This window comes from Brenneria roseae subsp. roseae (assembly GCF_003115845.1).
GTDB lineage: Bacteria > Pseudomonadota > Gammaproteobacteria > Enterobacterales > Enterobacteriaceae > Brenneria > Brenneria roseae.
In genome coordinates, this window is record NZ_KZ819037.1 from 1 (window position 1) to 106,250 (window position 106,250).

Genomic DNA, 106,250 nt, shown 5'->3' on the forward strand with positions numbered 1-106,250 from the left:
GCACTTACAGATATTCTTCCCCAAATTTGTGGGGATCCCTCAGCCTTTACGGGCGAAACCCAAAAACGGGTCGAGTAACACGGTCAGCGTACCTGCTGGCTTGCAAGATGCCGGGTATGACACGCTCCCTTCTTTTATCGATAGCCAACCTCAAATTGTTATCTTCATCACGCATAAATGTTTTTATTTGGTTAACTATTGGCTGCATTGTTTGTTTTCGATTACTATAATGCTCGAAATCGAACATTTTGTTTATTTTGACGGTGGAGGAAGAAACGTGGAAACCAAAGATCTGATCGTGATCGGCGGCGGTATTAACGGTGCAGGCATCGCCGCAGATGCGGCCGGGCGCGGATTATCTGTCCTGCTGCTGGAAGCGCAGGATCTGGCCTGCGCCACTTCCTCCGCCAGTTCCAAATTGATTCATGGCGGCTTGCGCTACCTTGAGCACTATGAATTCAGACTGGTCAGCGAGGCGCTTTCCGAACGTGAAACGCTGCTCAAAATGGCTCCCCATATCATCTTCCCGATGCGCTTTCGTCTCCCGCACCAGCCGCACCTGCGTCCGGCCTGGATGATCCGCATCGGTCTGTTTATGTATGACAATATTGGTAAGCGCGTCAGTCTGCCCGCCAGTAAGGGATTGAAATTCGGCGCTGAATCCGTGCTGAAGCCGGAGCTGACTCGTGGATTCGAATATTCGGACTGCTGGGTTGACGATGCGCGTCTGGTGGTACTGAACGCGCAGGAAGTGGCAAAACGCGGTGGTGAAGTTCGCACACGTACCAACGTGGTCAGCGCACGCCGCGAACAGGGCCTGTGGATCGTGGAAGCCGTTGACTCACTCACGGGCGAGACGTTCACCTGGCGCGCCAAAGGTCTGGTTAACGCCACCGGTCCATGGGTGAAGCAGTTCTTTGATGACGGTTTGCGGTTAAAATCACCGTACGGCATTCGCCTCATCAAAGGCAGCCACATCGTGGTGCCAAGAGTACACACCCAGCCTCAGGCTTATATTCTGCAAAACAAAGATCACCGTATCGTATTTGTGATCCCGTGGCAGGATGAGTTCTCGATCATCGGCACCACCGATGTGGAATATCATGGCGATGCGCATAATGTGAAGATCGATGATAACGAAGTCAGCTATCTGCTGGACGTGTATAACGATCACTTCAAGAAGCAACTTACTCGTGAAGATATCGTCTGGACCTATTCCGGTGTACGCCCGCTGTGTGATGATGAATCGGATTCGCCGCAGGCCATCACCCGTGATTACACGCTGTCGGTGGAAGATGACGATGGTCAGGCGCCATTACTCTCCGTATTTGGCGGCAAGCTGACGACCTATCGCAAGCTGGCGGAGCATGCGCTGGATAAGCTGCAAAAATATTATCCTCAGGCTGGTAAAGCCTGGACCCAGAATGCGGTGTTGCCAGGCGGGGATATCGCCGGTACACGTGAAGATTACGCCGCCGCGCTGCGTCGCCGCTTTAACATACCGGAAGCGTTGGCGCGCCGTTATAGCCGCACATACGGCTCAAACAGTGAACTGATTCTTGCGAATACCAAGGGGATCAGCGAATTGGGAGAGAATTTTGGTCATGACCTGTATGAAGCGGAATTGCGTTATCTGGTGGAAAAAGAGTGGGCCATTACGCTGGATGATGTCATTTGGCGTCGGACAAAACTGGGTATGCTGCTGAGCGAAGCGCAGAAACAGCGCATCAGCGCGTGGTTGGATGCCTACCGCCACCAGGTGGCTAAAGTCAGCTAACCCTGCTGACACGACATTAGGCAATTTGCCATTAATAATCCCTTCCCGACCTCCCTCTTGTCAGGGGGAGGAACAACTCACCCATGAAAGATACTGGACCTGCTCCCTCTCCACCGGTGAAGGGAAAGCAAAAATTGACCGCGTCATGCAGTCCATTATTCTTTATCTTGAAAGATTCTTCATGAATTGGGGTTTATATCATTTTTCATCGGCTATCTTATATTCGGTGATTCCGGTATAAATCAAAAAAGACAAATATCGCTGGCCTGATATTTTCTCATTTTAAAAAATAATCTCGCCAAAATAATAATCACCATTAACGGCTTTTGATTTTACTGCACCATATTCATTGAGTTATCTGTATTTATACTTTAGAGAGCCTCATTAATATTAAGTAATAAAGGTCTCAAATAATAATAAGAATCAATAACATTAAAAATATTCAAAATAAATATTTTCTATGACGTTAATCACAGAATAAAAAACATGATAACCACATCATCAATATGGCTAACCAGAAACACTGCTATGTCCTATAGTAAAAAACATGCACTATTGCGAATGCGTTTCATTATTCGCGTAGTAAGCGGATCATTATATGTACCGCCAGATATCAAGTCTTGCGGAAAAATGACAACGGCATGATAAGCGTAATGAAGGTAAACATCGCCACCGTTATTTATTTTATTATATAACGGTATTTGACGCGGTCAGTCAATTATTTTTTTATATTCTAAATAATTCGAGTTGCAGGAAGGCGGCAAGTGAAGGAATCCCGATGAGCTTACTCAGGTAAGTGATTCGGGTGACTGAACGCGGCCAACGCACATGCAACTTGAAGTATGACGAATATCGCGCTTGTCGTTACCAATTCTGCTATGGGTGCACTTCCATACTCATTTTGCGGAGGATGAGAATTAAATGCCTAATCAGGTTGAACGTCCTTTACTGAATCTGGGGTTAACAAGGCTGGAATTCCTGCGTATTTCTGGCAAAGGTTTGGCAGGAATCACCATTGCGCCGGGATTACTGTCTTTGTTGGGCTGTAAGCAGGAAGAGATCAATAGCGGCACCGTAGGGCTCACCACCACTCCCAAAGGCGTACTGGTGACGAAAAGAGCCCGCTGTACGGGCTGTCACCGCTGCGAAACGGCCTGTACGACCTACAACGACGGCAGCGTCGGCTCCTTCTTTTCACGGGTCAAAATCCACCGTCATTTTTATTACGGTGATAAGGGTATCGGCACCGGCGGCGGGCTGTATGGCGATCTTAATTTTACTACCGACACCTGCCGGCAATGTAAAGATCCCGAATGTATGAAAGTCTGCCCAATAAAAGTTATTACCTACAACGAGGAGCGTGGCTGTATTACGGTTGACGCCAACCGTTGTATTGGTTGCGCTGCCTGTACCACCGCCTGCCCGTGGATGATGGCAACGGTAAATCCACAGATCAAAAAATCCGGCAAGTGTAATTTATGTGGCGAATGCGCTACCGCTTGTCCTACAGGTGCATTAAGTATCATCGACTGGAAGGATATTACGGTCTGAGTAACCGGTTTTATTCCTGCCTATTTCTCATGATGACGCTTCACACTCAGGAAAATAAATTATGATCAACGGTTGGACTGGTAATATATTGCGCATCAACCTAAGCTCCGGCGCTATCACCAAAGAAGACTCCAGTAAATATAAAGCGTTTATTGGCGGAATGGGATTTGGTTATAAAATCATGTATGACGAGGTGGCACCGGGAACCAAACCTTTTGACGAAGCTAATAAAGTGATATTCGCCGTCGGACCATTAACCGGCTCCGGCGCGCCCTGTAGCTCACGCGTTAATATCACCACATTATCCACATTTACCCGCGGTAATTTAGTCGTCGATGCGCATATGGGCGGTTTTTTCGCAGCCTATATGAAATATGCCGGCTACGACGCCATTATTATTGAAGGGAAATCGGCCAAGCCGGTCTGGATTAATATTCAGGATGACAACGTCAGTATTGAAAATGCCGCTTTTCTATGGGGAAAAGGCACGCGCGCGACCACGGAAGAAATTTGCCGAACCACCAATGTGGAAGCCTGCGTCGCCGCTATCGGCCCGGCCGGCGAAAATCTGGTGCCGCTATCTGGCATCCTGAACAGCCGTAATCATAGCGGTGGCGCCGGTTCCGGCGCCGTACTCGGCTCCAAAAACCTGAAAGCCATCTCGGTCATCGGCACCCGCGGCGTCAACGTATCGAATCGGGAAGAACTGAAAAATCTGAATGATTATATGATGACGCAACTCATCGGGGCGAATAACAACCATGTGGTCCCCAGCACGCCACAGGCCTGGGCGGAATACTCCAACCCCAGATCACGCTGGACCGCGCGCAAAGGGTTGTTCTGGAAAGCGGCCGAAGGCGGCCCGATTGAAACCGGTGAAATTCCGCCGGGCAATCAGAATACCGTCGGCTTGCGCACCATGAAATCCGTCTTTGACCTGGGTCCCGCCGCTGAAAAATACACGGTGAAAATGGGCGGGTGCCACTCTTGCCCCATTCGTTGTTCGGCGCAGTTGAAAGTTCCGCAGGCCAGCGAATACGGCGTTCCGACCACCGGCGGCAACACCTGTGTCGCCCAAACCGCGCATAGCTCGCTGTTCCCGCATGGCCCCAAAGATTTTGAGGAAAAAGGAGATGGCAAGGTCATCGCCAATTTTGTTGCATTAAACGTATTTGACGATATGGGTCTGTGGTGTAACTACGCTCAGTTACAGCGCGATTTTGTTTACTGTTATGCACACGACGTGTTCAAACGCGTACTCCCCGCGGAGGAATACGCCTCAATTCGTTGGGATCTGCTGGAAGCCGGCGATCCCGCGTTCATTAAAGATCTCTACCTGCGTCTGGCGCATCGTCAAGGTGAAATCAGCCATCTGGCGGATGGTTCCTATCTGCTGGCGCAAAGATGGAATCTGGGCGAAGAATTCTGGGCGAGCACCCAAAATAAACTGTGGTCGCCGATGGGGTTCCCGGTGCATCACGCCAATGAAGCCTCCGCGCAGGTGGGAGCTATCGTCAACTGCATGTTCAACCGTGATGCCATGACGCACACCCACATCAATTACATCGGCAGTGGGTTACCGTTAAAACTGCAAAAAGAGGTCGCCGCCGATCTGTTCGGCTCACCGGATGCCTATGACGAAACCAAGAACTACACGCCGATAAATCCGTACAAAATCAAATACGCCAAATGGTCAATTCTCAAAAGTTGTCTGCATGACGCGGTGACATTGTGCAACTGGGTGTGGCCGATGACCGTCTCCCCCCTGAAGAGCCGTAACTACCGCGGCGACCTGACATTGGAAGCCAAGTTCTTCACTGCGGTGACCGGGGAGGATACCACGGAAGAAAGTCTGGATCTGGCGGCGGAACGAATCTTCACGCTGCACCGCGCCTACACCGTGAAGCTGATGAACACCAAAGATATGCGTCATGAACATGACCAAATCTGTTCATGGGTATTTGATAAAGACCCTGACATCAAGGTGTTTACCGAAGGTACGGACAAGATGGATCGCGAAGACATGCAAAAATCGCTGACGATGTTCTATAGCGCCATGGGGTGGGATCCGGAATTAGGCTGCCCGACCAGGGAGACACTGGTCAAGCTCGGGCTGGAAGACGTGGCTGACGATCTGGCGGCGCGGGATCTTCTCCCCGTCTAACCGTATTGCAGGGATATTGATTATGACAACGACATCATCACTCACGTCTGCGGCGCCCGCGTCAGAAACACCCCCGGACGGCCAGCCCGACTTAAGCAAAAGACGGCTGCTGTTGCCGTTATCCGCACAGGCGGAAGCCGCGGATGATGGCGTTACCGCAGACGATACGCCTGAACCCAAAGCGCCGTTTTTGGTCGTCGCAGATTATATCCGCCAGTGCTCGGCGGCAGGTGAACTGGTGAGTACTCGGAGCTTTCAGGCTCCGCCTTATTCACTGGAGCCTGAAACCATCGGGCAGCTGTTTGCCCAAATCGGCGCCAGCGACGAATGCGCAGACATCCTCGCCATCGGCAATGGCGAGGAACAGTATCACTACTCGGATCAAAGCATGAGCCACAACTATGCGCGGATTTTACTGTTTACTCACGAGCAGGATACCTGCAAGACCATTGCAGATACCGTGCGGTTCGAGTGCCAGACCTATCCGCGCCCTTACAAAGTGCAGATGCTGACGCTGCCGCCGTATTCATTCGATCAGGAGAAGATTGATTGCGCGCTCCGCTTTCTCGGGCAGTCCGATAGCTTTAAGGATATTCGCACCGTCATGGCGTCCAACGGCGAACCCTATCTGTTCAGTGAACGCTTTATGAGTTACGGCAAGGCAAAGGGGCTATGTGAATGGATCGAGGTTGAACAGTATGAAAACCCGTAATCCTTCTCCCGCCCACGCGCGACAAACCAGCAATCCATACCGTGCGGCGGTGAGTCAACCCATTGGAGAGCAGATGAAAAAGCAAGCTTTGACACCTCGGATGCAATCTACTTTGAACCGTACATTTTCCAACAGCGCATTTTCTGGGAGGCAAGGAAGATGACATGCTCACGCCGTCAGTTTGTCCTCGGCATGGGATCGGTGATTTTCTTCAGCGCACCACTCTTCTCCGCCCTCGGCGGGACAGATAAAAACAGGCTGGTGCGCTACGCCATGATCCACGACGAAGTGCTGTGCAACGGTTGCAGTATCTGTACCGTTGCCTGCCATAAAGTCAATAAGGTCCCCATTGGCGCGGCCCGAATGAGTATCGCGCATATCGCGATGACCCCACCGGAGCAGGGAAATATTTATCACTTTTTCCGCCATGCCTGCCAGCAATGCGAGGATGCGCCGTGCATTGACGTTTGCCCGACCGGCGCATCTTACCTGGATGAAAGCAATGGTATTGTTCGGGTGGATAAAGTGAAATGTATCGGCTGTAGCTACTGCATTTCCGCCTGCCCGTATCAGGTGCGCTACCTTAATCCCACCACCCGCGTGGCCGACAAATGCGATTTTTGTCTGGAATCACGGCTGCAAAAAGGCTTCCCGCCAATCTGCGTCAGCGCCTGTCCGCAGGACGCGCTCATCTTTGGTCCTGAAGACAGCGAACCGGTGCAAACCTGGCTGAAAACGCATGAGTACTACCAATACCGACTGCCTGATGTCGGTAAGCCACATATTTATCGCCGCCCCGGTCCACATGACGTCGAAAAGGTGAATGTATGAATATCATGCCCAACGCGGAGCTGTTTCAGGCTCAGCTGTACCAATATGTCTATATCTATACGCCTGATTTCTGGCCGGTGTGGCTGATTCTGGCCGGTATCCTGCTTGCCGGAATGCTGGGCGTATTAACGCTGCACGGGCTGCTGCGCTACAAATTCGCGCCATCGCTTCAGGCGGCACAGGAAGAAAAAGTATATCTCTACTCGCGGGCCATCCGCTTATGGCACTGGAGCAACGCCCTGTTGTTTATTCTGTTGCTCGCCAGTGGCTTGTTAAACCACTTCGCCATCGGTTCGGTAAAAGACCGGGTGACGCTGGTGGCAATGCACGAGCTGTGCGGATATCTGCTGTTGATCAGTTGGGTGGCGTTTGTACTGATTAACGCCTTCGGCGGCAATGGGCATCATTATCTCATCGATCGTAAAAGTTGGGGACAGCGCGCCTTTCTGCAAGTCCGCTTTTATCTGTATGGCATTATCAAAGGGGAGGATCACCCTTTTCCGGCGACGCCGCGAGCCAAGTTTAACCCGTTACAGCAGGTCGCCTATCTTGGCGTGATGTATGCGCTGTTACCCGCGCTGCTGGCGACAGGGCTGTTCCTGAGTAATCCGCAGTGGATCCCGGCTGATTTTGTGCAGCTCAAAGCCTGGCTGTTACCACTGCATCTGGTTTTGGCGGTCGCCAGTCTGTTCTTTATTGGCGGGCATGTTTATCTGTGTACGACCGGGAGAACGCCAACCCAGACGTTCCGCTGCATGATTGATGGTTATCATCGCCACTAAGGCGCAACACTCCCGGACGAGAACAAGACGTTACGCGGGCATGGCAAACAATGAAGAAAATGACCAGGCAGCAATTACATTCATTACAGGTCAGTCCGCAGATTTACCGCTGGTTCCTACGCCATTTCCCGCAAGGCGGACATTATCAGGATATCCATCATGCTCTGATGCGCGATGGCCACATCGAATGGCTGGAAACGCTGGTGGAATACAGCTATGCACGCGGTTTTGATACGCATCAGTTTATTGCACAGGAAATGCGCACCACTCAGGCGATGGTGACACAGTTAACGACCGGCGGTGATGGTATCGTTCAGATCAAACCTCGCTGCCGCATCGCAAAATCAGCGCCAGAGATCCCCTATACAATGCAATTGGCCGTCAGTGATTCTGCGTTGGATATCGGCTGCACCGGGTTGCAAAGTCAGGTCGCCCTGTCAGGCGCGTGCAATTTCATTGGTAATTCGGGTGACAACACCAGCATCGCCAGCGTTGGCTATGCCTGCCAGCTCGTCAGCGCCGGTTTTGCGGTCAGGATCAGCAACACCGGCCAGCATAGCCGGATTGGCAGTCTGGGAGGACGGGCCCGCATCAGCAACAGCGGAAACTCGGCGAAAATCAGCAGCGCCGGTTGTGGAACCCACATCACCAATAGCGGCATGCGCAGCTATATCAGCAGTGCCGGTGACTCAACACGCATCGCCAACGCCGGTGATATGTGCAGGATCGGGATATCAGGCCATGACAATCGCCTCATCAATGGCGGCGACGATGTTTCAGTCAACATCACGGGAGAAAACGTCGTACTCCTCTCCTCGGGTAAGGTGAAAACGCTGATACTGGGGAAAGGGGGATGCGCGGCATTAACCTACCACGACGGCACGCGTACCCGGTTCCTGGTGGTTTATGAAGGGGAAAACGGCATCATGGCGGGCGTAAAATACCGGATTAATAACGCGTTTGAACTGGAGGTATGCCAATAGCCGCAGCGCCTGCCGGCCGCTATCATCGCCTCTGCGCACTCGTTCCCCCAACCCCCCCTGTTACAGGGAGGTCGGGAGGCGCTAAACATAACGGCGCTTACAGCCGTATCGGTTTGATATTCCAGATTTCACTGGCGTATTCGCTGATGGTGCGATCGGAAGAAAAATAGCCCATATTGGCGATGTTATGCGCCGTACAACGCGCCCATTCGTCCTCATTACGGTATAAATCATCCACCCGGTCCTGCGTATCGACATAGCTGCGATAGTCGGCCAGCAGTTGGTAGTAATCACCGAAGTTCACCAGCGAATCAAACAAATCGCTGTAGCGTTTGGGCTCATTGGGACTGAATAAGCCCGTCGCAATCTGCGTTAATACCCGATGTAACTCCTCGTCCTTTTCATAGTACTGCCGCGGGTTATAGCCGTTTTTACGCAGCTCCTCCACCTCATCGGCGGTATTGCCGAAAATGAACATATTCTCATCCCCGACATGCTCCAGCATTTCAACGTTGGCTCCATCCAGCGTACCAATGGTCAATGCGCCGTTTAACGCAAACTTCATGTTGCTGGTGCCTGATGCCTCCGTCCCCGCCAGCGAGATCTGCTCAGAGAGATCGGCGGCAGGAATAATGATCTGCGCCAGACTCACGCCATAATTCGGGATAAAGACGACTTTCAACCGATCGTGCAGCGCGGGATCGTTATTGATCACCTTCGCAACATCATTGATCAGGTTGATAATGTGTTTCGCCATGTAATAGGCGGACGCCGCTTTGCCGGCAAAAATCATCACGCGAGGCACACGATCAACCTCTGGATCATCCTTGATGCGGTTATACAGCGTAATAATGTGCAACACATTGAGTAGCTGCCGCTTGTATTCGTGAATGCGTTTGATTTGTACATCGAACAACGCTTCCGGATTGACGACAATATTCAGGTTTTCCGCGATGTAGGCCGCCAGCCGTTCTTTGTTCTCCAGCTTGACCTTACGGATTTTCTGCACGAACGCAGGGTAATCAATATGCTGCTGAAGATCGCTCAGCTGGCTCAAATCGGTACGCCAGTTGTGTCCGATGGTGTCGTCCAACAGTTTTGACAGCGGACGGTTTGCCAGCGCCAGCCAACGGCGCGGCGTCACGCCATTAGTCTTGTTGCAAAAGCGATTGGGAAAGAGTTTGGCGAAGTCGGCGAACAGCGATTGCACCATTAAATCCGAGTGCAGCTCCGACACCCCGTTCACCTTATGGCTGGCAACCACCGCCAGCCAGGCCATGCGTACCTTGCGTCCATTGTTTTCATCAATGATGGAGACTCTGGACAGCAGGTTATTATCACTTGGGTATTGCTTCTGTACGTATTCCAGGAAGTTCTCGTTAATCTCGAAAATCAATTGCAGATGGCGCGGCAGAATCTTGCCCAGCATGTCTACCGGCCAGGTTTCCAGCGCTTCCTGCATCAGCGTATGGTTGGTATAGGAGAAAACCTTGGTCACCACCGTCCACGCATCCTGCCATTTGAATTTATGTTCATCAATCAACAACCGCATCAGTTCCGGAATGGCGAGTACCGGATGTGTATCGTTCAGATGGATGGCAAATTTTTCCGCCAGATTATTGTAGGTTTTGTGCATCAACCAGTGGCGATTGAGAATATCCTGCACCGTGGCGGAAACCAGAAAATATTCCTGCCGCAGACGCAACTCGCGCCCGGAATAGGTTGAATCATCGGGATACAATACGCGCGACACGTTTTCCGAGTGGTTTTTATCTTCCACCGCCGCAAAGTAGTCACCCTGATTAAATTTACCCAGATTGATTTCATTACTGGCCTGCGCGCCCCATAGGCGTAGCGTATTCGTCGCATCCGTATCAAAACCGGGAATGATCTGATCGTAAGCGCAGGCGATAACTTCTTCGGTTTCCAGCCAGCGGATTTTTGTCCCTTCCTGCTGGAGACGTCCGCCGAACCGCACTTTATAACGTGTACTATGGCGCGGAAACTCCCACGCGTTGCCGTATTCCAACCAGTAATCCGGTGATTCGGCCTGTTTTCCGTCTACGATGTTTTGCTTGAACATGCCATATTCATAGCGAATACCGTAACCACGCCCCGGCAACGCCATGGTTGCCAGCGAATCCAGAAAACAGGCGGCCAATCGCCCCAGACCGCCGTTTCCCAAACCGGGATCCGTCTCTTCCTGTAGCAAATCGTCCAGTTCTAATCCCATGTCATCCAGCGCGGCTTTCAGATCGTCATACAGTCCCATCGCCAGCAGCGCATTGGATAGCGTGCGTCCCAGCAAAAACTCCATAGAAAGGTAGTAAACCTGACGAACATCCTGCGAAAGCTGCGCCCGATTGGAGCGCAGCCAGCGTTCCACCATACGGTCACGCACCGCCAGCAGCGTGGCGTTCAGCCAATCATGCTGGGTGGCGATAGAAGGATCCTTACCCACGGAAAACATGAGTTTGTAGGCGATAGAATGTTTCAGCGCTGCCACACTGAGCGTTGGTGAAGTATAGATAAACGGAGAGTTCATAATATTCATTCCCAAGTGAGTGTTACCACAAGCGTTGATATAGCGTTCGGTAAGCCTGCGCGGCCACCGTCCAACTAAAGTCCATTGCCATCGCCTGACGCTGGACATAGCGCCACAGCGTTGGACGTGACCACAACACAAACACACGACGAATCGCTCTGGAAAGCGATCCCACATTACAATCGTTAAATACAAACCCACTCGCCAGCCCATCCGCCAGATTTTCCAGCGAACAGTCCGATACCGTATCGGCCAGTCCGCCCGTCCGACGAACCAGCGGCAACGTGCCGTATTTCAGCCCGTAAAGCTGCGTCAGGCCGCAGGGCTCAAACCGGCTCGGCACCATGATGACGTCTGCGCCACCGATAATGCGGTGTGAAAACGCCTCATGGTAGCCAATTTGTACGCCAACCTGCCCGTGATACTTTGCGGCGGCGGTCAGAAACCCTTCCTGCAAATCCGCATCTCCCGCCCCCAGCACCACCAGTTGCCCGCCCTGATCCAACAAATCCGGTACTGCACTCAATGCAATATCCAGACCTTTTTGACTGGTCAGGCGACTGACAATGGCAAACACCGGCACCTTGTCATTAACCTTCAGTCCCATCGCCGTTTGCAGATGCCGCTTGTTTTCCGCCTTGTTTGCCAGCACATCACGATTGTAGTGGCTGGTCAATAAATGATCGTGCGCGGGATTCCAGATAGCATCGTCCACACCGTTGAGAATGCCGGACAAACGCCCTTCTTCTTCACGGGTTTGCAATAAACCTTCCATGCCGTAACCATAGGCCGGCAGAGTAATTTCATGGGCATAAGTCGGGCTGACCGTAGTGATATGATCGGCATAAAACAGCCCGGCTTTAAGGTAGGAAATCTGCCCATAGAATTCCAGGCCGTAAACCTGGAAGAACTCCGGCGGCAGATGAAGCTCCGGCATATGGCGAGCGTCGAACAGCCCCTGATAGGCCAGATTATGCACGGTAAATACCGACTTGGCCGGACGGTTACGGGCCGCCAGATAAGCGCAGGTCAGCCCCGCGTGCCAGTCATGGGCATGCACAATATCCGGCCGCCAGTAATGATCCAGCCCGCAGGCCATCTCACAGCCGATCCAGCCCAGCAGAGCAAAACGCAAATAGTTGTCCGCATAGGCATACAGCGCAGGATCATGATAGGGGCTACCCGCACGGGCATACAAATTCGGCGCATCAATCAGGTAAATGCCGACCCCGTTAAAATGGCCGAACAGCAGCGTGACACGCCCGGCGAAAGTATCCAATTCACGCACAATCTGGGTATCCGTAATCCCTTTTTTCAGATCAGGAAAAGCCGGCAACAGCACCCGGGCATCCATTCCCGCGGAAATCTGTGCCGCTGGCAGCGCACCGGCGACATCAGCAAGCCCGCCGGTTTTCAATAATGGAAATAACTCTGAACAAACGTGTAATACCCGCATCATTACTCCTGTTTGCCACGATGGCTGTTACAGTTTTTCCAGCATCGTCCGCGTCACCAGCACAATTCCTTCTTCCGAACGATAAAAACGGCGGCTGTCTTCTTCCGCATTTTCGCCAATAATCGTGCCCTCCGGGAGCTGGCAGGCACGGTCGATGATACAACGACGCAGACGACAGGACCGCCCGACGGTGACATCCGGCAGCAACACCGCTGAATCTATACTGCAAAACGAATTTACCCGGACGCGAGGAAACAGCACCGAATGCGTCACCACCGAACCGGAAACTATGCAGCCGCCTGAAACCAGCGAGTTCATCGTCATTCCGTGGCTGCCGGAATGGTCCTGCACAAATTTTGCCGGCGGTAACGACTCGATCGCCGAGCGAATCGGCCAGTTACGGTCATACATATCCAGTTCCGGCGTCACGGAGGCCAAATCAAGATTTGCCTGCCAATACGCTGCCAGCGTACCGACATCCCGCCAGTAGGGATGATCATTCTCACCCGACGTCACGCAGGAAAGGGTGAAAGGATGTGCCCAGGCTGAACGCTGCGCGACGATTTTCGGGATCAGGTCCTGACCAAAATCATGATTGGACTCCGTCACGCGGAGATCGTCTTCCAGCAAGCGATAAAGATAGTCCGCATTAAAAACATAGATCCCCATGCTCGCCAGCGCCATATCCGGATTATCCGGCATCGATATCGGTTTCTCCGGTTTTTCCGCGAAATCGAGGATACGGAGCTGATTATCGACGCTCATGACGCCAAAGGCGCTGGCCTCTTGCAACGGCACGGGGAGACAGGCCACGGTGCATTCCGACCCTTTTTCGACGTGGTCGATCAGCATGCGCGAATAGTCCATCTTGTAGATATGATCGCCGGCCAGTATCACCACGTATTCCGCCTGGTAACGGCGGATAATATCCAGGTTCTGACATACCGCATCGGCGGTGCCGCGATACCAGTGATCGGTGGAGTTACGCTGCTGCGCGGGCAGCAGGTCGATAAACTCATTCATTTCCACGTTCAGGAAAGACCAGCCGCGCTGAATGTGTTGCACCAGCGTATGCGACTGATACTGAGTAATCACCCCAATGCGCCGGATACCGGAATTGAGGCAATTGGACAAGGCAAAATCAATAATGCGGAATTTGCCGCCGAAATGTACGGCTGGCTTGGCACGCTTTGCCGTCAGCTCTTTTAAACGTGTTCCCCGGCCTCCCGCCAGAATTAACGCCACAGACTTAAGCGGCAATTGTCTCGCCAGCATCAGAGGATCATTTTTGTCGTTACTCACCATGGCTAACTCCTTCTTATTTATCTTGTAAGGATACAGACCGCCTGTGCATTCCCTTGCCATACCCCATTGCTGATCCGGTACGCCTTCTCATCAAACGGTGGCGAAACTTTCCACTGTCCTGTCGGCAGGGTGAAACTCCCCTCGTGTACACTGGCGTTAATCACCAATAGCCAGCGCTCGGAAAGCAAAATTTGTAACTGGCGCTCACCCTGTTCCCATTGCTGCGGGGTTAAGGGTTGCCCGTTGATATCCAGCCATTGAACGGCGTTATCGCCCTCCTGCCACCATCCTTCCTGCTGCAACGCCGGTATTGCGCGACGCAGATGAATTAATCCGGCGGTAAACCGGATCAGGTCCTGGTCGGCATTATCCCAATGCAACCAGGTCAGTTCGTTATCCTGACAATAGGCATTGTTGTTACCCTGCTGGCTATGCCCCCGTTCATCCCCCGCCAGCAGCATCGGGGTTCCTTGTGATAACAACAGCGTGGCCAGCAGTGCCCGCTGACTGGCATGGCGGCGCTGTTGTGTCTCTTCATCGGCATCCAGCCCTTCCGTTCCGTGGTTATTGCTGAAATTGCTGTCGGTGCCGTCGCGGTTACCTTCACCGTTCGCATCATTGTGTTTATGGTTAAAGCAGACCAGATCGCGCAGCGTAAAACCGTCGTGCGCGGTCAGTTTGTTGATAGAAGCGTAAGGCAGACGGTCATGGTGCTGGAAAATATCGCTGGAGGCGGCAAAACGACGGGCGAAATCGCCGAGGGAAACATCGCCATGCAGCCAGAAGCGTCGCATATCGTCACGATAACGATCGCTCCATTCGGCGAACGGCGCAGGGAACTGTCCCAGTTGATAGCCGCCGTTGCCAATGTCCCACGGTTCGGCAATCAGCTTGCACCCTTGCAGACGGCGGTCATTTTTCATGGCGGTCAATAGCGGTGCGGAGGCGGTAAAATCGGGCGTGCGCCCGAGCACCGTGGCCAGATCGAAACGGAAGCCGTCGATATGGCACACTTCGCGCCAGAAATACAGGCAATCCATCACCCAGTCCATGACCGCAGGGTGATTGAGGCGCAATACGTTACCGCACCCGGTCCAATTACGGTATTCGCCTTGCTCGGTCAGCCAGTAGTAGCTGCGATTATCAATACCGCGCAGAGAAAGCGTCGGCCCTTCTACATCCAGTTCGGCGCTGTGGTTGAACACCACATCGAGAATCACTTCAATGCCGGCGTTATGCAGGGCTTTGACCGCATCCCGAAATTCATTCAGCGCATCTTCACCGGCCGCCAGACCGTTATCCACGGCGAACGGCAACAGCACGTTGTAGCCCCAATAGTTGCGCAATCCCATTTGCTGTAACCGTGGTTCATCCGCGTGTTGCTGAACAGGCAATAACTCCAGTGCGGTCACGCCCAGCATTTTCAGATAGTCGATGATGACCGGATGGCCCAGCGCGGCGTAGCTGCCGCGAATGGCTTGCGGAATATCAGGGTGCAGTTGCGTCAGGCCGCGCACGTGCGCCTCATAAATCACCGTCTGGCTCCACGGCGTCTGCGGGTGGCGGTCGTCCCGCCAATCGTAATCCTCGGCGATGACGACACACTTCGCCATCACGTCAGCGCTATCCCGTTCATCACGCTGATCGAGTCCGCCGTGCAGGCAGTCGTCATCGACCACCCAGCCATCCAGCAAGCGGGCGCAGGGATCAAGCAGCAGTTTGTGTGGATTGAAGCGCAGCCCCCGCGACGGTTCAAACGGCCCCGACACCCGGAAGCCATAGCGCAGACCGGGCTTCGCGCCAGGCAGATAGCCATGCCAGATATCCCCGCTGCGATGAGTCAACGCCAGCCGCCGTTCCTGTTGCCGTTCATCAAACAGGCATAATTCGACCCGCTCGGCATCGGCCGAAAACAGGGCGAAATTAACACCCTCGCCGTCAAAACTCGCACCAAGTGGGCAGGCTGCGCCCGCTTGCAAGACCGTCATTTATTACGCCTCCTTCACCAGATACAGCGTTGCCAACGGAGGAATCGTCAGCACCAGTGACTGAGGGCGTTGATGGCTACCGATATTTTCGCTATCCACCGGCCCTTCGTTGCCCAGATTGCTGCCGTGGTAGTAGCCCGAATCAGTATTAATGATTTCCCGCCAGCGGCCGGGCTGGTTAATCCCGATGCGGTAAGCGTAGCGCGGTACGGGCGTGAAATTGCTGACCACCAGCACCTCATTACCCTGTTCATCGCGCCGCACGAAGGCGAAAACGGAATTTTCCCGGTCATCCACCACGAGCCATTCAAATCCCTGTGACTGAAAATCAAGCTGATACAGCGGCGGCTGCTGGCGATAGCAGTGGTTGAGATCGCGCACCAGATGCTGAACACCGCGATGCCAGCCTTCCGGCTCATCCAGTAAGTGCCAGTCCAGACTGGCGTCGTAATTCCATTCGCGTCCCTGAGCAAACTCACAGCCCATAAACAGCAGTTTCTTGCCTGGATAAGCCCACATAAAACCGTAATAGGCGCGCAGGTTGGCGAACTTTTGCCAGGCGTCGCCGGGCATTCTGTCAAGCAGCGATCGCTTGCCGTGCACCACTTCGTCATGGGAGATCGGCAGAACAAAATTTTCGCTGTAGGCATACAGCATGCCGAACGTCAGCAGATCGTGGTGATATTTGCGGTGAATCGGATCGTGCTGCATATAAGACAGGGTGTCGTGCATCCAGCCCATATTCCATTTGTAGTGGAACCCCAGACCGTTGCAGTCCGGCGGCAGCGTAACCCCCGGATAGTCCGTCGATTCTTCCGCAATGGTCACCGCGCTGGAATAGGCATGGCCCAGCATCTGGTTGGTGTAACGCAGGAAAGCAATCGCTTCGAGGTTCTCTTTGCCGCCGTAGTAGTTAGGCACCCACTCCCCTTCGTTACGGCTGTAGTCGCGGTAAATCATCGATGCAACCGCATCCACCCGGAGTCCGTCGATACCATAGTGCTCCATCCAGAACAGGGCGTTGCCCGCCAGATAGTTACGCACTTCATGACGCCCGTAGTTATAGATCAGGGTATTCCAGTCCTGATGATAGCCCTCGCGAGGATCGGCGTATTCATACAGCGCCGTACCGTCGAACTGGGCCAGACCGTATTCGTCGCCGGGGAAATGTCCCGGCACCCAATCCAGCAGCACATTGATACCCGCCTCGTGAAAGGCATCGATAAACCGCCTGAACTCCTGCGGCGTACCAAAGCGGCGCGTTGGCGCGTACAGCCCAAGCGGCTGATAGCCCCAACTGCCGTCAAACGGGTGTTCATTGATGGGCATCAGCTCAATATGGGTAAAGCCCATCTCTTTAACGTAGGCAATCAGTTGAGTAGCCAGATCCTGATAGCTGAGCCAGAAATTGTTATCCGTATGCCGCCGCCAGGACCCCAGATGCACTTCATAGATGGAAATCGGGGCCTGGAGGCTATTGGCCTGACGGCGGGCTTCGCTCACCGGGACTTTTTCCGGCAGCGGGGTAATCAGAGAGGCGGTATCAGGCCGCATTTGCGCTTCAAATGCGTAAGGGTCGGCTTTCAGGCGGACGCTGCCATGACAGTCAATCATCTCGTATTTATACAACTGTCCCTGGGTCACTCCGGGCAAAAACAGTTCCCAGATGCCATTCTCTTTTCTTAAACGCATGGGATGACGACGCCCATCCCAGAAATTGAACTGCCCCACCACCGATACCCGCTGCGCATTGGGCGCCCAGACGGCAAAACGCGTCCCTTCCACCCCGTCCAGCGTTTCCAGATGGGCCCCTAAGCGCTCATAGGGACGTAAGTGCGTGCCTTCGGCCAGCAGCCAGATATCCATATCCTGTAACAAGGGGCCAAAACGGTAGGGGTCTTCAATCAGATAGGTTTCTTGCTGCCAGGTTACCGCGAGCTGATAGTGAAAGGTTTTTTTTCTACGCGGCAGCACGCCACAAAAAAAGCCACGCGCATCAATCTGTTTCAATTCAATAACTTTTCGGCCGTTCGTCGCATCGACAAGCCATACCTCCTGTGCATCCGGTAATAGTGCCCTGACTTCTATACCTTTAGCGGTTTGATGCATTCCCAGCAGCGAGAAGGGATCGGCATAATGTCCATCAATAAGTGCGTTAATCGCATCGGAAAATTCTGGCATGGTATCCATCCTCTGATTAACCATTTGAATTAAATAAATATGTTATATAAATAAGTCATCACTCCTCATTTGTATTTTTTTGCATGCGCTGAACGGATGGCATACAGAATAAATTCAATTAAAATAAAGATTTATTAGCAAACTAATGAATTATGCATACTTTTAAAAAATATTTAATAGTATGAAAGAGTTCACTAACATGCCGCCTGTAACCCAGCTTAGTCAAAGAACCTACAAATATCTGAGAACTAGTTAAATTTTTCTGTTTATATTTATATGAATAAATTATGACTATATATTTTTAGTACCTTTTGTTTAAAGATCGGTTCGTGTACCAAAGAAAAGCAGTACAATCTGCTGGCTTGAGCATTACGAGGTCATTAGCCATGGTCAGTCAGGTCGATCTAATCCTTTCTTTACTGCAACAGATGTGCGTCTATCTGGTCATCGCCTACCTGTTGAGTAAAACCCCGCTTTTCATCCCGCTGATGCAGGTCACCATCCGCCTGCCCCACAAGCTGGTGTGCTATCTGGTTTTTTCCATGTTCTGCATCATGGGGACTTACTTCGGCCTGCATATTGATGATTCCATTGCCAATACTCGCGCGACGGGCGCCGTGCTGGGCGGGATGCTGGGCGGCCCTTCAGTAGGCTTTCTGGTGGGATTGACCGGTGGACTTCATCGTTATTCCATGGGCGGGATGACCGCATTGGCCTGTATGCTGTCGACCATTGCCGAAGGGTTGATCGGCGGCCTGTTACATCGTTATCTGGCGCGGCGTAATCGCATTGACCTGCTGTTCCAGCCGTTAGTGGTGGGGTTGACCGCGCTGGTGGCAGAAATCCTGCAAATGGTGATTATCCTGCTGGTGGCCCGTCCATTCGACAGCGCCGTGGAACTGGTGAGAGACATCGCCTTACCAATGATGATAACCAACACCATTGGCTCCGCCATGTTCATGCGTATCCTGCTCGACAGGCGGGCGATTTTCGAGAAATACACGTCTGCCTTTTCCGCCAAGGCCCTGCAAATCGCGGCCCGTGCCGAAGGTGCCTTACGTCAGGGTTTTAACCAGCAAAACAGTATGCGCGTGGCGCGTATTCTGTATGAAGAGCTGGGGGTGGGCGCGGTAGCCATTACCGACCGCGATAAATTGCTGGCGTTTATCGGGCTGGGTGACGATCACCATAAAGTCGACTCGCCGATCACCTCGTCTCATACCCGACGTGCCATTGAGAACAATCAGGTCGTCTACGCCGATGGCAACGAGGTGTCCTATACCTGTTCAATTTCTTCCAATTGCAAGCTGGGTTCAACGCTGGTTATCCCGTTGCGTGGCGAAGAACAGCGCGTCATCGGCACCATCAAACTGTATGAACCCAAGAATAAATTGTTTTCCAGCATCAATCGCACGCTGGGAGAAGGTATCGCCCACCTGCTTTCCGCACAGATTCTGGCCGGACGCTTCGAACAGCAAAAACAGCTGCTGGCGCAGTCGGAAATCAAGCTGCTGCACGCACAGGTCAACCCACATTTTCTGTTTAACGCGCTGAACACCTTATCGGCGGTGATTCGTCGTAATCCTGCCCACGCGCGTCAGCTGGTACTCTCTCTGTCGACCTTTTTCCGCAAAAACCTCAAACGCAGCAATGATGAAGTGTCGCTTAACGACGAGATGGAACACGTCAATGCTTATCTGGAAATCGAGAAAGCACGCTTCGCCGATCATCTGACGGTGGAGATGTCCCTGCCAGATGAATTGCTGCAAGCCCGCTTACCGGCATTTTCCCTGCAACCTATCGTCGAGAATGCGATCAAGCACGGCATTTCCCAGATGATTGAGAATGGCTATATTCACATTAGCGGGCGCATGCACGCCAATACGCTGGAACTGACGGTAGAAGACAATGCCGGCATGTACCAACCCCCCAGAGGCGGCGACGGACTGGGAATGAATCTGGTGGATCACCGTATCAAAGCCCGCTACGGCAGTCGTTATGGCATCACGGTAGTCTGCGAGCCTGACAAATTCACCCGGGTTGAGGTACGCGTACCGCTGATTTCGCCGCGTAAAGCGCTGGAGGGCATTGGAGAGGCGGCCTGACGGCAGGAGGTTTCGCATCGGCTCATTCGGCGGCGCTTAACTGGCCATAGGCGAAACCTTGTTCACACGCTCACGTTCAAACGACAGGTGACAGCGGGATGAGGTTCAACTGCCCGTGACGAACGCCGGTTTGCGCCATCACGGATTCGGCAAACCGTTCAACCAATGCGGCAGTACCGCGCAGAATAACCGTCTCGACGCACTCTTCATGGCTCAGATGGGTATGCATGGTGGATACCGTCAGATCGTGATGGTCGTGCTGCATTTCCGCCAGCCGGCTGGAAAGCTGACGTTCGTGATGATCGTAAACGTAGCTCAGCACCGCCACGCATTCGCCCTCTTGATCCGTTTTCCGCGTCATTTCACCCAGTTCCCGGCGCAGCATATCGCGAAACGCTTCGGAACGGTTGGCATACCCTTTACGCGCCATCAGCTCGTCAAAGTCCTGCGCCAGTTGATCATCCATTGAAATTGTCAGTCTTTGCATCATAGCCTCGTGAAAATGGGGTGGGTCAGCGCTCATGGTCACCGGTAGAACCCGTCTGGGAGGGTAATGCCAATCGAGTGAACGGCATTACCATCAGGCCATTATAAAAGGCCGCTGGCGTAATGAATACGCTTCATCTCAATTAAGTGATAACGCAGAAAGCAATCGCGGGCAGGAAAAGGCGAAGGACAGGGGAAAAAGAAAGCTGGCGCAATCGTGAGCGGAATTGCGCCAGACCAAAGACAGTTACAGCAGGATACGCAGCATACGGCGCAGCGGTTCAGCCGCTCCCCACAGCAGCTGATCGCCGACCGTGAAGGCGGACAAATATTCCGGCCCCATGTTCAGCTTGCGCAGGCGGCCAACCGGCGTCGACAGCGTACCGGTGACGGCGGCCGGCGTCAGTTCACGCATCGTGATCTCACGATCGTTCGGCACCACTTTCACCCAGTCATTGTGAGTGGCCAGCAATTGCTCGATTTCCGGCAGCGCCACGTCTTTTTTCAGCTTGATGGTAAACGCCTGGCTATGGCAGCGCAGTGCCCCCACGCGAACACACAGGCCATCAACCGGGATCGCCTGGCTGGTGCCGAGGATCTTGTTGGTTTCCGCCTGACCTTTCCATTCTTCACGGCTCTGACCGTTATCCAGCTGTTTGTCGATCCACGGGATCAGGCTGCCCGCCAGCGGTACGCCGAAGTTATCGGTCGGTAATGTGCCGCTGCGCGTCAGCGCCGTTACTTTACGTTCAATATCCAGAATGGCAGACGCCGGATCTTGCAGTTCTTTGGCGACTTCGCCACTTAGAATGCCCATCTGCGTCAGCAATTCACGCATATGGCGCGCACCGCCGCCGGAAGCCGCCTGATAGGTCGCGACCGATACCCAGTCAACCAGATCGTTGGCAAACAGACCGCCCAGCGACATCAGCATCAGGCTGACGGTACAGTTACCACCGACAAACGTTTTAATGCCTTTATCCAGACCCTGTTTAATCACCGCGTGGTTAACCGGATCCAGAATAATAATGGCGTCGTCTTTCATACGCAGTGAGGACGCGGCATCAATCCAGTAACCCTGCCAGCCACTTTCACGCAGTTTCGGATAGACTTCATTGGTATAATCACCCCCTTGACAGGTGATGATGATATCCAGCGCGCGCAACGCATCCAGATTGTAAGCGTCCTGCAATACGCCTTGCTGTCCTCCCAACGTCGGAGCCGGTTCGCCGTGCTGAGAAGTAGAAAAGAATACCGGGCGGATTGCATCAAAATCGCGTTCTTCCACCATGCGCTGCATGAGAACCGAACCGACCATACCGCGCCAGCCAATAAAACCAACATTTTTCATGGTAACTGTCCTGCCTTGGGGATAACAAAAATAATTCTGGCGACCAACACCGATGCAACTTGAAAGAAGACGGGTGTATTGTAGTAAACACATTATGCATGTATTTCCACCATACAAAATGTACATAAAGTCGCAAGTGAATTTATTCGATAGCGCCACGTTTTTTAGCAGTCATTCTAATATCGTCATCTTTATGCGGGTGACATCCGTCATCACGTCATTTCAGGAAATGGGATTTCAGGAGTAAAAAACCACAATGTCAGAAATGATCTCGGCAACAGTCCTGTTACTGCTAATCATGGATCCCCTTGGCAACCTGCCTATCTTTATGTCGGTGCTGAAGCATTTGGACCCTAAACGCCGGCGTGTCGTGCTGATTCGCGAGATGCTTATCGCTCTGGGGCTGATGCTGATCTTTCTCTTTGCCGGCGAGCGCATTCTGGCGTTTCTCAGCCTGCGGACAGAAACGGTATCCATCTCGGGCGGGATTGTGCTGTTCCTGATAGCCATTCGCATGATATTTCCCTCCCAGGAGGGAAACAGCAGCGGCTTGCCCGCGGGTGAGGAGCCTTTTCTGGTTCCCATGGCAATTCCGCTGGTCGCCGGCCCGTCGATCCTCGCCGCGCTGATGCTGCTGTCACATCAATATCCTCATCAACTATCACATCTGACCCTCGCGCTGTTTATCGCCTGGTCCATCTCTTTCATTATTCTGTTGATGTCAGATTTGTTTTTACGTCTGTTGGGAGAGAAAGGCGTCAGCGCGTTGGAAAAATTGATGGGGTTGATTCTGGTCATGCTCTCGACCCAGATGTTCCTGGACGGCGTGCGGGCATATATGAAGCTATAACGTCACATGGCGGCGACGGCCGCAGGGTAACAGACAGGACCGCCCGTCATAAAAAATTTCCGGGAGAAATTTTCAACGTCGCATGCGACGGCCCGCAGGGTGACGGGCAGGACGCCCGTCATAAAAAAACCTAAACACCACTGCGCCTCTGGTCCTGATAAGGGACACCCGAAAAGCACAGTAATGCTTAGGTTTTGTATAAAAGAATCACAACATAATAATGAGACATAGATTTGATGAAAAAACATACCGCTCAAGCAATATAGCAGTCTGAAAACAGAAAACCGTGAACGCCGCCACGGTTTTCCGACATCAGGAAAAGGGGAAGCATCCTGACGATGTGGAGCCATAAATCCGGCCTGACGCTCACGTCTATGCCCAAGAAGTTACCTACACCGGCGGCAAATCAAACAGCAAAATCTCGCTGTCTTTGCTGGCATGAACCGATAGCGTTTCTTCGTCCCAAATCGCGAAAGCATCGCTGGTTTCGGCCTTGTGTCCATTAATTTCCACACTGCCGCGCACCACCTGAATCCAGATGCGGCGTCCCGCCTGAACCTGATAAATAGACTGCTCCTGCGGTTTCAACGCCCAGCGCCACAATGTCATATCCTGAAAAACTTTCAGGGAGCCATCACGGGCATCGGGCGACAGCACCAATTGCCGTCCCTGTGGAACATCAAAACGTTTCTGGTCATAACGTGGCGTCAGACCCGCTTTTTCAGGGATGATCCAAATCTGGTACAGATGCAGCAATTCATCGCGGCTGGCGTTGTATTCAGAGTGACGGATGCCGGTGCCGGCGCTCATGATCTGGAACTCACCGGCCTGAATCTGCTCCTTGTTGCCCATGCTGTCCTGATGTTCAATCGTCCCGCTCAAAATATAGGTCAGGATTTCCATGTCTTTGTGCGGATGCGTACCAAAACCTTGTCCGCCTTCGATCCGGTCTTCATTGATGACGCGCAGCGCCGAAAAGCCCATGAATTCACGATCGTAATAATCAGCAAATGAAAATGTGTGCCAGCTATCCAGCCAACCGTGGTTCGCGTGCCCGCGCTGTTGCGCTTTACGTAAATAGATCATGTCAGTTACTCCCGTACTTTGATAAGTAAAGTCTAACGGGTGCTAAAGAATAAGATAGCGTAAAAAATTTAACGCGCTGTTCAAAAAATCAGAACAGGATGGCAACACGGATTTCAGCAGAGGGAGAGCAAATCGCAGGCAAAAAAAAAGCCAGCACCCGAGCTGGCTAAATAAATACTGGAAGCAATGTGAGCAATGTCGTGCCTTCACAGCAAAACCGACGTTTGTCATGTGCATATCATCCATAGAGACCTTGTCTATACAAAGGATCACACTGACAGAACCGTTGGTTTCCCCGGAACGCATGACAATAATAATCATTATCATTCGCGTCTGTAAAGTATTTTTTTACCCCGGACAGACATCGCTCATTGCATGTAAAAGGCAGTAATCAGCAACGCGCAGTTACTCCTGAACCAGCGCCCGGGCCAATAGCGTAATCGGATGTTCACAGGGTTTACTGGTGGACATTTCGATTTGCCATTTACAGGTTTCGCAATCCGTCACCACTACATCCACGTCGCTTTCTTCTATCTGACGGAACAGCGGTGCGCCAATCCCCTGCGCCGTGGTGTAATTTTCTTTTTTGAAACCATAGGTGCCGGCGATACCGCAGCACTGGGAATCCAGCACGATCAGTTCGATGCCGGGGATCCGCTGCAACAGCGCGAGCGTATACGCCGTCCACCCCATTCGCTCCAGATGGCACGGCGTATGATAGGCCACGCGCAGCGGCAGTGAACGCAACGGCAATGTACGCCCTTCTTCTTCCAGCAGGCGGTAGAGCCGGCGGGTAACCAGTTCGATGCCTTCACGGACATTGCCGTTATCGATACCCAACAGATGCGGATATTCATCCCGTAGCGTAAAGGTACAGCTGGATGAGGTTGCCACCACCGGAATCGCCTTGCCGTTGATCGCCTCATCCAGAGAGTTGATGTTTATACGCGCCTGCTTGCGTGCCTGATCGTGATAACCATTGGCAATCAACGGCACACCGCAGCATTTCTCTTTGCTCAGCAGCTGCACGCCGATACCCAGCGCGTTAAAGACCCGAATAAGGTCTTTTCCCAATTGGGGATGGTTGTAATTCACATAGCAGCCATGAAAATAGGCAATCTGTTCGGCATAGTGCTGCTGTCGTTGCGCCTGCTGGCGATACCAGCGACGGAACGTACCGAAAGAATATTTCGGTAACTGGCGGCGATGGTCGATTTTCAGTGCCTTATCCAGTAACTGACGCACGGGTTTCAGGCTGGTCGCCGTATTGACCAACGGCGCAAATGGCGTCGCCATCGTTCCCATAAAATCGGTATGACTCAGGATGGCATCACGCAATGTCGGCTTGTGTTCACTGTAGCTGGCTTTCGCGCGCTGAATGATGTCGCCAATTTTAACGTCTGAAGGGCAAGCCACTTCACAGCGCTTACAGTTGGTGCAATATTTTAATGCTTCATCGTATAGCGCGGGATCTTTACGGCGCAGGCGCTCGCCGTCCGGGCCAGCCTGTTTCGGCCCCGGATACAAAGGGTTAACCCGCGATACCGGGCAATAGGTGGTACATACCGTACACTTGATGCAATTTTCAAAACTGTTATCAGTAAGCAGACTCATTGGTTGCCCTCCTTCAGTATCTGGTCGGCAACATACAGCGCGCTGAGCATGGATACTCCCGCTCCGCAGCCTTGAGCAATCGGATCGAACCCTTCCAGTACCGCGCCGATGGCATACAGGTTATCCACGGTTTTACCGCCGATGGCGGGCCGCAGATTTTCATCCGTCATCACGCCGAATTGCATATAGGGTTGAGCGGCAAAGACATCTTGTTGACTCCAGCATTCGCGACGTGCGTCAAAACGCACATCCAGCCCGAATACCGGCTCAGCGATCTGGTCGAATTGCGCCACCAGGCCATTACTGAAAAAACTGCCGCTGGCCAATACCACCTGAGCCGCACGCAGCGGGATATCCCCGTGATTATGGGTATACAGCACCGCCTCATGGGGAGTCAGATCGGCACGCTCCACTCTGTCGCCCGGCATCACTATGCCGCCCAGTTGGCGAAAACGACGAGATAGCGCCTGATGCAAACGCAATCCCAACAATGATGGCGGCAACGTCGGCAATAGCAGCACCGGTTTGCCGAGCGCATTATGCAGCTCCGTCATCACCGATACATTTTCCAGCCCCAGACAGGCAGGCATAACGATCGCGTCATTACCGTTGGCCAGCGTCGCCAGTTCATCGATCAATGCCGGCAGATTCTCCGGCCGATCCAATACACGGGCGATATTCACCGACCGAAATTCACTGGGGTTGTGACGTAAACGATCCAGCACCGGCAGTTTTAAATCATCACTGCGGGCCGCAATCCCCTGAACCTGCAATGCCCCCGCCACAATACGGGATTGAAAATCAAGAAAACCTTCAATACCGGCAATTAACGGCCTTTCCCAATGCAGGGCTTCAGACAACCCGCAGGTGACGCTGTCGGCAGGGCTGAGCCAGCAGGGACGAAACTTGCCCAGAGGCGTCATGCGTTGATGGTTCTGACGATAATCCCCCAGCACCGCAATATCAGAACGGCTTAATAACGCTTGCGCTTCAGGCAGTAATGCCGTGATACGTTCGGCACCGATACGCGAATAAGGATGTTGGGGCGCCAATCGGGCCAATTCGGTCAAAGCATTCAATGGCTGACTTACCGCGCGGCCATCCGGCAGGCAAGAGAGCAAATCCAACGCGCCGGAAGAGAAATGCAGCGCGCTTTGTCCGGCGCTGACAATCGCACAACGTTTTCCCAATTCAGACAACCGAATGCCACAGGTTAACCCCGCCAGACCGCCGCCAATAATGACTACGTCATACCGCATGGTGTTCCTCCTGACCGTCATCGGCCGTCAAGCCGCACAGCCCCTGATATACCCAGTTGGTAAATTCGCTTTCGCGCAGCGTATTGCCCCAGGCAACCGGGCGAATGCCCTTCCAGCGTTCATTCAGAAACTGGCTGAGTTGGATAATGGATTGCTCCGGCGTCGATTGTCCCAGGCGGCATAGCAGCCCCGCCGCCCGACACGCGCACAGCTCGCCCTGACACGTTCCCATCCCCACCCGGGTACGCCGGCGTAAATCAATCAGGTTGTTCACCTGTAGCGATTCCACCGCATAGCGCACTTCACCTGCGGTGACCGCTTCACATTCGCAGACCAGACTGCTATCCAGACGTTCTCCCGAGATCAAACGCCCGGCGCGATCGCCGTGACGATAAATCGCCGATCCTCGCAGCGGCGCCGACAGTTGTCTGTCATCCGTGGGTTTTGTCGTGGATTGAGCCGGCTGGCGTCGCTCTCCGGTGGGCTCGGAGCCCGGCAGCGCTCTCTGGGCCGTGGAACAGGCAACGTTGTGGCCCAGCTTTTCGCAAATTTTGTCCGTGGCCCATTCGGCCATCAGTCGATACGTCATCAGCTTGCCGCCCGTAATGGTGATAAATCCTTCCAATCCATCGCGGCTGGCGTGGTCTAGCAGCACAATGCCACGGCTCACGCTCCGTCCACTCGGGTCGCTGTCGTTCGCAACCAACGGGCGCACACCGGCATAAGCGCGCAAGATACGCGTGGTCGCCAGCTGCGGCGCCAGCATGCTGCCTTCACGAATCAGGGTGTCAACTTCATCAGGAGTCACCGTCATATTGTCGATTTGGTCGTAATCGACGCGGGTTGAGGTCGTGCCAATCAGGGAAATCGTATCGCCCGGCACCAGAATATCGGCGTCCGCAGGCTTGCGGCAGCGGTTGATGACCATGTTGTTAATACGATGTCCCAAAATCAGCAATGCGCCTTTGGCCGGAAACATACGCACCCGCAGGTCGGCATATTCGGCAATATGCTGTCCCCAGATCCCAGCCGCATTCACCACAATCTGAGCGTATATCTCTGTTTCAGTAGAATCTTTGTGGTCGAAAACGCGTACGCCGGTAATGCGATCGCCCTGACGAATTAAACCAATAACTTCATGATATGTCAGGACGATCGCGCCGTGCTCGCAGGCGTCAACCATATTGGCTGTCGTCAGCCGGAAAGGATCCACGGTGCCGTCAGGCACCCGCACCGCACCGATCAATGTTGGGTTGGCCGCCGGTTCCAGCCGCAGCGCTTCCTGCGGATCAATGGCCTGCGCATTGATTCCCGCCTGCTGGCAGGCCGTAATGAACTGGCTCTGCCAGGCAAGATCATCTTCCGGCAGCGTCAGGAACAGGCCATCGGTGGGTTCAATACAGTGGCGGGCAATACGGCGAAGAATGGTATTTTCTTCAATACATTCGCGTGCGGATTCGCCATCCGTCACGGCATAACGCGCCCCGCTGTGCAGCAAACCGTGATTACGCCCGGTGGCGCCCGTAGCCATATCGTGGCGCTCCAGCAACAGGCAGCGCAACCCACGTAATGCACAATCTCGCGCAATGCCGGCTCCTGTCGCGCCGCCGCCAATGATAACGACATCGGTTTCCCGGTATGCCCCTTTCTTCTGCATCATGTTCTCGCCCCAGACGCTCATTGTATGTTGCTATTGGGACATAAAATATAAGGTTAATGTTTGATAAAGAGCAAAAACGAACAAAAAACGAAAATTAATAGATAATGAAAGACCGTAAATGTGATTTAACTCACTAAAATCACGCCTTCAATTCCCTCCGTTCTGTTAACATGCACACAAAAAATGTCACGCTGTCATAAAAGCGTAACATTTGAGCCATGACTCACAAATAACCATCGATTTACTCACTACAATTACGTTCGTAATAGAACAATAAATTGTCGTTTTCTTTCGCATTGGAGATATCTATGCTGAGTATTTTTAGGCCTGCGGCCCACCAGCCGAAAATGGAAGAAGATCACATTGATCCTGTCTATCGCCGCCTGCGCTGGCAGATTTTCATGGGGATATTTTTTGGCTACGCCGCCTACTATCTGGTACGCAAAAACTTCACGCTGGCAATGCCTTATCTGATCGAACAGGGCTTTTCCCGTGGGGATCTTGGCTTTGCGTTATCCGGTATCTCAATTGCCTATGGTTTTTCCAAATTCATCATGGGTTCCGTATCCGACCGTTCAAACCCCCGCGTCTTTCTGCCTGCGGGATTGATTCTGGCGGCTTCCGTCATGCTGTTCATGGGCTTCGTCCCCTGGGCAACATCAAGCATTGCGGTGATGTTCGTTCTCTTGTTCCTGTGTGGCTGGTTTCAGGGAATGGGATGGCCTCCGTGTGGACGCACCATGGTTCACTGGTGGTCTCAGAAAGAACGCGGCAGTATCGTTTCCATCTGGAACTGCGCGCACAACGTCGGGGGCGGTCTGCCACCGCTGCTGTTCCTGCTGGGTATGGCCTGGTTTAACGACTGGAAAGCGGCGTTATACATGCCGGCGTTTGCCGCCATTCTGGTTGCGCTGATTGCCTTTGCTCTGATGCGTGACACGCCACAATCCTGCGGCCTGCCGCCGATTGAAGAGTATAAAGACGATTATCCCATTGATTACGATGAAAAAGCAGAAGAAGAGCTGACGGCGAAGCAAATCTTCATGCAGTACGTTTTCCCCAACAAACTGCTGTGGTATATCGCCATTGCCAACGTATTCGTCTACCTGCTGCGCTACGGTATCCTTGACTGGTCGCCAACCTATTTGAAAGAAGTGAAACACTTTGCACTGGATAGATCGTCCTGGGCGTATTTCCTCTACGAATATGCCGGTATTCCCGGCACGCTGCTCTGCGGCTGGATGTCCGATAAGGTCTTCAAAGGCAATCGTGGGGCGACCGGCGTATTCTTTATGGTGCTGGTCACCATCGCAACGATCGTTTACTGGATGAATCCGGCAGGGAATCCGCACGTAGACATGGCCTGTATGATCATCATCGGTTTCCTGATTTACGGCCCGGTCATGCTGATTGGTCTGCACGCACTGGAACTGGCGCCGAAAAAAGCCGCGGGTACCGCAGCCGGATTTACCGGCCTGTTCGGTTACCTTGGCGGCTCCGTTGCGGCCAGCGCCATTGTCGGTTATACCGTCGATTTCTTCGGCTGGGACGGCGGCTTCATGGTAATGATCGGGGGCAGCATATTGGCTGTCGTGCTGCTGTTGATAGTGATGGTCAGTGAGAAAAAGCATAAAGAAGAATTAGCCAATCGTGCATAATCCCGTCTTGTAAGCATCCCTCTGGCGGCGTCTACTGACGCCGCCTGTCTCTCAACAGAAAGAGGTTTGACCGCATGAGCTACGTTGTAAAATCACTTCTCACCAGTATCGCCTTGTCCTTTTCATTCGGCGCCCTTGCCGAACAAAGCAGCAAAATCGTTATCGCCCACCGCGGCGCCAGCGGTTACCTACCAGAACATACGCTGCCAGCCAAAGCCATGGCCTACGCACAGGGAGCGGATTATCTGGAGCAGGATCTGGTACTCACCAAAGACAACGCACTGGTCGTCCTGCACGATCACTATCTTGATCGCGTCACCGATGTCGCAGAACGCTTTCCTCAGCGAGCGCGTCAGGATGGCCGGTTTTATGCCATTGACTTCACGCTGTCAGAAATTAAGTCGCTGAAATTCACTGAAGGGTTCGACATTAAAGACGGCAAACAGATACAAAGCTACCCCACTCGTTTCCCAATGTGGAAATCTGACTTTCACGTCCATACCTTTCAGGAAGAAATTGAGTTTATTCAGGGCCTGAATCATTCAACCGGCAAAAATATCGGCATCTACCCTGAAATCAAAGCGCCGTGGTTCCATCATCAGGAAGGTAAAGACATTGCCCGCGAAACGCTGACCGTACTGAAACAATACGGCTACACTCAGAAAAACGATCGGGTATTCCTACAGTCTTTTGATGTCGCAGAGCTTAAACGCATCAAGACCGAACTACTGCCCGAAATGGAGATGGACCTGAACCTGATCCAGTTGATTGCCTATACCGACTGGCATGAAACCTATGAGAAGCAGTCTGAAGGAAAGTGGATAAACTACGACTATGACTGGATGTTCAAACCGGGCGCCATGAAGCAGATTGCCGCCTACGCCGACGGTATCGGCCCGGACTATCACATGCTGGTGAAACCCGACGCCACAACCGGGCATATTTCGTTTACCGGACTAGTGAAAGAAGCGCACCAGAACAAACTCCAGGTTCACCCGTTTACTGCGCGAGCAGACAGGCTGCCCACGTATGCCAGGGACATCGATCAGCTTTACGATATTCTTTATAAACAGGCGAACGTTGACGGCCTGTTCACCGATTTCCCTGACAAGGCGGTGAATTATCTTAAAAAACCGCGCTAAACTAGAACATCCCGTTGAGACGAAAACAGGGGGCAGAATAATACCGGAATGACGATAACGAGCCATAGTCGTATTGTTCGTTAAATCAGAGGATTATTCTGCCAACACCTATCGCCTGGCACACACCTAATACTGTTAGTACTCCCAGATATCAATGCTATATATAACATCTATGGGAAAGAGGGTTCCCCATATAAAGTTTCTATCCTTCGATAATTTTCGATAGCATTACATATGTCTAAATTAAATTGATATGCCATCTCATTTTTATCTATACCTAATGTGACATAAGAGCATCTATCTTTTTTATATACTTCCCACGACCTTTGCTCTCGTATAAATGCATCAGTGATTTCTTTATTATTCATTTTCTCTAAAGCTACTTTTATTTCGGATATCCTTTTCACCAGCATTGCCCTGGAGTCATTCTCCATCAAAGCTGCACAATTATATATTTCATGATAACTTTCCCCTTTAATCAAGTCCTTACATATTCCATTCTCACTATCTTTCAGATAATCATTTGATGTCTTCGCCCACGAACCAAAGGAAATGAGAAAGAAAAAGACTACTGCAACACTAACAATTCGCATATCACCCTCTGTTATTCTTCAAATAATTAACCCTACCCCTTGCCAACTCATCCCTAACAAGAGTTTGGTTATTGGTTATATATTCTATAAAATAATCTATGCTATTTTTCGTCGCAGCTATCATGGCTGTCTCTCCCCTATATCCCTGATAAGTCATATCGATTAAAACATCTTTTATCGCTGGATGTAACTCATCCCAACCAGGTCTATCCTGTACCTGAATAGTTATTTCATAATAATTTTATTTTGCTCTTATTATATAATTTCGATAAGTCAAATTAAATAGGGAAATCTGTTGTCTTTCCGTTATCTCTCCAATTTCATTTCTATATTTTCTAATCCATTCATAAAAACCGTATATCTGTGACATACGGTCTGGCGGGCCATCCCCAACTGGAGGGGATGGTAAAGCGAGATTATCACAGGAACAACTCCCGCAAATAGTTCGGCACAGCATTTTCTGCATTGGTGCCAATCACTTCACAATCCGGCAGCAGGTTTTTCAGACGCTGGTGCGCATTCTCCATGACACAGCCTTTACCCGCCATCGACAGCATTTCATAGTCATTCATGCCATCCCCGAAGGCGATACACTCTTTCAGTGAAAAACCGATGATCTTCGCCACCTGCTCCAGCGCATGCCCTTTGGATACGCCACCCGCCATGACTTCCAGACAGGTTAACGTTGAAAAACTCACATTGACACGGTCGCCCCAGCGCGCATTGATCGCTTCTTCCAACGGCAACAGCTGTTCATGTGAGTCACAGGTAAAGAACACCTTGCTGACGCCATCCGTTTCCAGCAGGCCCGGCTCAAACAGTTTGTACCTGAAAATCGATTCCCGGAAAAAACGCTCCTCTTCCGGCCGCCGACGATTCATGTACCAGTCATCGTTGCGGTATACGTGCGTCAACATGTTCGGGTTATCGTGCATCACGTGATACAGATCGTGAGCAATGTCCTGATCAAGGCTATGACTGAAAATCAGCTCTCCCTGCGTGTTATGTACCCGTGCGCCATTAGAGGTGATCATAAACGCGCTAATGCCCAGGCCATCGCGGATTTGCGCCACATCCATATGATGCCGTCCGGTTGCAAACACAAAATGAATCCCTTTTTTTGTCAGCAATCTGAGTGTCTCTTTGGCATACGGCGATAAGGTATGGTCGGGTGACAGCAGCGTGCCATCTAAATCGGAAGCAACAACATGATACATAGCGGTGAGATCTAACCTCTGTGGTGGTGTTTGGCGGCATCCGCCGTAAAATTTAATGATATCCCCGTCATCTTTCAAGCTGTAGGCGCGTTGGCCGGCAGCCTGAAATCTATTGGGTGTAGTCGGCAAAGTGAGCCAGAATCAGCTCAAACGCCTGAGCACGCATGTTATCTTTCTCAAACAGAATCTCATGACGGGCCCCTTCGATAACCCGGGGCGCGCCGCCAGCGCAAGGGTGGCCGGCCTGCGCCAACGCCCGACAAAAATCGTCCTGACTACGATTATCCACGACCCGATCTTCCTGAGCCTGTAATAATAATATCGGCGTCGTGATATCCGCAGCCAGCGCCAATAACTGCTTACCTGCGGTCATGGCTTCACGCACCCAATGATAAGTCGGGCCGCCAACGCGCAATTCCGGGTAATCCGCATAAAATCTGACGCTGCGCTGGTAACGTTCACGGCTGTGCGTCAATACATTGACCAGGTAGGGCAAGGGCTGCCATTGCCCGGTGCCAATCGCATAATAGTCACGTATCGGAGGGTGACGTTCTGACCAGTCAAGCACCCGCCACGCCAGCCAATGAGGTATTGGCAAATGGATGCCGCACATCGGCGCACAAAGCGCCGCAGCATCAAACGATCCTGGCTGGCGCGCCAGAAAATGGGCCAGAATAGCACCGCCCATCGAATGAGCAAGCGCGAATCGTCGTGTATAGGCGCGAGGTTCGATTTGCTGCTGCCACAGCAGCGCGACGTCGTCCACGTAATCGCTAAAGCGTAATACGTGCCCACGATGGCTATCTTCCAACAGCCGACCGGAACGGCCCTGCCCGCGATGGTCCATCATCAGCACGTCATAGCCGTTGTGGAAAAGGTCGTAAGCCACTTCGCTGTATTTTACGTAACTTTCGATACGTCCCGGAAACACCGCCACAATATGCTTATGCTGCGGCGCAGAGAAACGAACAAAGCGGATCGGCACATTATCGACGCCGATAAACTCCCCTTCCTCACGCCGAAACCAAAAATTCAGCAACTCTCCGGTAGCAAAGGCAGAAAACTGCGCTTCTCGCGTTAACAGGCTATCGTGATACGGCATCATCACACATCTCCGGTGCAGGCCAGTAAAGCTATCGGAAAGACTTTTTGAAATATAAATATCAGCGTATTGTTACATAAAAAATTTCCAGGAGAAATTTTTAACGTCGCTGGCGACGGCCCGGAGGGTAGCGGGCAGGGACGCCCGCTATCAAAAATCGCAGGGAGCGTTTATTAACAACGCAAAGCGTTGGCCCTTCAGGGTGGAAGGCAGGATGCCGTTATAGACAATGACAATCATGGAGTAATTCGCCGATGACCATAGACTGGTGGCTAACCTATTTACTGACAACACTCATTCTCAGCCTTTCCCCCGGTTCGGGCGCCATCAATACCATGAGTACGGGCATCAGCCACGGCTATCGCGGTGCGGTCGCGTCAATCAGTGGATTACAGGTCGGGCTATCGATACATATTGTGCTGGTCGGTATTGGGCTTGGCGCACTGCTGTCAAAATCCCTGCTGGCGTTTGATATTCTCAAATGGCTGGGGGCGGCCTATCTCATCTGGCTGGGGATCCAGCAATGGCGTGCCGCCGGGGCGCTGGATTTGCAGGCGATAGCCAGCGCCATGCCGCGCCGCAGACTCTTTAAACGCGCCATTCTGGTGAACCTGACCAATCCGAAAAGCATTGTGTTTCTGGCCGCGCTATTCCCGCAATTCATCATCCCACATGAACCACAAGCCGCGCAGTACCTGATTTTAGGCATCACGACGGTTGCCGTCGATGTGGTCGTCATGATTGGCTATGCCACGCTGGCAACGCGCATTGCCGGCTGGCTGAAAGGCCCGCGTCAGATGCAAACGCTCAATCGGATATTCGGCTCATTGTTTGTTCTGGTCGGCGCACTGCTCGCCAGCGCCAGAAAAGCCTGATTCATTTCCCGGCCGGGTTACATACCCGGCCAGTGTAAACAACGCATCAGCGCGAAAAAATCAGATGTAAACCAAACCCGGTAAACAGCACCCCCGCCGCGCCATCTACCCACTTCGCCATACGCTGGTAAGCCCGACGCATCGCCGGTAACGCGAAGACCACCGCAACCAGGCTAAACCACAACAGCGTTTCGATGGCAATCAGGGTGAAAATGCCACAACGCTCGGCGCTACCGACGCTATCGCCCACAAACAACGAGAAAACACTACCGAAATACACCAGCGCTTTTGGGTTTGCCAGATTGGTCAGCAGACCGCGAATAAATGTTTTGCCACGCCGGGGCAGTACGACCGCCGTTTCCTGTTCGGTTTCCAACTGTGCTTTGCGGCGCGCTGAGCGGAGCATCTGCCAGCCCATCCAGCACAGATAGGCGCCGCCGCCGATAGTAATGGCACGATGCAACCAGGCCATCTGCTGTAACAAAAGGTGCAACCCCAGTAATGCGATCGCCGCCCAAATGACAACCCCCAGAGAAATGCCCAGTACGCCCATCATTGCTTCACGTCGGGAGCGGCTGGCGGCGGTTTGAGAAACGAAAAAGAAATCCGGACCTGGGCTCATCAACGCGATGAAATGCACCAGTGCGACAGTCAGAAAGAGCATGGTATTTTCCTGTTTTTTAGCGTGTTAATGCACCTGTTTTAACGTCCATCACTCGTCATCATTATCAACATGATCGCGGATCATGGTCATAAAAGGCGCGCCGAAGCGTTCAAGTTTACGATGGCCTACGCCATTAATATTCAGCAACTCACCAGCGGTAATCGGCATCAGTTCGGCCATTTCCAGCAACGTGGCGTCACTGAACACCACATAAGGCGGAATATTGGCTTCATCGGCAATGGACTTACGCAGCTTGCGTAATTTGGCGAATAATTTGCGGTCGTAATTGCCACCGTAGGATTTCTGGCTGGCGCGCGGTTTCAGGTTGATCACCCGCGGTACGGCCAGTTGCAAAGAGACTTCGCCACGCAGCACCGGCCGGGCTGATTCGGTCAGTTGTAACGCGGAATGCAGGGCGATATTCTGGTTCAGCAAACCAAGATGAATTAGCTGGCGCAACACGCTGACCCAATGTTCCTGCGACTTTTCCCGTCCGATGCCATAAACCGGCAGTTTGTCGTGGCCGTACTCACGGATACGCTGGTTATTCGCTCCGCGCAGCACTTCAACAATATAGCTCATACCAAAGCGTTGCCCGACCCGATAAACGCAGGAGAGCGCTTTCTGCGCGTCGAGCAGACCATCGTAACGCTTGGGCGGATCGAGGCAGATATCGCAGTTACCGCAAGCCTGCTGACGACCCTCTCCGAAATAGTTCAGCAAGACCAGACGGCGACAGGTTTGCGCTTGCGCAAACGCGCCCATGGCATTCAACTTATGCCGCTCAATATCCAACTGTTGTCCGGCAGGCTTTTCTTCCAGACAGCGCCGCAGCCACGCCATATCCGCCGGATCGTAAAACAGTACCGCTTCAGCCGCCAGCCCGTCACGTCCGGCGCGTCCGGTTTCCTGATAGTAGGATTCGATATTGCGCGGAATATCAAAATGCACCACGAACCGCACGTTCGGCTTGTTAATCCCCATGCCGAACGCCACCGTCGCCACCACAACCTGAAGATCGTCACGCTGGAAGGCTTCCTGCACCTGCGCACGACGCTCGTTTTCCAGCCCGGCGTGGTAGGCCGCCACGCTCAGTCCCCGGCTTTGCAGACGCGTGCTGATGTCTTCCACCTTCGCCCGGCTATTACAGTAAATAATGCCGCTTTTGCCGCGCTGGCCCTGAACATACATCCAGAGTTGATCGAGGGGTTTGAATTTTTCCACCAGCGTGTAGCGAATATTGGGTCGGTCGAAACTGCTGATCTGAATGAGAGGCGACTGAAGATCAAGCAGTCGGATGATGTCCCGCCGCGTGGTTTCATCCGCCGTCGCGGTTAACGCAATGACCGGCAGCGAGGGAAAATGCTGTTTAACTTGCCCCAGCGCCCGATATTCAGGGCGGAAATCATGTCCCCACTGGGAAATGCAGTGCGCTTCATCAACGGCGATCAGGGAAGGCTGCCAGTGAATCAGATGATCGAGAAACCCGTCCGTCGTCAGACGTTCCGGCGCAATATACAGCAGCTTGATCTGCCCGGTACGGCAACCCGCCATCACCTCAAGCTGTTGCTCGCGCGTTTGGGTCGAGTTCAGGCAAGCGGCGGATACGCCATAAGCCTGTAGCTGATCGACCTGATCTTTCATCAGAGAAATAAGCGGGGAAACCACCAGCGTCAGACCATCCATCACCAGCGCCGGGATCTGATAACAGAGCGATTTCCCACCGCCGGTCGGCATGACAACCAGACAATCCCGCCCGCTGATGGTCGCGTTAATGATCTCTTGCTGACCCGGCCGGAATTGCTGGTAGCCAAACGTCTCCCGTAAAACCTGAACAGCAAGCGTTTCCTTATTCAATACTTCCGCCGTAGACACGCGTTCCCCAATCCGATGAAATCAAACAGGCGCTATTTTCAGCGCCGTCCGGTAAAACTGCAATGTTTTAAATGGCAGCGCCCCCGATTATCGCCATACTTGCGAACCTTTCCGAGAAATTGTTTCTATTTCGTCAGACTGACAGGCGGGAAACGCGAGCAGGCAACCATCCCCGGCGCCCGCCCTGTCTAGAACATATCGTTCAGCGTGACCCCAACGCCGAAGCGCGTCTGGCGATGATTGTAATCAATGAGCGATTCACCATAGCCGCTGAACACTTTGGTATAAAAACGCACGTGTTTCGTCAATGGATAGCTCCAGCCGAGTTCGCCGCCGCCGTAGCCGCTGTTCCAGTTATAGCGCCCTTCCGCACTGAACACGCTGTCGCCCCAGACATAGCCGACACGCAGGCGATAGTGTCCCATATACTTTGTAATGTCCGGGTTATCATCCTGGCTGTCCGAGAAACGAATCCACGGTTTCAAATCCACCTGCCAGTTGCCATTTTGCGCCATCAGACGGGCATAGGCACGGTCCCAGCTACGCGATGTCGGCTCAGAACGTCCGTTCGACTGATGATTGATCCCCACTTCAACATCCCGCAACGTCCAGCCGGCGAAGGTGTAATCCGTTGCCCAGCCCAGAAAAAGCTGCGGTTCATAATCGGTTTCACGAAACGGTGAAGACTCGCTTTTATTGGATAATTGCCACCAGGAGCGTTGCGTATAGGACGCCCCCAGCAAAGAGCTGTCACCGAAGATGCCACGCCACAGCGGGAAGCCAAGGCTAAGCTGGAAATTCACTTCATCCTTGCGCGCTTCATCGCCCCAGTTATAACTCTGTATCGCGGCTTTATTAATATTACTGGTGTAGGTATACAGCAGATAGTTGCTTTCATAAGGATAGAGAATAAACGGGCTATCATGATCCTGTAGCAGGCTGGCGATAATACTGCCGCGTACCGCGGGTTTGTCATGCACTGGCTCTATTTTTGCCTCTTCCGCCTGAGCGTATGTCGTCAGCAGCACCGCCAACATACCTGCAATTTTACGCATTCACTTTTTCTCCCGAGCATTCACGATGGCTGTTCCAGCCAGGCAATCAATATCAACATAAACCAGACATTCTACACAGTTCGTCGGTATTTGAATCCGTGTTCGATACTTTCTCAGTCTTTTCTGGAAAGAAATAAAATATGCACATAAAATAAACAATTAATTAACTTTTCAGCATCCTATATCCGGTGCTTTTCTCAAGGTGCAAACAACCATGTCCAGCACGCCATCCACTCAAAGCGCGGTTTTAACCCGAGAGACTGTCCGTCAGCTTGTTGCTGACATTTTCATTTACAAGATGCCGTTCAATGGTGAATTAGGGCTCGAGCTACAGCATTTTGAAATCGACCGGGCAACATTAACGTTTGCACGCCAGGACAAGCTGATCGGCAACGCCTTGCAAAAAATTCTGCACGGCGGCGTGATGGCCGCCGGATTGGACGTCGCTGCCGGTTTAGTCTGCGTCGGCAACACCCTGCTGCGCCATGAAACCATCAGCGAACAGGAATTCCATCAGCGACTCTCGCGGATGGGGACTATCGATATGCGGGTGGACTATCTGCGGCCGGGCCACGGCGAGCATTTCACCATCACCAGCCAGCTGCTGCGCGGCGGCAATAAAATCGCGGTGGCGCGGGCCGAATTGCACAATGAAAAGGGCTTACACCTTGCCAGCGCGACCGCGACGTACATTGTTGGTTAACCGTTGAGATGAAAACGCGTTCTGTTTTGAGTAGACTAAGCCGTTTCCCGCCTTTGTTATCGAGCCACCAATGAATTCGCAACAAACCCGTAAAGGGATCTTTTTCGCTCTGGGCGCCTATTTCATCTGGGGCATTGCACCGGTTTACTTTAAGTTGCTTGAGCATGTTCCCCCCGATGAAATACTGACGCACCGTATTATCTGGTCGTTTTTCTTTATGCTGATCCTGCTGACCATCAGCCGGAAATGGCGTCAGGTTCGTTGTGCCTGCCGTAACGTCAAACACCTGCTGTTGCTGGCGCTGACCGCCGTACTGATCGGCGGCAACTGGTTACTGTATATTTGGGCGGTCAATAACCATCATATGTTGGAAGCCAGTCTGGGCTACTTTATCAACCCGCTGGTTAACGTGATGCTGGGGATGCTATTTCTGGGTGAACGTTTCCGCCGCTTGCAATGGATGGCAGTGCTACTGGCGGTTGCCGGCGTACTCGTTCAACTGTGGACTTTCGGTTCGCTGCCGATTATCGCATTGGGGCTGGCCTTCAGCTTTGCGCTATACGGCCTGCTACGCAAAAAAATCGGGATTGACGGACAAACCGGCATGCTGATTGAAACCCTGTGGCTGTTGCCGATGGCGATCGTTTACCTGTTTTTTATCGCCGACAGCCCTAGCAGCCATATGACCGCCAACCCCTGGTCACTGAATCTGCTGCTGATCGCCGCAGGCATTATCACCACGGTTCCATTGCTGTTTTTCACCGCCGCCGCTATGCGGTTACGCCTTTCGACATTGGGCTTCTTCCAGTACCTCGGTCCGACCATGATGTTCCTGTTGGCCGTAATTTTCTACGGCGAAACCATGGGCAGCGACAAGCTGATCACGTTTGCCTTTATCTGGAGTGCGCTGGCCTTGTTTATTCTGGATGCGATCTACACGCAGCGTAAACGACGTCGGATTCAGGTTACGCCGCATCAGATACAACACGACGCGAAATAAAGCGCGATAGCAGCGGACAAAAGAGCAGGGTCGAGAACAGGCGTAACGTCTGCATCGCAATGACAAACGCCATATCGACCCCGCTGCCTGCCGCAATAATGGCGATAGAATCCAGCCCGCCGGGGCTGGTTGCCAGATAAGCCGTCAGCAAATCAACAGACATGATCCGCGTTACCATCAACGCCATGCCGCCGCATAGCAACATCAGTCCGACGATTGAGAACATCATGTGCGGCAAGGTACGCAAAGCAAGAAAAAATATCGGCCGGGTAAAACACAAACCGACGCTCCAGCCAATAAAAGCATATGCCAGCGCCAGCAACCATTCCGGCGTCGCTAAATGCAGGATTCCGCTGGCGTGCAGGAACGAGCCAATAATCATCGGCCCCAGCAGTGCGCCTGAAGGAATACGCAGACGCCTCCCCAGCCATGCGCTGCCAAACGCGACGCACAGCGTCGCAGGAAAACGCCAGTCCAGCGCCGGAAACCAGACCAGCATGGCATTATTTTCGGCGGCGGCGTCCCCCAGGCTGAGGCGCGCGACAAATGCCGCGGCGGCGGTCACCATCAGCACCCGCAAATACTGCATAAATGCAACCAGCCGGACATCCGCGCCGAATTCCGCCGACATCGCCACCATCGCGGAAGCACCGCCGGGAGAGGCGCCCCAGGTTCCGGTCGTACCCGGCAATTCGCTGAATTTCACCAACAGCCAGCCAGAAAGTCCGCTGGCGGCCAGCGTCGCCAGCAAAATGAACAGTACCAGCGGCCATTCGCTGATTAATGGACTGAGGATGGAAAGAGAAAGGCTTTGCGCCACCAGACAACCAAGCACCGCATTGCTGCCGGCAAAAAACACAGGAGGAATACGGATGGTTGCACCGTTCAACCCCATCACCACGCCAACCAGCATGGGGCCCAGCAACAGCGCTGCCGGAACATGGTAAACCTGCAACCCGAATCCCAGTACCAGCGAAACCGACAGCAGGATTACCCATTGTCTCAAGGGTGGAACCCTTTTCATGCGCACAACCTGTTTCAAAAATAAGACATTGTCGGCCATTCTAAACAGAATGGTCAGATAATTAATATGGCAATTAATAGCAGGAAAACAAAAAGTTATAACCAATCGGTATTTAGGCGGCGGCAAATATTCGGAAATGCGTTGACGCGGCCTCACGCCCCCGCACGGCGAAGATGAAGGATTTCAGGGATATTGCGCTCCACAAAAGCGGGAGCGCAGCCGCTTTCAAAGCCAGTTTTTGCGTTTGAAATAGAGATACGGCGCCAATCCGGCCAGGATCATCAACACAATCGCCCCCGGATAACCAAAAGACCACCGCAGTTCAGGCATGAATTCGAAGTTCATCCCATAGCTGGATGCCACCAGCGTCGGCGGCAGAAACACCACGGAAACCACCGAGAAAATTTTGATGATGCGGCTTTGTTCGATGTTGATGAGGCCCATTGCCGCCTGCATCAGAAAGTTGACCTTCTGAAACAAGGATTCGTTATGTGGCAGCAGGGACTCGATATCGCGCAGGATTTCACGCGCCTGCTCCAGTTGACCTGAAGGTAAACGCGCCTTGCGCACCAGAAAATTCAACGCACGCTGCGTATCCATCAAACACAGACGCACTTTCCAGCCCACGTCTTCCAGTTCCGCCAGCGTGGAAAGCGCATCATCGTATTCTTCGCCCTGACGACCTTCCATAATGACGCGGCTCAGGGATTCCAGATCGCTGTAGATATTCTCGATTTCGTCTGCCAGCTGTTCAATTTTGGTTTCGAACAAATCCAGCAGCAGTTCGTAGGCGTTACCATCGACCAGCGTTTGATTGCGGGCTCGCATCCGATACAGCCGAAACGCGGGCAGTTCCCGCTCGCGCAGCGTATACAAGCGGCCATCGCGAATGGTAAACGCCACGGTGGCGTTGCCAGCATGATCTTCCGCATCTTCAAAGAAGAAGAAGGAGTGAATGTGCAGCCCGTCCTCGTCTTCAAAGAAACGCGCCGATGCCTCAATATCTTCCAGTTCTGGTCGGGTGGCCAGACTTTGTCCCAGTTCATTTTGTACTTTCTCACGCTCGCCATCTTCAGGTTCGATTAAATCGACCCAGACAGACTCGGTGAGATCGTCGGAATCATCCAACTCCAGACGAGATAAACGGCAGTGATCCAGTTTGAATGCGCTCAGCATAGGCCATGCTCCCTTATTCAGTAACAGAGATGGACAACGCGATTGAAGCACAGAAACAGCGGTGAGAATGTCACCAGCAGGTTTCAGACCGTTCGACGGATCTGACTCGTAGCGACATGAATAATATCGCTGACAACCACGAAGGCTATCAGCATAACGGAGATAGCCTTAGAAGTTGTACCTAATGAACAGGTTATTGAGCCAGTATCGACTGGGTGCGTCCAAGGCGTAGGTCCTCCGGGAATAATGATGCGCGCATGTTACGCCGAGATGAAAAAGGCTGTCAACTTTAAAACCGCCGTTGCAACACTCTGTCGCTAATTGAATAAATGCCCCGTTTTTTCTCATCGGTTATGCCCTATTTGCCAACCGGGAAACCGGGGGCAGGTTACCCTCTCACACCGTTTCCAGCCGGGCGTAAGCCGCGACCAGCCATTTAATCCCTTGTCCCTGAAACGCGACCTGTATCCGGCAGTGGTCACCACTGCCCTCCAGATTAACGATGGTGCCTTCGCCAAATTTAGTATGCCGAACCCGTTGTCCCAGCGTATAGCCACTGTCATTCTGGCTGATCGGCGTGCCCAGACGCTGGTGGTTGACCGGACGCGATACGCTGGCCCGCAAGCGGACTTCTTCAACGCATTCCGACGGCAACTCTCCCACAAAACGCGAAGGACGATGATAAGCCTCTTTACCGTATAAACGACGGGATTCCGCATAGGTCAACGTCAGCTTTTGCATCGCGCGGGTCACCCCCACATAGGCCAGACGCCGCTCCTCTTCCAGCCGCCCCCCTTCATCCAGCGACATCTGGCTGGGGAACATACCTTCCTCCATCCCGACGATGAAAACCTGCGGGAACTCCAGACCTTTCGCCGAATGCAGCGTCATCAGCTGCACCGCATCCTGATTGGCGTCCGCCTGGCCTTCCCCCGCTTCCAGCGCCGCATGCGACAAGAAAGCCTGTAACGGCATCAGATCCTGATCTTCTTCCTGATAGCTGAACTGCCGCGTGGCGGTGACCAGTTCCTCCAGGTTTTCTATCCGCGCCTGACCTTTTTCCCCTTTCTCCTGCTCGTACATGCCCCACAGACCGGAATCTTTAATCACCCGATCAGTCTGCACATGCAATGGCAGTTCGGCGGTTTCATAAGCCAGCGCATCAATCAGTTCCACAAAGCGCTGTAGCGATGCGGCAGCGCGTCCCGCCAGCGCCTTGTCCTGCAATAACACCCGAGTTGACTGCCACAGCGTCAACTGCCTGTCGCGGGCGGTCTGACGCACCACATCCAGCGTTCTGTCGCCAATACCGCGCGTCGGGGTATTCACCACCCGCTCAAACGCCGCATCGTCATTACGGTTGGCAATCAAACGCAGATACGCCAGCGCATCCTTAATTTCCTGACGTTCAAAGAATCGCATGCCGCCGTAAATACGATAAGGCATGCTTTGCTGTAACAGCGCTTCTTCCAGCACGCGCGACTGGGCGTTGCTGCGGTATAAAATGGCGTTATCGTTCAACGAGCCGCCATTTTCCTGCCAGACTTTGATGCGGTTGACGACAAACCGGGCCTCGTCCAGTTCGTTAAAGGCGCAATAGAGTGAAATCGGCTCGCCTTCCACGCCATCCGTCCACAGGTTTTTCCCCAGCCGTCCACCATTGTGCGCAATCAGTGCATTAGCCGCCTTCAGGATATTGCTGGTTGAACGGTAATTCTGCTCCAGCCGAACCGTCTCTGCGCCGATAAAGTCTTTCAGGAACAGCTGGATATTTTCGACCTGCGCCCCGCGCCAGCCATAAATAGACTGGTCGTCATCGCCAACGATCATCACCCTGGCGCTATCGCCTGCCAGCATACGAATCCACGCATACTGGATACGGTTGGTATCCTGAAACTCATCGACCAGAATATTGGTGAACCGTTCGCGATAGTGATTCAACACGTGTGGCTTGTTCAACCACAATTCATGCGCACGCAGCAGCAGCTCGGCAAAATCCACCAGCCCGGCGCGATCGCAGGCCTCCTGATAGGCCTGATAAACCCGCTGCCAGGTTTGCTCGATCGGATTGCCGTAACTTTCGATATGTTGGGGACGTAGCCCTTCGTCTTTTTTCCCGTTGATGTACCACATGGCCTGACGCGGCGGCCACTGCTTCTCATCCAGGTTCAGCGCCCGTATCAGACGCTTGAGCAACCGCAGTTGATCATCGCTGTCCAGAATCTGAAAGTCCTGCGGCAATCCGGCATCCATATGATGAGCACGTAACAAACGGTGGGCCAGGCCATGAAAAGTCCCAATCCACATTCCGCCCTGACTGGTGCCGATCAGTTGATCGATGCGGTGCCGCATTTCCGCCGCGGCCTTGTTGGTAAAGGTCACCGCCATAATGGAATAGGGGGAACAGTTTTCGACGGCCAGCAGCCAGGCAATACGATGCACCAAGACCCGGGTTTTGCCACTGCCTGCCCCGGCCAGCACCAATAAATTGCTGCGTGGTGCGGCTACCGCATCACGTTGTTTGTCGTTGAGGCCATCAAGCAGTTCAGAAACGTCCATAGATACCGGTTATCCGTTGACGGGAAACCGTGCCGTCACAAAGAAGACACCTTCCCACTGGTTATTTATACAGTTTGTATAGAATGATTATAGCAATGCTGTCAGCGATGCCAACCGCGAAATTTCAATATGCGGCAGCAATCGAGTGTCGCCAATCTGCATGAGATTGCCTTCACGCAGATTGATCCAGCACGCCTGCATACCGCAGCGAACCGCGCCCGCGACATCGGTGGTGAGATCGTCGCCCACATGCAGGATCTGATTCAGCGACAAACCGAGCTTTCCTGCCGCCAGATGATACATATCATCAAACGGCTTTGCGCGCCCGTCAGGGCCGGCACGAAAAATAAAGGTGAAATAATGATCCAACCCAAACAGATGCGGATCGGCATTACCATTGGTGATCGCCGCCAGCGGCAGATGTCCGGCCAAAGCGGCCAGCGTGCGGTGCGTCTCTTCCGTCACCTCGATTTGGCTGCGCCAGCGGGCGAAATTCTCCATCGCCGCCGTTGCCCCTGCCGCCGCGTCATCCGCCGGTAAACCCACATTCAGCATAACCTGCTCAACCGTACGCCGCCGCCATTCCGTAACGTCATGATAAATTTCCGGCTCCCGCGCGCGCAGTTCATTACGCAGATTCTGGAAGTCTGCCGCCTGAAAATCGCGTAACGCCGGATGATACTGCTGTAAAAAACGCACCGACTCCCGCTCAGTCCGCCGTATCACCTCATAATTGTCATACAGGGTATCATCCAAATCGAAAGTGATAGCGCGAATCTGACCCAGCGGCCGGTAAAAATGCATCAGGTTTTTCCTCGCTTGGCACGTGGATGCGCAGCATCATACACCGACGCTAAATGTTGAAAGTCCAGATGGGTATAAATCTGTGTCGTCGAAAGGTTGGCGTGCCCCAGCAATTCCTGAACCGCGCGTAAATCGCCGCTGGACTCCAGCATATGGGTAGCGAAAGAGTGACGCAGCTTGTGCGGATGTACGTGACTGTTGACCCCTTGCTTCACGCCCCACTCGGCAAAGCGCTTCTGCACATTGCGCATAGAAATACGCCGGCCCTGATTGGAAACAAAAATCGCATCATCCTGCGGCCCAAACAGTTCGCGCAGCGCCAGCCAGTGTTCCAGCCAGGCGACCGCCGTTTTTCCCATTGGCAGCCGGCGCTCTTTGCTGCCTTTCCCCACGACCCAGACTTCGCCCGTATCGAGATTGACGTGCCGGCAGTCCATTCCGACCAGCTCAGCCAGACGCAGCCCTGCGCCGTACATCACTTCCAACATTGCCCGATCGCGCACGGCCAGCGGATCATGCGGATCGATATCCAGCAGGCGATTCATCTCGTCAACATCCATATTCTTGGGCAGATGACGTCCGGCCTGCGGAGTGGAAACGCCCCTGGCCGGATTCGCGCCCAGTACGCCGCGCGACACCATCCAGTCAAGAAAACTGCGCAACGCCGATAAACGCAGGGCCAGACTTGCCGCATGCAATCCGTCTCGTTTACTGCGGGAAACCACAGAGCGTACGCCCGCCGCATCCAGTTTCTCCCAATCCGCCACCCCGTTAGCCGACACTATCGCGATCGTCGCGGCCAACTGGCGGGCGTAGCTGGTTTGCGTCAACGGGCTCAGTTGACGTTCCACTTTCAGGTAGCGCAGAAAATCATCCACGCGGTGTTGCAGGGAAGCCACTACGGCAGGCTTATCCGGCGAGGCAGGCTGACTCATATCCGCTCAACCCAGCGCTCCAGCATGGCGGGCAACATGGTCGTCAATTGCTGCAACAGCACGGTCCCCATGCCATCCTGATAATGATGAGTATCGCGGCTGCTGAAGATCAGCAGCCCTAAATCATGATTTTCACCCAATAAGGATACCGCGACCGATCCCACCTGCTTGGCCTGTGGCAACAACATCAGCAGCTCGGGTCCATTCAGACCGCCAAGATAATGGTTGGACTGGCCAAAACGTTGAATACGCAATGGCTCGAACAGCGTCCGGTTCAAAGCAAGATGAGTAAAATCGGAAGGCGCGCCAATACGCCATTTATCACTGAACAAACGAACCGTGGCGCCAGCCAGCCCCAGCTTGCGTGCCCAACGCTGGAATCTGTCGAGCATATCCAGCAGGCTGTCGGCGGATGCCAGCTCAGTTTGCAGGCCGAGAAGCCGCTTAAACAGCACTTCGTTCGCCCCCGCCTGTTCCATCAGCAGCGTGATTTCTTCTTCAAGCTGGGTGATATGATTTCGCTGACGGGCAAGCTGCCACTCGACCAGCGATACGGTTCCCCTGATGGGGTGTGGGATCCGCATCTGCTCGGTGGGTCGGGCATTGCGGATAAAAAAATCAGGATTCTGCTGCAGGAACTGCAAAACCATCTCGTCACTGAGTTCGATTTGGCGCTCTGCCTGCTCCTCGACATTCTTCATAAATGAATAAATCCATCGTAAACATGCGTTGCAGGACCGGTCATAAACAACGGATTCCCCGGGCCATCCCAATGAATATCCAGATCTCCGCCCGGCAGCGACACGCGCACCTGTGAAGACAACAACCCCTGCTGTACCCCAACGGCCACAGCAGCACAGGCGCCGCTGCCGCATGCCTGCGTTTCGCCGGCGCCTCGTTCATAAACCCGCAGGCGCACCGTATTACGATCGACAACCTGCATAAAACCGATATTAGCACGCTCTGGAAAACGTTCATGGTTTTCCAGCAGCGGTCCGATCTCTTCTACATTCGCGCTATCCACATCATCGACCTGAATCACACAGTGCGGGTTGCCCATGGACACGACGCCACAGAGTATGGTGTGTTCCCCGGCGCGCATGATATAGGTTTTCTCCGCTTTTACTGCCCGAAACGGCACCTGCTGCGGTTCAAAATTAGGTTCACCCATATTAACCCGGACCAGCTCATCATCGGTAACAGTGAGCAGCATTCGCCCGGTCTGGGTACTGACGGCGATGTCACGCTTGTTGGTCAACCCTTTCAGGCGGACAAAACGCGCAAAACAGCGCGCCCCATTGCCGCACTGCGCAACCTCGCTGCCGTCAGCATTGAAAATACGATAATGGAAATCCAGTTCGGGATCGTAAGGGGGTTCAACCACCAGAAGCTGATCAAAACCGACGCCGCAATATCGGTCCGACAAACGACGGATCAACTCGGGGGAAAAATAAACATTCTGCGTTACAGCATCAACAACCATGAAATCGTTGCCTAAGCCGTGCATTTTAGCGAACTGCATTATCCTGACTCCGCTAGCTTAACCAGGCGCGGTAAAAACGCTACCCTGTCATCTTTCAAGTTGCCGGTGCGTTGGTTTCCTGCATCTCGAAATCTATTGGGTATATCGTGACCAGTTATAAAATAATGATGGACACATCGTCACGCACTAACGTCGCATGGACACTTTTTGATGTGATGCCTGATTCCCATTCTGCTCGACGGTTGTCGATGCGGCCTGCTGGTCGGGTGGCATATACAGCGGCCCTTTTAAGCCGCACCCGAACAGGCTTAGCAGCGATAACGCCAGAAAAAACTGACGAAATACTTTTTTCATAACATTAAGACCTGTAATTCATACTCGTATGCTCTCTATAATCGCAGGTGGATCATGAAAATCAATAGGAATCGAAAATGAACGATAGCGAGTTCCATCAGTTAGCCGACAAATTGATGCTTCAGTTGGAAGAAACGTTGGATCAATTTGCAGGCGATGCCGATATCGATTATGAAACCAACGGCGGCGTGATGACGCTAATTTTTGAAAACGGCAGCAAAATCGTGATTAACCGTCAGGAGCCTATGCATCAAGTCTGGCTGGCGACCAAAGCCGGCGGTTATCACTTCAATTATCAGGATGGCCGCTGGATATGCGATCGCAGTGGCGATGATTTTACGGCGTTGCTGTCCGAAGCCTGTTCCGTACAGGCGGGCGAAGACGTTCACTTCGCTTAGGCGCCAGAGGGCCCCGCGCTTTTACGAGAATCAGTACAACTCGCCTGTTCTCCCGGACGCGACCGAGGCGGAGGGCGGTTTCAGAATGAGCCGCCCGGATACGACAGCACCGTGCAACCGTGGCTAAGCGACGTTCCGTCTGACCAGAACAAGCAGCAGCGTCATCAGCAACAGAATCCCGATACCGAACATGTTCACCAGAGGCCAACCGCTGGTGAACGCCATCATGCTCCCCGCCGACAGCGACGCCAGCGCATTCGGGATATAAATAGCCAGTGAGTTAATCCCCTGCAATCTGGATTTGTGCACGGAATGGGTAAACGTATTCAACATGAAGGTGCCGCCGTTGAACATGAAAGCCCAGCCGATGCCAAACATAATCAGCGCAGCGAGGAAATTCCAGAATGCCAGACCGCTCAACGCGATAATAATACCGATCCCATTGCAGAGAATGCCGGTCACGATAACCTGAACGGCGCTCATCCGCTTTGCCAGCACCACCAGCAGCAGCGCCGGCGCGTACATCGCGACAAAATGCCACTGCAATACCGTCGCACTGTTGTCCACCGAGAAGTGGTGCTGATGCATGGCCAGCGGCGCCGAATTCATCAGCAACGTCATCACGACAAAACCGACCATACAACTGGCGGTTCCCAGCATAAACGCACGACTTTTCAGGATTGAAGACAATGATGCTTCACTGTTATCCGCTGTCGCAACAGGCGCCGTATTGGGTAATTTCAGACCTGACAGCAAGATCGCCGTGACCACGCAGATAATGGCTCCCGCAATAAAGCTGCCAAAGAAAGGATACGGCGGCCACGCGTGGGCTGACTGACTGGCGGCGAAGGGGCCGAGAAAACCGCCCAGAATGCCCCCGCTGATCACCCATGAAATCGCACTGCTCTTTTGATGGTTATCCGTAAAGATTTCTGCCGCCGCAAAACGATAATACTGGTTGAACGCGCAGGACATTCCCAATACAAACGTGGCAAATACAAACAGGGTAAAGTTGTGCCACACGATCGCCAGCGCCGCCAGCAGCGAGCCAACCAGCCCCAACAGAGCGCCGAAGATAAAGGCGTTTCGTCTGCCATATTTCGCCATCAGGGATGAAACAGAATAAATCATCAGGGCGGCGCCGCAGACCGTTGACGTGATTGGCAACGTTGTCAGCAGCGGCACCGGCGTCATCAGGACACCCACCAGTGTAGAAGAAAGGGTCATCAACGAAATGATACTGCCCGTCAACCCCTGACCCAACGCCAGCAATATCAGATTTCTGCGCTGCAACGAATCCATGGTGAAGTCCTTTTCTCAAATAAGGCGAAAAGAAAAATCCGGGTCCTGCGAAAACCAGGGAGTGATAGGAAGCTAAAGTATCTGTAACCGCTGCTTCATGACCATCGACGCGCCTTCTGCCGCCGGCGTAATGCACAAATGAGAAAGCGCGCTGCTGCGGAAAGGGATCACCTGAGTTCGGCCATCAAGTTGTACGATCTGATAAAACTGCGGCAGGTTGAAATTAATAAAGCTGGAGCCATACGTGAAGCGATCGTGGGAAGACGAATAGAATCGGCTGACATCACGCACCAGCTCTTCCTTGCTGCCTTCACAGTGGTGATAAACTTCAACCCGGTTGGACTCATCCAGAATATAGATATTAAAACCCTGATTTTCACTCAGATCTTCAAAGAAGAACTGGATAATCCCTTCACTGGCCACGCCATCTACCACGGGCGGCAAATGCACATGATTGGTTTCAACCTGAACAGGCAGACCCTGTAGTTTATTATTGGAAATCGCACCGTAAAACTCGACGGCATTTTCCAGCTTCTGCACGGATACGCTCAGGCGTTCAAAGAACAATCCCCAGGTCTGTCCCGCTACTTTCACCGCTTTGAAACGTCCCGGTTCCTGACGCGTACTGGTCAGACGCAGTTCAATACATTCCGATACCAGTTGCTGTACGCGGGTACGAATCAGACCGCGTAAATGCTGGCTATAGCAGAAGACTTCCAGCGATTCCGGCAGCGCCGCATCCTGATGCATCTTGCCCAGAATGGTTTTCAACGCTTCCAGCACCGCCTGTTCACCACTGAAATGCAGCGTACGCACTTCGTTCCAGGAATTGCGATACAACAAATCGATACTGCCCACCAGGCACTGCTGCTGTTGGCCGAAGCTGAAGACATCCAGTTGGCGGAAATCAAAATGCACGACCTGATTACGGAAAGCGGCGGTAGGATCGTGCTCCAGGTTCACGATAATCGCCAGATGGCGAATCTCACACGGGCTGTACAACGCTTTCGGCGTCGGTGCCGGCAGGCGCAGCGGGAAATGGCTGGATACATCGGCCACCAGAGCCTGCAAACGAGTGATGTCACACAGCTCGTTACCCTTGATATACAACCGCGTACTGGGCGTTAGCAGGCCGTTAAAATAGGCCCAGGCCACCAGCTTGTTCAGATAGCGGTTATATTCCAGCGGCTGGTGGCTGATAATGGCGTCCATCGACGGCGCCTGATTGTACAGATACCAGCCGGAACGGTTGGCGCGCCCGGCGGGAACATAAATAAAGGTCAGATTCGGTTCTGATAAATCAGGCGATATCTGCGGGTTCAGCAGCGTCACTTTGCCAGGCAATGCTTCAAATGCGGCATAGAGCTTACGGGTTAATACGCCGATATCCTGCGGACTGGCACTCACGCTCAGATTGTTACGGCGGGCAAAGCGGATCAGGTTGCGATAGGTCTGCATCATCGCGTCGAGCAGTTCGTTGTGTGCTTCACGCACGCGCTCGATTTTCCAGTTGGCGCGGTTATCCAGCATGGCCAGATGTTCCGCACTCCATCCCCATTCCTGAACCAGCTGACTTAAAATCTGGCGGCGCCAGCCTACGCAGGCCCGCTCCCGGGATAATTTCTCACAAACTTTTAAATAGAAACATCGACGAGCCAGATCCAGACGGGTGGGATCGTTAATCGCCGTCAGATAATGGGTCACGCGCTCCAGCATCATACAGTAAGGATCCAGACCGAAAGAGACGATCTCGCCTTTGTGCAGACGCTTTTTGATATCCATTGAAAGCAGGTGCGTATCGGGATATTCCCAGGAATAAGCCTCCAGCAGCAGTGTTTTCAATACCGCTTTATAAGGAGAATCGATACTTTTATAGAGCTGCCACAGGCTGGCGCCGAAATACTCTTCCGCGGAGAGCGTACTTAGCCCGCCTAAATCCAACCACTCGTTCGGCGCCAGTGCGCCCTGCGCATACAGGGACAAGACGTATTCGTCGTAGTTTGCTTCTTCTTCTACCGGCACCATGTTCCACAAAATACGCTTGCCCGCCATGCGGACAGCCGTACGGTAGAACTCATCCAGCAACAGGATATGCTGGGTGGAACCGCAATCCTCACCACCGAGGCTGCCGCTTTCATTATGGCGGAAGCGATTTTCGTCCATCAGGAAGAAGCTGACATCCACCCCTTGTGCGGCGGCCCACTGTTCCAGCAACGTGCATTTCTGCTGTAACCGTAAACGTTCTTCATTATCAAGCCAGGACTGATGACAGACCCAGATGTCCAGATCGGAACTGCAACTCTGGCCAATTGAGGCCGTGCTGCCCATAGAATAGAGGCCAGTGATGGGCAATTCGCCTTGCTCATGCGAATTCTCCAACTGACCCCATCTTAATTCGATGTTATCCAGGTAGTGCTGTTGTTTTTCATCGGGCGTGTAAATGCAGATACCGTGCGGAACCTTGCCTTCAAGGTAGCCCGGCATCAAGGGGTGATGATGATGTAATAAAATCGGCAGAAGACTGTAGACCTGCTGAAAAGCGGGTTTCATTGCTCCCAGAGCACGGTCAACGCGTAGTTGGTTGATCGCATCCAGTCTTTGCTTCAAAGTCTCGATGTAGAAGTACAAGACGTTTCGCCTGATTATCCCAGTGCCTAGAAAAAACCCCGTATTCCAAATTTGCCAATGATAAAATTAGAGGAATGTTTGGCAAAATATCGCTGGAAACGTGATCAATTTAACACCTTGCTGATTAAGCGTAAAGAAAGTAAAGAAAGTTAGATTTATCTATCTTGCTTTTATTACATTTTTTCATTCGCAAAATCAGCCCGACTTCTCATTCCCACCTTCCTGCGCCTCCCGTCATCGTTTTAAAGGCGCACCGGCAATGTCCGTAACCTGACACTGGCGCACCATCAATGATACGATGGTGGAAAATGATAAAAACGGTATCAAGCATGTTAGACAATATTATTAGAATTGCCACCCGACAAAGCCCGCTTGCGCTGTGGCAAGCACAATATGTTCAACAGCGTTTGACGCACATCCACCCCGAACTTCAGGTCGAGTTGGTCCCCATGGTTACCCGTGGGGATATCATTCTGGATACCCCGCTGGCGAAGGTTGGCGGCAAAGGTTTATTTGTCAAAGAATTAGAGTTGGCGCTGTTGGAAGACCGCGCCGATATTGCCGTTCACTCCATGAAAGATGTGCCGGTCGAATTCCCTGACGGTCTCGGTCTGGTCACCATTTGTGAACGCGACGATCCCCGGGATGCCTTCGTTTCCAACCGTTACGCCAGCCTCGATCAATTACCCGCAGGCGGCTGCGTCGGCACCTCCAGCCTGCGCCGCCAGTGCCAGCTGCGCGCCAGACGGCCCGATCTGACAATTCGGGATCTACGCGGCAACGTGGGAACGCGTCTGTCAAAACTGGACAACGGCGAATACGACGCCATTATTCTGGCTGTCGCGGGCCTGAAGCGCCTGAAACTGGAAGATCGCATACGCTGCGCGCTCAGCCCGGAAGAATCGCTGCCCGCCGTCGGTCAAGGGGCGATAGGCATTGAATGCCGTTTGGATGACGAACGTACCCAACGGTTACTTGCGCCGTTGAATCACGCCGCCACCGCCGCCCGCGTACGGGCGGAACGAGCAATGAATGTACGTCTGGAGGGCGGATGTCAGGTTCCCATCGGCAGTTATGCCGAATTGGAAGGCGACGATCTGTGGCTACGCGCATTGGTTGGCGCTCCCGATGGCAGCCGGATGATCGTCGGTGAACGTACCGGCAAAATAGCGGATGCAGAACAAATCGGTATTGCGCTGGCGGAAGAATTGTTGGCAAAGGGCGCCCGGGCGATCCTTCAAGCTGTCTACCAGGAAACGCCTTCATCATGACCATTCTGGTGACTCGGCCATCCCCGGCAGGTGAGCAACTGGTGACCCGATTGAGAAAACTAGGCTACAGCGCCTGGCACAGCCCGCTGATTGAATTCTCACCGGGCCGTGAACTGGATCGACTGCCTGCCTTGCTGACAGCCTTGCGTCCCGGCGACATGGTGTTTGCGCTCTCACAGCATGCGATAGATTACGCGGTTCCACCGCTGGCACGGGCCGGCAGCGGCTGGTCATCGACGCTGTCCTATTATGCCATTGGCCGGACAACCGCGCTGGCGTTGCACAAAGTCAGCGCACAGCCCGTTTCCTACCCCCAGGATAGAGAAACCAGCGAAACATTATTACAACTCCCCGAACTCCAGCATGTTAAGGGCAAACAAGCGCTATTATTACGAGGTAATGGCGGCAGAGCGTTGCTGGGCGCCACGCTCGCCGAACGTGGCGCAACGGTGGTTTACTGTGAATGCTATCAACGCTGCGCCGTATATTATGACGGGCTGGAACAGAGTCGCCACTGGCAGCAGGCTGGCATTGACAGGCTGGTGATCACCAGCGGAGAAATGCTACAACAGATCTATAATTTAGTTCCTGATTATTATCGAACTTCCTGGTTACTCGGATGCCAGGTGATCGTAGTCAGTGAACGCCTGGCAATACAGGCTCGCCAGCTTGGCTGGAGCCATATTCGAGTAGCCGATAACGCCGACAACGATGCGCTCGTGCGCGCACTACAATAAACCTGATCATGGGATGTACCATTATGACGGAACACAATACCCCCACAGCCCCGTCCGAAGAGGTTGCAGAGCGGGTTGATCCCGCTAATCAGCCACAGGATCCCGCACCGCAACCGGCCAAACGGACTGGTGCTCTGCTGGGGGCCATCGCGATTATTATTGCGCTGGCACTGAGTGGCGGACTTTACTATCACGGTCATCAGCAGGCACAGCAGGAATCTGCGGCCATTCAGCGACTGACATCACAGCTAAACTCGCTGCAACAGCAGCAGCAACAGCAACATCAGCAGTGGCAAGATGCGCAACAGCAACATGCCAGGATACAAGATGCCGCCGAACAGCGTCTTGATGCCCTGACGCATCAGTCAGATGAACTGCGTGAAAAGCTGGCCGCACTGTCCAATCAAGATACCAGCACCTGGTTGCTGGCACAGTCCGATTTTCTGGTAAAACTGGCCGCCAGAAAGCTATGGAGCGATAAAGACGTCACCACGGCAGGGGCGCTGCTGAAAAGCGCAGATGCCAGCCTGGCGGAAATGAATGACCCGAGCCTGATTGAAATCCGCCGCGCGCTGACCAATGACATCAGCGCTCTGGCTGGCGTAAGCCAGATCGATTTCGACGGCATCATTCTCAAAGTGAACCAATTGACCGATCAGGTGGATAACCTGCAATTGGCCGACATGAATACCGACGAAGCGCCAATGGATGAAAACAGCACGGAGCTGTCAGCCTCACTCAACGAATGGCGTCAGAACCTTAGCAAAAGCTGGCACAACTTTCTGGCCGATTTCATTACCATTCGTCGCCGGGACAGCTCGGCAGAACCGCTGTTAGCGCCCAGTCAGGATGTTTATTTGCGCGAGAATATCCGCTCGCGCCTGCTGGTCGCCGCTCAGGCGATCCCGCGTCATCAGAATGAAGTGTATAAACAGTCATTGGAAACCGCAGCCACGTGGGTAAGAGCGTATTTCGATACCACAAACCCAACGACTCAGGCATTTCTGGATCAGCTCGATGAACTGAGCCAACAATCGATCTCGATGGACGTGCCGGCTGAATTGCAAAGCCAGCCGCTGCTGGAAAAACTGATGCAGACCAGAGTTCGCAACCTGCTGGCTCAGACGCCAGCGACTCAACAGGAGGATTGAATATGTTGAGAGTCCTGTTGCTGTTTCTGATCCTGATTGCAGGCGTGGTGCTCGGGCCAATGGTTGCAGGCCATCAAGGCTACGTTCTGATTCAAACGGATAACTACAACATTGAAACCAGCGTTACCGGGCTGGTGATTATGCTGGTGTTGCTGTTCCTGGTCCTGCTGGCCGTCGAATGGATTATCCGCCGTATTTTTCGTACCGGCACCCGCACGCGTGGCTGGTTCCTTGGCCGTAAGCGCAACCGGGCGAAAAAACAGACCAAAGCGGCGTTGCTCAAACTGGCAGAAGGGGATTACCTACAGGTCGAGAAATTACTGACTCGTAATGCCGATCATGCCGAACAACCGGTGGTCAATTACCTGCTGGCGGCCGAGGCGGCTCAACAGCGCGGTGATGAATTCCGCACCAAACAATATCTGGAACGGGCGGCGGAAATCGCCGATACCGACCAGTTGCCGGTTGATATCACTCGCGTCCGCATTCAACTGGCGCGCCATGAAGATCACGCTGCCCGTCACGGCGTTGACCGTCTGCTGGAAGTCGCGCCTCGGCATCCGGAAGTCTTGCGTCTGGCTGAACAGGCCTTTCTGCGTACCAGCGCCTATAGCGCGCTGCTGGATATTCTGCCCGCCATACGCAAACTGCCTGCGCACAACGAAGAGCATGTGTTGGCGCTACAGCAGCAAGCCTACCTCGGGCTGATGAATCAGGCGATGGCAGACGGCGGCAGTGAGGGCCTAAAACAGTGGTGGAACAGCCAAAGTCGTAAAATTCGGCACGAGGTGCCTTTACAGGTGGCGATGATCGAACATTTGATTGAATGCGATGACCACGATACCGCGCAAAAAATCATTCTTGATGGGCTCAAACGCCAGTATGACGAACGGCTGGTTCTGTTGATGCCGCGCCTCAAAGCGGGCGATCCGGACCAACTGGAGAAAATGCTGCGTCAGCAAATCAAACAGCAGGGCGCTACGCCGTTGTTGAATAGTACGCTGGGGCAATTGCTGATGAAGCACGGCGAATGGCAACAGGCCAGCGATGCTTTCCGCGCTGCGCTGGAACAACGTCCGGATGCGTATGACTACGCATGGCGCGCCGACGCACTTGATCGGCTTCATTTACCCGAAGATGCCGCCCAAATGCGCAGAGAAGGTTTGTTGCTCACGTTGCAACAGCCCGCCGAGTAATCATGAATGGGGTACCAACGCGGCGCCCCATTTTCCTGAATCGTCTCAATTTCTCCCCCCTTCCCTTGATTCTCCGTATTGACCCTCAATGTCTAACGGTGAAAGGTCCTTTTGCACCGTTTGCTATGCTTTGACGGTACATAGATATGCCGGGTTCAAAGGCTGATTCACGCAACAAGCGCGATTGGTACCGATACCGCGACAAAATCCGTCAGGCAAGATGCCTCGATGAACGCAACATACCGGGAGTGAAAAAATGAACGTATTGATGGTCCTCACGTCACATGATCAACTGGGAAATACGGGTAAAAAAACGGGTTTCTGGTTGGAAGAGTTCGCTGCGCCTTATTATGCGTTCAGGGACGCAGGGGCCGTAATCACACTGGCCTCACCGAAAGGCGGACAGCCGCCGCTAGATCCCAAAAGTGACGAACCGGATGCTCAAACCGAAGACACCGAGCGCTTTAAAAAAGATGCCGCAGCGCAGGCCGCGCTGGCCTCCACGCAGCGGTTATCCGATGTAAAAGCAACTGATTTCGATGCCATCTTCTACCCGGGCGGCCACGGCCCGCTGTGGGATTTAGCCGAAGATCGTCATTCGATCGCGCTGATCGAATCATTTTCTCAGGCAGGTAAACCCGTCGGCGCGGTTTGCCATGCCCCCGGCGTACTACGCCACGTCCGTGGCGCCGACGGCAATTCGCTGGTAAAAGGCCGCAAAGTGACCGGCTTCTCCAATTCCGAAGAAGAGGCCGTGCAACTTAGCCATATTGTGCCGTTTCTGGTTGAGGATGAGCTGAAACAAAAAGGGGGGATCTATGAAAAAGGCCCGGATTGGCAACCACATGTCGTAACCGACGGGTTGTTAGTGACAGGGCAAAACCCTGCCAGCTCAGCACCGGTTGCAACCGCATTACTAAAACTGCTGCTCTGAATCTTCCCGGTTACACCAGGGACGGCGGGCAAAAAAAACGCTTACCGTTAGTCGGTAAGCGTTGAAAAAAATCAGGTCTGTAAGACAACAGTACGGTGCCTCACTCAACGTTATGTCCGGGGAAATCCGATGGAGATCGTGAAACCTTCATCTGGAGTTGGACGATAGGCACCTCAAATTGGCTCTGCGTCATTCCCAGGATTATGAAGCCGAAGCAAACATAGAAGGTGGAATGAGCATCTACGTTTATATTTAAGCACAAAATATGCCAATGCGTACATCACAATTACCACGACGGCATCAGTCCACCATAATTGGCTGATAAAAATCATATTTTTATTTTCCTGCAAGCAATATACGACGAGAAAACCGAGCGAAGAATAAACGAGATGAGCGACAAAAAACGTCGCCTCCAAGAGACAGATTACTGAGCTTACAGTTTAATCATTATTAATCAATAAATTACACGTCGCTTTCCGGCGACACGCCATACAGGTCTTGTCGTTAAATCACAACAACCACAATATTTACCTCCGGCATGACTCGCTGCCAGGCCGGAGATACCAGCCCTTATGCCTGAGCGAGTTTTTCCAGACTTTGTTTCGCTATCTGATACAGATAATGCGCCGTCGGGAACAGCGCGCGATCGTCCACGCGAAATTTCGGATGATGCAGCGCATACGGGCCGCCAGACCCTACCATCATAAAGGTGCCGGGCAGCTTTTGCTGATAGAAGGCAAAATCCTCGCCAATCGGGCTGGCATCGACACGACGCGCTTCAAAACCTTCTTCACTCGCCACTTCCAGCGCGAAATCGACCCATTCCGCCGTATTGATCACCGATGGCGGCCCTGCATGCCAGATAAACTCGATTTCCGCGCCAAAAGTGCTGGCAATACCTGCCACGATTTGCCGGAAACGCTGTTCAATCAGATCGCGAGCCTCCTGACTGAAGGTTCTCACCGTCCCTTCGAGATAAGCCGTATCGGGAATCACGTTCCAGGTACTGCCGCTGTGCACCTGAGTAATCGACACCACGGCATTGTTATCGGAAGGAACGGTACGACTGATGATGGTCTGCACCGATGAAATCAGCTGACCCAGAATCACAATCGGGTCGTTGCCCTCATGCGGCTTCGCCGCATGGCAACCCTTTGCCGCGATCTTGATTTCAAAGCGATCAACGCCAGCGGTCAATGCGCCCTCTTTGCCGCCAATCACCCCAACCGGCAGCGTCGGATCGTTATGAATACCAAAAATTGCCGCGGCGTTGTCCAGTGCGCCGGTGGCAATCACTTCCGGCGCGCCCAGCCCCGTTTCTTCAGCCGCCTGAAACAGAATACGCACGGTTCCTTTCAGCTCCGGTTCAATCTTCTTCAGCAGAATCGCCGCGCCCAGCGCAGCGGAAGAATGAAAATCATGTCCACAGGCATGCATGACGCCTTTGCTGGTTGAGGTGAATTCCACGCCTGACTCTTCTTCGATAGGCAGGGCATCGATATCGGAACGAACGACCACCAGCGGACCTTCCTGTTGACCGCCGATTTCCGCGACCAGCCCCGTTTTCAGCGGTAATTCGAGAATACGAATCCCTTCTTTTTCCAGAACTTCTCTGATCTTGCGCGTTGTTTCAAATTCCTGGTTTGATAATTCAGGATGCCGATGCAGATCGTGTCGGAATGCCTGAATAAACTGAGCCAGCGGCTCATGCTGAGATGCTATTTTCATTAATGCCTACTCCACATTATCCGCCCTGTTTACGGGCGTGCAGGTTGCCTGTCCGTCAGGGGACTTTTTGTTTGTTTTTGGGTTAAATATCGTACTCAACCGGCTCGGGGATCTTGGTCAGCTGACGCAGGAAACGCTGTGTCTGCGGGTTATCAGAAAAACTGATCACTTTTTCCGCCGGGCCTTCTTCAACAATATGACCGTCCGCCATGAAAATTACCCGATCGGCCACTTCCTTAGCGAACTGCATCTCATGCGTCACAATCACCATGGTAGTGTTGTTTTTTGCCAGCTTCTGAATCACCTGCAACACTTCGTGCACGCGTTCCGGGTCCAGTGCCGACGTTGGCTCATCGAACAGAATCGCTTTCGGATCCACCGCCAGTGCCCGCGCAATACTGACTCGCTGCTGTTGCCCGCCGGATAACGTCACCGGGTACTGCGCCGCCTGCGGCAATAGCCCCACCTGTTCCAGCAATGCCAACCCCATCTCGTTGGCTTGCTTTTTCGGCATTTTCTTCACCACGATCAACGCTTCCGTGACGTTTTCCAGCGCCGTCTTGTTTTTGAACAGGTTGTAGTTCTGGAATACCATCGCCGTCTGACGGCGCAGGGCGTAGGCCTCTTTGGTTGAATAACGGCGCGTATCCAGCAATTGCTCGCCGATCTCAATCGTGCCTGACTCGGGCGTTTCCAACAGATTCAGGCAGCGCAACAACGTAGATTTACCGGAACCGGAGGGGCCGATGATAGCCACGACTTCACCTTTCGCGATATCCAGGCTGATATCGTTCAGCACCACCTGATCGCCAAAGCTTTTAGTGAGATTCTTTACACTGATCATTTCAGCCCCTTATCGCTGTAGCGAGTGATTCAGTTTCTTTTCCAACTGCTTTTGCAGCCAGGCATAAACAATGATCACCAACCAGTAAATCAAACCCACCACCAGGAAGGTTTCGAAGAAACGCAATGATTCTGCGGCAATCATCTTGCCTTCCGCAAACAGCTCAGATACGCCCAGCGCGAACGCGACCGAGGTGTCTTTAATCAGGGAAATAAACGTGTTGCCCGTCGCGGGTAACGCATTGAGCATCGCCTGAGGCAACACAATCCGACGATAAATCTGCGCCTTATTCATGCCGATGGATAACCCGGCCTCTGTCTGGCCAAAATCCACCGAGGCCAGCGCCGCACGGAATATCTCCGCCATATAAGCCGACGTTTTCAGACTGAAACCAATAATGGCTGCCGTCATCGCATCAAGGTTGGATAACCCCGGGAAAATCTGCGGCAGACCGAAATAGATGATAAACAGCTGCACCAGAGAAGGAATACCGCGGAATAGAGAAATGTAGAGCTCTACGATTTTCACCACGATGATGTTTTTGGTTTCACGAACCAGCGCCAGTACCAGACCGATAGCCATGGCAAACAACATCGACACCACAGCAAGCAGCAGCGTGGTCGGTAAATAGCTTAGTACCTGGGGAAAGACCTTTAGCAGGTAGGCGAGATCGATATTCATGAGTCATACCATTGATACTGCCATCGGTGCAGTATTCCCGCCATACTTCAAGCTGCATACGCTTTGCGCTGTTCAAAACGACAACGTTTTGTCCTGCAACCCGAATTATTTCGGGTATCGCCGCACCGACGGCATTAAAATTATCGTGAGCGTGCCACGAATTACTGAGCAGAAGGTGGTGTCGTGATATCTTCACCAAAATATTTAATCGACAGCGCTTTCAAACGCCCATCATCACGCATTTTATTCAGCTCTTCATCAAACTGTTTACGTAAGACATCGCCCTGTTCGTTTTTATGGAACGGGAAACTGACCTCTTCTACCACCAGCGAATTACCGACCAGCTTGAACGGCAGATTACGCTTGTTAATTTCTGCCAGCAAAATCGGACGGGAATTCACATAACCTTCAACACGTTTGGACAGGGCGTCATTCATCGCGCCGTCACGCGTTTCATAAGTACGAATAGTCACGCTGCCATCAGGAAACGCTTTCTTTAAGTTGTTGATATGATTGGACCCCAACACGCCGGCAACGGTTTTCCCTTTCAGATCATCCAGCGTATTGATATCGGCGTTGTCCTTGTGAGTCACAATCTGGCTGCCGTAGTAACTGTAAGGCTGGGCGAAATTGTATTTCTCCTGGCGTGCCGGGGTAATTGCCACCACGTTAGCCACCGTATCCAGTTTACCCGCTTCCAGTTGCCCCATCAGGCCGCTGAAATCGGCCGTGACCCACTCAACCTTGTAGTTCAGATCGTTGGCGATGGTTTCCGTGACTTCAACATCAAAGCCGACCAGTTTATTATCCTGCTTGAAGCCGCTGGGATAGCTCTGGCCGGTTGACCCTACCTTCAACACTTTCTCACCCTGGGCTGCATCCTGAGAATCACAGCCAGCCACAAGAAAGGCAGTCGTCAGCGCTAAAACAGACAACGTTAATTTTTTCATTATCATGCCTCTATTTTGAATTTCTTTTTTTCCACTGGTTATACAGTTGGTCATCAAGGATTTTTTCCATAAAGATCGTCAGGTGTCCTTTCCCCAAATCAGCTTGCCCGACTTCCCTGAAACCATAATGTTTATACATTTCAATCAACCACGGATGGCTTTGCGCAGTCCCTAACGACACAGCGGGAGCTTTAAGCTGAGCAATCAAAATATTCTGCTCAAGCCAGGTCATCATTTGCTTACCCAGCCCCTGCTTTTTATAGTCAGGATGGGTGGCAAACCACCCCAGATGCGGCAAACCATAAGGGCCAGGCTCTGGCCCCCAGGGATAGCGGATAGAGAATGAAGACACCATAACGCCGTTCTTCTCCATCACGTACACGCCGTGAGACGAAATGTGTTTGCGAACCATTTCAATGTCCGCATGCGCGGCAGAGAAATTGATGCCTAACTGACGTATCGGTTCAAAAGCCGCCAATGCCAGTGCCAGAAAGGGTTCATCATCCTCCAGCGTAGCCTGGCGGAATACGGTACTCATGATGTCACCTTCTACGCAGACAGCAGGCCGGATTTATCCGCATAGCGGATCACCTCATCCACTTTCTGGGGCGCACTCCCCAGATAGTTGGCCGGATTCAGCCACTCTTCCAGTTCAGCAGACGTCAGTTGTTCCGACAACACCGGGTGTTCCAACAGGACGGATTTGAATGACTGGTTCTGCTCGAATGCCTGCATGGAGCATTCGTAAACCAGATGGTGAGCCGTCTGTTTACCCAAACGTTTACCAATCTCAAACATCACTTTCTCGGACAGCAGCAAGCCGTTTTGCAGTTCCAGGTTCGCCAGCATCTGTTTTTCATTCACCGACATGCCGCGCAGAATACCCAGCGCATTCTGAAGCTGGGCCGACAGATAGATGTTGATTTCCGGTAATGCGATCCACTCCGCACGCCAGCTCATTGCATCACGCTCATGTTCCACTTTCATGGATTCATGAATCAGCGCGGCGCTTTTAAACACCGGCGCTGTCAGGCTTGCCAGCCCTTCCAGTGCGGCCGGATTGCGTTTGTGCGGCATCGTCGTGGAACCGATTTTACCCTCGGAGAAAGGTTCTTCGATTTCATTGATTTCGGTACGCATCAGGTTATACAGCTCGTTGCCGATCTTGCCCAGCGTACCGCTGATCAATACAACGACAGAGGCATACTCGGAGAAACGATCGCGGGCGGACTGCCAGCCAATGTTCGGCGTATTCAGGCCCAGCTTATCCAGCGTCAGACGCTCGATATCCGGCCCTTTATCGCCGAAGGAAGCATAAGTCCCGATGGCGCCGTTAATGTTGCCGACCAGCACGCGTTCTTTAATTTCACTCAGGCGTTCAAGGTGACGGACAAACTCATCCAGCCAGACCGCCAGTTTAAAACCGAACGTGGTCGGCAGCGCTTGCATGCCGTGAGTGCGGCCGGTCATCAGCGTGTATTGGTATTTTTTCGACAGGCGTTTTAATTCGACCGCCAGCAGTTGAGTATCACGAAAAACAATGTCAAAAGAATGCTTTAGTTGCAGAACGGTAGCCGTATCGACAATATCCTGCGTGGTTACGCCATAATGGATAAATTCGCCGGCCGCGCCACACTGCTTCTGGATCGCAGTAATCGTCGGCATCAGAGAATGTTTCATGCGCACAGCATCTTTCGCAATCTCTTCCACATTCAGCGTGCTGGCATCCGCTTTTTCGGCGATGGTCTGTGCCGCTTCCTGCGGGATAACGCCAAGCTCTCCTTCAGCCAGCGCCAGCGCCACCTCCACTTCAACCTGCTTTGTCAGACGATTATGCTCTGACCACACGTCCCGCATTTCAGGCGTGCCAAAATTATTCCCTATAAGAAGAAAATCAATAAGATGTGATGCCATAATAGCTTACTCGTTTGTTTGGATTTATCAGGCGGGGTTTTGTCGTTGTTCTAATCTTGGGAATATAACATGCGCCATATAGCCCCGATATAACTTCTGGATCTATCTTAGATCCAGAAGGTCGGATATTTACCATACAACGTTTTCGGGAAACCGGCGCGGCGCTTTTATAACTTCTCCACCGCCAGAATAGCCTGTTCTATTGCTTGCGGAGATAACGAAAACGGCAACAGCGCGGCACTGGCGGCGGGAAATTTAAAACTGCTCGCCAGATATTTCGCCACTTCCGGCTGTTTCTCACCGAACGCGGAGAGCGTCAATGGCGCGTCGTAGCGACATAATTGCGCCAGCAATTCGGCATCGGGCCGCCCGTCACCTTGCGCCAGGAGGGATTGCACCAACAATCCGAATCCGACTTTTTCACCGTGTAACCAATCATGCAGCTCGGGGATGTGCGTCAGACGATTATGGATAGCATGCGCGACCCCTGGGGAAGGGTTATCGTCACGCATGCTGTTGGCTAATCCCGCACCAGCAATATTGGCGTCAATGACCTGTTGCAGGGCGAGAGTCACCTGCTGATTCTCATTATCGCGTACCGCCTGCTCTCCCCACCGATTAAAGGTATCACGCGCAAAGGCCGCCGCCTGAATTTTGAGATTCAACGCCAGACTGTGACTGTTTTTTTGCTGATAAGGCTGGAATTCATACCATTTTGCCAGCGCGTCAACAATCCCCGCCTTCAGATAGCGCACATCGCTGCGTGCAATCACCGTGCTGTCCACGATGACCATGACAGGCATCCGTTTTAAAGGATAGGTCCCCTGATGCCCGCCGAGTTCATCGTAGAAGATACTAATGGGCGACCACGCCGCGCAGGTGGCGGCAATCGTCGGCAACGTCGCCACTTGCCCATTTTCCAGACTATCCGCGACGGCCTTGGCGCAATCCAGTACGCGACCGCCGCCTATCCCCAAAACAAACCGGGTTTGATGCTGTGCGATACGTTCCCTATGGTATTCCACCGCCTCCCTGGTACATTCGCCGGCAAGAAAATGCACATCAAACTGGATCCCGCTGTTATTAAGACTGGTCGTAACCGAGGCTTCTACCGCCTGCCAGGCTTTGGGACTGGTCACGATGGCAATTTGCCGGGCAAACGCGCGAATCAGTTCACCCACCCGATCGCATAAACCAGCCTGATGGTGATAGGCAAGGGGAGATTTTATGGTTAACACGAGGATTCCTTCATTTTCTTCTTTTTACCAATAACCCACGCTTAGGTTAATTGGTTATTCAAACGACAAGAGGCGATCATAGTAAGAATCCCCCGGAGATTTGTAATACAAGTAAACGGAATAAATTATAACGCTAAGATATAAACCCCCTTTTTTTGTGAATGATATAGTCCCTTGCGGATACGCCGTATCGGACCCCTTTAAATAACAATGTACTGATAAGGTGGTGTCCAATTTCATTTCAGACAGGGACACCACCATGAAAAAAACATTCTCCACCGGCCTAAAAACCATACTATTTGCGATGGGGATATCCGTCGCGCTCACCGGGTGTGATAATTCCGCTTCCACCGACCAGGAAAATATCTTGCGTATCGGCACCACCGGACAAAGTTTCCCCGGCTCTTATAAGGAAAATAATAAATTAGTCGGTTACGACGTTGATGTCGCGGAAGCCATTGCCAAGGAATTAGGCTACAAGATCCAATGGACAACGGCCGATTTCAGTGGGTTATTGGGCCAATTAGAAGCGGGCAAACTTGACACCATCGCAAATAATTTCGTCAAAACAACCGAGCGCCAGAAAAAATACAACTTTTCCGATGCTTATTTAAATTATGCATCGCAAATCGTCACCAGCGTAAAAAATGAAGATATCCAGTCAATAGCCGATTTAAAAGGTAAAACCATTTCGGGCGTATTAGGATCGACGCACCTCACCAACTTGCGTAATGCCTTTCCTGATAACAGCGTCACCATTCGGACCTATGAAACGCGTGATGCCGCCGTCAGTGATGTGATAAACAATAGAGTGCAAGGCTATGTGAATTCCCGCCCGATCCTATTAGCGGAAATCAATAAACATCAATTGCCGCTCAAACTGGTTGGCGAACCGCTGTCCAATGAAATAGTCAGCTTCCCCTTTGCCAAAACGCCTGAGGGAGACAAACTCCTCGCCGGTTTTAATGAAAAACTCAATGTATTACGCCAAAACGGTCAGCTGAAAACGTTGGCAGAGCAGTATTTCGGTAGTGATGATGTTTTGGCTAAGTAATTAACGAAACGATTAAATCGCCAAGGGCAACAAATAGCATCCCTGGCGATTTAATATCCATTTGGATAATACCAAAAACCGCAGGCGAAAAAAAAAGCACATCGAAAGATGTGCTTTTTTTAAAATTGGTCGGCGAGAGAGGATTCGAACCTCCGACCCACTGGTCCCAAACCAGTTGCGCTACCAAGCTGCGCTACTCGCCGAATGTACTGCTTTGTTGCTTAAGCTTATCGTTTGTGTGGTGCGAAGAGAGGGACTTGAACCCTCACGTCCGTTAAGACACTAACACCTGAAGCTAGCGCGTCTACCAATTCCGCCACCTTCGCATAACCATAAATCACAAACTTGAATCTGGGGTGGCTAATGGGACTCGAACCCACGACAACTGGAATCACAATCCAGGGCTCTACCAACTGAGCTATAGCCACCATAAACCACGCTTTACTACCTTTACGTACTATTTGTTACGCGGTACTTCCTTTACGGGGTAATTGTACCACCGCAGCTCTTGCACACAACTTAGTGGTGCGCCCGACAGGATTCGAACCTGAGACCTCTGCCTCCGGAGGGCAGCGCTCTATCCAGCTGAGCTACGGGCGCTTAGCGCCGTTGCGGGAGGGGATACTACGGATTTAACGAGTGCCTGTCTAGTGCTTTTTTATCGAAATGACGTGTTTGCTTATGCTTTGCTCATTTCGAGTTAAATAACGTACAAATCCGTTTTTCCCTCCCCTAAAAACGACGATTTCACCCCGATTATCGCCGTTTTTTTACCCAGGCCCAGCGCAAAGAAGAAAAACTACAAACGTCCGCTGTAATGATAGGCAAGGTACTTCAATAGCTTCAGCTGCCGGAAAATACGGCTCGGCTGGGAGACCAGACGATAGAGCCATTCCAGCCCCAGATTTTGCCAGGCCAGCGGCGCGCGTTTCACATGTCCGGTAAAGACATCGTAGGTGCCCCCCACGCCCATGTATAAAGCGTCAGGGTAGTGACTGCGGCAATCGCGCATCAGAATTTCCTGCCGTGGCGATCCCATCGCCACGGTGACAATCTGTGCGCCGCTGGCACGAATACGCTCAAACAGCGCATCGCGCTCTGCCGGAGCGAAATAACCATTTTGACTACCGACAATATTGACGTTCCACTGAGCCCGAAGCTTTGCTTCTGTTTGGGTCAATACGTCCGGCTTACCCCCGACCAGAAAAACCGGCGTCCCTTCCCGGCCGGCACGCTGCATCAGCGCTTCCCACAAATCGGCGCCCGCAATACGGCTCACATCAGCCTGCGGATATTTGCGGCGAATCGAGCGAACGATACTGATCCCGTCCGCATATTTGTATTCCGCCTTTTCCAGCAAGGCGCGCAGGGCAATATCTTTCTCGGCCGTTAAGACTTTTTCGGCGTTAATGGCCACCAGCGTACCGGTTTTCACCCGCCGATCGGCAAACAGATAGTCAACAAATTGCGCCATATGGCGAAATCCGTGGATAGCTAAACCACGGATCGAATACTGGGGGATAACTGCTTTTTCTTCCATTCTCAATCCTTTACGGCACGCTGCGCGTGGGGGTGACCGGCGGCGTGGTTGACGGCGTAGCCTGTGGCCGGGAGCGCAACAGGCGCTGCCTGATTAAACCCGCACTTTCCAGCAGCCAATACAGCAATTTGGCCACCAGCAGACAGAGGCCAAAGATGAGGCAGAAAAACACGACGCGTGAAACAAACGCATCAACCCCTTCACGCGTCAATACGATGATATTAAACACCGCCCCAAAGCAGAACGCTTGCAGAACGGCCGCCTTGTATCGATTACTGTCGTTTTTGCCCAGTTCATAAACCCAGTCGAACCATTTGATAATCAATCCAACGGCAATCGCACCCAGCGGAATGAACAGCACTCCGCCCATCACCACCAGTGAGCCTAATAACGTTGGAGAAATTGCCAGTCCGGAATGGTTATTCAATACTTCCCAGGTAAAGTAATTAGCGCTGTTCAATACCAGATTCGGGCGTTCAGGCCACAGCCAGGAAGGAATATACACGTAGAAATCACGCACGATAGGCGCGAGTCCCTGAAAATCGATTTTATCGTAATTCTGCCACAATAACGCCAGATTCTCCCACGGCGAGAACGTATCGCGAGTCAGGTACAGAAAGGTATAAAACGCTTCATCACCGCTGACATCCATGCCGTAGCGCTTAAGCGCCAGCCAGAACATGCCCACCACGCCGAACATCCCTGCCGCCGCCAGCATCCACAGCGTTATCCAGCCCCGCACGATGCCAATAAACAGGAACAGCGCGAAAGCAATAATCACATTCGCCCGCGTCCCTCCGACGATGACATAAGTCAGCATGCCAAACGCCACTGTCCCGATAAGAAACAGCAGCCAGGCCCGCTGCGTCTGACGCAGGAAATACACCACCAGCATGGCCGGAATAAAGAAATAGAAAAAGCGCTTCAATGCCACACCGGAGACTTCACTGGAAAAAATCTGACTGTAAGAACGCAGTTTGAACAGCAGAAAACCGTTGTTGAGGAAGAACATCCCCACCGTCGCTATCGCGATCAGCGCCAGCAACACCCAGGTCAGATTCGTTTCCACCCGGTTCATGGTAAGAAAAGGCGGACGTACAGCGCTCGTTTTCCTGCGCAAGCGGGTTTTATAACTGACATAGTAAATAGCGTAAAACGCCGTCGCGGAAAGCAGCGCCTGTAGTAAATACGGGACGGGCACCACCTCAACGCCAAAACGAAAGATCAATACGCAGGTGAACGGAAAACCGAAATAGAACGTCAGCAGATACAGCAGCGAAAACAAGACATTGAAGTTAAAACGAACACGACGAAACTCCTGCCAGGTCAGCGTCAGAATAAAAATGACCGAAATAAGGTAAACCACGAACAGGCCACCAAATTGTCCCAGCGTCATGTTGGTTCTCCCGCTGCCAGCGCCAGAGCCTGCCGCCAACCTTGCAGATAGTTAGGGTTAAAGAACGCGATTTGATGCTTATCAACGGATATCAACTGACGCTGAGCTTCACGAACCAGCGCTTCATCCAGATTATCACCGTAAAACAGCACCGGCAGATGCTGCTGCGCCAAATCCCGCCAGAAAGGATTCTTCCGGCTAATGACAAAAGGCACGCCAAACTGAATCAGCAGGCACAGCGTACCGATACCCTGTTGACGGTCAAAAATAAAGTAACCTAAATCGCAGGTGCGCAGCATATTCAGATAATCATCAAACGCCAGTTGATCTTTCAATAGCTGAAAATGTTTCACGCCGAACAGCGCCAATCCTTCTTCCTCAACCTGCGCAATGTAGGATGCGTTATTTGCCGGATAGCCCATCGGCACGATCACCCGAACATTAGTGCCGAACTGCTTATGAATGGCGCGCAACGCTTCCTGGTGACGATTGGTGCGATCGCCGGAATTACCGACCAGAATAGTCAGCGGCCCCGCCAGCGGCTTCTCCGCCTCTATGCCCGTCAACGCGGGATCCATCCGCGTCGGGAAATAAAGCAACGATGTGGGTACGCGAGGATATCGCTGCTGATACCACGCTAAATCGCCCTGCGTCGCAAAGACGTGTCCGATCCGCTTTTGCGCCAGACGCCGCAGCAGATAAAACAAGCGATACTTCAAACTACTGCCTTCTTCGTACAAGTCAGCGCCCCAGACATGCCAATAAACCTGTGCCGGCTTGATTTTACCGCTCAGCAGCGCCAGCCACAGCGTGGGATTAAATTGCCCGTGCAGAAAAAAACGCGTATTTCGATCGGCCTTTGCTTTCGTCATCACCGCCTGAGCCAGCGTCTTTTTATCCGCATACGTTTCAATATCAAGGGCCGGAAAATCCGCCAGCGGCAACGCGTCGCGCGTCGCCACCATAAAATGTCCCACCTGTTGTCGCGGCAATTCGTCCGCCAGAACATCATTAAAGAAACGTAAAACGGTCTGGTTATGGTGTGGGATATCAGATCCCAGGACATGAATCAGTGTCGTCATGCTCGCCTACGGTAAATAATGAATACGCTACAACAAAGCAAAAAATAGACCAGATACGTTGCCATATACGCCTGCGCCGCACCCAATGCGCCATGTCGGGGGATCAGCCAGTGCGCAAACCCGGTAAGCAGCAGAAACTGGCTCACCTCGGTCAGCAGATAAAAACGCAGCGCAGCTTTGGCTATCACCAGATAACCAAATACGTAAGCGCCCACTTTCATTACATCGCCCACCAGTTGCCAGGCGAACAAGTCTCTCATTGCGGTAAACTGGCTGGAAAACAACAGCCAGATAGCAAAATCACGCAACAGCCAGACACAAAAACTGACCGCAGCCACCACGGGAAGTACAAACTTCAACGACCGGACGATTTCCTGCGCCAACGCCGCTTTATCCGTCAGGCGTGAGAGCGTCGGTAGCAGATAAACAGTGAACGATGCAGTAATAAATTGCAGATAAGCATCAGAAATACTGCTGACGCCTTGCCAGATACCGACATCGTCCCAGCTGTAGTGTTCCGCCAACAGGTTACGCATCATGATATACGCAACGGGCAGCGTCACGGCGGTCATCAGCGCCATCAGAGTGAACTTGCCGAGATGACCCGCAATCGCCTTGTCCCAGGCTGGTTTCAACGACGACAGCGAGAGCGGCGTACGACGCAACATCAGCCAGCCTGCCGGTAAGACCACCAGCGCTGGCACCAATGCCAGCCCGGCCAACGCGCCACGGTATCCGCCCAGCGTAAAGCACAGCCAATAGGCAGCCAGACCAATCAGGCTGCCGCTGATGACGGCCAGCGCATTCCCGATAGCATCACGGTAACCTTTCAGTATTGCCAGAAACAGGTTGGCATAGGCGATGCCCATCTGGATAAAAGCCAGCGCCCGCACCACATCCCGATATTCATCGTGTCCAAACAGCGCGTTAGCGATAGGACGCGAGGCAAACAGAAATACCACGGCCAGCAGCGTGGAAAATCCCAGCACCAGCGCGACGGCGGTGCCAAGCAAGGGCGTTAATCGGTCCGGCTGCTGGTGATATTCCGCAACGTACTTGGTCACGCCGTTAAAAATACCGGCGCCAGACAGAACTCCCAGCACGGTAATGAGCTGACGAAAATTACCCGCCTGCCCAACCCCGCTGGGCCCGAACGCCACCGCCAACAGCTTGACCACTATCAGCCCCGCGCCGATTTTTATCAGCGTGGAGCCCGCCGTCCAGATTGACGCTTTCGCTAACGACATATCAGGAGAAGAAGCTCAGGGCGGTATTGATTACCGTACGCTGATTGACGTCAGGCAGGTTGTAGAACAGCGGCAGACGTACCAGACGTTCACTTTCCTGTGTGGTATAACGATTTTCGCCGACAAAATGTCCAAAATTCAGTCCGGCAGGACAGTCGTGCAGCGGAATATAATGAAAGACCGTCAGGATTTCAGCTTCTTTCATGTAATTGATAAAGGCGCTTCGATCTTCCGCATCGCGCAGCTTGATATAAAACATGTGCGCATTGTGAATACAGCTGCCCGGTATTGTCGGCAATGTAATGCGGCCAGCATCAGCCAGCGATTTGAACGCGGCGTAATAGTTCTGCCACAGGCGTAAACGGCGTTCATTAATCGGTCGGGCGGCTTCAAGCTGCGCCCACAGATAAGCCGCCTGAATATCGGCCATCAGGTAGCTGGAGCCAATATCGCGCCAGGTATACTTATCAACCTGCCCACGGAAAAACTGACTGCGGTTAGTGCCTTTTTCACGCACGATTTCCGCCCGTTCAATCAGCCTTGAGTCATTAATCAGCGTCGCTCCGCCTTCTCCGCCGGAGGTGTAGTTCTTGGTTTCATGGAAGCTAAAACAGCCGATATGGCCGATCGAACCCAATACACGCCCTTTGTAACTCGACATCACGCCCTGTGCGGCATCTTCAACCACAAACAGATCATATTTCTTCGCCAGCGCCATGATGGCGTCCATTTCACACGCGACGCCAGCATAGTGAACCGGCACAATAACGCGCGTTTTATCGGTAATCGCCGCTTCAATTTTCGTTTCATCGATGTTCATGGTATCCGGACGAATATCGACAAACACAATTCTGGCGCCGCGTAACACAAAGGCGTTGGCGGTCGAAACAAAGGTATAACTCGGCATGATGACTTCATCACCGGGTTTGATATCCAGCAGAATTGCCGCCATTTCCAGTGAAGCCGTACAGGATGGCGTCAACAGCGCTTTCCTGGTGCCGGAATAGTGCTCCAGCCACTGCTGGCAGCGACGGGTAAAACCACCGTCACCGCACAGTTTGCCGCTGCTCATGGCAGCCTGCATATAATCGAGTTCTGTACCCACAACCGGAGGCGCATTAAACGGAATCATGTGATCACCTGTATAACCAATAAGCCGTGCCCTCAACCCGGGCACCGCGACGAAGATAAAGACGAAGTGCCGCCACATTACCGACCTGTGTCGCGACCCGTAAACGCTGTATCCCTTGCTGCCGACACCACATTTCAGCAAGAGCCATCAGTTGCGCACCCACACCGCGGGTGGTGACGTCCGGAAAAACGCCGAGTAACCCGATACGCGCTTCCCCATCACCAAGTTGGCGAATCGTCACCCAGCCCTGCGGCACACCCGCCTCGTTTTCAACCAACAGACACAGGTTATCAAAGGTGCCAAGCACGGCGTTTTCTATCCACCGGGCATAAAAACGGCCGCTGTCCGTTGGCTGATACCAGGGGGAACGGAAACGGCTCAGGGAGAAGACCTTTGCCGCCGCCTGCCGCAGCATCGGGATATCGGCGCTGTCGGCCACGCGCTGGCGAGGTAATACCGCCGTCGCGGGCGTATCGTCCAGCGATAGGCAGAGGTCGACTTCCCCTTCGACCAGACGAAAACCGATATTCGCCAATGTATCCGCCAGCGCCAGATTATCGGCCGGTATCTTAGCCTGCGTCAGCGCATAGCGCGCCAACGCTGCTGGCGTCAGGACGGGCGCGGAAGATGAAAAATTCAGCTTGCCGCTGACCAGATTGAAAAACTCGCTTTCCCAGTTCAGCGGTTCAATCGTGGCGCGGATCGCAGACGCATCTGAGGACGTTGGCTTCCCCTCCGTCAGAATGAAGTCAGAATTTTTCATATCCGCTCCTTATCTTGTATAAACCCGACCGATCAGTCGTTCAGCCCCAAACGCTCGCCGGTATAGGAACCATCCTGTACGCTGCGCCACCAGGATTCATTATTCAGATACCAACTGACGGTTTTTCTCATGCCGGTTTCAAATGTTTCCTGTGGACGCCAGCCCAATTCACGCTCAATTTTACCGGCATCAATGGCGTAACGAATGTCATGACCGGGGCGATCTTTCACATAGGTTATTAAGTCACGGTAGTGCCGCACGTCAGCGGGTTTGTTGGGAACCAGTTCTTCCAGCAGCTCACAAATCGTCTGAACGACTTCGATGTTTTTACGTTCGTTATGACCACCGATGTTGTACGTTTCCCCAACGATGCCTTCCGTCACGACTTTATAGAGCGCACGAGCGTGATCTTCGACGAACAGCCAGTCACGGATCTGGGCTCCATCGCCATAAACCGGCAGTGGCTTACCCGCAACCGCATTCAGAATTATCAGCGGGATCAGTTTCTCAGGGAAATGATAGGGGCCATAGTTGTTGGAACAGTTGGTGATAATGGTCGGCAAACCGTAGGTACGTAGCCAGGCACGCACCAGGTGATCGCTGGATGCTTTAGACGCGGAGTAAGGGCTGCTTGGCGCATAAGGCGTCGTTTCCGTGAACAGATCATCGGTACCGTGCAAATCGCCGAACACTTCATCAGTCGAGATATGGTGAAAGCGGAACGCCGCTTTTGCGGTGGCTTCCATACTTTGCCAGTAGTGACGTGCGGCTTCCAACAGATTGTAAGTACCCACTATATTGGTTTCGATGAACGCCGCCGGGCCATCAATAGAGCGATCGACATGACTTTCCGCGGCCAGATGCATCACCATCGCTGGCTGATATTCGGCAAACACCCGATCGAGCGCCGCACGATCGCAAATATCTACCTGTTCAAAAGCAAAACGAGCGCTGTCCGCGACCGGTGCCAAAGAGGACAGATTGCCTGCGTAGGTAAGTTTGTCCACCACCGCCACACTGTCCGGTGTCTCGGTCAGAACGTGCCTTACCAACGCTGAACCAATAAATCCGGCTCCGCCGGTAATTAAAATACGTTTCAACGCCACACTCCTTTTGTATCAATAACCCAATCTTGTTTAACGTCTTCGGGGTTAACAGCTTTGAACTGGCGGTGATCGACCAGCATCACCAGGACATCCGCATCCCGTAACGCCGACGCCGTATCGACCAACTGTACGTGCCCCGCCAGCGCAACAGGCAATTGTTTCACATTAGGCTCTACCGTCAGCGTGGCGCCCACATGCCACTGCGCGATCATTGCCGTAATTTCCACTGCCGGGCTTTCGCGCAGGTCGTCAATGTCAGGCTTAAACGCCAGACCAAAACAAGCGACCGTGACTTCGCTGGCGCGTTTGTCCGTCTGCGCCAGGTAATCCGCCACCGCCGCTTTAACCCGATCGACAACCCATAGCGGTTTGCCATCATTCACCAGCCTGGCCGTGTGAATCAGTCTCGCCTGCTGCGGGTTCTGAGCCACAATAAACCACGGATCAACGGCAATGCAGTGCCCGCCCACGCCGGGGCCGGGTTGCAGAATATTGACGCGGGGATGGCGGTTTGCCAATCGGATAAGTTCCCATACGTTAATGTTCTGCTCGGCGCAGATCAGCGACAGCTCATTGGCAAACGCAATATTGACATCACGGAAGCTATTTTCCGTCAGCTTGCACATCTCGGCCGTGCGAGAGTTAGTGATTACACACTCACCTTCAAGGAAGATTTTGTACAGTTCACTGGCGCGTGCGGAGCACACCGGCGTCATCCCGCCAATGACCCGATCGTTTTTAATCAGTTCGACCACGACCTGCCCCGGTAAAACGCGCTCGGGACAGTAGGCAATATTGATGTCGGCGGCATCTCCCGCCTGCTGTGGGAAGGTTAGATCGGGGCGAACCTGAGCCAGCCATTCAGCCATCTGCTCCGTTGCGCCGACAGGCGAAGTCGATTCCAGAATGACCAAATCGCCTTTTTTCAGCACGGGAGCAATCGACTCCGCCGCGGCCTGTACATAAGCCATATCCGGTTCATGATCGCCTTTAAACGGGGTAGGTACCGCAATCAGAAACGCATCCGCCGCAACGGGTTTGTTAAAGGCGCGCAGGTAGCCATGCTCTACCGCCACTTTTACCAGCGTATCCAGATCGGGCTCGACGATGTGAATTTCACCCCGGTTAATGGTGTCCACCGCCTGTTTATTTACATCAATACCCACCACATTCTTTTTACGAGACGCAAATGCCGCTGCGGTCGGTAATCCGATATATCCCAGTCCAATAACGGAGATTGTGTCAAAACTCATAATGTCACCTGATATTTTTGTATGGCGGGCTATCCTGCCCGCCCCCTTCGGCCGTCGCAAGCGACGTTGAAAAACGCTCCCGGCGTTTTTTTATGGCGGGATCAATCTGGCTCGCCCCTTCGGGACGTTTACACATGCATGGGCAGGCGTGCGCTTTTCAACGCTTCAACAATACGCTGGCAGGCCTGACCATCACCATAGGGGTTATGTGCACGACTCATCGTCTGGTATTCATTTTCATCAGTCAGAAGCAGGGAAACGGCATCTACGATTTTCGCCACGTCGGTCCCCACCAATCTCACCGTCCCGGCCTCCACCGCCTCGGGACGCTCGGTAGTTTCACGCATGACCAACACCGGCTTACCTAACGAGGGGGCTTCCTCCTGAATTCCGCCGGAATCGGTCAGAATCACATACGAACGATTCATCAGATAAACAAATGGCAGATAGTCCTGTGGCGCAATCAACATCACATTGTTAATGCCACTCAGGATGCGGTTGACCGGCTCACTGACGTTAGGATTAAGGTGTACCGGATAAACAATCTGCACATCCGGATGCCGTCTGGCGATATCGGCCAGCGCACTGCAAATACGTTCGAAACCGTCACCAAAACTTTCACGCCGGTGTCCGGTGACCAGGATCAGCTTTTTGGTCGCATCCAGAAAAGCGTACTGCTCATCCAGACGGCGACACAAGTCCGCATCACTGACGATGCGATCCCGTACCCAGAACAACGCATCAATGACCGTATTCCCGGTGACGACAATATGTCGATCCGACAAATGCTCACGCAGTAAATTCTGACGGGCATTTTCCGTTGGCGCAAAATGGTACATGGCCAAGTGCCCGGTCAGCTTACGGTTCGCTTCTTCCGGCCAGGGAGAATAGAGATTTCCGGTACGCAGCCCGGCCTCCACATGTCCAACGGGAATGCGTTGATAAAACGCAGCCAAACTGGTGGTCAGCGTCGTGGTGGTATCACCATGCACCAGCACCAAATCGGGTTTAAATTCAGTCATAACGGGCTCGAGCCCTGTCAGAATGCGGCAGGAGATCTCACTGAGGCTCTGTCCCGGCTGCATGATATTCAGATCGTAATCTGGCGAAATATTGAACAAACGCAGCACCTGATCCAGCATCTCCCGATGCTGGGCTGTTACGCAAATTCTCGATTCAAAGGCTTCATCCTGAGCCAGGGCATGAACCAATGGAGCCATTTTAATGGCCTCCGGCCGGGTGCCGAAAACAGTCAACACTTTCACAGTGAATCTCTTTAATCAGGTTAGACGCAGACTTTTACTGCGAATCGGACGTCAATCAGCGAACCGGTTGACGTGGACGGCGTACCAAAGCAAAACCCGCGCCCACTAACGCCCCGATCGCGCCCCACATCACCATCAGAAAGGCACGACGCGGGCTATCGCGCTTCACCGGTTCTTCCGGTGTACGCAGGTAGCGGTAGGTCTGGAAACTGGCGTCAAGCGTGGGCCCGACATTCAGAGTGGTTAGCATGGCGCGATTTTGATCGTAATCGAGATCATAGTGCGGCCCGCTGGCTTGCAAAGACTCCAGGCGTGCCTGCAACATCGGCCTTCCCAGTAAAAACATTTCTGACGCAGGCAGCTCATCCGCCGGCGTATCAGTCTGGCTACGGCTGATACCTTGCTGCTGGGCGATTTTCAGCGCCTGTTCGACACTACGGATTTCACGTTCGTAAATCGCCTTGGCGACGGCTTCCTGCCGCTTGATCTGCGACTTGATGAAAATGGTTCTGGCCGCCCATGCGCCAGTGATTTCTTCATTCAGGTGACCCGCTGCGTGTTGACTGGCGAACACCACATACTGACGAAGTAACGTATTGGCGTCAGCGGGCGTTTCCGCCATCAGCTTCACCGTATCACTGGTTTTTTTGGCATCATCACGCGGCGTAAACTGAATATTATTCACCAGTTCATCCAGCAGGGCGGCATCAGCCTTCACATCCCCCTCCTGACGCTGCTTGTAATAGTCAGTCTGTAACCAGAAATCCCGGCGGGTATCATAGGCCGCCAGCTGCATGATGAACTCATCATAAACATCGGCCGAAATGGATGGCTGCTCCGATTGCGGCACAGCAAAGGATTTCGCATCCAGATTGCGGAGAAACTGTTGTTGCGAATAGTACCCGCCCAACATGTTTACCGTCGGTTTATCCGTAATCGCCGTTGCACTCCACTCCTGTTTTACCAGATAAGAATAGAGTAACGCCGTAACGCTAAACAGCACGGCAATAGCGATGATCCAGGGCTTACCACGCCACAGCGTGCAAACTAAGCCGCGAATGTCCAGTTCATTATCAACTAACGTATTCCCGGTAGACAGGTTCTCTGATTTCATTACTTCCCCAAGGTTATTTGGTCAAGGGAACTGCTTTTGCTCATCGGCATTCCGCATACGGCGCTTGATGCGCTTGATAAAACGAGCGACTCGCCATGCGCGTTTCAGGCAGTAGCCATAGAGCAAAAACGTAAGCAAGAATAATGCCAACATTACCCATTCTGGCACAAAGGAGAGGTATTCTCCAAGCACACCAACTGCGGCTAATAACGCGGCCGCCAGCGTAATCAACACAAAAGCCTGTCGAGAAGTAAAGCCGGCCCGCATCATCAAATGATGGATATGCTGGCGATCGGGAGAAAACGGACTCATCCCTTTATGTAGGCGGCGATACATAATCGCGATCATATCAATGAGGGGAATCGCAATAATCCACAATGCGGTAACAGGATTAATCGGATGCTGTTTACCTTGCGTGGTCTGAATCAGGATCCAGATAGCCGTGAAACCGATCATGGTACTCCCGGCATCACCCATAAAGACTTTGAACCGTTTACCGAAAACGCCGAGATTCAGCAGAATATAGGGAAGCGTAGCGGCAATCATGGCAAAGCACCACAACGCCAGATTCATATGACCGCCCAGATAGAGCAATATCCCCATTGCGCCAAATGAGACACAGGATAGCCCGCCCAGCAGCCCATCAATCCCATCAACCATATTGAAAGCATTAATTGCGGCCCAGACCGCAAACAGCGTGACCAGATAGCCAAAAGGCCCCAATCCCATTTCCCATGGGCCAAAAATATGGCCGAGGTTGTGCAAAGAAAGCCCCGCAAACCCCATCATGATGGCCGCGACACATGCCTGTACGACAGCACGGATTTTCACGCTGATATCAAAACGGTCATCCAGTGCGCCGACAAACACCAAAACACCGGCACAAAGCAGGTAAAGACGGAAATTGGGAATGTAGTAATCGGTGATCAGAAAGGTAAAGCAGATCCCTGCGAACACGGAGATACCCCCCACCAGAGGAATCAGCCCCTGATGCCGTTTACGGTAGTTCGGGCGATCGACAAGTCCTATCTTTCTCGCCACCTGGCGAGCAAAAAACAGAAAGCCCAGAGAAAACAGGAAAATGATTAATAATTCGATACTCATAATGAGTAAATTCACCGTTCACAGCTTCGCTATGGCTGCTCAATATATGCTCGGTTTACGCCTTAAAGACTATCAATCACATTGATACATTTCCGTTCAGCAAGGCCACAACCCTATGGCCTGCTTCCCAGGCGATCAGCATAGTCTAAAAAGAACGCAGTTTATAACCTTTATGGCTCAAATAACCATTTTATAGGCTTGGATATAAAAAATCGCCGGGAGCGATTTTAAACATCGCTTGCGACGACCGAAAGGGGCAGGAATAGTCCGGCATAAAAAACGCCACGACCCAGCGTGGCGTTCCCCGAGTCCATTCGTGATTTACGAACGCTTCATCATATCGAAGAATTCATCGTTGGTTTTGGTCATCGCCAACTTGTTAATCAGGAATTCCATCGCATCAATCTCACCCATCGGGTGGATAATCTTACGCAGAATCCACATCTTTTGTAGTTCTTCAGACGTGGTCAGCAATTCTTCTTTACGCGTACCGGAACGGTTGTAATCGATAGCCGGGAATACGCGTTTTTCAGCAATTTTACGCGCGAGATGCAGCTCCATATTACCGGTGCCTTTAAACTCTTCGTAAATGACTTCGTCCATTTTTGAACCGGTATCGACCAGTGCGGTTGCAATGATCGTCAAGCTGCCGCCTTCTTCAACGTTACGGGCCGCACCAAAAAAACGTTTTGGACGATGCAGAGCGTTGGCGTCCACACCACCGGTCAATACCTTGCCGGAAGCAGGCACCACGGTGTTATAAGCACGTGCCAGACGTGTAATAGAGTCCAGCAGAATGATGACGTCTTTTTTATGCTCGACCAGGCGCTTCGCTTTTTCGATTACCATTTCGGCAACCTGAACGTGGCGGGAAGCAGGTTCATCAAAGGTAGAAGCAACGACTTCACCTTTAACCAGACGCTGCATCTCGGTCACTTCTTCCGGACGTTCGTCAATCAGCAGCACCATCAGCACGCAGTCAGGATGGTTGTAAGCAATGCTTTGTGCAATATTCTGCAACAGCATGGTTTTACCTGCTTTTGGCGGAGCAACAATCAGACCGCGCTGACCACGGCCGATAGGCGCGGCCAAATCCAGCACCCGGGCCGTCAAATCTTCTGTTGAACCATTACCACGCTCCATCCGCAGGCGAGAATTCGCGTGCAGGGGAGTGAGGTTTTCAAACAGGATTTTACTGCGGGCGTTTTCTGGTTTGTCGTAGTTGACTTCGTTGACTTTCAGCAGGGCAAAATAGCGTTCACCTTCTTTTGGCGGCCGGATTTTGCCTGAAATGGTGTCACCAGTACGAAGGTTAAAACGGCGGATTTGACTGGGGGAAACGTAGATATCATCGGGACCGGCAAGGTAGGAACTGTCTGCAGAACGGAGGAAGCCAAAGCCATCCTGCAATATCTCCAGCACACCGTCGCCGAAAATATCCTCGCCACTTTTCGCGTGCTGCTTGAGAATGGCAAAAATAATATCCTGCTTGCGCATGCGAGCGAGGTTTTCCAATCCCATACTTTCGCCAAGAGTAATCAACTCAGAAACCGGCGTATTCTTTAATTCGGTAAGATTCATAATGGTGGGTTCTTAAACTCGGGGTAAATCTCGAACTATTAACGTGAATGGTATGGCAGGGTCATCCGTGCCTCTATAATAACCTTCGATCACCCATATACTCGTCATCTTTCAAGCCGCAGGCGCGTTGGCTGCCTTCATTCACCCCAGCCGCCTACTCATTGTAAGCGCCAGAGGATTCACTCGGTTGCCGCCTTCCTGCACCTCAAAATCTATTGGGTATGCCCGTTTTGTTGCGTTCTTAACGCATGCAGAATCTGCACAAAACGACAGCGAAGGATTTCGAAGATACATAAAACCAGTTATTTTAAAACTATTAGATTGTCCAAACCAGATAACGAACATTTTTGTAAATCAATGACTTTCCGATTTTGACACAGAATAATACTTTAGATTCAAACTTTCAGGCTTAAGCCTAAAGGCTTAAACGTAGGTAAGTACGATATGCAGTATTGACGAATCTAGCACGCTTCCTGACGGGCGGCAAGCGGTCAATGGAGAATTATGCCACCCTCAGGAATGCAGGACGAATTACAGATTGGCGGTCAGGAACTCTTTCAATTGTCCTTTAGACAGAGCGCCGACTTTGGTCGCTGCAACTTCACCATTCTTGAACAACAGCAAAGTAGGAATACCACGGATACCATATTTCGGTGCGGTTGCCGGATTTTCATCGATATTGAGCTTGGCAACCGTCAGTTTACCTTCGAATTCTTCTGCAATTTCATCCAGAATCGGAGCGATCATTTTACAGGGACCACACCACTCAGCCCAGAAATCAACCAGGGTTACGCCCTCAGCCTGCAATACTTCCGTATCGAAACTGCCATCAGTCAGGTGAATAATTTTATCGCTCATGTTTTACTCCACAGGATTATGTCTACCTTGTTGGTGTAGCATTAACCAACAATAAGGTTGACTTTATTTCACCGGATACGCTTTCGTAAAGCAATAGTTAGCTGATATTCTACCACACTATGAGCAAAACACACTTAACAGAACAGAAGTTTTCCGACTTCGCCCTGCACCCGCGGGTTATCGAAGCTCTTGAAAGTAAAGGGTTTCATAACTGCACGCCTATCCAGGCGTTAACATTGCCACTGGCTTTGTCAGGGCGTGATGTAGCAGGTCAGGCGCAAACCGGTACAGGCAAGACGCTAGCTTTTCTCGCGTCTACTTTCCATTATCTGCTTTCACACCCTGCAAATGCAGAGCGTCAGACCAATCAGCCGCGCGCCTTAATTATGGCGCCGACCCGTGAATTAGCCGTACAAATTCACTCTGACGCAGAAGCCCTTTCCCGTCTGACAGGACTGAAACTCGGTCTGGCTTATGGCGGCGATGGCTATGACAAACAACTCAAGGTGCTGGAAAGCGGCGTCGATATCCTGATCGGCACTACGGGCCGTCTGATCGACTACACGAAACAGAATCATATTAACCTAGGTGCAATCCAGGTCGTGATTCTGGATGAAGCCGACCGCATGTATGATCTGGGCTTTATCAAAGATATCCGCTGGCTGTTCCGTCGGATGCCGCCGGTAACGCAGCGCCTGAACATGCTCTTTTCCGCGACGCTTTCCTACCGCGTACGCGAACTCGCTTTTGAACAAATGAATAATGCCGAGTATGTGGAGGTCGAACCGGAACAAAAAACCGGCCACCGCATCACAGAAGAGCTGTTCTATCCGTCCAATGAAGAAAAAATGCGCCTGCTCCAGACGCTGCTCGAGGAAGAGTGGCCGGACCGCTGCATTATTTTTGCTAATACCAAACACCGTTGTGAAGATATCTGGGGCCACCTGGCCGCCGATGGTCATCGCGTTGGTCTGCTGACAGGTGACGTGGCGCAGAAAAAACGTCTGCGTATTCTGGATGACTTCACCAACGGCAAGCTGGATATTCTGGTTGCGACCGACGTAGCGGCGCGTGGCCTGCATATTCCGTTAGTCACGCACGTCTTCAACTACGACCTGCCGGATGACTGTGAAGACTATGTTCACCGTATTGGCCGTACTGGCCGCGCAGGTCAAAGCGGTTTCTCCATCAGTCTGGCCTGTGAGGAATACGCGCTGAATCTGCCCGCTATCGAAACCTACATCGGTCACGGTATTCCGGTCAGCAAATACAACAGCGACGCATTACTTAACGATTTACCGGCACCGAAGCGCTTAACGCGCCCGCCTCGCTCCAATAGCGGCCCGCGCAGAAGCAACGCGCCGCGCCGTAGCGGAGCGCCACGTAATAATCGTAAACGACCAGGCTGATCGCGAATGCTAAGCTCCTCTTCACTTTATGCGGCTATCGATCTCGGCTCCAACAGCTTTCATATGCTGGTGGTTCGGGAAATCGCGGGCAGCATTCAGACGCTGGCAAAGATAAAACGAAAAGTTCGTCTTGCCGCAGGATTGGATAAGCAGAGCCGGTTATCGCAGGAAGCGATGCAGCGGGGCTGGCAGTGTCTGCAATTGTTTTCAGAACGATTGCAGGATATTCCACGGGAGCAGGTACGCGTTGTCGCGACGGCAACCTTACGGCTGGCCACCAACGCTGACGAATTTCTGCAACAGGCCCAGCAGATTCTGGGATTACCGGTTCAGGTTATCAGCGGTGAAGAAGAAGCTAGGCTGATCTATCAGGGCGTGGCCCACACCACCGGCGGACCAGAGCAGCGTCTGGTCGTTGATATCGGCGGCGGCAGCACAGAACTGGCTACCGGCGTGGGCGCCAAGGCAACCAGACTCATCAGCTTGCCCATGGGCTGCGTGACCTGGCTGGAACGTTATTTTAGCGATCGTAATCTGGAAGCGGGTAATTTTGAGCGCGCCGAACAGGCGGCTCGCGAAATGCTGCGCCCGGTCGCCGCTTCTCTGCGTGAACAGGGCTGGCAAATCTGCGTCGGCGCATCAGGTACGGTGCAGGCTTTGCAGGAGATTATGGTCGCGCAGGGGATGGATGAATACATCACGCTGACAAAACTCCAGCAGCTAAAACAGCATGCGATCCAGTGCGATAAGCTGGAAGAGCTCGAGATTGAAGGTCTGACGCTGGAAAGAGCCCTGGTTTTTCCCAGCGGACTGGCGATTCTGCTGGCCATATTTCAGGAACTCGGCATAAAAACCATGACACTGGCCGGAGGCGCACTGCGTGAAGGTCTGGTGTATGGCATGCTCCATCTACCGATTGATCAGGATATCCGCCACCGGACGCTGCATAATTTACAGCGTCGTTATCTGTTGGACCGCGAACAAGCCAAACGGGTGGGTTCGCTGGCCGACAACTTTCTGCAACAGGTCGCGCGCGACTGGCAGTTGGACGATCGATGTCGTGAACTACTGCAAAGTGCCTGTCTGGTCCACGAAATTGGTCTAAGCATCGATTTTCGCCAGTCTCCTCAGCATGCGTCCTATCTCATCCGCAACAGCGATCTTCCCGGCTTTACCCCCGCGCAAAAGAAACTACTGGCCACGTTGTTACAAAATCAAAGCAATCCTGTCGACCTGATGCCACTCAGTCAACAAAATGCATTGCCGGTGATACAAGCCCAGCACCTGTGTCGTCTGCTGCGTCTGGCGATTATTTTCGCCAGCCGCCGCCGCGACGATACGTTGCCGGCAGTACGTCTGCGCGTCGAAGGCGAAAGTTTACGGGTCATTTTGCCTGCCGGCTGGATGGCTCAACATCCGTTACGGGCAGAAGCACTGGAACAGGAAAGCCGCTGGCAAAGCTATGTTCACTGGCCGCTGATACTGGAAGAAACCCCGCGCTAATGCCAACCGATGTGCGGGCCAGAGGAGCGCTACTCCCCTTTGGTGTTCTGGTCCAGTACCAGTTGACACACCATTAAGTGGCAACCGCGCCGCTCTTGCGCGTCTAATGGCAGAGCGCTTCATCATTCACCTGACCGCCGTTGATTTCACTCCCGCCATTACCATCAGCGGCAAGTGGCTCACTGAGACGGGATTTACCACCGGCCAGCCGATCATGCCGGGCTGCATCGTCGTCACCGTGCAAGATATTCGGGAACTCTGGCACTGTCTGGAAGGATTAAGCCTGAAACCGTTCGATGAACGCGCCGCCGCCGACTGGCTTAACTGCTTTCCCGGCGGACTGGATTCTGGCGGGGATAATTAATCAGTAAATAACCGCGACTGAACGACAGATAAAATAAAGCCGGAAGGATCGTTGTGATCGCTTCCGGCTTTTTCAACATATTATTATAATAAAACATAATGGATAAACATCATTACTTATTTTTACTAAAACGACTTATCCAACCATCTTCCGTAAATAACTCACCGGATAATCCGTCGCTTATTTCAGTAATATTTTTACCTGATACTAATATCTCTTTTTTATCATCTTCTTCAAACAGAAAAAGAAAGTTAAATACACCTTGAGAGCGTAAATTCCATAATGATTCAGCAACAAGGCTTCTCGCTTGTTGTGTTGTTGCACCCCCAGCTTCCAGCGCATTAACTGCTATTTTTGTATGCTCACTGAGAGTATTAGGTCGGCCAGTGTTATAAAGATCTTTAAAAGCCTGTCTTTGGTATGAAGTCATAGCCTGATGATCCCATCCCATCCCATCTTATCCATATAATCCTGACTTATTGAGAATCCTTTTTTCGGATCGTACTTAGGATTGCTTTTAAATCCGGCTTTCGCATGCACGTGGTGGCCACCGACATCTTTATATTGACCAGTTCCACATTTCGCCAACCCCAACGGATCGATCCACGTCAGCGGATTCGGTGCGTACTGGTAGTTATTTAATCCCCCCGCCAGCCCCGACGCGCACTTTTACTCCCGGACACGCTACCGCCGCGCTGTGACTTTCCCTGTCTGCACACTCCGCATAATAACAACACGCCGTACCGCTGGCATTACCTGTTTTTATTACGCCAACCCGTGACGGGGCCGCTGCTTGTCTGCGGCTCCGGCGCGGGGGCGGAAGCAGGCGAGCGGGGAAGGAGCAACGCAGTGCGACCCCGCGCAGCCTGACGCAGCGGGCGGGTATTAAGCCTTTCAGCAGAGGCCGTCAGGCCGACTTCCCTGTCGGGGTTGACGTTGGCTGAGGATTGGCTCCGCTGCTTCCGCCGCCAGGGACGGCGGCCGCACCCCGTCGCTGAAGGGAGCGCCGACGCCGACAGCAGAGGGCGCAGCCCTGTGCGCCGCGCCGGACTGCGCTGCCGACTGCGGGGGCGCACGACATAATGCAGATTATACGCATTATGTTTAATGGACGGCTGGCCAGCAGCAGCGCGGGCAGAGAGCGATTTAGCGTAGCGCTGGCCGGACGGCCATTTACCCCCGCACACGCCGATGCTGAACAAGGCAGTAAGCCCGCAGGGACGAGGGCTTTCTGCCCGGCACCGTCCTGCGCCCCTGAAGAGAGTGAGCTACTTTTTCGGGCTGTCCGGCGATACCCTGTTTTCAGTCGGTTTCATCGGTCAGCAGGTCACTTTCATAGTCCTGACCACTGTGCCAGATACCCAGCACCGTTACCCGCTTTTTGTCTTCCTCCACCATGAAGGCAATAACCGTTCTTTTACGGTAGTTCGTCACGCGAAGCCCCGGCAGGATATCATCACGCTGATTTCCTCTCTCCGGGAACAGTTCAAACGATTCACAGTATTCAACCACGCTTTCCGTGTAACTGAGTGCCGTTTTGGGTGTCGCCGCTTCCGCGATATAGCGATACAACGCGGCAAGTTGTTCTTCCGCTTCGGGTGCGAACACCACCTGGTAATCCATTATTACTCTCCGGTCGCCTTCTTATGCTCGGCTTTCAGTCTGTTTCTGATGTCGTTACCGCTGAGGCTGTCCGTTTCACCTCGTTGCAGCGCATTCCAGGCCGGAACAACCTGCTCCTGCAACCATTTTTCTACGGCATTATCACGTGCTAACAGCGCCCGAAGTCCCTCCCGGATAACCTCGCTTTCCGATGCATATTCGCCGCTGGCTACACGAGCTTTCACCTGTGCTGCCATCTCATTCGGCAACGTGATGCTCATCTGTTGTGTCGTTCTCATGGGTAACACCTTTCTTCCGCCAAGTAGGATTTAATCATACTCATTCTTTTGGTACTTGTCAGGGGTTGCGCGCGTCGTTTTCTTCCGGCGTGGTTTGCGCTTGCGCTCTGCCGGGTGCGTCCTCTCATGCACCTTCTTCAGATGCCCGATGGCGACCCGCGTGTAGATTTGCGTCGTCTCCAGCTTCTCATGCCCCAGGATAGCCTGGATGTGCCGCGTGTCCGCCCCGTTCTCCAGCATCTGCGTCGCCATTGAGTGGCGGAACAGGTGACACGCCCCCGCCTTCTCCAGCTTTGCCTCTCGGCGGATAGCGTTTCCCGCCAGTTGCGTCAGCGTCGAGCGCCCCAGCTTCCTGCCGTGTATCGTGGCGAACAGATACCCGCTGTCGTGCCGGCTCGTCAGTCGCGGCCTCACCGCGTCCAGATAGCGCTGCGTCCACACCAGCGCCCGCATCCCCACCGGCACCACCCGGTCTTTTCGTCCCTTGCCCTGCCTCACAACCAGCCCGCCGCGTCCCACGTCCACATCAACCCGCAGCAGGTTCGCCAGTTCCGAACGCCTCAGCCCGGTGCTCCACAGCATTTCCAGCACGGCGCGGTTGCGCAACCCGGTCAGCGTTTGTGTGTCCTGCGCGTCCAGCACCGCTTCGGTTTCCTCCACGCTCAGTACCTGTGCCGGTAGCTTTGTCCCCACTTTCGGCAACACCAACTGCTCTGACGGGTTATACAGGATATGGTGGCGTTGCAGCAGCCAGCGCAACAGGCTGCGTATCGCCGTCAGCCGGTTCACCTGCGCAGCCAGCGTCACGCCCCGTTGTTCGCACCACGTCACGAACGGCCTTAACCGTTCCCCGTAGGCCTCCACCGTCCGGGCGCTGCGGTCCGTTGCGGTCAGATGCTCAAGATAACTCAGGGTATGCTGGCGCAGCGTAGTTTGGGAAGACGCCGCTAAAGCGGAAGGTTTTCTCATGGTGGCGCGTCCTGCGTGGTGATGGGATTACGATGTGATGCGTCAGACTTTCTTTGCCGGAACCGTGGTTTTCGTCTTATCGCCACTTGCGGCGGATGAACCCTTGCCCGGCGCGGCTTGGCGCGATTTCCCCGCCACAGACTTGGCCCCGACCTGGGGCAGACTTGACCCTGACTTGTTGCTGTCAGACCCAGACTTGCGTGATTCGTACCCCTTATTTTCAGGCGCTTCCGGCTCGATTAACCCGCACAGGTGCGCCCCTTCCGGCACCGCGCCGTCCCACAGCAGTTCGTACTGCAACAGGTGACCCCGGCTTCCGCCATGTACCAGCAGGTACTCCATTTCAGCCAGTCGCAGGCAGTGCAGCTTAAGCTGGCTGTCGCTCCACTGCGTCGCGCTGCGGATATCCCGCCGGGTAAAGCGCACCTCGCCCGGTTTTCGGCTCTGCGCCAGTGCAAGCTGGTTGACCATGCCCTGTATCAGCAGCAACAGCTTCCTTGTCTGCGGCGGCATTTCATCCAGCGTCCGGCCTAATATCTCGTGCGCCAGCCGGTTGGCCAGCACGATATCCGACCATTCGACCTCAATATATTCGATAACCCGGCCCCGGTGCGAGACGGTTTTCACCTCCCGCTGATACTGGTGCAGCAGCGCGATACTCTGTATCAGCGTCAGGTACTTCATATGGTCGCGCCGGGTGCGCGTCTTGTCGCTCAGGAACGTCAGTTGTGACGCATAGGGATTGACCACGTTCAGCGGACGCAACAGCCGCTGGGCGTTTTGATGCAGTTCAGTCAGATAGCCTTTCTCGTTCTCCATCAGCAATCCTTCCAGCGTTTGCTTATGTCTCTGTAACGCATGGATAGCTTCGGTCTGTTCGCGGGATTCGTTCACCGTCAGCACCAGACAGCGGTTTAACAGCTCCTCGTCCACGTCGATGGCCGTGGTGGTCAGCATCAGCATCACCGGGCCTTTCACCGTGTACTGCTTCGTCACCAGATTGCCTGTCGTCTCATCCTTGCCGGTTGACGCTATCGTCAGTTCCCCGTCCGACTGCAACAGCTTGAGCGCATACGCCGCCTGCCGCACCCCTTCCTCTTCCGCTATCGCCAGTATCTTATGCTGTAAGTTCGTTTCACCCAGATAGAACAGGCTCTGCCCGGTCATGGCCGAGTATTGCAGCCGTTCTTCCGGCGGGATAAGGCCCAGCACCGCATCCATCAGCGACGATTTACCCGCCGCCGAACTGCTCTGTATCAGCACCGCCAACGGTTTGTCCAGCTTGCGCGACACCGCCGCCAGATAACCGGCCAGCAGGTTGGTCGATTCGCCCACCACGCCGCAGGCCGCCAGGTCGTCCGTTATCCTGCCGGTAAGCGCCGGGTCGCGCAGCAACGCCAGCGCCGCTTCCCGCTGTTCGTCCGTCACTTCCGGCGCAGCGCTCTCCGCCTCCGGTCGGCTCAGGTGGTTTTCCAGCGCCAGCAGCACCCGCCCCAGACTGCGTTTGATATCGCTTTCAGCCAGCCCCAACTCCACTGCGGCCAGCCGCGTATAACCCGCACGACTGCGGGCGCTCATCATGTCCACGCTGTCCGCGAACACCGCGCCACTGGCCGTGTCGAGTACCTGCGCGTTCACCTTGAGCGCCGCCGCGCCCGGTTTCACCTGCGCCATGCCCCGGAGTCGCCATTGCTGCCCGGACAGCGCTATCTCAAGCTCACCGCCCGGCAACGCCTCAACCACCACGCCCGCATCGGACGCCTGCGCCGCTCTCACCGCCTCAACACCGGCGGCTAATGATGAGACGGGCAGCGTCGCTGCCTCTCTCTCCGGCAACGTGTCCGCCACGTCTGTGCCGGCCGCATCGTTCATCGGCACCGCGCCGTCGATTAACAGTCCGAACTCGCGTTCAGGCTCCGCTACCTGACACAGGTAGCCGTTGGCGTCCATTTCCGCCGGGAACACTACCCGGAACGGTGCGATGCCGTCAGCGACTAACAAGGAAGCCAGCCTGACCGCCGCGTCATTGCCCGCCGCATCGTTATCGAACGCTATCAGCACCTGTTTGACGCCATGCCGGATAAACGCCTGCCGCATCTCATCCGTGAACCCGTTCACCCCATACGCCGCCGTCACGTTGCGATAGCCGGCGACCCAGAAGCTCATGGCGTCGATTAACGATTCGCATAAGATAACCGTCTTGCCCGCCACTAACGCCGGTTCGTTCCAGACCCCGCCGTGCGGCCCCGGCAGATACAGATGCAGCGGCGTGCCCTTGCGCAACCCCTCCGTGATTTTGCGTCCGTACAGCTCCCGTATCCGCCCCTGCGTATCGATAACCGGCACCACTAACGACCCCGCCAGATGCTCATGCCCGCTGTCCCGCATCACCCCCAGCGCCTGCAACTGCCCCCGGATGGCCGCGCCCGCCCGCTTCTGTTTTGGCGGCAGGCGATACGCCAGCGTGCGGTTGGCGAACCCCAGCTTAAAGGCGGCGACTAACTCAGGATGGTTTAACCGCCGTTTTTCCAGATAGGCGATGGCCTCCGGCGCGTTCAGCAGCGTGTGATGGTAAAAGTCGATGACGCGAGTCAGTAACGCCTGACGGCCCGCCTCATCCTCCGCGAACACGGTCGGTTCGTCCTGACCGACCAGCGGTTGAACAGAAGGATTTTCGCCCAGTTCGCCGCGCAGCCGTTCCACCGCCTTGCGCAGACTTAAGCGTTCCGTCTGCATCACCCAGTCCAGCACCGACCCGCCCGCGTTGCAGCCGAAGCAGTGGTAAAGATTTTTCTCCGGGCTGATAACACAGGACGGCGTTTTCTCCTCATGGAACGGACACAGCACCACAAAGTCCCTGCCGCGTTTGAACACCTGCCGCCCCTGCGCGTGCACCACGTCCACTAACGGCACGGCGGCTTTCAGGTGCTGCAACTCGGAGTCGGGGATGCGGGCCATGTCGGGAACTCCTGTAAAAACCTGTCAATAGACTTAGGGTAAAAATAACTCTATTGCAGAGTACTCTATTATAGGGTATTGCCAACTGAGTTATTTAAAACAGGGAGTAACATCATGGCAGTGTTAACGACAAGACAGCTACAGCAGGCCATGAACACCAAAGACGAACAGTTTTTTAAGCAGCTTGGCGCAAGGATCGCGCAGGCGCGCAAAGAGCAGCAGCTAACACAAACGCAACTGGCGGAACAACTGGGGATTGCGCAGCAGACGATGGCGCATTATGAAGGCGGGAAGCTCAAGGTTTCGGCGGCGTTGCTGCCACAACTGGCGCAGATCCTGAACCTGTCGCTTGATGAACTGCTCGGATTACCCGCGCCCCGCAAGAGTGGCAAGCGTGGCCCGGCTTCACGGCTGGAACAGCAGATCGAGATCATCAGCCAGTTACCGCGCACAAAGCAGAAACTGGTTTCTGAGATTTTAGATAATGTGATTGGCAAAGCAGAAGAGCATTAAACAATAGCGCGACTGCTACAGGGGGCAACCTGTAACAGCCGCTCACCACAACCAACTGGAAGGAGTTGACTATGGCTGACACGCATTCTAAGTCAGACGACGCAGTAAATAAAGCAACCAAAACAGAACGTTACTACACGGTGGGATACGCCCCGCATAACGGCAGGCCCAACCCGCCCTCCGCCATCAACCTTAAAGGCCGCTGGCTCGAAGAATGTGGCTTTATGACCGGGATGCCCGTGACCGTTACGGTGGAGCGGGGGAGGATTATTATTGAGACGCAGATTAATTTATAGCGACTGACCTGAACATAAAATAAAAAACCGGAAGGATAGTATGATCGCTTCCGGCCTTTTATTTACTTAATAATACTTATCTTTAAAATAATCAGATACGAGGTTTACATTCATATTTTTGGTTCGGGTCACGTTTTAAACTTTTTTTCGTCAACCACTCCTTGGTGAACTCGTCGTTCGGCAATAATTCATTACCGTTATCAGACACCTTAATATTGAAAGCGCCATTGGAATACAGTGTGATAATGCGATTATCATCTTTTCCTTCCACAACATAAGCCGCATTCACAAAATCATAAAGCGCCTGTCCTGCCGGGCAAAACGTCAGGCTTTTGTTCAGGGAGCCTTTATCCTGATTAACAAACACCCCCTCAAGCCATTGCGGATCTTCCCCCATTGCAGCCAATGGCATATTCAACATGAACGGAACCACTAAAAACTTAATATATTTTTTCATAACAAACTCCTTTTTATAAATAACAACAACGTGATAAAAGCTATATTTTTATTCTGGCAGGCCCAACCCGCCCTCCGCCATCAACCTTAAAGCCCGCTGGCTCGAAGAGTGTGACTTTATGACCGGGATGCCCGTCACCGTCACGGTAGAGCGGGGCAGGATTATTATTGAGACGCAGATTAATTTGTAGCAACTGACCTGACCGCTAATAAAGTAAAAAGCCGGAAGGATCGCGTGATCGCTTCCGGCTATTTTTATATTATTCTCAACGCTTCATTGATTTTATTTTTTAATTCTTTCAAGTTACATGCTGATTCAGAATATATGGGGTTTTCCCAATCATAATCTTTAATTAAAACCGCATAGAATTTGCCATCAATTTCAAAAGAAGGTCGCCATCCAACATCTAGTATATATCCTTTCGGGAATTCAACCTGAAGCATATCCTCTTTCAATTCATCGATATAAATCCCTAATGGCTCTCCTTCCCTAATAGGAAAATCATCAAACGTCACATTGCCACCTTTAACTGAAAAATCCATATCAATCATTTGATTAGCCTTTGATATTCTCGCTGTGAAATTGGATGCCCGTGAATTGTTCCACCGCTTTCTTCAACTCTTATCCACTGGCTAGCCTTACCTTCACTAGCACCAATTACTTCCCCCATATCCTGAACTTTCCATGACTTCCCATTTGTCACTGGCTGGCCATTTTTATACACAGAGCGTTCTAGCGATTCAATATCAGTACCTGGTTTATATTTAGCAGGTCCCGATTTCGTAGATTTTATTGTGTCTTTCCATGAAGAGTTCTTAGGCGCGACATGTTTATGTCCATGAGGAGTCCAGTTCGGTTCATCATCCTGTGGACACCCAACCAACCCCAGCGGGTCCACCCACTCCAGCGGATTATGCACATATCCCTGAGGTCGGATGCCCCCATCCAACCCAATCGGGTCCGGCGAAATATACTGCTGGATACCCTCTGCATCATAATAACGATGCCGGTTATAGTAAAGCCCCGTTTCCCTGTCATATATCTGACCCTGATAGCGCAGCTCGCAATACACTTCCTCATTCGCCGCATCGCCCAGATAGCCCCTCACCGGGATGGGGGTTTTCTCCTCCCGATATCCGTCCCACAGTCCCTGCTCGCCCCGCCAGTGGATTTCTCCCTCTTCGCTGCAAAGCTCCCGCGCCGTACCCGCCACGTCCGTCACGATATAGTGCAGTTGCGTCGCCTCTCCTTTCGCCTCCACCTGCGCCAGCGGCCGGAAGCTCCCAGGCTCATACACCCACTGCACTTCCCGCGCCGCCGTACCGTCCGCCAGATAGTGCCGCTGCCCCGCCAGTTGGTCGCCATCCCAGCGATACTCCACCCGCGCCACCGTCCGGGACGTGGACAACTGTCCATCACGCGCCTTGCTGATGCGGCGACCGAACGCGTCATAGCGGTAGCGCCAGCGTTCACCCTGCGGCAACAGTACCCGAATCAGCCGGTCCTGCGCATCCCACTCAAAATACGTCTCCCCTGGCCGGAACCCGGGCCGCTCTTCCCGTTTATACACCAGGCGGCCACAGTCGTCATAGCGGTAGGCCATGTGCCCGCGCCGTGTCACCCGCCCCGCCGCGTCATGGCGGGACAGCGACTGCACCACCGCGCCCTTCACGCTCAACGGCAGTTCACCCTGCGGCGCTATGCCCGCTATCTCGCACAGGTTCTGTTCGCTGTCGTAGCCGAACAACCGACCCTGCCGCCAGCGCCCGCTCCGACGCTCCGCCGTCACCTGACCCACCCCGTTCAGCCTGAACACCTGTTCGCCCCAGTGGCTGTCGCTGATACCCGTCAGCCGGTCCAGCGCGTCGTACTGATAACGGCGCTCCAGCACATCATTGACCCGACCGTCCGCCCCCTCCAGCGCCTGGCGACGCAGCAGCCCGGTATCGCCCCACTCGTGACGCAGCGCAAAGCCCGCGCCGTTGCTCCGCAGGCTTTCATCTCCGCTGTCCGTGTGGCTGAACGACAGCGCCTGGTGCCGCCCGATACCCAGCCCGCTCAGTCGGCCCGATGCCCATTGCAGATTCAGCGGCGCCAACAGCCCCTCCACCATCGCCCGCCGACCGCTCTCATCGAACCCGTAGCGCCATGCCCGGCTCTGGCTGTTGGTGACGCCCGCGAACTCCGCCTCCGCGTTGTAGTGGTAGCGCACCGTCGCGCCCAGCGGGTCCGTCGCCTCCTCCAGATTGTCGAATGCGCCGTAACGGAACTGGTAGCGCTGGCCCAGCGCGTCCGTCACCGACGTCAGGTTGCCCTCCACGTCATAGCCGAAACACGTTTCCGTGCCGTCCTCGTAAATCACCTTCGACGGCGCTTCCCGCACGCCCTCATACTCCCAGCGCCGTACCTGCACGCCCTGTTCACGGGCGATATGCCGTTCCGTCAGGCGGTCATGCCCGGTAAGATGATTATTCGGGCGGAGCAAGAGGTTATGTTGGCGTAATAATAAAAAACCGGAAGGATCATTAGATCTCTTCCGGTTAAGTTTTAACTTAACTCAAAAGTAATTTTTTCAATATAAAATTTTCCCTTATCCTCAGAATAATCAAGATCTATTAAACTCTTTAAATCACGAGATATAAAAAAAATATTATTATTTACTTTTTCACCGAACCTAAAATCATCCCTTAAAAACATCAATGATTCAATCAAGAAAGCCCCACAGCATTTCCAGTCATCATCAATAAAAACATAATACTCCCCTTTACTTTCCATAATTTCACCCAATATTTTTTTTGTATCATCAGGGGAAACTCGAACCTTACTAACTTCATATCGCTCTTTAGGTTTTTTTAAAATAACATCATCCGTTTCTTCAAGAGATAGGAAACTAAGCTGTTCAACATCAATTAAAAATAAAGAGGTGATTTTTTCTTTATAACCATTTAAAACGGACTTCCCATTACCTCGTCGGTAAATTAAATCCCGTTTGTATTGGTCTATAGCCATAACGCCTCCAATTAAAATTTACTTATTTTTCTGTGGACATTTTTTATAATAAGCCTTGCCTTTCGGATTTTCTATTTTAGGTCGTCCATAGTCATTCATACGTGTTTCTCCTGTGTTTGGATCAACTTTTACCTTGCCTGCTTCCCAGTGAGGTTTATCGGGATGACTGACATCCATTGTTTGTTGTTGAACAGTTGCCTGCGTCATTCCGCCGCCTTTCGATTTAGGAACTTCATACCGATATTCCCACCCGGAAGCATTCTTAGACTGACTTATTGGCTGTTGGCTTGTCGGTATTTTGGCCTGACGCATTGCTTCACGACGAGCAGCACGAGATGTCACAAATGGATTAGCTTCACTACCCAGCGGTGGTGTTTTCGCCAACCCCAACGGATCGATCCAAGTCAGAGGATTATGAACGTATGATTGTGGCCTTATCCCCCCATCCAACCCAATCGGATCCGGCGAAATATACTGCTGGATACCCTCTGCATCATAATAACGATGCCGGTTATAGTAAAGCCCCGTTTCTCTGTCGTATATCTGCCCCTGGTAGCGCAGTTCGCAGTACACTTCCTCATTCGCCGCGTCGCCCAGATAGCGCCTGATGGGAATGGGAATGCGCTCTTCCCGGTACCCGTCCCACAGTCCCTGCTCACCCCGCCAGTGAACGTCTCCCGCTTCGCTGCACAGTTCCCGCGCCGTGCCCGCCACGTCCGTCACGATATAGTGCAGTCGGGTCGCTTCTCCTTTCGCCTCCACCTGCGCCAGCGGCCGGAAGCTCCCCGGTTCGTATACCCACTGAACTTCCCGCGCCGCCGTGCCGTCCGCCAGCACCTGGCATTGCCCTGCAAGCTGGTCACCGTCCCAGCGGTAGTCCACCCGCGCTACCGCCTGCGCAGAAGGCAGTTGTCCTTCCCGCACCTTGCTGATGCGCCGGCCGAAGGCGTCATAGCGGTAACGCCAGCGCTCCCCCTGCGGCAACAGCACCCGCACCAACCGGTCCTGCACATCCCATTCAAAGTAGGTTTCTTTAGGCCGGAAGCCGGGCCGCTCTTCCCGTTTATACACCAGCCGGCCACAGTCGTCATAGCGGTACGTCGTATGGCCGCGCTGCGTTACCCGGCCTGCCGCGTCATAGCGGGACAGGGACTGCGGCACCGCGTCCTTCACGCTCAGCGGCAGTTCTCCCCGTGGCGCAATACTCGCTATCTCGCACAGGTTCTGTTCGCTATCGTAGCCGAACAGGCGGCCCTGCCGCCAGCGCCCGCTGCGCCGTTCCGCCGTCACCTGCCCCACGCCGTTCAGCCGGAACGCCTGTTCGCCCCAGTGGCTGTCCGCTATCCCCGTTAGACGGTCCAGCGCGTCGTACTCGTAGCGCCGCTCCAGTACGTCGTTTACCCGCCCGTCGCCATTGACCAGCGCCTGACGCCGCAGCAGCCCGGTATCGCCCCACTCCTGGCGCAGCGCAAAGCCCGCGCCGTTGCTGCGCAGGCTTTCATCTCCGCTGTCCGTGTGGCTGAACGACAGCGCCTGGTGCCGCCCGATACCCAGCCCGCTCAGTCGGCCCGATGCCCATTGCAGATTCAGCGGCGCCAGCAGCCCTTCCACCACCGCTCTCCGCCCGCTTTCGTCATAGCCGCTGCGGATTTCCTCGCCGTTCACCCGCTCCGACACCACCTGCCCCGCGCGATTGTAGGCGTACTCCACGCTGGCGTCCGCGTTGACTGCTTTGGTCAGTCGCCCCGCCAGGTCGTATTCCAGCGCCGTCACGCTCTCTTCCGCGCCGTCCGCCCCCAGCGTGCGCAGCGTCACCACCCGGCCTGTTGCGTCATGCTCGTAACACAGCTCGCTGCCGTCCGGTGCTTTCCGGCGGGTCAGCCTGCCCGCGACATCGTAACCGTAGCGATACGTTCGCCCGTCATAATGCCGCTCCTCGTTCAGCCGTCCGCTCTCATCGAACTTGTAACGCCACTCCCGGTTCTGGCTGTTGGTGACGCCCGCGAACTCCGCCTCCGCGTTGTAGTGGTAGCGCACCGTCGCCCCCAGCGGGTCCGTTGCTTCCAGCAGATTGTCGAACGCCCCATAGTGGAACCGGTAGCGCTGGCCCAGCGCGTCCGTCACCGATGTCAGGTTGCCCTCCACGTCATAGCCGAAGCGTGTTTCCGTGCCGTCCTCGTAAGTCACCTTCGCCGGCGCTTCCCGCAACCCTTCGTATTCCCAGCGCCGCACCTGCACGCCCTGCGCGCGGGCGATATGCCGTTCCATCAGGCGGTCATGCTCGTCGTAGAAAAACCGCACCACAGGCAGATGGTCGCGCTCGATGCCGCTCAGCAGCCCGCGCGCGTTATACCGGTAGCGCTGCAACACCCCGTCCGGCCCGATGATCGTCTCCAGTTGGCCCTGCGCCGTGTAGCTGTGCAGCCACTCGCGCCCTTCCGGATCGTTCACCTCAATCAGTTGCCCCTGCGCATTGCGCTGGTACTGCCAGACGCTGCCCAGCGGATCGGTATAGGCCAGCAGTTGTCCGTCATCGTCATATTCATAGCGGTGCACCGCACCGTCCGGCAACGTAACCGCCGTGACCTGTCCCCAGTCGTTGCGCTGGTATTCGGTACAGTTGCCCAGCGGATCTGTCTCGGCGATTAACTGATTGTTTTTCCATTCGTAGTGCGTTTCGCCGCCGTCCGCTTCCCGCCGGAAAAGAATGTTGTTGCGCTCGTCGCGCACAAAGGATGTAACGCCGCCAAAACCGTTGTGGTAATGCGTGGTCAGCGACGCGTCGTCATAGCTGAAATGCCCTGTCCAATAGCCTTCGGCGGCACGGCATAAGGTCGCCCGGCCTTTTTCATCGTAGTCATGCTCCACCCAGGTCTGTGCTAAATCAGACCAGCGCAGCAGCCAGCCTTCCGGCGAATAACGGTAATCAAAATTTCGGCCGTCGCCGGCCCGCACGCCGGTCAGATATCCTTGCCGATCGTAGGTATAGGTTGCCAGTTGGCGTACCGGCCGACGCTCTGCCGTACACAGGGTCAATGACGTAATGCGCTTGCGCTCTGTCTCCACATGAATCAGACATCCGTCCGGCAACGCCAACCAGCGCAACGTCCCCCGTTCCCACAGCAGCGAGACGCGGTTGCCCTGAGCATCTTCGATTGAAGTCAGAAAAAGCGTTTTTCCGCAGGAATGCCCGAAGCCATAGCGCAGACCATTGCGATGACGCAGCACCAGCCGCCCTTGATGCCGCCCCAGTCGCCACACCGGGTTTGACGGCGAGCGGTTGTCTTCTCCCTCTTCCGGGCTGGCGAAGATGGCCTGATTAAATTCCCCGTCCAGCAGGGTAATGACGCCCTGCGACAGCGACAGGCGCATGTCCCATTCGCTGCGCCACAGCCGCCCCAGTAATCCGGGATAACGCTCTCCGCCGGAACGGTAATAGCGCTTTATGGCAACCGGCAGGCTGCCGTCGATAACCGCGTCCGTCCGCCAGTCCACCACATACCCGGTCGCCACATCCACCGGGTCGTTCTTACATACGCTTTCCGTCGTACAAAGCTGCTCATCTTTCTGTTGCGCGCTATCCTTCGCTTTCGTATCCGCGTCAGTGGCTTCATCCTTACTTCTGCCCGCGTTGGTGTCCTCGGTTTTATTCTGCGCGCTCTTGCTATGCGCCGATCCGGATTTTCGCGTCACTACCTTGCCGATAAATTCAGTTATCTTTGACTCAATCTCCGTCAGGGCCGCATCGAATTTCTTCAGCAAATCATCCAGCGTTTTAATGATCCCAACGATGCTGTCTTTCATCATCGCGACCATCCAGCCGCCCTTGGATTGTGAGCCTGCCAGCATTTTTTTCAGCGCCGCGATAAGGTTTTGCAGCAATGCTTTCGCCTGAGCGCCATAATTGCGTAATTCGCCGCGCAATTTGGTCAGCCCTTTCACCAGATTGCCGTCGGATAGCCCGCGAATAACCCTGATAGCGAACTGTATCGCTTCCGGCGATCCCTCTTTCAACGCCCGGATAATGGCCCGGCCGCTGACTTTGAGCGCATCCCCCAGCCCCGGTATCACCCCGATGGCACACAGCGCCCCCTCGGCAATGTGCAGCGTCTCGTTCAGTTTGGCGGGTTCTTTATACGAACGCCAACCCCACTCCCCTATCGCATACACATCCAGCGCCTGCCCCACCACCGGAATAAAACCCAGCGCAATTTCACAGACCAGCAACACGGCGGCGGACGTATCCTCACTCTTGTCCGCCACCTCTGCCGCCAACTGACTCTGATGAATTTTGTTGATCGCCCGTTTCAGTTCGATACTGCCGGCATTGATTTTTTTATCCAGTTCCCAGAACCGGTCATATGCCTGCCGATATTCCGGCGGGATACCGCTGAAAATACCCCCCAAAAAACCCGTATTGTCGATATCAACGGTGTTGTCGTCACTGTCATCCGCGTCATATTCCAGCAACCCTTGTTTGTGTAACAGCAAAAACAGCGTGAAATACTCCCCCGCCAACACCGCATAATCCGGACTGGCCTGCAATACCGGGTTATTCTCCACTGTTTCCCTGGGCTGAAACTCGTCGTCCCCCTCATCCAGCAATACTTCATAGCCGTTGCATCCCATATCAAAGATATGGCACAGGCCGTTGGCGTCCGTCTTGCCGTGGATTTCCGTGCCGTTGCTGTCGATCAACACGAACGGCGCGTTGGGCACCGGCCGGCCGGAATCATAGTAATAATGGATGATGACCTCGCAGCCGCAAGCAGAGCAGCCGCCGGAGATTTTGTTGTCGGTGGAGAAATTTTTTGCCGCCGCTTCCTCGCTGGTCATCAGCGCGGCCTGTTTGTCCTGATTCATGGTTCGCTTCCCGCTATGCTTTTTCGTTGTCCAGTTGCGCCAGTGCCGCCCGATACAAACGATCCATGCGGCTCTCCATTCCCATCATCTCCGGCTCGGCAAACACGGCTTCGGCCCAAGGCTGGCGCACGAAATCAGATTCCATTTCCGTCGCCAGGCTGAGATAGCGCACAATATCCCGGTCGTTGTCAAAGCCATGCCGTCGCGCCTGTTCAACCTGCCGTTGAGTAAAATCCAGCAACGCCGGTTCATCGATCTCCCGCCAGCGGATATGATGCGCCCGCAGGTGCGCCATATACTCGTTCAGCACGCCCCGCTCCGACGGCTCGATAATCGCCTGCCATTGCCGCTGGCTGAGATGCTGCGGCGCGCGGCCGGACAGGTCGTGCGTCTGGCGTTCGGTCAGCGTCAGCGTTTGTACGCTTCCTGAGGGCGCGATAGCGCAAAACGTCTTTACCGGCCCGAACAGCGCGCAGGCTTCCCGCGCATCGCTGGCTTCCAACAGACTCGACGTCACCAGCCAGTCGCTGATACGTAATATGACGTTTTCCTCTTTCGGGGTAGCTACCCAACTCCATTCGCGCAGATGTTTCATCAATTCCGTTAACTGCTGGAGCGGGCTATACGCCTGCATAAACCATTCAAGCTGTATCGCAATGCCCCAGCCGTCCTGAACCAGCAGATATTCACGCAGTTGCGACCAATTAACGCTGTGGACAGGAATGCAGTAAGGCGATACCGAAGCATGAATACGCCCGGTTTCGCCCCAGTACAGACGGGTTTGTTCCAGGCTGCCGCCCCAGCGCTCCGCTAACCAGGGAACAGCGTCATTCAGCGCTGCCTCGGCAAGCATGAAACAACCTCCTTGCGCGATGCGCGCCTGCCACCCGCTTTCATCTTCTTCCGATGTGCGGGACAGAAAAGAACTCGACTCGCTCATGGCCTAACCTCCGATATGTCTGGCAATTCGCCCCGCATCCAGCCGGGACGATGGTAATGTTCCCTGACTTCTTGCACGCTGTGGGGCTGCGCTTTAAATAGCCGGATACTGTTTTCCAGATTGTTGCGTTCAAGCAAAGTGATAAATCGAGGATGCAAATAAAAGTCGCTGCCCATCACCCAACGGTGCGCGGACCAGGATTCGCATTCATTGTCGTGGGCGTAAGGGTATAGCTGTCTGGCCAATGCAATTCCGCTGATAAATTTAGTTTTCACTACTTCAATATCGAGCGGATAAATATATAGCGTACTGGCATAAAGCCAGAGCTGATTAGCCAACTGATGTAGCCGACTTTCATTCGACAATAAATAATATTGCTCTCTATTCAGATGAATATAATAATCACCCTGCCCTACAGAATAATTACTCTCCGCACCGAACATGTAATAAACCAGACGCTCATCTTCTTTTAACGCCAGATATAAGCTGTCATGTGGGGAAAGAAATACGGACTGCTCCGTCTCGTTTAATGTGGCCCACCACAATCGTAATAGATCGGGATTGTAACTGCGAAATAACGCTTTTGTACCATCAGGATAAATACAGGCGATTCTTTGTTGCCAGTAGCGAGTTATTTCATCCAGCGACAGCGCAGAATGCAATAAAATAATACCGGGCGGTTGCATAGCCTGAGTTTCCTCTATCCAGCGCAGCAACGTTTCCCCGGATTTTCCTTCTTCAACCATTACAACCATCGGCGCCCATCGTTGCCATTCCCCGGCGTCCGGCGCAAAACGCAATTGCCGGCACAGCGGCGCGGCAGCAGGCTGAAACGCTTGCCAGAATTCAGGCAGCGCGGGATAACACATTATGTCAATAATGGCATAAAGCGGTGATGTCCCGTGCTGAATAATATCAAACAGGGTTAGTGAGGTTAATTTATTCATTCCTGAATCGATGTTTAAAAGCAGTAAATTAATATTACTGCAATAGTAATAAACGAATTAGCGGTTATCACACCGTGTCAAATCTGTTCGCCCCTCGCCCAGCGTTCACGAACTTCCGCCGGAGATAGCGGCGGGAATTTTATGCCACGATCTTGTAGCTGTTGTTTCACCTTCAGTAACCATGGGTAGTGTGGAGAATTATGAGACATTATCGACATACTCTCATGCACTCGCCATACCAGACTTCCCCCCGTCGCGGCATAGGTATCTACACGCGCACCTTGCTCAATCAGCCAGTACACGATTTCATATTTATTTAAGTAAGCCGCGTAATGTGTCGCCGTTGTTTTTTGCTTATCCGCCAGATTAATATCAGCCCCGCGCTCTACCAGCAGTTTAATATCCGCCCAGCGTTCTTCACTTATCGCATTAAACAAAGCTGGTTCTTTATTATGATCCAATGCGTTAGGATTACCGCCAAAATCCAGCATCATTTTCAGCCACTCCGACGATTTTGCCCCTGCGACCATACTCACGGCATTACTGCCATTCCCTGAAGTGAAATTAGGATCGGCACCCAGTTTTAACGCTAGTTTCGCCCCCGCCTGATCCTGCTTCATCACCAGCCATAGCAGTGGCGTAATTCCCTCTTTGCCATGAATATTCAGATCAAGCCCCTGCACCAACTGTCGCCGGGCGGCGCTTTCATCACCCTTGCGGATAGTTTCCAGCAGCGCCGCCATCGGTGGTTCAAAAAAATCACTGGCCTGCATACTGCGTCCTCCAGCTTGACAGGCTGTTAACAGCGACAGGCAGGCCAATAGCAGTTTGACCCAACGCCTCAAAGCGGCTCTCCCTTTGCCCGGCGCTCTCTTACCTCTGCGGGTGATAACGGTGGAAAATTAACGCCGCGTTGCTGTAATAGCTGTTTTACTTTTAACGCCCAGGGGTATTGAGGCGATTGGGGGGACATAATTGACAAGCTGTCATGTACTCGCCATGCCAGACTACCATCAGTTGCTGAATAGGTGTCTGCCTTAGCGCCTTGTTCAATCAGCCAATACACTATTTCATACTTATTTATATAAGCCGCGTAAAGTGCACTATTTCTTTTTTGACCATCCTCTAAATTTATATCTGCTCCGCGTTCTATCAGCAATTTAATATCCGCCCACCGTTCTTCACCGATGGCACTAAATATCGCAGGTTGCCCAAGATGTCCAATCGCATTGGGATCCCCCCCCGCATCCAGCATTATACGAAGCCAGTCAGGATCTTTCGCACCCGATACCGAATTAACCGTACTATCGCCATAACCGTCCTTATAATTCGGATCGGCCCCTAGCTTTAATGCCAGTTTTACTGCCTTCTTGTCCTGCGTTTCATAAATCAGCCACAGCAGCGGGGTAACGCCTTCTTTTCCCTGAACATTCAGATTTAATCCCTGTGACAATTGGTGCCTTGCCGCGGCATCATCACCATTACGGATACTTTGCAACAGCGCCGCCATCGGCGGCTCAAATAACTCACTGGCCTGCATACTGCGTCCTCCGGCTTGACAGGCGGTTAAACATCCCAGAATAACTAACCCTACCCATTTTAAACGTGCCAACCATTGCATTATGCCCCCTTGAGTACACTGGTAATTTTACCGATATCGTCCTTTTTCTGGCTTTCAATTCCAGCAATGACTTGATCCATACCATGACGGGCCAACGGTGAACCACCAGCGGCGGGCAGCGACTGCATGGTCCCCACCGCTTTCGGCAACGCACCGCCCAGCAGCGTCGCCACGCCTATTACGCCTCCGATCGCCGCGCCAGCCGAACCGCCTATCAGCGCTCCGGCGCCGGACAATAATCCCGGCACCATCGCCTTACCATAACCCTGCACCATAGTTAGAATTTCACCATCCACCGCCTGAGTGGTAATCAGCGAGTCAATTCTGGCAAGATCGGCCCCTCCAGCTCGTACAGTAGTAGTCTCATGCAAGCCCGCGGCATTAAAGGTATAGCCGGGTAAACCGCTTATCCCAACCCCTGCCGATGCTAAACCGCCTCCCAAAGAATGACCGACAATCACAAGAGATGATTCTGATAAAACATCTTTTACCTGAGTAGCTAAATCCATTGCCTGATTATATTGCGCCGTTTCCATACCTACACTCTGGCTGCCATTGGTCAACCAGTCTTTTATCCCGGTTACCGCATTATTGGTTCCCCGATAAGTCAGCATAGTTTCATCATTTACGGCTGACTTAAACAATGCGGAACCAAAGCCCGTTTTTTCACTCATAAATTTGGCATTTTCAAGCCCCGGAATTGTGCTGGTATCAATCAATTCCAACCCCACCGGCGCCTTCGGCAACGCTGCTAACACGCCGCGCCGGAACTCATCCACAGAATAAACATATTGCGCCGCTTCCGCCCGCAGAATATTGTCGTTATTAAACTCCAGCCGTTTCGCCGCGTCCGCCAGCCCCGGCAGCGTTGCCGATTCGGCCGCCAGTTTGGCTCGCGCCAGATAGCGTTCCTGACGCTGTAGCAGCGTCAGCGCCTCGTCCAACACCGGCAGTTCCGCCGCCTGCGCCCATTCCATCAGCGCCGGGGCCAGCATCGGCGTTAACGCCAGCAGCGGTGAACGCCGCTGCGCTGACTGTTCCGCGCAGGCCTTGACCGGAGACTGGTACGGCGTATCGCCAATAATTACGTCTCCGCTGCCCGCCGCCACCGCGCCGCCGCAGCCAATGGCATCCCCCACGCGCGCCGCCAGCTTGCCGTTGATGATAACGGTGCCGGAGCCAGCGGATATCGCCCGGCTGTGTACGCCATGTGGCATATTCGGACAAGGACAGGCATGCAGCAGCACCGCGTCGCCTTTGCGCGCGGCCGGTATGCCGTTGATGATGACATCGCCGCTGCCTTCGATAATCGGCGTGGCCGGAAAGCAGCCGTGTCCGGCACAGCTATCACCTAAACGTGCAGCACTCGGCATCTCTTGTTCTCCTTAACGCCGATCCGGCGCTTCCGGCAAGGTGGGCTTGTTAGGCGCATCCGGTTCAATGGATACCGGCGACGTGCCGGTTCCGGGCGAGCCGCCGTCATTAATTTTGACGATCGTGCCGGAAATGGTGACGCCTGCGCCGTCCAGTTTGATAAAGCCGCCCGGCCCTTTGATCGTCAACGCCTGCCCCGCTTCCAGTACGATATCTGCCGCTTTCAGGTAGCTGTCAGTATTCACCACCGTATGCTGATGCGCGCCGATCAGGGTTTCTTCCGAACCGGAAAGAGTGGTCTGGCGGCTGCCTTCGATCCGCGTGATCTCACCGCCGCCGATAAATCGCTTGAACGACTGCACGACTTTTTGCACAAAGTGACGACCGATGTACTGGTGATGGTCCTGACCGATCTGTTCAAAGTCATCCTGCCCGATAGTGCGATGGCTGTGCCGGTCGACGCGCTGGAACTGATCCTGAGACACCGTCAGATGCTGATCCCGGCCGACGCTCCGACGATGGATATTGTTGATCACCACGTCCATGTCTTTCTGAGCGTGGATATAGATCTGCTCGCGGGTCGCTTCGTCCTCGAAGCGCAGTTCGTTAAACCCGGCGCCCTTATGGGTATCGGTACGCAGCAATGTGCGCGTCTTATGGTTGGGCAATACATAGGGCGTTGGGTTGGTAGCGTGATACGTTCTGCCCGTGACAATAGGCTGGTCCGGGTCGCCTTCCAGGAAACTGACGATAA

89 protein-coding genes, 4 tRNA genes and 3 pseudogenes are annotated in these 106,250 nt (G+C 53.3%); 28 read left to right on the plus strand and 68 right to left on the minus strand.

Annotated elements, in window-relative coordinates; genetic code table 11:
- Positions 1-277: 277 nt before the first annotated feature.
- From glpD to ydhT, 7 genes are all read left to right on the plus strand, one after another.
- Positions 278-1,777 carry a glycerol-3-phosphate dehydrogenase gene (glpD, locus tag DDT52_RS17925; protein WP_136157567.1) on the plus strand — a complete coding sequence of 500 codons (1,500 nt, stop codon included), beginning with the start codon at positions 278-280 and terminating at the stop codon, positions 1,775-1,777.
- 921 nt (positions 1,778-2,698) lie between these two features.
- Complete coding sequence (locus DDT52_RS17930) at positions 2,699-3,328, plus strand: ferredoxin-like protein (RefSeq protein ID WP_109054785.1); 630 nt, start codon at positions 2,699-2,701, stop codon at positions 3,326-3,328.
- A 61-nt stretch (positions 3,329-3,389) separates the two neighbouring features.
- Entirely contained in the window at positions 3,390-5,492 is a 2,103-nt protein-coding gene (locus DDT52_RS17935; RefSeq protein WP_136157568.1) for an aldehyde ferredoxin oxidoreductase, read from the plus strand.
- A gap of 22 nt (positions 5,493-5,514) precedes the next feature.
- Complete coding sequence (locus DDT52_RS17940) at positions 5,515-6,204, plus strand: YdhW family putative oxidoreductase system protein (protein ID WP_136157569.1); 690 nt, start codon at positions 5,515-5,517, stop codon at positions 6,202-6,204.
- Between the two features lie 159 nt (positions 6,205-6,363).
- On the plus strand, positions 6,364-7,035 hold the full coding sequence (locus DDT52_RS17945) for a 4Fe-4S dicluster domain-containing protein (RefSeq protein WP_136157570.1): 672 nt from the start codon (positions 6,364-6,366) through the stop codon (positions 7,033-7,035).
- Complete coding sequence (gene phsC / locus DDT52_RS17950; protein ID WP_136157571.1) at positions 7,032-7,817, plus strand: thiosulfate reductase cytochrome B subunit; 786 nt, start codon at positions 7,032-7,034, stop codon at positions 7,815-7,817. The genes DDT52_RS17945 and phsC overlap by 4 nt, the downstream gene beginning before the upstream one ends.
- 50 nt (positions 7,818-7,867) lie before the next feature.
- Positions 7,868-8,800 (plus strand): protein YdhT, encoded by a 933-nt coding sequence (gene ydhT / locus DDT52_RS17955; RefSeq protein ID WP_136157572.1) that lies wholly within the window; start codon positions 7,868-7,870, stop codon positions 8,798-8,800.
- 97 nt (positions 8,801-8,897) lie between these two features.
- On the opposite strand, the gene glgP is transcribed toward ydhT, so the two are convergent.
- Genes glgP through glgB form a run of 5 tightly spaced genes read right to left on the minus strand, consistent with a single transcriptional unit; the run spans position 8,898 to position 18,275 of the window.
- The gene (gene glgP, locus DDT52_RS17960; RefSeq protein ID WP_136157573.1) at positions 8,898-11,345 is read right to left on the minus strand and encodes a glycogen phosphorylase; all 2,448 of its coding nucleotides are present in this window, start codon (positions 11,343-11,345) and stop codon (positions 8,898-8,900) included.
- Between the two features lie 22 nt (positions 11,346-11,367).
- Positions 11,368-12,801, minus strand: coding sequence for a glycogen synthase GlgA (glgA, locus tag DDT52_RS17965; protein WP_136157643.1), 1,434 nt, complete (start codon positions 12,799-12,801; stop codon positions 11,368-11,370).
- Between the two features lie 27 nt (positions 12,802-12,828).
- Positions 12,829-14,106 carry a glucose-1-phosphate adenylyltransferase gene (gene glgC, locus DDT52_RS17970; protein ID WP_136157574.1) on the minus strand — a complete coding sequence of 426 codons (1,278 nt, stop codon included), beginning with the start codon at positions 14,104-14,106 and terminating at the stop codon, positions 12,829-12,831.
- Between the two features lie 17 nt (positions 14,107-14,123).
- Positions 14,124-16,094, minus strand: coding sequence for a glycogen debranching protein GlgX (glgX, locus tag DDT52_RS17975; protein WP_136157575.1), 1,971 nt, complete (start codon positions 16,092-16,094; stop codon positions 14,124-14,126).
- A 3-nt stretch (positions 16,095-16,097) separates the two neighbouring features.
- Positions 16,098-18,275: a 1,4-alpha-glucan branching enzyme gene (glgB, locus tag DDT52_RS17980; RefSeq protein ID WP_136157576.1), complete on the minus strand. Its 2,178-nt coding sequence runs from the start codon at positions 18,273-18,275 to the stop codon at positions 16,098-16,100.
- A 386-nt stretch (positions 18,276-18,661) separates the two neighbouring features.
- Here glgB and DDT52_RS17985 point away from each other — a divergent pair, with 386 nt between their 5' ends.
- Positions 18,662-20,380 carry a sensor histidine kinase gene (locus DDT52_RS17985; protein ID WP_109054796.1) on the plus strand — a complete coding sequence of 573 codons (1,719 nt, stop codon included), beginning with the start codon at positions 18,662-18,664 and terminating at the stop codon, positions 20,378-20,380.
- A gap of 76 nt (positions 20,381-20,456) precedes the next feature.
- On the opposite strand, the gene nikR is transcribed toward DDT52_RS17985, so the two are convergent.
- Complete coding sequence (gene nikR / locus DDT52_RS17990) at positions 20,457-20,867, minus strand: nickel-responsive transcriptional regulator NikR (RefSeq protein WP_109054875.1); 411 nt, start codon at positions 20,865-20,867, stop codon at positions 20,457-20,459.
- A 246-nt stretch (positions 20,868-21,113) separates the two neighbouring features.
- Entirely contained in the window at positions 21,114-22,217 is a 1,104-nt protein-coding gene (gene asd / locus DDT52_RS17995) for an aspartate-semialdehyde dehydrogenase (protein ID WP_109054797.1), read from the minus strand.
- 256 nt (positions 22,218-22,473) lie between these two features.
- On the opposite strand from asd, the gene DDT52_RS18005 reads away from it, so the two are divergent.
- On the plus strand, positions 22,474-23,067 hold the full coding sequence (locus DDT52_RS18005; RefSeq protein WP_136157578.1) for a YhgN family NAAT transporter: 594 nt from the start codon (positions 22,474-22,476) through the stop codon (positions 23,065-23,067).
- Positions 23,068-23,457: 390 nt separating this feature from the next.
- Here DDT52_RS18005 and DDT52_RS18010 read toward each other — a convergent pair whose 3' ends face one another.
- The 5 genes and pseudogenes from DDT52_RS18010 to glpA all read right to left on the minus strand — a co-directional run bounded on the left by DDT52_RS18010 (position 23,458) and on the right by glpA (position 28,686).
- On the minus strand, positions 23,458-24,153 hold the full coding sequence (locus DDT52_RS18010) for a pirin family protein (protein ID WP_136157579.1): 696 nt from the start codon (positions 24,151-24,153) through the stop codon (positions 23,458-23,460).
- Positions 24,154-24,290: 137 nt separating this feature from the next.
- Positions 24,291-24,480 (minus strand): annotated as a pseudogene (locus DDT52_RS21520) (hypothetical protein); the annotation flags it as partial.
- Between the two features lie 78 nt (positions 24,481-24,558).
- Positions 24,559-25,767, minus strand: coding sequence for an anaerobic glycerol-3-phosphate dehydrogenase subunit GlpC (glpC, locus tag DDT52_RS18015; RefSeq protein ID WP_136157580.1), 1,209 nt, complete (start codon positions 25,765-25,767; stop codon positions 24,559-24,561).
- A complete protein-coding gene (glpB, locus tag DDT52_RS18020) occupies positions 25,764-27,026 on the minus strand; it encodes a glycerol-3-phosphate dehydrogenase subunit GlpB (protein ID WP_136157581.1) in 1,263 nt (420 codons plus the stop codon). The genes glpC and glpB overlap by 4 nt, the downstream gene beginning before the upstream one ends.
- The gene (gene glpA, locus DDT52_RS18025; protein WP_136157582.1) at positions 27,016-28,686 is read right to left on the minus strand and encodes an anaerobic glycerol-3-phosphate dehydrogenase subunit A; all 1,671 of its coding nucleotides are present in this window, start codon (positions 28,684-28,686) and stop codon (positions 27,016-27,018) included. The genes glpB and glpA overlap by 11 nt, the downstream gene beginning before the upstream one ends.
- A gap of 308 nt (positions 28,687-28,994) precedes the next feature.
- On the opposite strand from glpA, the gene glpT reads away from it, so the two are divergent.
- Positions 28,995-30,344: a glycerol-3-phosphate transporter gene (glpT, locus tag DDT52_RS18030; protein ID WP_136157583.1), complete on the plus strand. Its 1,350-nt coding sequence runs from the start codon at positions 28,995-28,997 to the stop codon at positions 30,342-30,344.
- A gap of 74 nt (positions 30,345-30,418) precedes the next feature.
- A complete protein-coding gene (glpQ, locus tag DDT52_RS18035; protein ID WP_136157584.1) occupies positions 30,419-31,486 on the plus strand; it encodes a glycerophosphodiester phosphodiesterase in 1,068 nt (355 codons plus the stop codon).
- 170 nt (positions 31,487-31,656) lie between these two features.
- Here the strand turns inward: glpQ and DDT52_RS18040 are convergent, their stop codons facing one another.
- From DDT52_RS18040 to pldB, 3 genes are all read right to left on the minus strand, one after another.
- Positions 31,657-32,079 carry a lysozyme inhibitor LprI family protein gene (locus DDT52_RS18040; protein WP_136157585.1) on the minus strand — a complete coding sequence of 141 codons (423 nt, stop codon included), beginning with the start codon at positions 32,077-32,079 and terminating at the stop codon, positions 31,657-31,659.
- A gap of 419 nt (positions 32,080-32,498) precedes the next feature.
- Positions 32,499-33,296, minus strand: a complete 798-nt coding sequence (gene yigL / locus DDT52_RS18045; RefSeq protein ID WP_136157586.1) for a sugar/pyridoxal phosphate phosphatase YigL — start codon at positions 33,294-33,296, stop codon at positions 32,499-32,501.
- A gap of 109 nt (positions 33,297-33,405) precedes the next feature.
- Entirely contained in the window at positions 33,406-34,401 is a 996-nt protein-coding gene (gene pldB / locus DDT52_RS18050; RefSeq protein ID WP_136157587.1) for a lysophospholipase L2, read from the minus strand.
- A 251-nt stretch (positions 34,402-34,652) separates the two neighbouring features.
- Here pldB and rhtB point away from each other — a divergent pair, with 251 nt between their 5' ends.
- Complete coding sequence (gene rhtB, locus DDT52_RS18055; RefSeq protein WP_136157588.1) at positions 34,653-35,273, plus strand: homoserine/homoserine lactone efflux protein; 621 nt, start codon at positions 34,653-34,655, stop codon at positions 35,271-35,273.
- Between the two features lie 46 nt (positions 35,274-35,319).
- On the opposite strand, the gene rhtC is transcribed toward rhtB, so the two are convergent.
- The 3 genes from rhtC to pldA all read right to left on the minus strand — a co-directional run bounded on the left by rhtC (position 35,320) and on the right by pldA (position 38,867).
- Positions 35,320-35,937, minus strand: a complete 618-nt coding sequence (rhtC, locus tag DDT52_RS18060; protein ID WP_136157589.1) for a threonine export protein RhtC — start codon at positions 35,935-35,937, stop codon at positions 35,320-35,322.
- 48 nt (positions 35,938-35,985) lie between these two features.
- Positions 35,986-37,812 carry an ATP-dependent DNA helicase RecQ gene (gene recQ, locus DDT52_RS18065; protein ID WP_136157590.1) on the minus strand — a complete coding sequence of 609 codons (1,827 nt, stop codon included), beginning with the start codon at positions 37,810-37,812 and terminating at the stop codon, positions 35,986-35,988.
- Positions 37,813-38,000: 188 nt separating this feature from the next.
- Positions 38,001-38,867: a phospholipase A gene (gene pldA / locus DDT52_RS18070; protein WP_136157591.1), complete on the minus strand. Its 867-nt coding sequence runs from the start codon at positions 38,865-38,867 to the stop codon at positions 38,001-38,003.
- A 214-nt stretch (positions 38,868-39,081) separates the two neighbouring features.
- Here pldA and DDT52_RS18075 point away from each other — a divergent pair, with 214 nt between their 5' ends.
- Positions 39,082-39,570: a thioesterase family protein gene (locus DDT52_RS18075; protein ID WP_136157592.1), complete on the plus strand. Its 489-nt coding sequence runs from the start codon at positions 39,082-39,084 to the stop codon at positions 39,568-39,570.
- Between the two features lie 70 nt (positions 39,571-39,640).
- A complete protein-coding gene (gene rarD, locus DDT52_RS18080) occupies positions 39,641-40,570 on the plus strand; it encodes an EamA family transporter RarD (protein WP_136157593.1) in 930 nt (309 codons plus the stop codon).
- On the opposite strand, the gene DDT52_RS18085 is transcribed toward rarD, so the two are convergent.
- From DDT52_RS18085 to lptM, 8 genes are all read right to left on the minus strand, one after another.
- A complete protein-coding gene (locus tag DDT52_RS18085) occupies positions 40,536-41,594 on the minus strand; it encodes an AbrB family transcriptional regulator (RefSeq protein WP_136157594.1) in 1,059 nt (352 codons plus the stop codon). The two genes, rarD and DDT52_RS18085, sit on opposite strands and share 35 nt — an antisense overlap.
- A 225-nt stretch (positions 41,595-41,819) precedes the next feature.
- On the minus strand, positions 41,820-42,770 hold the full coding sequence (corA, locus tag DDT52_RS18090; RefSeq protein WP_109054815.1) for a magnesium/cobalt transporter CorA: 951 nt from the start codon (positions 42,768-42,770) through the stop codon (positions 41,820-41,822).
- 396 nt (positions 42,771-43,166) lie between these two features.
- Positions 43,167-45,329, minus strand: coding sequence for a DNA helicase II (gene uvrD / locus DDT52_RS18095; RefSeq protein ID WP_136157595.1), 2,163 nt, complete (start codon positions 45,327-45,329; stop codon positions 43,167-43,169).
- 87 nt (positions 45,330-45,416) lie between these two features.
- Complete coding sequence (gene yigB, locus DDT52_RS18100; RefSeq protein WP_136157596.1) at positions 45,417-46,133, minus strand: 5-amino-6-(5-phospho-D-ribitylamino)uracil phosphatase YigB; 717 nt, start codon at positions 46,131-46,133, stop codon at positions 45,417-45,419.
- Positions 46,133-47,068 carry a tyrosine recombinase XerC gene (gene xerC / locus DDT52_RS18105; RefSeq protein WP_136157597.1) on the minus strand — a complete coding sequence of 312 codons (936 nt, stop codon included), beginning with the start codon at positions 47,066-47,068 and terminating at the stop codon, positions 46,133-46,135. Before xerC (DDT52_RS18105) ends, yigB begins: the two co-directional genes overlap by 1 nt.
- A complete protein-coding gene (locus DDT52_RS18110) occupies positions 47,065-47,769 on the minus strand; it encodes a DUF484 domain-containing protein (RefSeq protein WP_109054819.1) in 705 nt (234 codons plus the stop codon). Before DDT52_RS18110 ends, xerC (DDT52_RS18105) begins: the two co-directional genes overlap by 4 nt.
- Entirely contained in the window at positions 47,766-48,590 is an 825-nt protein-coding gene (gene dapF / locus DDT52_RS18115; RefSeq protein ID WP_136157598.1) for a diaminopimelate epimerase, read from the minus strand. The genes DDT52_RS18110 and dapF overlap by 4 nt, the downstream gene beginning before the upstream one ends.
- Before the next feature lie 147 nt (positions 48,591-48,737).
- Complete coding sequence (lptM, locus tag DDT52_RS18120) at positions 48,738-48,905, minus strand: LPS translocon maturation chaperone LptM (RefSeq protein ID WP_247595586.1); 168 nt, start codon at positions 48,903-48,905, stop codon at positions 48,738-48,740.
- A 77-nt stretch (positions 48,906-48,982) separates the two neighbouring features.
- Between lptM and cyaY the strand changes: the two genes are divergently transcribed.
- On the plus strand, positions 48,983-49,303 hold the full coding sequence (gene cyaY / locus DDT52_RS18125) for an iron donor protein CyaY (RefSeq protein WP_136157600.1): 321 nt from the start codon (positions 48,983-48,985) through the stop codon (positions 49,301-49,303).
- 123 nt (positions 49,304-49,426) lie between these two features.
- Here the strand turns inward: cyaY and DDT52_RS18130 are convergent, their stop codons facing one another.
- On the minus strand, positions 49,427-50,605 hold the full coding sequence (locus DDT52_RS18130) for an MFS transporter (protein WP_136157601.1): 1,179 nt from the start codon (positions 50,603-50,605) through the stop codon (positions 49,427-49,429).
- A 72-nt stretch (positions 50,606-50,677) separates the two neighbouring features.
- The gene (locus tag DDT52_RS18135) at positions 50,678-53,233 is read right to left on the minus strand and encodes a class I adenylate cyclase (protein ID WP_136157602.1); all 2,556 of its coding nucleotides are present in this window, start codon (positions 53,231-53,233) and stop codon (positions 50,678-50,680) included.
- Between the two features lie 329 nt (positions 53,234-53,562).
- On the opposite strand from DDT52_RS18135, the gene hemC reads away from it, so the two are divergent.
- From hemC to DDT52_RS18160, 5 genes are all read left to right on the plus strand, one after another.
- Positions 53,563-54,504 (plus strand): hydroxymethylbilane synthase, encoded by a 942-nt coding sequence (gene hemC / locus DDT52_RS18140; RefSeq protein ID WP_136157603.1) that lies wholly within the window; start codon positions 53,563-53,565, stop codon positions 54,502-54,504.
- The gene (gene hemD, locus DDT52_RS18145; protein WP_136157604.1) at positions 54,501-55,241 is read left to right on the plus strand and encodes a uroporphyrinogen-III synthase; all 741 of its coding nucleotides are present in this window, start codon (positions 54,501-54,503) and stop codon (positions 55,239-55,241) included. Before hemC ends, hemD begins: the two co-directional genes overlap by 4 nt.
- Before the next feature lie 23 nt (positions 55,242-55,264).
- Positions 55,265-56,392, plus strand: coding sequence for a uroporphyrinogen-III C-methyltransferase (hemX, locus tag DDT52_RS18150; protein WP_136157605.1), 1,128 nt, complete (start codon positions 55,265-55,267; stop codon positions 56,390-56,392).
- A gap of 2 nt (positions 56,393-56,394) precedes the next feature.
- Positions 56,395-57,588, plus strand: a complete 1,194-nt coding sequence (gene hemY, locus DDT52_RS18155; RefSeq protein ID WP_136157606.1) for a protoheme IX biogenesis protein HemY — start codon at positions 56,395-56,397, stop codon at positions 57,586-57,588.
- 256 nt (positions 57,589-57,844) lie between these two features.
- Entirely contained in the window at positions 57,845-58,522 is a 678-nt protein-coding gene (locus DDT52_RS18160; RefSeq protein ID WP_136157607.1) for a type 1 glutamine amidotransferase domain-containing protein, read from the plus strand.
- A gap of 570 nt (positions 58,523-59,092) precedes the next feature.
- Here DDT52_RS18160 and DDT52_RS18165 read toward each other — a convergent pair.
- From DDT52_RS18165 to DDT52_RS18175, 3 genes are all read right to left on the minus strand, one after another.
- Positions 59,093-60,250, minus strand: a complete 1,158-nt coding sequence (locus tag DDT52_RS18165) for a M20 peptidase aminoacylase family protein (RefSeq protein ID WP_136157608.1) — start codon at positions 60,248-60,250, stop codon at positions 59,093-59,095.
- 82 nt (positions 60,251-60,332) lie between these two features.
- On the minus strand, positions 60,333-61,094 hold the full coding sequence (locus DDT52_RS18170) for an amino acid ABC transporter ATP-binding protein (protein ID WP_136157609.1): 762 nt from the start codon (positions 61,092-61,094) through the stop codon (positions 60,333-60,335).
- Between the two features lie 9 nt (positions 61,095-61,103).
- On the minus strand, positions 61,104-61,775 hold the full coding sequence (locus DDT52_RS18175; RefSeq protein ID WP_136157610.1) for an amino acid ABC transporter permease: 672 nt from the start codon (positions 61,773-61,775) through the stop codon (positions 61,104-61,106).
- Here DDT52_RS18175 and DDT52_RS18180 point away from each other — a divergent pair.
- Complete coding sequence (locus DDT52_RS18180; protein ID WP_136157611.1) at positions 61,774-61,962, plus strand: hypothetical protein; 189 nt, start codon at positions 61,774-61,776, stop codon at positions 61,960-61,962. The genes DDT52_RS18175 and DDT52_RS18180 overlap by 2 nt on opposite strands.
- Here the strand turns inward: DDT52_RS18180 and DDT52_RS18185 are convergent.
- The 4 genes from DDT52_RS18185 to DDT52_RS18200 all read right to left on the minus strand — a co-directional run bounded on the left by DDT52_RS18185 (position 61,937) and on the right by DDT52_RS18200 (position 65,877).
- Positions 61,937-62,731 (minus strand): amino acid ABC transporter substrate-binding protein, encoded by a 795-nt coding sequence (locus DDT52_RS18185; protein ID WP_210732742.1) that lies wholly within the window; start codon positions 62,729-62,731, stop codon positions 61,937-61,939. The genes DDT52_RS18180 and DDT52_RS18185 overlap by 26 nt on opposite strands.
- Before the next feature lie 4 nt (positions 62,732-62,735).
- Positions 62,736-63,263 (minus strand): GNAT family N-acetyltransferase, encoded by a 528-nt coding sequence (locus DDT52_RS18190; protein WP_136157612.1) that lies wholly within the window; start codon positions 63,261-63,263, stop codon positions 62,736-62,738.
- An 11-nt stretch (positions 63,264-63,274) separates the two neighbouring features.
- Positions 63,275-64,639: an adenylosuccinate lyase gene (gene purB, locus DDT52_RS18195; protein ID WP_136157613.1), complete on the minus strand. Its 1,365-nt coding sequence runs from the start codon at positions 64,637-64,639 to the stop codon at positions 63,275-63,277.
- A 167-nt stretch (positions 64,640-64,806) separates the two neighbouring features.
- Positions 64,807-65,877 (minus strand): iron-containing alcohol dehydrogenase family protein, encoded by a 1,071-nt coding sequence (locus DDT52_RS18200; protein WP_136157614.1) that lies wholly within the window; start codon positions 65,875-65,877, stop codon positions 64,807-64,809.
- Positions 65,878-66,136: 259 nt separating this feature from the next.
- Here DDT52_RS18200 and DDT52_RS18205 point away from each other — a divergent pair, with 259 nt between their 5' ends.
- Positions 66,137-66,931, plus strand: a complete 795-nt coding sequence (locus tag DDT52_RS18205; protein ID WP_136157615.1) for a transporter substrate-binding domain-containing protein — start codon at positions 66,137-66,139, stop codon at positions 66,929-66,931.
- A 126-nt stretch (positions 66,932-67,057) separates the two neighbouring features.
- Here DDT52_RS18205 and DDT52_RS18210 read toward each other — a convergent pair.
- The 17 genes from DDT52_RS18210 to trxA form a co-directional block, all read right to left on the minus strand.
- Positions 67,058-67,134: transfer RNA gene (locus DDT52_RS18210), tRNA-Pro, on the minus strand.
- Between the two features lie 36 nt (positions 67,135-67,170).
- Positions 67,171-67,257, minus strand: a tRNA-Leu gene (locus tag DDT52_RS18215).
- A 26-nt stretch (positions 67,258-67,283) separates the two neighbouring features.
- Positions 67,284-67,359 (minus strand) — tRNA-His (locus tag DDT52_RS18220).
- Between the two features lie 95 nt (positions 67,360-67,454).
- A tRNA-Arg gene (locus DDT52_RS18225) sits at positions 67,455-67,531 on the minus strand.
- 199 nt (positions 67,532-67,730) lie between these two features.
- Positions 67,731-68,471 carry a lipopolysaccharide N-acetylmannosaminouronosyltransferase gene (gene wecG / locus DDT52_RS18230; RefSeq protein WP_109054844.1) on the minus strand — a complete coding sequence of 247 codons (741 nt, stop codon included), beginning with the start codon at positions 68,469-68,471 and terminating at the stop codon, positions 67,731-67,733.
- 10 nt (positions 68,472-68,481) lie between these two features.
- On the minus strand, positions 68,482-69,867 hold the full coding sequence (wzyE, locus tag DDT52_RS18235) for an ECA oligosaccharide polymerase (protein ID WP_136157616.1): 1,386 nt from the start codon (positions 69,865-69,867) through the stop codon (positions 68,482-68,484).
- Positions 69,864-70,949, minus strand: a complete 1,086-nt coding sequence (locus DDT52_RS18240) for a TDP-N-acetylfucosamine:lipid II N-acetylfucosaminyltransferase (protein WP_136157617.1) — start codon at positions 70,947-70,949, stop codon at positions 69,864-69,866. Before DDT52_RS18240 ends, wzyE begins: the two co-directional genes overlap by 4 nt.
- The gene (wzxE, locus tag DDT52_RS18245; RefSeq protein WP_136157618.1) at positions 70,946-72,196 is read right to left on the minus strand and encodes a lipid III flippase WzxE; all 1,251 of its coding nucleotides are present in this window, start codon (positions 72,194-72,196) and stop codon (positions 70,946-70,948) included. Before wzxE ends, DDT52_RS18240 begins: the two co-directional genes overlap by 4 nt.
- Position 72,197: 1 nt before the next feature.
- Positions 72,198-73,328, minus strand: coding sequence for a dTDP-4-amino-4,6-dideoxygalactose transaminase (gene rffA, locus DDT52_RS18250; protein ID WP_136157619.1), 1,131 nt, complete (start codon positions 73,326-73,328; stop codon positions 72,198-72,200).
- A gap of 4 nt (positions 73,329-73,332) precedes the next feature.
- The gene (rffC, locus tag DDT52_RS18255) at positions 73,333-74,091 is read right to left on the minus strand and encodes a dTDP-4-amino-4,6-dideoxy-D-galactose acyltransferase (RefSeq protein WP_136157620.1); all 759 of its coding nucleotides are present in this window, start codon (positions 74,089-74,091) and stop codon (positions 73,333-73,335) included.
- A 32-nt stretch (positions 74,092-74,123) separates the two neighbouring features.
- Complete coding sequence (gene rffG / locus DDT52_RS18260; protein ID WP_136157621.1) at positions 74,124-75,191, minus strand: dTDP-glucose 4,6-dehydratase; 1,068 nt, start codon at positions 75,189-75,191, stop codon at positions 74,124-74,126.
- The gene (gene wecC, locus DDT52_RS18265) at positions 75,188-76,450 is read right to left on the minus strand and encodes a UDP-N-acetyl-D-mannosamine dehydrogenase (protein ID WP_136157622.1); all 1,263 of its coding nucleotides are present in this window, start codon (positions 76,448-76,450) and stop codon (positions 75,188-75,190) included. Before wecC ends, rffG begins: the two co-directional genes overlap by 4 nt.
- Before the next feature lie 128 nt (positions 76,451-76,578).
- Positions 76,579-77,715: a non-hydrolyzing UDP-N-acetylglucosamine 2-epimerase gene (gene wecB / locus DDT52_RS18270; protein ID WP_136157623.1), complete on the minus strand. Its 1,137-nt coding sequence runs from the start codon at positions 77,713-77,715 to the stop codon at positions 76,579-76,581.
- 55 nt (positions 77,716-77,770) lie between these two features.
- Positions 77,771-78,829 carry an ECA polysaccharide chain length modulation protein gene (gene wzzE / locus DDT52_RS18275; protein WP_136157624.1) on the minus strand — a complete coding sequence of 353 codons (1,059 nt, stop codon included), beginning with the start codon at positions 78,827-78,829 and terminating at the stop codon, positions 77,771-77,773.
- Positions 78,830-78,850: 21 nt separating this feature from the next.
- Entirely contained in the window at positions 78,851-79,948 is a 1,098-nt protein-coding gene (gene wecA, locus DDT52_RS18280) for a UDP-N-acetylglucosamine--undecaprenyl-phosphate N-acetylglucosaminephosphotransferase (protein WP_136157625.1), read from the minus strand.
- Positions 79,949-80,254: 306 nt separating this feature from the next.
- Positions 80,255-81,514, minus strand: coding sequence for a transcription termination factor Rho (gene rho, locus DDT52_RS18285; protein WP_136157626.1), 1,260 nt, complete (start codon positions 81,512-81,514; stop codon positions 80,255-80,257).
- A 531-nt stretch (positions 81,515-82,045) separates the two neighbouring features.
- Positions 82,046-82,372, minus strand: coding sequence for a thioredoxin TrxA (gene trxA, locus DDT52_RS18290; RefSeq protein WP_109054856.1), 327 nt, complete (start codon positions 82,370-82,372; stop codon positions 82,046-82,048).
- 119 nt (positions 82,373-82,491) lie between these two features.
- Here trxA and rhlB point away from each other — a divergent pair, with 119 nt between their 5' ends.
- The 3 genes from rhlB to DDT52_RS18305 all read left to right on the plus strand — a co-directional run bounded on the left by rhlB (position 82,492) and on the right by DDT52_RS18305 (position 85,648).
- On the plus strand, positions 82,492-83,781 hold the full coding sequence (gene rhlB / locus DDT52_RS18295) for an ATP-dependent RNA helicase RhlB (protein ID WP_136157627.1): 1,290 nt from the start codon (positions 82,492-82,494) through the stop codon (positions 83,779-83,781).
- 6 nt (positions 83,782-83,787) lie between these two features.
- Positions 83,788-85,284 (plus strand): exopolyphosphatase, encoded by a 1,497-nt coding sequence (gene ppx, locus DDT52_RS18300; RefSeq protein WP_136157628.1) that lies wholly within the window; start codon positions 83,788-83,790, stop codon positions 85,282-85,284.
- Between the two features lie 106 nt (positions 85,285-85,390).
- Positions 85,391-85,648 (plus strand): SymE family type I addiction module toxin, encoded by a 258-nt coding sequence (locus DDT52_RS18305; protein ID WP_136157629.1) that lies wholly within the window; start codon positions 85,391-85,393, stop codon positions 85,646-85,648.
- A gap of 112 nt (positions 85,649-85,760) precedes the next feature.
- Here the strand turns inward: DDT52_RS18305 and DDT52_RS21295 are convergent, their stop codons facing one another.
- From DDT52_RS21295 to DDT52_RS18330, 5 genes are all read right to left on the minus strand, one after another.
- Positions 85,761-86,099, minus strand: a complete 339-nt coding sequence (locus tag DDT52_RS21295) for a hypothetical protein (protein WP_247595588.1) — start codon at positions 86,097-86,099, stop codon at positions 85,761-85,763.
- 851 nt (positions 86,100-86,950) lie between these two features.
- Positions 86,951-87,271 carry a type II toxin-antitoxin system RelE/ParE family toxin gene (locus tag DDT52_RS18315; RefSeq protein ID WP_136157630.1) on the minus strand — a complete coding sequence of 107 codons (321 nt, stop codon included), beginning with the start codon at positions 87,269-87,271 and terminating at the stop codon, positions 86,951-86,953.
- A gap of 2 nt (positions 87,272-87,273) precedes the next feature.
- Positions 87,274-87,549, minus strand: coding sequence for a type II toxin-antitoxin system ParD family antitoxin (locus DDT52_RS18320; protein WP_136157631.1), 276 nt, complete (start codon positions 87,547-87,549; stop codon positions 87,274-87,276).
- Between the two features lie 30 nt (positions 87,550-87,579).
- On the minus strand, positions 87,580-88,518 hold the full coding sequence (xerC, locus tag DDT52_RS18325; protein WP_136157632.1) for a site-specific tyrosine recombinase XerC: 939 nt from the start codon (positions 88,516-88,518) through the stop codon (positions 87,580-87,582).
- Positions 88,519-88,560: 42 nt separating this feature from the next.
- Positions 88,561-91,476 (minus strand): CHC2 zinc finger domain-containing protein, encoded by a 2,916-nt coding sequence (locus tag DDT52_RS18330; protein WP_136157633.1) that lies wholly within the window; start codon positions 91,474-91,476, stop codon positions 88,561-88,563.
- A gap of 114 nt (positions 91,477-91,590) precedes the next feature.
- Between DDT52_RS18330 and DDT52_RS18335 the strand changes: the two genes are divergently transcribed.
- On the plus strand, positions 91,591-91,989 hold the full coding sequence (locus tag DDT52_RS18335) for a helix-turn-helix domain-containing protein (RefSeq protein ID WP_136157634.1): 399 nt from the start codon (positions 91,591-91,593) through the stop codon (positions 91,987-91,989).
- A gap of 71 nt (positions 91,990-92,060) precedes the next feature.
- Complete coding sequence (locus DDT52_RS18340) at positions 92,061-92,285, plus strand: SymE family type I addiction module toxin (protein WP_136157635.1); 225 nt, start codon at positions 92,061-92,063, stop codon at positions 92,283-92,285.
- Between the two features lie 91 nt (positions 92,286-92,376).
- Here the strand turns inward: DDT52_RS18340 and DDT52_RS18345 are convergent, their stop codons facing one another.
- The gene (locus DDT52_RS18345) at positions 92,377-92,742 is read right to left on the minus strand and encodes a hypothetical protein (RefSeq protein WP_136157636.1); all 366 of its coding nucleotides are present in this window, start codon (positions 92,740-92,742) and stop codon (positions 92,377-92,379) included.
- Between the two features lie 55 nt (positions 92,743-92,797).
- Between DDT52_RS18345 and DDT52_RS18350 the strand changes: the two are divergent.
- Positions 92,798-92,932 (plus strand): annotated as a pseudogene (locus DDT52_RS18350) (SymE family type I addiction module toxin); the annotation flags it as partial.
- Between the two features lie 64 nt (positions 92,933-92,996).
- Here the strand turns inward: DDT52_RS18350 and DDT52_RS18355 are convergent.
- The 10 genes and pseudogenes from DDT52_RS18355 to DDT52_RS18400 all read right to left on the minus strand — a co-directional run.
- Positions 92,997-93,293 (minus strand): hypothetical protein, encoded by a 297-nt coding sequence (locus DDT52_RS18355; protein WP_136157637.1) that lies wholly within the window; start codon positions 93,291-93,293, stop codon positions 92,997-92,999.
- Positions 93,290-95,197 (minus strand): annotated as a pseudogene (locus DDT52_RS18360) (RHS repeat-associated core domain-containing protein); the annotation flags it as partial. The pseudogene DDT52_RS18360 and the gene DDT52_RS18355, both read right to left, overlap by 4 nt.
- Positions 95,198-95,289: 92 nt before the next feature.
- Positions 95,290-95,751, minus strand: a complete 462-nt coding sequence (locus DDT52_RS18365) for a hypothetical protein (protein WP_136157638.1) — start codon at positions 95,749-95,751, stop codon at positions 95,290-95,292.
- A gap of 18 nt (positions 95,752-95,769) precedes the next feature.
- Entirely contained in the window at positions 95,770-100,614 is a 4,845-nt protein-coding gene (locus DDT52_RS18370) for an RHS repeat-associated core domain-containing protein (protein ID WP_247595589.1), read from the minus strand.
- 13 nt (positions 100,615-100,627) lie between these two features.
- Entirely contained in the window at positions 100,628-101,554 is a 927-nt protein-coding gene (locus DDT52_RS18375) for a DUF4123 domain-containing protein (protein ID WP_136157639.1), read from the minus strand.
- Positions 101,551-102,501, minus strand: coding sequence for a DUF4123 domain-containing protein (locus DDT52_RS18380; RefSeq protein WP_136157640.1), 951 nt, complete (start codon positions 102,499-102,501; stop codon positions 101,551-101,553). The genes DDT52_RS18375 and DDT52_RS18380 overlap by 4 nt, the downstream gene beginning before the upstream one ends.
- Before the next feature lie 77 nt (positions 102,502-102,578).
- Positions 102,579-103,274: an ankyrin repeat domain-containing protein gene (locus DDT52_RS18385; protein ID WP_136157646.1), complete on the minus strand. Its 696-nt coding sequence runs from the start codon at positions 103,272-103,274 to the stop codon at positions 102,579-102,581.
- 68 nt (positions 103,275-103,342) lie between these two features.
- Positions 103,343-104,122: an ankyrin repeat domain-containing protein gene (locus DDT52_RS18390; protein ID WP_136157641.1), complete on the minus strand. Its 780-nt coding sequence runs from the start codon at positions 104,120-104,122 to the stop codon at positions 103,343-103,345.
- Positions 104,122-105,495 (minus strand): Tle-like phospholipase domain-containing protein, encoded by a 1,374-nt coding sequence (locus tag DDT52_RS18395; protein WP_136157642.1) that lies wholly within the window; start codon positions 105,493-105,495, stop codon positions 104,122-104,124. The genes DDT52_RS18390 and DDT52_RS18395 overlap by 1 nt, the downstream gene beginning before the upstream one ends.
- Before the next feature lie 12 nt (positions 105,496-105,507).
- The coding region (locus tag DDT52_RS18400) for a bacteriophage T4 gp5 trimerisation domain-containing protein (RefSeq protein ID WP_425591564.1) at positions 105,508-106,250 on the minus strand (743 nt) is incomplete at its 5' end.

What these genes read in the sequence shown, in the direction of transcription:
- DDT52_RS17930 (WP_109054785.1), top strand. Translation starts at nt 2,699, where the DNA reads ATGCCTAATCAGGTTGAACGTCCTTTACTGAATCTGGGGTTAACAAGG.
- DDT52_RS17935 (WP_136157568.1), top strand. Translation starts at nt 3,390, where the DNA reads ATGATCAACGGTTGGACTGGTAATATATTGCGCATCAACCTAAGCTCC.
- DDT52_RS17940 (WP_136157569.1), top strand. Translation starts at nt 5,515, where the DNA reads ATGACAACGACATCATCACTCACGTCTGCGGCGCCCGCGTCAGAAACA.
- DDT52_RS17945 (WP_136157570.1), top strand. Translation starts at nt 6,364, where the DNA reads ATGACATGCTCACGCCGTCAGTTTGTCCTCGGCATGGGATCGGTGATT.
- phsC (WP_136157571.1), top strand. Translation starts at nt 7,032, where the DNA reads ATGAATATCATGCCCAACGCGGAGCTGTTTCAGGCTCAGCTGTACCAA.
- ydhT (WP_136157572.1), top strand. Translation starts at nt 7,868, where the DNA reads ATGAAGAAAATGACCAGGCAGCAATTACATTCATTACAGGTCAGTCCG.
- glgP (WP_136157573.1), bottom strand. Translation starts at nt 11,345, where the DNA reads ATGAACTCTCCGTTTATCTATACTTCACCAACGCTCAGTGTGGCAGCG.
- glgA (WP_136157643.1), bottom strand. Translation starts at nt 12,801, where the DNA reads ATGCGGGTATTACACGTTTGTTCAGAGTTATTTCCATTATTGAAAACC.
- glgC (WP_136157574.1), bottom strand. Translation starts at nt 14,106, where the DNA reads ATGGTGAGTAACGACAAAAATGATCCTCTGATGCTGGCGAGACAATTG.
- glgX (WP_136157575.1), bottom strand. Translation starts at nt 16,094, where the DNA reads ATGACGGTCTTGCAAGCGGGCGCAGCCTGCCCACTTGGTGCGAGTTTT.
- glgB (WP_136157576.1), bottom strand. Translation starts at nt 18,275, where the DNA reads ATGCCAGAATTTTCCGATGCGATTAACGCACTTATTGATGGACATTAT.
- DDT52_RS17985 (WP_109054796.1), top strand. Translation starts at nt 18,662, where the DNA reads ATGGTCAGTCAGGTCGATCTAATCCTTTCTTTACTGCAACAGATGTGC.
- nikR (WP_109054875.1), bottom strand. Translation starts at nt 20,867, where the DNA reads ATGCAAAGACTGACAATTTCAATGGATGATCAACTGGCGCAGGACTTT.
- asd (WP_109054797.1), bottom strand. Translation starts at nt 22,217, where the DNA reads ATGAAAAATGTTGGTTTTATTGGCTGGCGCGGTATGGTCGGTTCGGTT.
- DDT52_RS18005 (WP_136157578.1), top strand. Translation starts at nt 22,474, where the DNA reads ATGTCAGAAATGATCTCGGCAACAGTCCTGTTACTGCTAATCATGGAT.
- DDT52_RS18010 (WP_136157579.1), bottom strand. Translation starts at nt 24,153, where the DNA reads ATGATCTATTTACGTAAAGCGCAACAGCGCGGGCACGCGAACCACGGT.
- glpC (WP_136157580.1), bottom strand. Translation starts at nt 25,767, where the DNA reads ATGAGTCTGCTTACTGATAACAGTTTTGAAAATTGCATCAAGTGTACG.
- glpB (WP_136157581.1), bottom strand. Translation starts at nt 27,026, where the DNA reads ATGCGGTATGACGTAGTCATTATTGGCGGCGGTCTGGCGGGGTTAACC.
- glpA (WP_136157582.1), bottom strand. Translation starts at nt 28,686, where the DNA reads ATGATGCAGAAGAAAGGGGCATACCGGGAAACCGATGTCGTTATCATT.
- glpT (WP_136157583.1), top strand. Translation starts at nt 28,995, where the DNA reads ATGCTGAGTATTTTTAGGCCTGCGGCCCACCAGCCGAAAATGGAAGAA.
- glpQ (WP_136157584.1), top strand. Translation starts at nt 30,419, where the DNA reads ATGAGCTACGTTGTAAAATCACTTCTCACCAGTATCGCCTTGTCCTTT.
- DDT52_RS18040 (WP_136157585.1), bottom strand. Translation starts at nt 32,079, where the DNA reads ATGCGAATTGTTAGTGTTGCAGTAGTCTTTTTCTTTCTCATTTCCTTT.
- yigL (WP_136157586.1), bottom strand. Translation starts at nt 33,296, where the DNA reads ATGTATCATGTTGTTGCTTCCGATTTAGATGGCACGCTGCTGTCACCC.
- pldB (WP_136157587.1), bottom strand. Translation starts at nt 34,401, where the DNA reads ATGATGCCGTATCACGATAGCCTGTTAACGCGAGAAGCGCAGTTTTCT.
- rhtB (WP_136157588.1), top strand. Translation starts at nt 34,653, where the DNA reads ATGACCATAGACTGGTGGCTAACCTATTTACTGACAACACTCATTCTC.
- rhtC (WP_136157589.1), bottom strand. Translation starts at nt 35,937, where the DNA reads ATGCTCTTTCTGACTGTCGCACTGGTGCATTTCATCGCGTTGATGAGC.
- pldA (WP_136157591.1), bottom strand. Translation starts at nt 38,867, where the DNA reads ATGCGTAAAATTGCAGGTATGTTGGCGGTGCTGCTGACGACATACGCT.
- DDT52_RS18075 (WP_136157592.1), top strand. Translation starts at nt 39,082, where the DNA reads ATGTCCAGCACGCCATCCACTCAAAGCGCGGTTTTAACCCGAGAGACT.
- rarD (WP_136157593.1), top strand. Translation starts at nt 39,641, where the DNA reads ATGAATTCGCAACAAACCCGTAAAGGGATCTTTTTCGCTCTGGGCGCC.
- DDT52_RS18085 (WP_136157594.1), bottom strand. Translation starts at nt 41,594, where the DNA reads ATGAAAAGGGTTCCACCCTTGAGACAATGGGTAATCCTGCTGTCGGTT.
- corA (WP_109054815.1), bottom strand. Translation starts at nt 42,770, where the DNA reads ATGCTGAGCGCATTCAAACTGGATCACTGCCGTTTATCTCGTCTGGAG.
- uvrD (WP_136157595.1), bottom strand. Translation starts at nt 45,329, where the DNA reads ATGGACGTTTCTGAACTGCTTGATGGCCTCAACGACAAACAACGTGAT.
- yigB (WP_136157596.1), bottom strand. Translation starts at nt 46,133, where the DNA reads ATGCATTTTTACCGGCCGCTGGGTCAGATTCGCGCTATCACTTTCGAT.
- xerC (WP_136157597.1), bottom strand. Translation starts at nt 47,068, where the DNA reads ATGAGTCAGCCTGCCTCGCCGGATAAGCCTGCCGTAGTGGCTTCCCTG.
- DDT52_RS18110 (WP_109054819.1), bottom strand. Translation starts at nt 47,769, where the DNA reads ATGAAGAATGTCGAGGAGCAGGCAGAGCGCCAAATCGAACTCAGTGAC.
- dapF (WP_136157598.1), bottom strand. Translation starts at nt 48,590, where the DNA reads ATGCAGTTCGCTAAAATGCACGGCTTAGGCAACGATTTCATGGTTGTT.
- lptM (WP_247595586.1), bottom strand. Translation starts at nt 48,905, where the DNA reads ATGAAAAAAGTATTTCGTCAGTTTTTTCTGGCGTTATCGCTGCTAAGC.
- cyaY (WP_136157600.1), top strand. Translation starts at nt 48,983, where the DNA reads ATGAACGATAGCGAGTTCCATCAGTTAGCCGACAAATTGATGCTTCAG.
- DDT52_RS18130 (WP_136157601.1), bottom strand. Translation starts at nt 50,605, where the DNA reads ATGGATTCGTTGCAGCGCAGAAATCTGATATTGCTGGCGTTGGGTCAG.
- hemC (WP_136157603.1), top strand. Translation starts at nt 53,563, where the DNA reads ATGTTAGACAATATTATTAGAATTGCCACCCGACAAAGCCCGCTTGCG.
- hemD (WP_136157604.1), top strand. Translation starts at nt 54,501, where the DNA reads ATGACCATTCTGGTGACTCGGCCATCCCCGGCAGGTGAGCAACTGGTG.
- hemX (WP_136157605.1), top strand. Translation starts at nt 55,265, where the DNA reads ATGACGGAACACAATACCCCCACAGCCCCGTCCGAAGAGGTTGCAGAG.
- hemY (WP_136157606.1), top strand. Translation starts at nt 56,395, where the DNA reads ATGTTGAGAGTCCTGTTGCTGTTTCTGATCCTGATTGCAGGCGTGGTG.
- DDT52_RS18160 (WP_136157607.1), top strand. Translation starts at nt 57,845, where the DNA reads ATGAACGTATTGATGGTCCTCACGTCACATGATCAACTGGGAAATACG.
- DDT52_RS18165 (WP_136157608.1), bottom strand. Translation starts at nt 60,250, where the DNA reads ATGAAAATAGCATCTCAGCATGAGCCGCTGGCTCAGTTTATTCAGGCA.
- DDT52_RS18170 (WP_136157609.1), bottom strand. Translation starts at nt 61,094, where the DNA reads ATGATCAGTGTAAAGAATCTCACTAAAAGCTTTGGCGATCAGGTGGTG.
- DDT52_RS18180 (WP_136157611.1), top strand. Translation starts at nt 61,774, where the DNA reads ATGAGTCATACCATTGATACTGCCATCGGTGCAGTATTCCCGCCATAC.
- DDT52_RS18175 (WP_136157610.1), bottom strand. Translation starts at nt 61,775, where the DNA reads ATGAATATCGATCTCGCCTACCTGCTAAAGGTCTTTCCCCAGGTACTA.
- DDT52_RS18185 (WP_210732742.1), bottom strand. Translation starts at nt 62,731, where the DNA reads ATGATAATGAAAAAATTAACGTTGTCTGTTTTAGCGCTGACGACTGCC.
- DDT52_RS18190 (WP_136157612.1), bottom strand. Translation starts at nt 63,263, where the DNA reads ATGAGTACCGTATTCCGCCAGGCTACGCTGGAGGATGATGAACCCTTT.
- purB (WP_136157613.1), bottom strand. Translation starts at nt 64,639, where the DNA reads ATGGCATCACATCTTATTGATTTTCTTCTTATAGGGAATAATTTTGGC.
- DDT52_RS18205 (WP_136157615.1), top strand. Translation starts at nt 66,137, where the DNA reads ATGAAAAAAACATTCTCCACCGGCCTAAAAACCATACTATTTGCGATG.
- wecG (WP_109054844.1), bottom strand. Translation starts at nt 68,471, where the DNA reads ATGGAAGAAAAAGCAGTTATCCCCCAGTATTCGATCCGTGGTTTAGCT.
- wzyE (WP_136157616.1), bottom strand. Translation starts at nt 69,867, where the DNA reads ATGACGCTGGGACAATTTGGTGGCCTGTTCGTGGTTTACCTTATTTCG.
- DDT52_RS18240 (WP_136157617.1), bottom strand. Translation starts at nt 70,949, where the DNA reads ATGACGACACTGATTCATGTCCTGGGATCTGATATCCCACACCATAAC.
- wzxE (WP_136157618.1), bottom strand. Translation starts at nt 72,196, where the DNA reads ATGTCGTTAGCGAAAGCGTCAATCTGGACGGCGGGCTCCACGCTGATA.
- rffA (WP_136157619.1), bottom strand. Translation starts at nt 73,328, where the DNA reads ATGATTCCGTTTAATGCGCCTCCGGTTGTGGGTACAGAACTCGATTAT.
- rffC (WP_136157620.1), bottom strand. Translation starts at nt 74,091, where the DNA reads ATGAAAAATTCTGACTTCATTCTGACGGAGGGGAAGCCAACGTCCTCA.
- wecC (WP_136157622.1), bottom strand. Translation starts at nt 76,450, where the DNA reads ATGAGTTTTGACACAATCTCCGTTATTGGACTGGGATATATCGGATTA.
- wzzE (WP_136157624.1), bottom strand. Translation starts at nt 78,829, where the DNA reads ATGAAATCAGAGAACCTGTCTACCGGGAATACGTTAGTTGATAATGAA.
- rho (WP_136157626.1), bottom strand. Translation starts at nt 81,514, where the DNA reads ATGAATCTTACCGAATTAAAGAATACGCCGGTTTCTGAGTTGATTACT.
- trxA (WP_109054856.1), bottom strand. Translation starts at nt 82,372, where the DNA reads ATGAGCGATAAAATTATTCACCTGACTGATGGCAGTTTCGATACGGAA.
- rhlB (WP_136157627.1), top strand. Translation starts at nt 82,492, where the DNA reads ATGAGCAAAACACACTTAACAGAACAGAAGTTTTCCGACTTCGCCCTG.
- ppx (WP_136157628.1), top strand. Translation starts at nt 83,788, where the DNA reads ATGCTAAGCTCCTCTTCACTTTATGCGGCTATCGATCTCGGCTCCAAC.
- DDT52_RS18305 (WP_136157629.1), top strand. Translation starts at nt 85,391, where the DNA reads ATGGCAGAGCGCTTCATCATTCACCTGACCGCCGTTGATTTCACTCCC.
- DDT52_RS21295 (WP_247595588.1), bottom strand. Translation starts at nt 86,099, where the DNA reads ATGGGATGGGATCATCAGGCTATGACTTCATACCAAAGACAGGCTTTT.
- DDT52_RS18315 (WP_136157630.1), bottom strand. Translation starts at nt 87,271, where the DNA reads ATGGATTACCAGGTGGTGTTCGCACCCGAAGCGGAAGAACAACTTGCC.
- DDT52_RS18320 (WP_136157631.1), bottom strand. Translation starts at nt 87,549, where the DNA reads ATGAGAACGACACAACAGATGAGCATCACGTTGCCGAATGAGATGGCA.
- xerC (WP_136157632.1), bottom strand. Translation starts at nt 88,518, where the DNA reads ATGAGAAAACCTTCCGCTTTAGCGGCGTCTTCCCAAACTACGCTGCGC.
- DDT52_RS18330 (WP_136157633.1), bottom strand. Translation starts at nt 91,476, where the DNA reads ATGGCCCGCATCCCCGACTCCGAGTTGCAGCACCTGAAAGCCGCCGTG.
- DDT52_RS18335 (WP_136157634.1), top strand. Translation starts at nt 91,591, where the DNA reads ATGGCAGTGTTAACGACAAGACAGCTACAGCAGGCCATGAACACCAAA.
- DDT52_RS18340 (WP_136157635.1), top strand. Translation starts at nt 92,061, where the DNA reads ATGGCTGACACGCATTCTAAGTCAGACGACGCAGTAAATAAAGCAACC.
- DDT52_RS18345 (WP_136157636.1), bottom strand. Translation starts at nt 92,742, where the DNA reads ATGAAAAAATATATTAAGTTTTTAGTGGTTCCGTTCATGTTGAATATG.
- DDT52_RS18355 (WP_136157637.1), bottom strand. Translation starts at nt 93,293, where the DNA reads ATGATTGATATGGATTTTTCAGTTAAAGGTGGCAATGTGACGTTTGAT.
- DDT52_RS18365 (WP_136157638.1), bottom strand. Translation starts at nt 95,751, where the DNA reads ATGGCTATAGACCAATACAAACGGGATTTAATTTACCGACGAGGTAAT.
- DDT52_RS18370 (WP_247595589.1), bottom strand. Translation starts at nt 100,614, where the DNA reads ATGAATCAGGACAAACAGGCCGCGCTGATGACCAGCGAGGAAGCGGCG.
- DDT52_RS18375 (WP_136157639.1), bottom strand. Translation starts at nt 101,554, where the DNA reads ATGAGCGAGTCGAGTTCTTTTCTGTCCCGCACATCGGAAGAAGATGAA.
- DDT52_RS18380 (WP_136157640.1), bottom strand. Translation starts at nt 102,501, where the DNA reads ATGAATAAATTAACCTCACTAACCCTGTTTGATATTATTCAGCACGGG.
- DDT52_RS18385 (WP_136157646.1), bottom strand. Translation starts at nt 103,274, where the DNA reads ATGCAGGCCAGTGATTTTTTTGAACCACCGATGGCGGCGCTGCTGGAA.
- DDT52_RS18390 (WP_136157641.1), bottom strand. Translation starts at nt 104,122, where the DNA reads ATGCAATGGTTGGCACGTTTAAAATGGGTAGGGTTAGTTATTCTGGGA.
- DDT52_RS18395 (WP_136157642.1), bottom strand. Translation starts at nt 105,495, where the DNA reads ATGCCGAGTGCTGCACGTTTAGGTGATAGCTGTGCCGGACACGGCTGC.